The sequence below is a fragment of the Indibacter alkaliphilus LW1 genome (assembly GCF_000295935.2).
GTDB classification, from domain to species: domain Bacteria; phylum Bacteroidota; class Bacteroidia; order Cytophagales; family Cyclobacteriaceae; genus Indibacter; species Indibacter alkaliphilus.
In genome coordinates this window covers 57,672-170,597 of sequence record NZ_ALWO02000011.1, presented here as the reverse complement: position 1 = coordinate 170,597, position 112,926 = coordinate 57,672, and the positions used below count along the sequence as shown (strand labels likewise).

Here is a 112,926-nt window from a genome sequence, read left to right as displayed (position 1 = left end):
TCAGTAACCTGATGCTCGTAGATCCCAAAACTGGTGAGGCTACAAGAACAGGTAGAAAGGCTGGAGAGAATGGTAAATTAGTAAGGTATTCTAAGAAAACAGGGGAGGTGATCAATGGCTAAACCTAGAGTTAAAGAAAGATACAATAAGGAAATCGTTCCTGCTTTAAAAGAAAAGTTTCAGTATTCTTCAATCATGGAGGTGCCTAAGCTTACGAAAATAGTCATTAACAAAGGTATCGGTGCTGCGGTAGCAGACAAAAAGTTGGTTGATCAGGGAGTTGAAGAATTAAGCTTGATCGCTGGCCAGAGGGCTGTTGCGACGATTGCAAAAAATTCAGTCTCTAACTTCAAGTTGAGAGAAGGAATGCCTATTGGTGCAAAAGTCACTTTAAGAGGAGACAAAATGTATGAATTCCTGGATCGATTGATGACCGTTGCTTTGCCAAGGGTTAGAGATTTCAAAGGGATAAGCGACAAAGGTTTTGACGGAAGGGGCAATTACACCTTAGGTGTTACTGAGCAAATTATCTTCCCAGAAATAAGCATTGAAAAAGTTAATAGAATCTCTGGTATGGATATCACTTTTGTGACCACAGCCAATACAGATGAAGAAAGTCATGCACTTTTGAAAGCTTTGGGGATGCCTTTCGTTAACAAAAACAACCAAAATTAATTATGGCAAGAGAGTCACTTAAAGCGCGCGAAAGAAAAAGAGAGCGTTTAGTAGCAAAATATGCTAAGAAGAGAGCTGAACTTAAAGCTGCAGGAGACTATGAGGGTTTGGATAAATTACCCAAAAATTCATCTCCAGTTAGATTGCACAACAGATGTAAATTGACTGGTCGTCCAAAAGGGTACATGAGAAAATTCGGTATCAATAGGGTGACATTCAGAGAAATGGCATCAGCTGGGAAAATACCTGGAGTCACTAAGTCTAGCTGGTAAAATATTAACAAGAGTTTTTATTCTAAAAATCATTGTGTAACTTTGCACGCCCGAAAAGGGGCTGTGTAGTTAGACTTATATAATTATGACTGATCCAATAGCTGATTATCTGACAAGATTGAGAAATGCCATCAAGGCTTCTCATAGAATCGTTGAGATACCTGCTTCTAATGTCAAGAAGGAAATCACGAAGGTGCTTCATGATAAGGGATACATTCAGAACTATAAATTCGTAGATGAAGGCCCGCAGGGCAGCATCAAAATAGCGCTGAAATATAACCCATCAACTAAGCAAAATGCCATCGTAAGCCTAAGCAGAATTAGTAAGCCAGGTTTGAGAAAATATGTAAAACACGAAGAATTGCCAAGAGTCATAAATGGACTTGGTGTAGCCATTCTTTCTACTTCCAAAGGCATAATGACCGATAAGGAAGCAAGAACTGAAGGTATCGGTGGAGAAGTACTTTGCTACGTATACTAAAATAACGTCATGTCAAGAATAGGTAAAAAACCAATAGATCTGCCAGCGGGTGTTACTGTAGACGTCACCTCTCACAATGAGGTGACTGTTAAAGGTCCCAAAGGCACGTTAAAAAGGGACGTTAATCCCGACATTTCTGTTAAAGTGGAAGGCAATCAAGTGGTTGTCGACAGACCTACAGAATCCAAAAGACATAAATCACTACACGGACTTTACAGATCTTTAATTAGCAACATGGTACAAGGTGTATCGGAAGGTTATAAAAAAGAACTTGAACTAGTCGGTGTAGGTTATAAGGCGTCTAACCAAGGGCAGGTTCTTGAACTTTCTTTAGGTTATTCACATAACATTTTCTTTGCTTTACCGGAGTCGATTGCAATCAAAACAGAAACCCCTAAGGGTAAAAACCCATTGGTAACTCTTGAAGGTATCGATAAAGAATTGGTAGGCCAAGTGGCTGCTAAAATCAAATCATTGCGTAAAGTTGAGCCTTATAAAGGCAAGGGCGTACGCTTCGTTGGTGAAAATATTAGACGTAAGGCTGGTAAAACTGCCGGTAAAAAATAATTAAGATGGCTTTTAATAAGAAATTAAGAAGACTTAGAATCAAAAGAGGTATCAGGAGAAAAATCTCCGGTACTGATTCTAGACCTCGTCTAGCAGTATTTAAAAGCAATACGGGGATTTATGCACAGCTAGTAGATGACTTGAAAGGTCATACACTAGCACAGGCCTCTTCCAAAGAACTCGGTTCTGCAAAGAATATTCAAATTGCTGTCTCTAAAGAAGTAGGTAAAAAACTTGCTGAGAGAGCAGTTTCTAACGGTATTTCTGAAGTTGTTTTTGACAGAGGAGGATACCTTTATCATGGTAATGTTAAAGCTCTTGCTGAAGGCGCAAGAGAAGGAGGCCTTAAATTTTAATCAGATATTATGTCTCAAGTTAAAAGAAAACCCATTAGGGCAACAGATACTGAACTTAAAGAGAAAGTAGTAGCCATCAACCGAGTAGCTAAAGTTGTGAAAGGTGGTAGGAGATTCTCCTTCTCTGCTATAGTTGTCGTAGGAGATGGAAATGGAGTAGTTGGTTACGGTCTTGGTAAAGCCAATGAAGTAACAGATGCCATTACCAAAGGAATAGAAGATGCAAAGAAAAACCTTGTTAGAGTACCTGTACTGAAAGGAACTATTCCTCATGAGCAGTTAGGTAAATTCGGTGGAGGTTTTGTATTGATCAAACCTGCAGCTCCAGGTACAGGTGTTATAGCCGGTGGTGCTATGCGTGCAGTTTTGGAAAGTGCTGGAGTTACTGATGTTTTGGCTAAATCCAAAGGTTCTTCCAATCCCCACAATGTTGTGAAAGCTACAATTGATGCTCTTGTACAATTAAGAGATGCGATTGCCGTTTCGCAGCAAAGAGGTGTAAAAATGTCTAAAGTTTTTAACGGTTAAGAAGATGGCTAAGGTTAAAATAACTCAAGTTAAGAGTATAATAAAAAGACCAAAGGATCAGAAAGCTACAATAACAGCTCTAGGCCTTGGTAAGATCAACAGGACTGTGGAAGTTGAAAATACTCCGCAAATCGCTGGAATGATAAGGAAAGTAAGTCACCTTTTAAAAGTGGAGGAAGCTTAATCATGAAATTACATACATTAAAACCTGCAGAGGGTTCAATAAAATCAAGAAAGAGAATTGGACGTGGCCAAGGTTCAGGTAGAGGTGGAACTTCTACCAGAGGACATAAGGGTGCTAAATCCAGATCTGGTTACAAGTCCAAACTAGGATTTGAGGGTGGTCAAATGCCTCTTCAGAGAAGAGTTCCTAAATTTGGTTTTAAGAGCTTGAATAGAGTTGAATATAAGCCAATCAACCTAAATGTGTTGGAAGAACTGGCTAAATCTGAGAGCTTAGACACAATAACTTTAGAAACTTTGATCTCTCATGGTCTAGTTTCGAAGAAAGATGTTGTAAAAGTCTTAGGTAGAGGCGAACTTACAGCCAAATTAAATGTAAGTGCTCATTCTTTCTCTGCTTCCGCTATAGAAGCAATTGAAAAAGTTGGCGGAACAGTAAACAAGCTTTAAATAAATGAAAAAGTTTATCTCAACAGTTAAGAATATCTTTTCTATTGAAGATTTAAGAATCCGAATTTTGAATACTATTGGATTTCTGGTAGTATTTAGATTGGGTTCTTTTATCGTATTGCCAGGTGTGGACCCCTCCAAACTGGGAGATGCGCCAGAAGGTATATTCGGGTTAATTGATACATTCCTTGGAGGAGCATTTAGTAATGCTTCTATATTTGGTTTAGGTATCATGCCTTACATCTCTGCTTCCATCGTGTTGCAGTTATTGACTGTTGGAGTACCATATTTTCAGAAACTTCAAAAAGAGGGTGAGTCTGGGAGGAAAAGAATCAATCAGATCACTAGAGTATTAACTATTGCAATAACTGTGGCGCAGGGTATAGGTTACATAACCGCTACTATTCTACCTACTGGTGCTGTTATGGTAAGTACTTCTCTTTTCATGTTCAGTTCGTTGGTATTGCTTTCAGCAGGTACAATGTTCTGTATGTGGCTTGGTGAAAAGATCACAGAAAAGGGTATCGGTAATGGTATTTCTATGTTGATCATGATTGGTATAATTTCAGCCTTGCCTGGAGCTATGATTGCTGAAGCCTTGTCAAAAGGTACATCAGGAATGTTGTTACTGCTTATAGAAGCAGCTGTGCTTTTCTTTGTAGTAGTTGGTGTTGTAGCATTGACAGAGGCCACAAGAAGAGTCCCAGTGCAATATGCCAAGCAAGTTGTAGGTGGTAAAGTATATGGCGGACAGAGACAATATATTCCAATTAAAGTGAATGCATCGGGTGTAATGCCCATCATCTTCGCGCAATCATTGATGTTTTTGCCTGCTTTGATAGCTCAGATATGGTCAGCTGACAATGATATTGCTAATTATATTGGTAGTACTTTCAGTGATTTTACATCATGGCAGTATAACCTGGTTTTTGCGGTCATGATCATCTTGTTCACTTTCTTCTACACTGCAATTACGGTCAATCCAGAGCAAATTGCTGAAGATCTTAAAAGAAATGGTGGTTTTGTTCCTGGCATAAAGCCTGGTGCTCCTACTGCGGATTTTATTGATAACATTATCTCTAAGATTACGCTTCCAGGTTCTATCCTTTTATCAATAGTTGCAATTTTACCTGCTTTTGCGATAATTGCTGGAGTAAGTGGTTCTTTTGCACAATTCTATGGAGGAACTTCCTTGTTGATTATGGTAGGGGTTATCATGGATACCCTTAGGCAGATCGAGAGTTATTTGTTGATGAGACATTATGAAGGAATGATGAAAAGTGGAAACATGAAAAACAATCCTTCTAATTTTGCAGCTGCAATATGATTCATTACAAGACTTCGGAAGAAGTTGAACTGATCAAGGAAAGTGCTCAGATATTAGGAAAAGCTCACGGAGAAGTAGCTAAGTTAGTAAAAGAGGGAGTAAAGACTTCCTTTCTAGATAAAATTGCAGAGGAATACATCAGAGATAATGCTGGTGTACCTTCTTTTAAAGGTTACAATGGATTTCCTGCTTCATTATGTATTTCAGTTAATGAAGTCGTTGTGCATGGTTTTCCAAGTGATTATGTTTTGAAAGATGGCGATATAATCTCAATAGATTGTGGAGTCTTTCACCAAGGTTTTCATAGCGATTGCGCTTATACTTACCCTGTCGGTGAAGTCTCTCCCAATATTTTGTCATTGCTCAAAGCAACTAAAGAATCTCTGTATCTAGGTATTGAAAAGGCTGTATTTGGTAATCGTGTTGGTGATATTGGAAATGCGATTCAAAAGTTTGTGGAAGCTAAGGGCTACACAGTTGTACGCGAATTGGTAGGACATGGACTTGGTAAAAATCTTCATGAATCACCAGAGGTACCTAACTATGGTAAAAGAGGCAGTGGTCCTATACTGAAAGATGGGCTTGTTATTGCGATTGAACCAATGGTCAATCTAGGTACAAGAAATATTGTTCAGGAAAGGGATGGTTGGACTATCAGAACTGCTGATAGAAAGCCCTCTGCTCATTACGAACATACAGTTGCAATATTTGAGGACAGGACCGAAATTCTGACCACACATAAGTATATAGAAGAGAATTTTAATTTCTAAATATGGCTAAACAGACATCTATAGAGCAAGATGGGACAATTGTTGAGGCATTGTCAAATGCAATGTTCAAAGTGGAACTTGAAAATGGGCATCAATTGATTGCACATATTTCAGGAAAAATGAGGATGAATTATATTAAAATTTTACCTGGAGATAAGGTTAAACTGGAGCTTTCTCCTTATGATCTTTCTAAGGGTAGGATAGTTTACAGATACAAGTAATATGTCATGAAATTAGCCTCAGTAAGAAGAATGTATCAATTCCAACTACAAGGGCAAATTCCATGTGGCGTTGCAAATAAATTATAGACACATGAAAGTAAAGGCATCAATCAAAAAGAGAAGTGTTGACTGTAAAGTAATCAGAAGAAAAGGAAAACTTTACGTGATCAACAAAAAGAATCCTAAGTTTAAACAAAGACAAGGTTAATCATTATGGCAAGAATTGCAGGTGTTGACATTCCAGACAACAAACGTGGAGAAATCGGCTTGACCTACATATTCGGTATAGGTAGAAGTTCAGCTAGAGCTATCCTGGAGAAAGCAGGAATTTCTTTTGACAAGAAAGCTGGTGAGTGGGATGACGAAGAGTCTACCGCTATTAGAAATCTTATAGCTGAAGAGTATAGGACCGAAGGTGCTCTAAAGTCTGAGATTCAATTGAACATCAAAAGATTGATGGATATTGGTTGTTATAGAGGTTTGAGACACAGAAAAGGTCTTCCAGTAAGAGGTCAAAAAACCAAAAACAACGCGAGAACTAGAAAAGGTAAGAGAAAAACTGTTGCCAACAAGAAAAAGGCAACTAAATAAATCTTGAATTAGATTATGGCTCAGAAAAGAAACGATAAAGCTAAAGGTAAAAAAAGAGTAGTTAAAGTAGAGGCTGTGGGTCAAGCTCACATCAAAGCTTCCTTTAACAATATTATCATCTCTATTACCAATAATTCAGGTCAGGTTATTTCTTGGGCTTCTGCCGGTAAAATGGGCTTCAGAGGTTCAAAGAAAAATACTCCTTATGCCGCACAAATGGCTGCACAGAACTGTGGTCAGGTAGCATATGATTTGGGTTTGAGAAAAATTGAAGTTTTTGTAAAAGGTCCTGGTGCTGGGAGAGAATCTGCCATCAGAACATTACAAAATGTAGGTCTAGATGTAACTACGATTATTGATGTGACTCCACTTCCTCACAACGGATGTCGTCCTCCTAAGCGTAGAAGAGTTTAATTTCTAAATAGATTATAGAATGGCAAGATATACAGGTCCAAAGGCAAAAATCGCCAGAAGATTCGGCGAGCCTATCGAAGGATATAGCAAAGCTCTCCAAAAGAAGAATTACCCTCCAGGACAACATGGTAGGGGTAGAAGAAAAAAGCAATCTGAATACGCAATTCAGTTAGCTGAAAAGCAAAAAGCTAAATACATTTATGGTGTATTGGAAAGACAATTTGCTAAAATGTTTGACATAGCTTCCAGAAAACAAGGGATTACTGGTGAAAACCTACTTCAATTGTTGGAGGCAAGACTTGATAATACAGTTTTCAGATTAGGTATTGCCCCTACAAGAAGAGGTGCCAGACAACTTGTTTCGCACAAACATATCCTTGTAAATGGAGAGATTGTAAATATACCTTCTTATACTTTAAAGCCGGGTGATGTAGTTTCAGTAAGAGAACGTTCAAAATCTCTTGAAGCTATTTCAAGCAGCCTTGCTGGAAAGTCCAACCGTTACCCTTGGTTAGAGTGGGATAATTCTTCTTTAACAGGTAAGTTTGTTTCAATTCCTACTAGAGATGATATTCCGGAGAATATCAAGGAGCAATTGATCGTCGAACTTTACTCTAAATAATAAACTTTCAGACTTAAATAGAACTATTGATATGTCCATATTAGCATTTCAAATGCCCGAGAAAGTGGTGATGGAAAAAGCCGATGACTTCCACGGCCTTTTCACCTTTAAGCCACTTGAGAAGGGCTATGGGGTCACCATAGGCAATGCCTTGAGAAGAATTCTACTTTCCTCTCTAGAAGGTTACGCCATTACTTCCGTGAAGCTTCCAGGAGTAGTTCACGAATTTTCAACGATCGAGGGTGTTGTGGAAGATGTGACTGATATCATTCTTAACCTGAAACAAGTGAGACTTAAGAAAGTCCATGATTCCATAGATGGAAAAATTACTGTTGAGGTTTCGAATCAGGCCGTCTTTACTGCTGGAGATATCGCCAAGTTTACTACCTCATTTGAGGTGTTGAATCCAGAGCAGGTTATCTGCCACTTGGATGATACAAAAAGTTTTGAAATTGAATTGACAGTTGAAAAGGGAAGAGGTTATCTTCCTGCAGAAGAATCCAAACCAAAAGAGCAGGTTTTCGGAGTGATTCCGATTGATGCAATCTTTACTCCTATCAAAAACGTGAAATATAGCGTTGAGAATACAAGGGTAGAGCAGAAGACTGACTTTGAAAAACTTATTCTTGAAGTTACCACGGACGGGTCAATTCACCCAGAAAAAGCACTTCAGGAATCTGCTAAAATTCTTATTCAGCATTTCATGCTGTTTTCTGACCAAACTATGGTCTTGGATTCTACAGGTATTTCTGAGCCAGAGCCAATTGATGAAGAATTCTTGCATATGAGAAAACTTCTAAAAACCCCTCTTGGTGATTTGGATCTTTCTGTTCGCGCATTCAATTGTCTTAAAGCTGCAGATGTGAAAACTCTAGGTGATTTGGCCAAACTTGAAATTTCAGATATGATGAAATTCAGAAACTTTGGTAAAAAATCTCTAGCAGAACTTGAGCAGCTTATCCAAGAAAAAGGACTGACCTTTGGAATGGACTTGTCTAAGTATAAACTTGATGAAGAATAAATAAAATGAGACACGGTAAGAAATTTAACCACCTTGGCAGGACGGCAAGTCACAGGAAAGCAATGCTTTCTAACATGGCTACTTCCTTGATTCTTCACAAGCGTATTTCTACAACGCTTGCCAAGGCTAAAGAGTTAAGAAAATATGTAGAGCCTTTGATCACTAGGGCAAAAGAAGATACTACCCACAATAGAAGGGTCGCTTTCTCATACCTTCAGAATAAAGAAGGAATTAAAGAGCTTTTTGGTGCAGTAGTAGAAAAAGTCGGAACCAGAAATGGTGGATATACAAGGATCATCAAAACCGGATTCCGTCTAGGTGACAATGCTGAAATGTGTATTATAGAATTGGTTGATTTCAATGAATTAATGTTGAAAGATGCCAAGCCAGCTAAAAAGACAACTAGAAGAAGCCGAAGAGGTTCAGGTAAAGCCAAGGAGGAATCAGCTCCTGTCGCTGAAACTAAGACTGATGCTCCGGCAGCAGATGCTTCCACTGATGCTGAATCTAAAGAAGAAAAAACTGAAGATTAATTCATGTCGGTATTTTCTATATATAAAAGGGATTGAACTTTGGTTCAATCCCTTTTTTTATATCCTTTCCATTTCCTTAAGGCTCTTATCTTAAAAATAATTAACTTTGACAAGTCCAAAAAACGAGATGAATAAACTAAAAGCAACACTACTCCTTGCAGATGGTACTATTTTCAAAGGTACCCTTATCGGAAGCCCCGGCACAAACGGGGGTGAAATTTGTTTCAACACAGGAATGACCGGATATCAGGAAATTTATACTGATCCTTCTTACACTGGTCAGATCATTGTTACTACCACTTCACATATTGGTAATTATGGAGTGATCAGCAGCGAAGTTGAATCTGATCAGCCAACGATTGCAGGCATTGTGGTTAACAGTTTTTCAGAGATCTATTCCAGGTTGGATGCTGATGGTTCTCTACAAGATTATTTGGTCAAGTATGGGATTACTGGTATAGCTGATATTGATACAAGAAAGCTGGTCAGACATATAAGATCAAAAGGAGCGATGAATGCAATTATCAGTTCAGAGTTCGAAGATGATTTAGCTGGCCTAAAAGCTGAATTAAACCTTGTGCCTGATATGAATGGATTAGAGTTGTCCTCCCAGGTTTGTACAAAGGAGCCATTTTTCTATGGTGATGAAAATTCGCCTTTGAAGGTTGCTTGCCTAGATTTTGGGATTAAGCTTAATATCCTTAGAAATTTGGCCGATAGAGGTGTTTATTGCAAAGTATTTCCTGCAAAAACGAAGTTTGAAGAATTGAAAAAATGGAACCCAGACGGGTATTTTCTTTCTAATGGCCCAGGGGATCCAGCTGTAATGGAATATGCAGTGAAGACAACAAAGGATATTTTGGAATCTGATAAGCCAGTTTTTGGAATTTGCCTAGGGCATCAGGTTTTGGCAGAGGCTTGTGGAATTAGTACCTATAAAATGCACCATGGGCATAGAGGTCTAAACCATCCCATCAAAAATATTTTTACTGGAAAAAGTGAAATTACTTCACAAAACCACGGATTTGTAGTCAAAAAAGAAGATGTTGAAAACAGTGATCTGGTAGAAATGACTCATATTCACCTCAACGATAAAACTGTTGCCGGAATAAAACTGAAAAATAAACCGGCTTTTTCTGTTCAATATCATCCGGAATCTTCTCCAGGCCCTCATGATTCCAGATATTTATTTGATGATTTTATAAACTTAATGAATAAAAAATAACAACTATTAAACCTGTTAAATTATGACACTGATTCAAACAATCCACGCTAGACAAATTTTGGATTCCCGTGGAAATCCAACAATAGAGGTTGATGTTTTTACTGAAACTGGAGCTTTTGGAAGGGCTGCTGTCCCGAGTGGCGCATCTACCGGAGTCAATGAAGCAGTAGAGTTACGTGATGGAGATAAAAGCAAATATTTAGGAAAAGGTGTTTTGAAAGCCGTTTCCAATGTCAATGACGTCATAGCTCCCGAACTTGTTGGTATGGATGTATTCGAGCAAAATACAATCGATCAGATTATGATTGACCTCGATGGTACTCCAAATAAAAGCAAGCTAGGAGCAAATGCTATTTTGGGTGTTTCATTGGCAGTAGCAAAAGCTGCAGCAATGGAGGCTGGTCAGCCACTTTTCAGATATGTTGGTGGAGTAAATGCGAATACTCTTCCAGTTCCAATGATGAATATTATCAATGGAGGTTCACATTCTGATGCTCCTATTGCGTTCCAAGAATTTATGATCAGACCTGTAGGTGCTCCAAGTTTTTCAGAAGCTATCAGAATGGGTGCGGAAGTCTTTCATCATCTGAAAAAGATCTTGCATGACAGAAACCTTGTAACAGCGGTAGGAGATGAAGGCGGTTTTGCACCTAATTTCTCAGGTGGTACGGAAGAAGCTTTGGAAAGTATTTTGGAAGCTATCAAAAATGCGGGTTATAAAGCAGGGGAGCAAATCACCATAGCCTTAGACTGTGCAGCATCTGAGTTTTTTGTAGATGGAAAATATGATTATAAAAAATTTGAAGGTGATTCAGGTCAGACGAGAACCAGAGAAGAACAAGTAGCTTATTTGGCAGAATTGTCCGAGAAATACCCTATAGATTCAATTGAAGACGGTTGTGCTGAGGAAGACTGGGAAGGTTGGGCTTTGCTGACAGCCAAGATCGGTGACAAAATCCAGCTTGTAGGAGATGATCTTTTAGTGACTAATGTGAAATTTCTTGAAAGAGGTATCAAAGAAAAGTCAGCCAATTCAATTTTGATTAAAGTAAATCAAATCGGTACTTTAACCGAGACGTTGAATGCGATTTCGATGGCCCACAAAGCTGGCTGGACTTGCGTAATGTCTCATAGATCAGGAGAAACAGAAGATTCTACCATTGCTGATTTGGCTGTGGCCGTTAATTGCGGTCAGATCAAGACAGGATCCGCTTCCCGTTCAGACAGAATGGCTAAATATAATCAATTGCTTAGAATTGAGGAGTTATTGGGAGAAAGCGCATATTTTCCGAAAAAATAAGCTATTATTTGAAATCAAAAGATTTATGATCTAAGGGCAGTCTCTTAAGGCTGCCTTTTTTGTTGCCATTCATGTCATTTTTTTGGGACAATGGCTTTGACTTCTTTATCTTTCAGATTCATCCAAATATAATTATGAGAGTATTTAGCATATTGATCATTGTCTTATCTTTTCAATGGGCGGCATTGGCACAAACAAACCCTTTATGGTTGCGGTATCCGGCGATTTCTCCTGATGGCAAAGAAATCGTATTTGGATATAAGGGCGATCTGTTCAAAGTCAATTCAAAAGGTGGTATTGCCACCCCACTCACATTACACGAAGCTCATGATGCCATGCCAGTATGGAGCCCTGATGGTAAGCATATTGCTTTTGCCACCGACAGGTATGGGAATTTTGATGTTTACATCATGCCTTCCTCAGGTGGTGAAGCTAAGCGACTGACTTATCATTCAGGAAATGATTTTCCTTGGGATTTTACCCCGGATGGCGAACATGTGATTTTTAGCTCTCCTAGAAATGACCTTCATACTTCAGTAAGATTCCCAAACAAAGGGCTTTTTGGTAAGTTGTACTCGGTTTCTGTAGAAGGGGGAAGAAGTGTACTTCTCTCCACGGCAGGTATGCAGAATGCTTCTTTTGATTCCAAAGGCGAAAGGATAGTCTTTCAGGATAGAAAAGGTTATGAAGACGAATGGAGAAAAAGACATACATCTTCAGTAACTCGTGATGTATGGGTTTTTAATACCAAAGATCAGACTTACATGCAGTTGAGTGATTTCGAAGGAGAAGATAGGGAACCACTGTTTTCTCAAGATGGTGAGTCGGTTTTTTATCTTAGCGAAAAAAATGGTGCCCAGAATATCTTTAAAAAGAACCTGTCAAGTAGCGAAGAAGTTCAGCTTACGGAATTTGATGAACACCCTGTAAGACATCTAAGTAGATCAAATGAAGACTTACTTAGCTTTTCTTGGAATGGGGAAATTTATACCTTGAAAGAAGGGCAAAAACCGCAAAAATTAAACATTGAGATTTTTGGAGACTTCAAAGGTAAAGAAGAGAAAATAGTTTCTGTCAACAGCGGTGCAACTGAAATGGTGTTGTCACCAAATGGGAAAGAAATTGCATTTATATTCAGAGGAGAGGTTTTTGTCACGTCAGTAGATAATAATCAAACCAAAAGAATCACAAATACCCCAGCACAGGAAAGAATGTTGAGCTGGGGAATGGATGGTCGAAGTCTTTTTTACTCTACAGAAAGAGGTGAAAGTTGGGATATTTACAAAGCATCTATTTCAAGGAGTGAAGAACCTTATTTTTTTGCGGCGACTTTGATTAATGAAGAGCCGGTAATTGCCACAGATAAAGATGAATTCCAGCCCTTGGTTTCTCCTGATGGTAAAGAGATTGCCTATTTGGAAGAAAGAAACATTTTGAAAGTTTTTAATCTCTCAGATAAAACCTCAAGAACCATAATTCCTGCAGGCGAAAATTTTTCATATGCTGATGGTGATCAGGACTTCACTTGGAGTCCAGACAGTAAATGGATCGTTGCAAAAAATGCGTTGGGACTTTATGGAGCAAGTCACATGGTCCTCTATGATGCATTGGGCCAAAAGGAAGGTGTTAACTTGACTAATAGTGGGTTTTCAGATGGTAGAGGTCGATTTGCTTTGAATGGAAAAGCTTTGGTTTGGACCAATGATAGGGATGGTAAAAAACCTCTTGCTTTACAAGGGGCGCGGGAACTGGATATCTATGCACTTTTCTTCGATCAATCCGCATTTGACAGATTCAAGCTGAGTAAAGCAGAGTATGATCTTTTGAAAGACCAGGAAAAGAAGGAAAACGACGATCAAAAATCGGACGATAAAAAGGATAGCGAAACTCTGGAATTGAACTTAGAAGGCTTAGAAGATAGAAAATTAAGGTTGACTACAGGGTCTTTGAATTTGTCATCTTTTGATATGTCTCCTGATGGGGATAAGCTTTACTTTATGGCCAGTTTTGAAGATAAGTATGATGTTTGGGTATTTGATACGAGAACAAAAGAACTCAAGTCATTGGCTAAAACCAATTCAGGACCGGGCAGAGTAGAGCTGGATAAAGAAGGGAAGAACCTTTTTGTACTCGCTAATGGAAGGCTTTCAAAAATTGATACAGGAAGTGGTAAAGTTTCCAATATAGGGATAAGTGAAGAGATGGTCTTGGATGCTACTGCAGAGAGGGAATATATATTTCATCATGCCTGGAGGCAGGTGAGAAAGAAATTTTATGACCCTGATCTGCATGATATAGATTGGGATATGTATAGAGCAAACTACTCCAGATTTTTACCCCATATCAACAATAATTACGATTTTCAGGAATTGCTCAGTGAAATCCTTGGTGAACTTAATGGTTCCCATACTGGAGGCAGGTATTCTCATAGACCTGATAATGGAGACCAAACAGCTTCTTTGGGACTGTTCTTTGATGAAAGTTCAAAAGAAAGCGGATTAAAGGTCACAGAAGTGATCAATGGAGGTCCATTGGATAAATCGGGAATTAAAGTCAAAGCCGGGCATGTTATCGAAAAGATAGACGGAGTTACAATTGACCATTCCTTGGATTGGAATAAAACCCTAAATAGAAAAGCCGGTAAAAATGTATTGATCTCGCTTTTTGACCCAAAGGCAAACTCCAGGTGGGAGGAGACGGTGAAGCCAATCTCACAAGGAGCAGAAAACCAACTTCTCTACAAAAGATGGGTAAAAACGATGAGGGCTATGGTTGATAGTCTGAGCGATGGAAGGATAGGATATGTCCATGTTCAGGGTATGAATGATAACAGCTTCCGTACCGTCTACGATGAGGTATTAGGAAAGAATGCCGATAAAGAAGCACTCATAGTTGATACCAGGTTCAATGGTGGGGGATGGTTACATGAAGACCTTTCCACCTTCCTGGATGGTAAGCCTTACGCAACTTTTAGACCTTATGGTTTTGTAGCGAGGGGAGGGGAGCCTAGAGATAAGTGGTCAAGGCCAAGTGTAGTCGTAATGAGTGAGAGTAATTATTCCGATGCGCATGCCTTTCCTTATGCTTACAGAGCCAAAGGAATTGGTAAATTGATTGGAATGCCTGTGCCTGGGACAAGTACTGCTGTTTGGTGGGAAACTCAGATTGATCCCACCATAGTATTTGGAATTCCGATGATAGCATTCTATGGAATAGAAGAGGATAGACCCTTAGAAAACTTGCAACTAGAGCCGGATATCAAGGTGGCTACTCCTTTTGAAGAAGTGTTATTTGGGAAAGATGCACAAATAGAGGCGGCAGTCAAAGAGTTGATTGGTCAAATAAAATAAGTAAAAAAGGGGGGATTAGTTCCCTCCTTTTTTATTTTCTCTTTTCATAAGCAAAGCTCTGTATTTTTTTTCGGCAGTCAATTCCTCAAAAAGAAGGATGAAATTTTCATTTGCTCCGATTACCTCAAAGGTATTGGAAACGAGAATTCCTGTCGGTTTACGTGTTTTAAATTCAATATAGACCTTTTTGTTCTTTGAGACTATTTCCGCATTAGCATCTATTGTCAGCAGTTTTCCCGAAGCCATTTTGGAATGATTTGCACCAAATGTATTTCGATTAGTAGTCATATTTTGTGAGTTCACAAATCTTTTGCCTTCAATTATGGGTTTTATGTTTTCCTCACTGAGAATTTTATCCTCAGATTTATAAAATATAGCTTGGTAACTAAATAATCGGCCCATAAAAATTGAGGTCAATCCAACTCCATCATCGGGAATTTTATGGGTTATCAAAACATGTGAGGCTCCTCTCACGGTGGCTTCTTCCAATAATTTTCTCTTTGCTCTTACATTAAGACTGTTCATCGATGAAAACATAGTGACACCCCTTGCTTTTGAATAGGCTTCTCCTATTTTGATCAAACCGTCAACTTGGCTGAAATCATCTAGAATGATGATGTCTTCTGTCTTGGTAAACCCTTGAAGGTTATCATACTTACTGATGAGTTGGGCCTCTGCCGTACTGTTGATAGTGAAGTAGGCCAAAATAAATAAAAGTGGGATGGATTTTTTAAAATTGTTCATTTATAATTCAATTGGTTGATATAGGATACGGAAAAACAAAGAGGTATATAAGTGAAAAAGCGAAAAATAATCACGGTTTAGTTATAACTTACTCATGCTTAGTCCGTAATTTTTTATTTCTTGTAGAGAAAAATAAAAAAAGCCCAATTCCTGAACAGAGATGGGCCTTCTTATAAATATGGTGACTAAAATTAGCCGATAAGATTTCCTTCATCATCCCAAACGGCCACTATACCCCTTTCTTCAGGCTTGAGGTAATGAGCTAGATATTTTTCAGGAAGTTCTACCCCGTGCTTTTTCATTACTTCTTCGGGTACTCCATCCCAGGCATTGGGTGTATTTCCTTTATATCCAAGATAGCCAAAGCCTATTTCAGAGGTGAAATAACCTGTGGCTGTAAGATTTCTTAGAATATTAAAAAAGGTAACAGCGCTTTTCATTTCGGGAGCTGCCTTTTCAGGCCATGCTATTTTATCAATGATTTCAATTCTTTCCTTTTCAGAAAGCTCTAGAAAGAGTTTACCGTAATGATCATTGCTATAGCTGTCAAGCCACATCAAACCTCCTCTCACAGGTGTTTGATAAGAAGGTGAATCCTTCATCATAAATTCTATGAAATCAGGCACGCCCGCATCTGTTGCGCTGCCAGACTCATCATCAGCAGGTATGATGATGTCAACCAATACATTCAGTTTTTTCTTTTCTTCTTCCGAAAAGAAAGTTTCTGATAGCAATCGCTGATCTCTTAGAACTTCCTCTTCAATTCTTCCTCCAGGTGTTCCTCCACTAATTTTAGGTGATAAATCAGCTTGTTTATCCTCAGGCTTACAGTTGGTGAGCAATAGTCCAGAGGCTAGTGTACCGGTAAACAGCAGCTTTAGGTTTTCTCTTCTATTCATTGGTCCTGGAGTTTAGATATTTTTCTTTTTCAATTCGCTTACTATATAGTCGGAGGTTCTCCAAGCCAGTGCCAAAATGGTCCAGGTTGGATTTTTATCAGCTTGTGATACAAATGGCCCTGCGTCTACCACAAATAGATTTTTGCAGTCATGTGCCTGGCAATTGCTGTTCAATACTGAGGAAGAGGGATTATTTCCCATTCTTGTAGTCCCTACCTCATGGATAATCCTACCCGGTGTTGCAAGTCCATACATGGTTTCCGGTCCAGGTTTTTTACCTAACAGTGTTGCCCCGGCTTCAGTGAGGATCTCTTCAAAAGTATCCTGCATGTGCTTGGCCTGTTTTACCTCCTGATCCGTCCACTGGTAATGAAACTTCAAGACTGGGATTCCATATTTGTCTACTACGTTATTGTCAATTTCACAATAGTTGGAATATTGAGGAATGCTTTCACCCCTTCCTGACATACCTAAAGTAGATCCGTAGATTCTTCTGATATCTTTTTTCAAGCCTTCTCCATAACCTCCATTGGGGCTTGGGTTACCAAATTCATCTTTGAGATGTTTTCTCATCGTATCCATTGAGAACCCAATACCGTAGGATGGCATGGTCATTCCTCCCCAGTATTCAATATGGTATCCTCTTGCAAAATCAAGTTTTTTATTATCCAGCCACCATGGCGTATAGACGTGCATTCCACCTACACCATCTTCATTGTACCTTTCTCTGTCGATAAGATCAGGCATAATTCCCATCCTGTCTGCTCCGGTGGAATCATGAAGGTAACGGCCTACCATTCCGCTACTGTTTCCAACACCATTCGGGTGTGAATTAGACTTGGAGTTGAGCATGATCCTTGCAGACTCGCAGGCTGAGGCTCCCAAAACTACTACTCTTGACCTAAGCTTGTACTCTTTCATGTCTATTTTGCTGATGAAAGATACACCTGTAGCATTTCCCTTATCATCTGTGGTTACTGTACGTACCATAGCCTGGGTGAATAAGTCAACCTTGCCTTTGGCCATAGCAGGTTTGACCAAACATGTTCCAGACGAAAAGTCAGCATATGCTTGGCACGCTCTGTTGCATTGGTTGCAAAAGAAACAGACACCTCTTTCATTATTGATAGGTCTTGTGAGCATAGAAAGTCTGCCCGGAATTACAGGCATGTTGGACTTTTTAGCACCTTTCATGATGTATAGCTCATGAAGTCTAGGTTTTGGAGGTGGGAGAAAAAAACCGTCAGGCTCATTAAAGATGCCTTCCTTTGTTCCAAAAACTCCAATAAGCTTGTCAACTTTATCATAGTATGGCTTGAGGTCATCATAGCCAATCGGCCAATCATCTCCCATTCCGTCAATACTTTTTCTTTTGAAATCGTTTGGACCAAATCGCAAGGAAATCCTACCCCAATGATTGGTTCTGCCACCTACCATTCTTGATCTGAACCAGTCAAAAGAAGTACCTGCTGATCTGGTATATGGCTCTCCTTCTATGTCCCAGCCACCTATGGCTTGATCAAAATCTCCAAATGGTCTGACCCTAGTACCAGCACCTCTTCGAGGGGATTCCCAAGGTGGTCTCAACTGGGTTCTGTCTTCATCTTTAGCAGGGTCAAAATCTTTTCCTGCTTCTAAGACGGCAACTGAAAGTCCCGCTTCCGATAAAATTTTGGAAGCCATTCCGCCTCCGGCACCCGAACCGACAATGATCACGTCATAGGTATCTCCTGTGGATTTGATTTCAAAACTCATGTTTTGCGAATTTTTTATTATACGCCAGAAAGTTCCATAAAAATTTTTATAAATCAAATGGACTTTAAAAAATCCTTACTTTTCTAGATGTTTCCTTCTGTTTCGATCAGTTGAACTAAGTGAGGCCAAATATTTTCTAAAACTATTTTATGCCCCTCTTCTGTTGGGTGGATTCCATCCCTGAGATTCAAGTCAGGATCCCCAGCAACACCTTCCAATAAAAAAGGAATCAAATTGACATTTTCTTCTTGAGAGATTTCAGGATATATTTCTCTGAATCGATTTGTATATTCCTGTCCCATATTTGGGGGGATCTGCATTCCTGCAAGTAGGATTTTTGTGTCAGGGTACTTGGACCTGACAGATGTGATGATGGCTTTTAGATTTTTCTTTGTTTCCTCAAGCGAAATCCCTCTTAGACCATCATTTGCTCCAAGTTCCAACACGAAAATCTCCGGTTCTTCTTCTAGAAACCAGTCTAATCTACTCACTCCACTAGCTGTGGTTTCGCCACTTAAGCCTCCATTGATTACAAGGTAGTCTAATCCCAAGCTGTCCAATCTCTCTGCTACCAGCCCAGGAAAAGCATCCTCCTCTTCAATCCCATAGCCTGCAGTCAAGCTATTTCCAAAAAATAGAATTATTGGCTTTTGAGTTGGATTTTCAACCGGCTGAGAAGTTTGAACAGTTTCCTTTGTATTATTTTGCCCACAGGAAAGCAGGAAAAAGAATAATAAAAACGAATAGCAAGCAACTCTCTTAATCATGGATTTTTTAGTTTAGTTGAATTCACCATTCTAGGTTGAATTCTAAGGATATTCTATTTTAACAATAGGTCCATTGAAAATGAACCATTATATTCAATCAACAATTTAACAGTATTAAGGTTAAAGGCAATCATTCGATCTTTTTATAAAAATATATATGTCAATTCTATCAGTTGATCAAGTCTCAAAAACATACAAAAGCGGGAATAGGGTATTGACCGTACTGGATGAAGTCAATTTTCAGGTTAAGCAAGGTGAAAGTATTGCGATTGTGGGACCTTCAGGAAGCGGAAAAACCACGCTATTAGGCTTGTGTGCAGGGCTGGATTCAGCAAGCAAGGGTTCTGTCAAGCTCAATGGGAAGGCTCTGGAAGATCTTTCTGAAGACGAAAGGGCTATGGTGAGGAGTCAGGATGTTGGGTTTATTTTTCAGAATTTCCAGCTCTTACCAACACTTACTGCTTTGGAAAATGTAATGGTTCCTTTGGAATTGAAAAAAAGAAAGGATGCCAAAGAAAGGGCTACTTCCCTTTTGAAAAAAGTAGGTCTAGAGGAGAGAATGTCGCATTATCCCACTCAGCTCTCTGGAGGTGAGCAACAAAGAGTCTCTATCGCAAGAGCTTTTGCAAATGAGCCAAAAATCCTTTTTGCAGATGAACCTACCGGCAACTTGGACACAGATACCGGAGAGATGATTGAGGATCTGATTTTTGAATTGAACAGGGAACAAGGTACTACGCTTGTTTTGGTGACACATGATCCGGAGTTGGCTAAGAAAACCAATAGGATAATCAGAATCAAAGGAGGGAAAATACAGGAGGCTATAGATGAGTGATAATCGCTGGATTTTGAAAATGGCTTTGAGGGATTTTAGAAAAAATTTCTCAAAGCTTATGCTTTTTGTATCTGCAATGGTAATTGGGATTGCTGCTTTGGTGGCAATAAGCTCTTTCGGTGATAATTTAAGCAAAGACATTGATAGCCAGGCTAAAGAGTTGTTGGGAGCAGATTTGGTGCTGAATAACAATCAACCTATATCCATTCAGAAAATAGACTCTATAGCTTTGGAGGTGTCTGAAGAGGTGAATTTTGCGAGTATGGTAGCTTTCCCGGCAACAGGTGAAAGCCGCCTTACCCAAGTAAGGGCTCTGAAAGGTTCTTTTCCCTTTTATGGAGAATTGGAAACTGTACCCAAGGAAGCGGAAAGTACATTTAGACAGGGAGGTAGAAAGGCACTCGTAGAAAAGTTGTTGATGGCTCAGTTTAATGCTGAGGTCGGTGATAGCATCAAAGTAGGGGAATTAACATTTGTCATAGAGGGAGAGTTAGAAAAAGTACCAGGTCAGACTGGTATTACTGCGACAGTTGCGCCGGCAGTTTATATCCCCATGGAATATGCCGAAGCCACAGGATTAATCCAATATGGAAGTAGGTTAAATTATCAAAGGTATTATTTACTTGAGGAAGCTACTTCGGTAGATGATATTGTCAAAAAATTTGAGGAGGAATGGCAGGAAGAAAAAATAGGAAATACAACTGTTGAGTCAAGGCGAAGTCAGACAGGTAGATCATTTGAAAACTTGGCCAATTTCCTGAGTTTAGTTGCGTTTATAGCGCTTTTGCTGGGCTGTGTAGGGGTAGCTTCTGCAGTCAATGTTTTTGTAAAGGAAAAGTTGGCTTCGGTAGCAGTCTTAAGATGTATTGGGGTTACAGCTTGGGTTGCCATGAAAATTTATCTTCTGCAGATACTTATTATGGGGCTACTTGGCTCGATGCTTGGTGCATTTTTAGGTTCCGGATTACAATATTTACTTCCTTTGGTATTTGCTGACTTCTTACCGGTGGAGGTGTCTATTGGGATCGCTTGGATCAGTGTGTTTTTTGGTCTGATTACAGGCTTGTTTGTTTCTTTGCTTTTTGGGCTATTGCCATTGCTGAAGATAAGAAAGGTGTCTCCTATGGCTACCTTGAGGACAGAAGGTACTGAGACTAAGTTGAGAAATGACAAGTTGAGATGGGCTGTGATTTTTGGAATACTGTTGTTTATTTTCGGATTTAGCTTTTACCTTCTCAATGGTTGGAAAACAGCAGCAGCTTTTACTGGATTTATAATTTTTGCTTTTTTAGCGCTTTGGTCTGTAGCTATGCTGATTATGTGGGCCATACGACGTTTTTTGCCTATTTCATTGAGATACACCTTGAGGCAATCTCTTTCCAATCTATATAGGCCCAATAATCAGACAATTTCTCTAATTGCTACTATTGGTTTGGGTACAGCGATGATCAGTACACTGTTTTTTATACAGGGTCAGTTGTTGGATGAGGTGAAATTTGCGGATAAAGAGGATCAACCTAATATGTTGCTTTTTGATATTCAAACTCACCAAGTGGATGCAGTTGTGGAATCCATAAAAAGTAAGGATTTACCCATTCTGCAGCAAGTGCCTATAGTGACTATGGGCCTGGAGTCAATTAATGGAATAAACCGAAAGGCTAATGATACTTTGCCAGACGAGGATAGAAGATCAAGAGGGCTTTACAATAGAGAATTTAGAGTCACTTATAGAGATACATTGATTGCCTCTGAAAGACTTATTCAAGGACAATTGAGGAAAGTCAAAAGCCCGGGGGACTCTATCTTTGTTTCATTTGATGAGGGTTATGCCTCACGAACGGGGATCAGCCTTGGAGATGAAATTATTTTCAACGTACAGGGAAGGCCTATCAAAACTTATGTGGGGAGCTTCAGAGATGTGAAGTTTAATCAAGTGTCCACAAATTTTCTGGTACTCTTTCCGGAAAATGTCTTGGATAATGCACCAAAGTTTCATGTAGTTATTACCAAAACCAAAAACGATAGGCAAGCTGCCAATGTACAAGCGGAGATTGTGAGGGTTTTCCCTAATATATCTGTTGTGAACTTAGGAGCTATTGTAGAAACCTTGGAAGATATTCTTTCCAAAATTGCTTTTGTGATTCAGTTTATGGCATTTTTTAGTATAGCTACAGGGGTTGTGGTCTTGATCAGTTCGCTCATTATTAGCAAATACCAGAGGATGAAAGAAAGTATTTTGTTACGGACCTTGGGAGCGAGTTCAAGAAAAGTAAGCACCATCAATACTTTAGAGTATTTCTTTTTAGGTTCTTTGGCTTCTTTGAGTGGCATTTTGCTTTCTTATTTAGCAGCTTTTCTTTTGAGCCAATTTGTATTCCAATTACCTTTCAGGCCAATGCTTAAGGAAGCGGTAATTGTTTATTTGGCAATTACTTCCCTTACTGTTGTTCTAGGATGGTTAAATGGAAGCAAAATCATCAAAAGCCCCCCAATGGAAATATTAAGGGAGTAGTTTATAATTTGATAGAATTCTTCATCTGGGACACCTTGAGTTTGGTGATTTTCGGACTGGACTTCCAGAAGGTCTTATGGTTAAGCCTACGGAGAACCACAGGAATTTTATTGGAACCAACCCCCAATTTTTTCTTTGATGACGGTTTTGGGCTCAGAGGCAATTTAGGTCTCAGGTATGTTATTGGGAATTTGGAAGCATTTAAAAGCTTTTTAAACCGCTTAGACTGAAAATGTATAAGCGGTTTTTTTATTGTATCGATTTGGGCTAATTTAATGGTATTAACAAAAACTATCCTATGAAGAAATCCAGACTAATCCTTTTACTGTTTTTTTATTCAGCCTTTTTAACTTTAAACGCCCAAGTTATGCCTTCTCCCGAAAGATCAGAAGGCGATGGACCTTATGATAAATTGATTATTCGAGGCGTGACCATGATTGATGGAACAGGAGCGCCTCCTATAGGGCCTGTCGATATTGTTGTAGAAAAAAACATCATTAAAGAAGTAAAAGTCGTTGGTTATCCAGGTCTACCGATCAAAGAAGAAAGACGACCGGTGGCTGGTCCGAATGATAAAGTCATGGATTTGGAAGGTCATTATCTCTTACCAGGTTTTATTGATATGCATGGCCATATTGGAGGGGCAGGCCAAGGAACTCCAGCAGAATACGTTTTCAAGCTTTGGATGGCTCATGGGATTACATCAATCCGAGAGCCTGCCGCAGGGAATGGTTTGGATTGGGTTTTAGAACATAAGAGAAAGGCTTTAGATAATACCATCACTGCGCCAAGAATCTTTGCCTATACAGTGTTTGGACAAAATGCAGGTAAAACAATTACGAATGCAGAAGAAGCCAAGGCCTGGGTAAATGAAAACAAAAATAAGGGTGCAGATGGGATCAAGTTTTTTGGAGCCAAGCCTGAAGTAATGCAAGCTGCTTTGGAAGAAAACAAAAGGTTAGGACTTAGATCTGCCATGCACCATGCCCAAATGGACGTGGCCAGATGGAATGTTCTACATTCCGCTAGAGCAGGTTTGACCAGTATGGAGCATTGGTATGGCTTACCGGAGGCTCTTTTGGCTGACAGAACTATCCAAGATTATAGGCTTGATTACAATTATCAGAACGAGCAGCACAGGTTCTCAGAAGCAGGGAAATTATGGAAACAGGCAGCAGAACCTTATTCCGAACATTGGAATAAAGTGATGCAGGAACTTTTGGATTTGGATTTTACCCTAGACCCTACATTTAATATTTATGAAGCCAATAGAGATTTGATGAGGGCAAGAAGAGCTGAATGGCATGAAGAATATACTTTGCCTTCATTGTGGAGATTTTATAAGCCGAGCAGAGAGTCTCATGGGTCCTATTGGTTTGATTGGACAACAGATGATGAGATTCAATGGAAGGAAAATTATAGACTATGGATGACCTTTGTCAATGAATACAAAAATCGTGGTGGAAGAGTGACTACCGGGTCGGATTCAGGGTTTATTTATCAACTGTATGGTTTTGCTTACATCAGGGAGATGGAACTTTTGAGGGAAACAGGATTTCACCCTTTGGAGGTTTTCAGAGCAGCAACCTTGCATGGAGCTGAAGCGCTGGGGGTTGAGAAAGAACTGGGAAGCGTTGAGGTTGGGAAATTGGCTGATTTTGTGATTTTGGAAGAAAACCCCTTACAGAATTTTAAAGTATTATATGGGACCGGGGCTATCCGTATTGGTGATGACAATGAGCCTGTAAGGGTTGGAGGGGTGAAATACACGGTTAAAGATGGGGTCGTGTATGATGCAAAAGAACTTTTGAAAGATGTTCGTAATATTGTCAATCAACATAAGGCAAGGGAAGAATCAAGAAAATTAAAACAGCCTGGTTTGGATTGGTAAGAATAAGGTCTTAGTCCAAAGAATTGTAATTATAAATACAGACGTATGCCTCATATTCAGCTAAATAATGTCAAAATTTTTTATCAAAAAGAGGGGGTTGGGACTGAAGTAATTCTTTTTTCCCATGGATTACTCTGGAGTCATAAAATGTTTGAGGAGCAGATAAAACATCTGAGTAAGACACATACTGTAATTGCATATGATCACAGAGGGCAGGGGCAGAGCGAAGTAACTGCAGGTAGTTATGATATGGACTTGCTTACTTTGGATGCACTTGAACTTATCAATAAACTTGTGGGAAAGTCAGTGCATTTTGTAGGGCTTTCTATGGGTGGGTTTGTTGGAATGCGCTTGGCATCCAGGTATCCTGATAAAATCAAGAGCCTAATTTTATTAGAAACCTCTGCTAACTCAGAGCCTGTTGAGAATTTGCCTAAATATAAGTTTTTAAATGGTGTGGTTAAATGGTTCGGCGTAGTACCTACAGTCGCAAAATCTGTTATGAAAATAATGTTTGCAGAAAGCTGGCTTGAAAATCCTGAAAATAAACAGGCTTATAAAAAATGGATAAAGGAACTTCAAGGCAATAAGAAAACAATTACCAAATCTGTCGAGGCAGTTATATACAGGAAAGGAGTAGAAGAAGAAATACGAAATATAAAATGTCCAACAATGGTGGTGGTTGGTGATGAAGACATAGCTACTAAGCCAGAAAAGGCAAAGTTCATCCAAATGTCTATTCCCAATGCTGAGCTGCATATGCTTCCTGGAGCTGGACATAGCAGTTCTATAGAAAAACCGGAAGAAATCAACAGGCTTATTTCTGATTGGATGCAAAGGTTTTAAAATCCAAAGTAAAACTTAAAATCATGATTTAAATGGCCTGCTGAATAGCAGGTCATTTGTTTTTTCATGACTATTAAAGGTGCCTCAAAAATATTTTTTCAAAAAATTCAGAATACTTGAAACCTTTTACTTACTTTATGTGTATATACATTAAATACATAGACAAAAAATACAAATGAAGATAGAGGAAGCTATTCAGCAGAAAGTTTTTAAGGATGTATACAATAAAGCAATTGTGAACATACTTTACACCCAAAGCTTTATTGTAAGTAAGCAGAGTAGCTTGTTCAAGCCATTTGGGCTTTCGCCGGAGCAATATAACGTACTTCGAATTCTTAAAGGTCAAAATAACAATCCTATAACAGTTTCCTCCATTCAAGAAAGAATGTTGAACAAAATGTCCAATGCTTCAAGGTTGGTAGAAAAATTAAAACAAAAAGGTTACGTGGTTAGAGAGGAATGCCCTACTGATAGAAGACAGGTTGATATCCGAATCACAGAAGAGGGGCTTAACGTATTGAAAGAGTTGGAGAACCAGATCTACGAGATGAACAGAAAACTCATTCAGCTTGATGAGCAAGAAGTAGAAATTCTAAATAATCTTTTGGATAAATCCCGCGGATAAAAAATTTAAACAAATTCATGTATAGACAATTAATGTATATATAAAATAAAATAAACAATAACAATTAAACAGAAAAGCTATGAGCACATTAACTAAATGGTCTATCGACCCAACACATTCAGAGGTATCATTCAAAGTAAAACACCTTGTCATTTCTACCGTAACAGGATACTTCAGAGAATTTGAAGGCACTGCAGAATCCAGTTCAGATGATTTTCAAGGGGCCAAAGTGTCATTTTCTGCTAAAATTGATAGCATTGACACCAATCAAGCAGATAGAGATGGACATTTAAAATCAGACGATTTTTTCAATGCAGAGAAATATCCGCATTTGAAGTTTGAAGGAGTTTTAAATGGAGATAAATTAAAGGGAGATCTTACAATTAGAGATTTTACCAAGGAAGTTGAACTTGATGTTGATTTTGGAGGAGTAGCTGGTGACCCTTATGGTAACACAAAAGCTGGCTTTGAAATCGAAGGAAAAATCAGCAGAAAAGATTTTGGGTTGAAGTGGAATGCCGTCACTGAGGCCGGAAGTGTGGTAGTAAGTGACCAAGTCAAGTTGATCCTGAGTGTTCAATTAGTTAAACAATAAATAAATTAGGGACTTCTGGTTTTCCAGAAGCCCCGCCTTTTATCAAAACAATATCCTTATGGCAGCTTTAATAACAGGAATTCACCACATTACCGCAATTGCCGGAAACCCACAAAAAAACATTGACTTTTACACAGGGATTCTTGGGCTTAGAATGGTGAAAAAGACAATCAATTTCGATGCCCCAGACGTTTATCATTTTTATTTTGGCGATGAGTTGGGAACGCCAGGGACTGTATTTACAACATTCCCATTCGAAGGTGCAAGAAAGGGCACAAAAGGTACTGGAGAATTGACTTATACTGCTTTTTCGGTTCCTGAATCTTCTTTGGCATTTTGGATTGAGCGACTTGCCAAATTCAATATCCCTACTTCGACACCTTTGTCCAGATTTGGAGATAAAATCATCCGATTTGAAGATCATGATGGAATGGGAATTGAACTGGTTGCAAACAATAAGGATTCCAGAAAAGGATGGATAGGAGGTAATATTGGTAAAGAAAATGCCATCAAGGGTTTTTTTGGAGCTACTTTGATGCTTAAATCAAAAGATCTTACGGAAAAGCTCCTCACCGAATTCATGGACTATAGATTTATTGCTTATGAAAATGGTAGATTTAGATATGGTACGGCAGGCAACCCAGGAGACATTATAGATATAGTAATTGATCAAAATGGACGACAGGGAATTCAAAGTGCCGGAACTGTACATCATATTGCTTTTAGAACGGCAAATGAATCTTCTCAAAAAGAGATTCAAAAGATTCTGATAAACAATGGGTACCATGTTACCGAAGTAAAGGATAGAAATTATTTTAAATCAATCTACTTCAGAGAGCCTGGAGGTGTCTTGTTTGAAATTGCTACAGACGAACCTGGATTTGCTATTGATGAAGATGAGGCACATTTGGGAGAGGCATTAAAACTTCCTGATTGGGCAGAGCCGCAAAGAGAAAAAATTGAGTCGAGATTAGCGAAAGTAACTTTAAATTCAAGTACATATGAGTAAGGTTTTAAGAGAAGGGAGAAATTTGGAAGATGCTCAAAAAGTAGCTATCATGATACATGGTAGAGGAGGTACCGCCGAAAGTATTTTGTCATTGAAGGATAGTTTGAATTTAAAGGATTTTGCTTTACTGGCGCCTCAAGCTCCTGAAAATACTTGGTACCCCTACAGCTTTATGGCCCCCGATAAAAGTAATGAGCCTTCCTTTTCTCAATCAATCAAAACAATTGACGAGATGGTCAATATGGCTTATAGTCATGGCTATAAAAGTGAACAGATATTTTTTATTGGTTTTTCCCAAGGAGCGTGTCTGGCATTGGAGTATGCTACGCAAAATGCCGGAAATTATGGAGGGGTAATTGCTTTTACAGGAGGACTGATAGGGGAAAATATCAGGGAAGAAAAGTACTCTGGTGATTTTAAGCAGGCTAAGGTTTTTATAGGATCCGGATTTAAGGACCCTCATGTGCCATTAAGCAGGATAGAAGCTTCCGAAAAGTTGATGACTAAATTGGGGGCAGTCGTCAAAACCTTGATTTTCGAGGATTATGAGCATACCATCAGGAAAAAAGAGATAGATTGGGTAAATGAAAATATTCTATAAAACAGCGGAGCAGTTACCTTACTTCGTACAAAGCCAAGCCTTAAAAAGGTTTGGCTTTTTTATTGTTTCATGGAAAAATTCTCTTAAAAATATTTTTGTAAATACATGTTAATCAATTATTTACATGTGCTTTTAAAAATTTACTCAATATAATGAGTAAATTTACTAAATAAGTTTAGTAAATTTGTAAGTAACTTATTTACAAATAGATGACGTTTCAAAGGATTGAAAAAAACAAATTGTTAATCCGGCTTCGGGATGAACCAAGAAGGTTTATTCAGGTGCTTTACGGGCCAAGACAAATAGGTAAGACCACCTTGGTGAGACAGATCATGTCAGACCTTGATTATCCTTCCAAGTTGGCTGCTGCCGATGCTGTTCCTGCTACTGACCACATGTGGATCGCCCAGCAATGGGATCTTGCTAGGCAGCAACAGGCCCTGCAGTCTGATAAACCTTTCCTTCTGGTAATTGACGAAGTACAAAAAATCCATAACTGGAGTGAACAGATAAAAGCAGAATGGGACAAAGACAGCCAAGAGGAAATAGACATTCGACTAATCCTGTTGGGGTCTTCCAGGCTGATGCTTCAGCAAGGGCTTACTGAATCACTGGCGGGTAGGTTTGAAGCGACTTATCTAGGCCATTGGTCATTGAAGGAAATGAAGGAGGCTTTTGGTTTAAGTCCTGAAGAATATGTTTGGTTTGGGGGCTATCCAGGAGCTATAATGCTCAAGGATGACGAAGATCGCTGGAAGAATTATATAAGAGACTCACTTTTGGAGACCAGTATTTCCAAAGATATCCTTATGTTGACAAGAGTGGATAAGCCCGCATTGATGAAGAGATTGTTTGAGCTAGGGTCTGCATATTCTGGGCAGGTTTTGAGCTTGACCAAAATCATGGGGCAGCTTACGGAAGCAGGTAATACAACTACTTTGGCCAATTACCTTGATTTGCTCAATGATGCAGGATTACTGGGTGGATTGGAAAAATTTAGCCCCAATATGGTCAGAAAGCGTGCATCCAGTCCAAAGTTTCAGGTGCATAATACAGCGATTATGTCCGGGATTTCCAATGAAAGTCTGGAATCTCTGCTTGAAGAACCCAAGGTATGGGGAAGGTGGGTAGAATCGGCTGTGGGTGCGCATTTAATCAATCAGGCATTTAAGGATAAAAAACTATCTTTACTTTACTGGAAGGAAGGGAATGACGAAGTGGATTTTGTTGTAGAGTATAAAAAAAGGGTGATTGGCCTGGAAGTAAAGTCGGGTGCTGTAGGAAAGCTCTCCAGACTTCAGGCATTTAGAGAAAAATTTAAGCCGCACAGGACCTTTTTAGTCGGAAGAGGAGGGATTCCTTGGCAGGAGTTTTTGGAAATGGATGTGGTGGATTTATTTTAAAAAGGCAGTTAGTTGACTGTCTTTTTTTATATTATGGCTTAAAAAATTTTTTTGTAAAAACATGTAATTCAGGTTTTTATATGTGTTTTTAGAAATTTACTCAATGTATTGAGTAAAATAACTCAATAAGAGAAGTAAGTATTTTTTATTGTCCCTTATCAATATCCTCGGCCAATTTGGGATAGCGGATAATCACATCAATAACTCCTGAATCCAACATGCCTAATTCACGTGCAGCTGCCCGGGTCAAGTCAATGACCTTTCCCCTGCGGTATGGGCCACGGTCATTTATTCTGACAATTACAGACTTTCCGTTTTCTGGATTGACAACTTCCACTTCTGTATCGAATGGCAAGGAACGGTGGGCTGCTGTAAGTTCTTGGTTTTCAAAAATTTCCCCACTAGCTGTTTTTTTGCCCTCAAACCTTCGTGCATAATAGCTCGCTTTTCCTTCAATTTCTTCCATTTCAATCTCTTCTTCCTTTGGGCTACAATACACGAAACAAAGAAATATGGTGAATATCGGGAAAACAGAGCAAAAGGGGAGTTTTGATAATTTCATGATTTTAAAATAATCAAAAAACGTAAGAAAATTATTACCTATAAACTTTACACGTTTTGAATCTCACATCTCATATTTCAAAACGAATACCCTACCTGACTACCCTTCTCTGGATCAAGTTCCACTCTGGCATATGCGCTTATTTCCTGTTGTAAATCCTCAACGTGTGATATGATGCCGACTATCCTGTTTTCATGGCGCAGGGATTTTAATGTTTCAAAGACCACCCTGAGCGACTCTTTATCCAAAGCACCAAAACCCTCATCCAGAAAGAAAAAGGACTGATCCGCCTGATTCAGGGATTTGACTTTTTCGGCCAGTGCCAAAGCCAGACATAATGAGGCCTGAAAGGTCTGTCCACCTGAAAGGCTTTTCAGTAGGCGTGTGTTTCCGCCATTCAGATAATCTTTGACCAAAAAAGTGTTTTGTTCGTCGGTTTCTATGCTCAGGTTGTTTTTGGTAAGCTGCATAAAGCGCTTGTTGGCGGTATGGCATATTTCGCGTAAGAAAATACTGCTGATATATTGCACAAAGCCTTTTCCTTTAAAGAGATTGGCCAGTTCATCCAGATAACTCAAGCGCTTTTCTGTTTTGTCAAGTTCTTCTTGAAGGGATTGAAGCAGCTTGAGTTTTTCTTCCGTTTCCTCAATTTGTTTATGGATCAGGGTAATTTCTTTTTGTAGAGCCTCGGCCTTGGTTTCGACTTCTTTGAGTTTTGCGTTGGCCTGTTCTTTTTTATCCGGATCAAATTCCAATAGTCCCGGTATCTTTTCCAGATCTTCAAGTCTGGTTTTGGTCTCGGTTAGCTGCCTTTCAAAGTCACGGATTTCCTTATCGGCTTTGTCAGCATCCATATCGTTTTCCAATAATTGGTAGAAATAGGAATCTTTGACAAAGCCATTTTTTTGAATACTGCTTTCAAATTCAAGTTCTAGCTTTGCAACATTTTTCTTACTTGTTTCTAGACTTTCCGAGAAAGTCCTTAGCTCTGTCAGGTTTTCGGATTGTTTGAGTCTTTCATCCTCCAGTGCTTTTCTTTTACTTTCCAGTCGGTTTTTGAGTGTTAATATGGCTGCTTCAGTGTTCTGGATTTGCATTTGGAGTTCAGTGACTTGCTGATCCAGGTATTTTTTACTGAAGTCAGGGTATTCCAGCTGTGAGTTTTTGTCTGCGATCAGGCTGTTGAGTTTTTCCAACTCGGCTTTGGCATTCTGCGATTTTGTGTCTGCTTTTTCTTTGGTCTCAATTGCTGTTTCAGCTTCCTTACGTAGGCGTTTCAGTTCAGCTTCGAGTTGGTTTTTCTTGGCGGCATTTTGCTTGGCAGCATCCAGAAACAGGTCCAGAGCTTCCATATCAGACAATCCGAAAGAGCCTATGGATTCCCGATAGGACTTGATATCATGATTCAGTTTATTTACCTCTTCCTCCAGTTGCGCACTATTCTTTTGATGGTTTTGAATTTGTTGGTTTACCAGATTCAACTCCCCTTCCAAATGTCCTGCTCTTTTGATTTCCAGCTGAGCCATTTGGATTTTTTCATCCAATTCGGACAGTTCACTGTCTTCAGTACTTTGATTGAGCGGGTGGGGGTGTTCCAATGCTCCGCACAAGGGACAAGGCTCACCATTTTGCAAAGTGTGTGCATGGGAAAGAAGGCCAATACGGATGATAAGCTTTTCTCTTTTTTTGGCAAGAATGGACAACTTATCTTCAGTGTTTTGGCTCCAGTCTTTGAAGTTTTCGAACCCTGTTGGAAGATTTAACTTCAGATTTTGGGCTTTTGATTTTTGATCTTCTAGGGCTTTCGTTTCTTTCTCCAGTCGCATTGTTGTTTCATGCGATTTTTTTTCAGCTTCAGCACATAGGTTTTTTACCGTGCTGAGCTGGGTCAACTGTTGTTGGTCCGGCAGTGTGATATCCTCAGATTCTTGCTCTGTTTTTTGAATTTTAGCTTTGAGGGTATTCAGGGTTTTTTTGGCAGATTCAGATTGTAATGCACAGTCCTCGACTACTTTTTTCACTTTTTCCTTTTCCTCCAAATGGCCTTTAATCAGGATTATCCTTTTGAAATCTCTGATTTTTGCTTCACGTGCCGGATTTCTGTTGACATCTTCCTGGAGTTGCCGGTGCTCATCTTCTTTTTGAATAATGCTTTCTTCAAAATTGGCTTTGGCCTTTTTGCATACAGCAACACTTCTAGAGAATTTTTCCACCTCCAGTTTTTCTTCCTGAAGCTTATCGAAAACAGGTTTTATTTCAGATTTTACCATGAGGTAGTCCCTGTATTTTTTTTTCTTTTCATCCATTGAGGGCTTTAGTTGCTGAATCGATTCCCACTTGGATTTGAGGTTTTTCCAGTTTTCGAATGATTTAAAGAGACTTTCCTGTCTTTCTGCCTCCTTTTGTGCAGCTTCCAGAAGCTCCTTTTCCTTATCCAAGAGTTCTGATTTTTCAGTCAGTTCTGCTTTCAAAGTTGGTATAGATTCCGGAGCAATCTCTCCCAAGGTATCTATTCGGGTAGACAGTTCAAGTTTTCGGTCTTTGGTGACAGCTCTTAGCCTTACCGTTTTGTCATAGAGGTCAAATCGCTCCAGCCCGAAAAGCTCCTTCATCATCTCTGCCCTGTCCTTTGGTCCCAATTCGACAAATTCACGGAACTTGCCCTGAGGAATGATGATGGTCTGCTTGAAATGTTCTTTTTTCATCCCGACCACGGATTCTGCACTTTCCTCTATTCTCGCCCATGATTCTCCTGATTTTAAATAGATGCCATGATCACCGGTATCTACTTTATCAGGATTTTTTTTATTCCTTTTTGCTTCATATCTGGCCAGATATTCCTTGGAGTTTCCTTTTCCTGCAAAAAAATAGAAATTGACCAGCAACTTGTCTGATTGCAGGTTTAATAAGCTAGATCTTTCTCTTATTAAAAGCCTATCAGGAATGCCATAAAGGGCCAATAGAATTCCTTCTAAAATCGAAGATTTGCCGCTGCCCACAGCTCCGAATATTCCAAACAGACCAGCTGCGGTCAACTGATTGAAGTCAATGACCTGTTTGCTTTTGTAAGAATAAAGTCCTTCTATTTCCAGTTTAATGGGTATCATCTGCTTGGCTGATTATTTCTTTAAAAATCTGTAATAATTCCTCATTAGGCTGTAGTCCTTTTTGAGACTCATAATATTGTGAAAAAAGGCTTCCCATATCCTTCTCCAGGTCTTCTGATTTAATACCTAGGTTCACAATTGATTCAGGATTGCTAATTTTTGGAATCAGGCTTACTATTCCATGATGGGCTTTCATGATGGCTTTTCGCGTATCTGCATCTATAGAACTTTCTGTTTCATAAGTCAGCTCGACATAGCATTCCGGATTATTTTCCAGCCATTCTACGCAGTCCTGCAGATTTGAGAATGTTTTTCTGAATAAAGGCTTCCCTTTTTTTAGTCCAATGGGGCTGTAGCTTGGTTTGGATCCGGGTGTCAGCTCAATCACCACTACCTGCTTCTGCTGATCAGCTTCACTGAATGAATATGCCAAAGGTGAAGAAGAGTAAACCACAGGGAAGGGTTCTTTGCTTATTGCTTGGTACCGGTGCAAGTGGCCCAAAGCAGCATATTGGATTTGGCTGGGAATATCTGCGGTGAAAAGAGCCTGTGTACCGCCTATATGGAGGATAGGCCTTTCGCTTTCCGGTTCTTGCTGTAGAGGTTCGCCTTCCTGAGTGAAAAAAAAGTGACCGATAAAAAGATTGATACCAGAGGAATCACAATATTGATTGGCTAGATCTTGCCACTTGTCTGCCAGCAAAGTTCTGAATTGCTGCTCTCTGTCTTCTTCTCCGAGGTAAGTTTTCAGAAGTGTCTCATTGGCATAAGGAGCCAGGATGATCCTTATTGGGAAATCGTGACCGGATAAGCTGAGCTCCACAAAGCCGGATTCCGACTGCAGGACTTCTATTCCGTTTTCAAATTTTCCCAGAGGGATCACGGAATCATATCGGCTGTAAAAAAAGATTCCCATTTCCCTTGCCAAAGGGTCAGGAGCCTCTACAAACTGTGTGCTGTCGTGATTTCCTGAAATTGCGATGATGGGTCTTTTCCCATTATTGGAAAGCTTTTTAAGGGTTTTAAAGAGCAGTTCTACGGCTTCGTGACTGGGATTGAAGCTATCAAAGATATCCCCGGCCAAAAGCACCAGGTCAATAGCTTCGCGATCGGCGATTGCAATGATTTCATCTAATACTTCTTTTTGTTCTTCGATCCGGGAATACTCCTGAAGTCTTTTTCCCAAATGCCAATCTGCGGTGTGGAGGATCTTCATGGTTTAAAAATAGGAAGTCTTTCTATTAAATTTAAACATTAAAAAATGGAAAAATGTAAAACGGAATGGTTGGAAAAAAATATTACTGGAATCTTGTTTTTTATTTCTGGGGGGTAAATTTAGTTCGAAAAGTTTTCAATACCGGTATGCAATTCTTTTTAGGGGAGGTGATCCGCCCAGCATATTGCAAAAGGGGTTATAATTTATTTTAAGTCATGAGAAAATTAATTGCAGTTTTAGGACTAACCGCAATGACAATGATCGGTTTTTCCAACAATTTAGATGCTTGTCAAGCTACACACAAATGCCCAGGTGGAGAAACTATTACCTGTAACGGAAATAAACGTTGTTCTTCTGGGCCTGGATATGTGAATTGCTATAATTCTGACGGATCTTTTAGTTCTTCCAGTTGTGATGCAATTCCATAGAAATAACCTTCAGGATTGGTTTTTGCAATCCTGAATTTTTTATATTTAATAACTCCCAATATATTTATGAGAAATTTTCTTGGATATTTGTTTTTAGGATTATTTGTATTCTTCTCCTGTTATAACAAAAAGAGCGGAATAGAGGATGTTGAATATTTAAATCTAACTCCACAAGGTTTTTTTGATGAGGAGCGACACAATATTTTTCTTACAGAGGCCAAAATCACTACAGATGATGTAGATGTCTTTGTTTCGATTGCCCATCAAGGATTGATTTTAAGAACTGATTCTCTCCTCAATTTGATTTCATTCATCAATGGAAGGGATAGTTTTCCTGAATTTGATTTCCCAACCAACTTGGTAGTTAAAGATGATGAACTTTTTGTTGAGGAATTAGCTAATCAAAGAGTTTTTATAATGGATAAAGAGAATTACAAATTGATCAGTATGAAGAAATTTCCCATATCGAGCATGGGAATAAAGATTGATATATCCGAAGAGAATAAATTGGCCTATACTATCTTTCCTGAGAAAGGGAAAACCGGGCAAGCTTGGGTAGAATTAGAAGTAGGTAAGACCAAAACAAGTAAGGAGTTTTTCTCCCAAGAAGGAAAAATTAGGATGAGCGACCAAATCAGACTCGGTTGTTTCTGCAAAAAAAACCATCTTTGGTCTTTAGGGAGATTTCTTCTAAAGTTAGAGCTATTAAATGATGATGGGGAGGTGGAAAAACAATTTGATTTAAAACAATATGAACCCTTAAAAAGAGCTTTTGATACACTGCTAGTTAAAAGAAGAAATATACCGGATTTTGAATCGAATAGAATTTCCCAAAATATTGTCACAAGCTTAGATTGCTTTGATAACAAATTACTAGTAGGATTTACTGATCTTGTAGGTTTGGACAGGTCGAATGTAAGGCATTTGCTCCTTTTCTCATCCGATGAGCAAGGAATAAATCTTGAAAAAATATTAAGATTAAAGACAGGAAATGAAGATGAGTTATTTCACTTCCAATCTGTTAAATATAATCCAAAGACTTCTCTTTTGTATGCTCAAGGCTTGGAATCTAATAGGATTTATGTTTTCCCAGTTAATTTATAAAGTACTGTTTGCTTCACTAAATCACATAAGGATTTTGATTTTTTTTATCTATGATTATGGTAAGTCAAATGCAATAAGTTCAACCATACCTAAAAAAATTAAATTAGCTAGATTGGGATCTTGATTTCTAAAAGGCGAAAATGAATATGTAAATGCTTTATTTTTCTTTTCCTTTTAATCATCAGTCCTTTTTTTAATGGTGTCTGCGGGGGATGAAATTTTAACTTCCGATGAAACCCTGAAAGTCCAGGAGGGCAATGTCAGTTGCTTAGGAAAATGGTTCCATCTCCGAAAGGCTGCCACCGGAGAGACTCCTATCGGTTTTTTGAGCCTATGTCTTTGCCTTTTCAATGACATTTTCGTCGACATTAAGTCTGAGTTTCTTTGGTATGTAAGTCTGGTTTTTTTAATGCAGGTAACGTCTTCTTTTTTTTAAAGATTGCTTCGCCTTTTAGTTAATGGGATGATGTTGGCATTGCTATTCATGACCTGAGCAAGGATTTAAGACCTGTTAGATTAGCGGGTAAATTAAAGAAAACTAGGATCTTTTTCTGGTGCTGGATTTTTTTTAATCAAGTTTAAAATCAAGTGATTTTTGGATTTAAAAAAATTGGTCTTTAATTTGCTAATTAGCCGCATATGAAAAAAATCAGCCTTTTTATATTTCTTTTGAGTTTGCCTCTCCTGGGTTTTTCAGGGAATGGTGCTGAAAACGGAAATGAAGACTTGCTCATCCAAGAAGGGGTGGCCAGTTACTACGGTAAGAGATTCCATCAGAGGAAGACTGCTAATGGTGAGATCTTTAATATGGAAGAGTTGACGGCTGCGCACAAAAACCTTCCTTTTGGAACCATGCTAAAAGTGACCAACCTGAAAAATGGAAAGGAAGTGTGGGTGAGGATCAATGACCGACTGCCACAATCATCGAAAAGAAGTATAGACCTTTCCAGGGGAGCAGCCAAGAAGCTCGACATGATTCAGGACGGAATAGTCAAAGTTAAAATGGAAGTTCCTGATCAGGAAACCGTCCTGGCTTTAATGGAGCATTATCAAGACGATAAACCTGAGGATATCAGATTAAGGGTTTACGATGAGCCCATCGAGATCAAAAAGTTTGATATCAGTCTCTTGGAACTCAAAGTTGACCTTCAGAAAAGTGTTTCCGCGAGTTTGGATTGATTTCTTTTTTAAAGGTATTTTTCTAGCAGTATAGCCATTTCTTTCTGTAATTTTTCAGCTTCTTCTCCAGCTTTTTTTCCAAAGTCCATGTCCTTTCCAGCATAGATAATTCCTCGGGAAGAATTCACCAAAAGTCCGCATTGTTTGCTCATGCCATATTTGGCCACATCTTCCAAGCTTCCTCCTTGTGCACCTACTCCCGGTACCAAAAAGAAGTGATCTGGAACAAGGGCCCTTACTTTTGCGATGTTTTCTCCTCGGGTAGCACCTACCACATACATCAAATTGTCTGGATTTCCCCATTGCCTGCTTTTCTTCAAAACAGACTCGAACAAAAGCTCACCATCAGAAGACGGAATTATCTGAAAGTCTTCACTTCCTTCATTGGACGTTAGTGCGAGTAGAATAACCCATTTATCTTTGAATTCCAAGAAGGGTAATACGCTGTCTCTACCCATGTAAGGGGCTACGGTGATAGAGTCAAAATCCATGGATTCAAAAAATGCCTTTGCGTAAAGTTTAGAAGTATTTCCTATATCGCCCCGCTTGGCATCTGCTATGGTAAAAATTTCTTTAGGAATGTATTCCAGGGTTTTTTGAAGGCTTTCCCAACCTTTTGGACCCAAAGCCTCATAGAATGCAATATTGGGCTTATAGGCTACTGCATACTCAGCCGTATGGTCAATGATCTGCTTGTTGAATTCAAATATCGGGTCTTTTTCCCGCTGAAGATATTGGGGAATTTTGGCAGGGTCTGTATCCAGCCCCACACATAAAAAGGATTGCTTTGATTTTATTTGGCTGAAAAGTTCTTTGCTGTTCATTTTGGGTGTTTTTCCCAAAAGTAAGGATAAAAAAAAAACTACGCTGATTTTGAATGATTAATCAGCGCAAATCTATGATTTCTACTTTCCCATACTTTTGAGGATTGAAAGTGAAATAGCTTTCAGGTAAATCAATGCTAGTGTTGACAGATTTGAAACGGTATTTGAATACACCACCTTGATCATCATGGATTTCCCAGCCTACCAAGTCTTTCTTTTCTTTGTCAGCGAGTAGCTTTACCGTCTGAAAAGGAGCGTTAGATTTCTCTGCTGTAAGTTCTATCTCTTGGACTGTGGTTCCGTTTTCTTTTTTTTCACCCAACAATTTGTAATTGTAGCCTTTCTGATAAATGGTATACACGGAAGATGGGGTAAGTTCATCCTCCATGTCCGAAGCATTGTTGATAGTAACTTCCTTATATCCACCTGATTCTATATAAGTCCAAACGGTTTTGCCATTATTGAAAATTTCCTGCTCAGGTAATTTGAGATGGTATTTGTCTCCTTTTATTGAGATTTCTCCGGATTGAGACTGTCCCCTTCCTTCAGATCCGTCTAAATAGGTAAATTCAAAGCTTGCCTGAAGACCTTTTAAAGACTTGTATTTCTGGCTTACTCCATCTAAAATAGCTTTTGCTGCAGGGTCTTTTTGTGCAAATACAAAACCTGCAAAGAATAGGCTTATGAGTAGGAAAAGGATTGATTTTTTAAGCATGGTAATGGTTCAATAAAGCTTTGAAAGAAATTATTCAAAGAATTATAAATTGTTCAATAACCGTTCCAAACTTGCTTCGTCCTGAACCAAAACTTCCCTCGCTTTACTGCCTTCAAAGGCTCCCACAATTCCGGCGGCTTCCAGTTGGTCTACGATCCTTCCGGCTCTGTTATATCCAAGCTTTAATTTTCGTTGGATCAAAGAAGTACTCCCCTGTTGGTGCAGGACAATAAGCCGAGCCGCATCGTCAAAAAGTGGATCTCTGTCTGAAAGGTCTATATCTGTCAGACCGCCATCCCCATCTTCTCCCTCAAATTCAGGTAAAAGATAGGCGTCTGAATATCCTTTTTGTTCTCCAATCCAGTCACAGATTGCATCCACTTCCGGAGTATCCAGGAAAGCACACTGAAGACGGGTCACCTCAGATCCTGAAGAAAGTAGCATGTCTCCTTGTCCGATGAGCTGATCAGCACCTCCTGCATCAAGGATAGTTCGGCTATCTATTTTTGAGGTTACTCTGAAAGATAGCCTTGCAGGGAAGTTGGCCTTGATAATACCTGTAATTACGTTAACAGAAGGTCTTTGAGTAGCCACTACCAGGTGTATACCTATTGCTCTTGCCAATTGGGCCAGGCGGGCTATAGGTCCTTCTATCTCTTTCCCAGCTGTCATCATCAAGTCAGCCAATTCGTCAATGACCAGGACTATATAAGGCATAAACCTGTGTCCTTTGTCAGGATTCAGTTTTCTGGCTATAAACTTCGCATTGTATTCTTTCAAGTTTCTACACCCGGCATCTTTCAGCATGTCATACCTGTTGTCCATTTCTATGCAAAGGGAGTTCAGGGTGTAGATTACTTTTTTGGTATCGGTAATGATGGCCTCTTCCGATCCTGGTAGTTTGGCGAGAAAATGTCTCTCAATTTTATTAAAAAGAGTCAATTCCACTTTCTTGGGATCGACTAAAACAAACTTCAGCTGGGAGGGATGCTTCTTATAAACCAGAGAAGCCAAAATCATATTCAAACCTACTGACTTACCTTGGCCTGTGGCACCTGCCATAAGCAGGTGTGGCATTTTAGCTAAATCCACCACAAATACTTCATTGGAGATGGTTTTTCCTAAAGCAACTGGTAAGTCCTTGTCGCTTTTCATGAATTTTTCAGTTCCGATTACAGCCCTTGCCGGAACCAGCTCTCTATTCTTGTTGGGTACCTCAATACCAATTGTGCCTTTTCCAGGAATAGGGGCAATAATCCTGATTCCTAAGGCCGCCAAGCTCAAAGCAATGTCGTCTTCCAGATTTTTGATTTTTGAAATTTTAACTCCAGGATCAGGAACGATCTCGTACAAGGTTACTGTGGGGCCAATTGTGGCTTTGATTTCCTGAATACCAATCTTGAAGTTGACAAGTGTCTCTACAATCTTGTTCTTATTGTCTTCCAGCTCTTGTCTTGTCACTGTTACCTTTTGCAAATCATAAGAATTGAGAAGATCCAAACCCGGATATTTGTAATGAGGTAGGTCTAAAGTGGGATCGTAGGGGTCAAGATTTTGTACTTCTTCTGCTGTCTTCTCTTCTCCTTCTGCTTTAGTCACCGAGAATCTTTTCTCCTCAGCAGGCTCCTCTATGGTTTTTTCAGGTACAGAACTTTCAATATTCAAAGCTAATTCCTGAGAATCCGATTTAGCTTTGCCTGAGGAGTTGTCTGATTTTATTGTCCATGAACTTCCATCATCTTCTATTTCTTCTTCTTCTGTTTCATCTTCAAATGCTTCAAGGAAAGGCTCCTCCTCATCTTCACTTTCAAATGGTGATTTAGCAATTGGTTTTTCCTTAATTAAAGACTCATCTGGCTCATCTGCTTCCTCTTTGGTAGTGGTGCTGAACCACGACAATTGCTGGATATTGAAGAAGAAAACTGTAAAAATCAGCAAAGAACCGCCTATTAAGATGAAAGTGCCCCAACCTAAAAACTCTTCCGCCAGCTTGCCCAGTTCCAATCCGAAGCCTCCACTGAAATCGGAGAATGTATTGTACCCGTCCGTCATTTGGACCAGATAGCCTGTAAGTAGGCAGATCCAAAAGGTAAAGAAAAGGGCAAATACTGAATACCGGGTCAGTGAAATCAAATGTTTTTTAAAAATCAACCTAAAACCCAGAAGAAAAATAAATGGAGGTAGTAGGAATGAGGCAACACCAAACCACTTGTGAATGATAATATAGGAAAGTTTGGCTCCCGCCAGTCCAAGCCAATTTCTCGCTTCTGCAGCGGTGCTTCTGAGGTTCTCATCCATTTCAGAGGCGACTATACTTTGATCAGCTTTTCCTTCAAACAAATAACTGATGAAAGCAAAAAACATAAATAAAGAGAATGAAATCAGAATTATGCCCAAAGTAAGTGGGATTCGATTGTCCTTGAAAAAACCAAAGGAGAAGTTGCGTTTTCTTTTTTCCCTGCCTCCGTTTTTGGATTCGTTTTTTTTCCTAAAAGTATTTGCCCTGGGTTTCTCTGAAGCCATTGTTGAGTTTTATCTTTCTAATGCGTAATCAAGAATATGTGAAATATACAGAAATTATCTGTTCTGTTTTTCATAATAAGCTACAAGACCTTTCTTAATGTTTTTAACCAACGCAGGTCCTTCATAAATCATGCCCGAGTAAATCTGAATCAAACTGGCACCTGCTTCCAGTTTTTCAATAGCATCTTGAGCAGAGTATATCCCTCCAACACCGATGATCGGAAAAGCATCATTAGACTGCTTATGTAGGTAGCGGATTACTTCAGTACTTCTTTTGGCTAAAACTTTACCACTTAGTCCTCCAGCCCCTATGGATTCTATTTTTTCTTTTGAGGTTCTGAGCTGACTTCTGTCTATGGTGGTATTGGTAGCTATTACTCCATCGATTTTTGTATCAATAACTATTTCGATGATGTCGTCCAATTGTCCCACGGTAAGGTCTGGTGCTATTTTTAAGAGAATTGGTTTTGGCTTTTGATGTTCTTCATTGGCTTCCTTTACCGCTGTAAGCAACTTTTTAAGAGGTTCTTTTTCCTGTAATTCCCTCAAGTTAGGAGTATTGGGCGAGCTTACATTGACTACGAAATAATCCACGTAGGGATGAAGTGTATCCAAACAGTTGACGTAGTCATCTACTGCATTTTCATTTGGAGTAATTTTGTTTTTACCAATATTTCCTCCGATCAGAACTTTCGATTTTTTGGACTTTAGCCTTTTTACTGCTGCTTCCACACCCCCGTTATTAAAACCCATCCTATTGATCAAAGCCTCGTCTTCAGGCAATCTAAATAGCCTGGGTTTTGGGTTCCCTTCCTGGGCCTTGGGTGTAAGTGTTCCGATTTCAATAAAGCCAAAGCCCAACATAGCCATCTCATCTATTAGGTTGGCGTCTTTATCAAACCCGGCAGCCAATCCAACGGGATTTTTGAATTTTAAGCCAAAAACTACCTTTTCCAATTTTGGATTCTCAAAACCATATGTTTTACCAATGAAACTTTTTGCCAATGGAAGGTTAAAAATTCTTTTGATCCAGGCAAAGGTAAAATGATGGGCGTCTTCGGGGTTCTTCTTAAATAGAAGCGGTTTGAGGATAGTTTTGTACACGGGACTGTTTTTTGTTCAATGCAAAAATAGAACTTGCCCGCGAATACAATAAATTAAACTGATTTTTAACGGTATTAATTTACCATGTCAATACTGGAATTCCCCAAGATCTTGGCTTGGGACAGCCTCGTAAGTCCATTTGTCATATTTGTAATTTGGGGCATATAACAAAAAAGGAAGAGATGCACCCATCATAATAAAGCCTGTTGCAGAAAACTCTGGATCTCGTAATGTTTCAACATTGCTGTCAAACATGCCTGTAGAAACTGTTCTTTCAACCTCGATGACGGTCTGTCCCCCGACGAGTAATACTGCTCCTATTATTTTTGTTCCCAGATAATTTCTACGCACTTTGGACAATTCAGCAACTCTGAATCTTCTCCCATGTACCAAAACTTCTTCTTTTGAAATAACCTCTAGCTTTCCACTGGACCTGAATCCCCTATAATTGGTAAGGGTAACTCTTTTGTTCTCCGGAATGAATTTTGTTTTTCCGGATTTTTGATTGTACATCAATAATCCGGATGGTTCCGGACTTTGCGCTTGTGCTGGTTGGAAATTCAATAAAAATAACACGAAGAAAAAAACACCTAAGTATTTCATATCGAATAAGTTTTGTCAGTTAAATTTAGTTTATTTTAATCTAAAAACAAATTTAAAACTAATCTTTTTTTACAATAAAATATACAAACCTTAATTTCTTGGATGAAATTCATTCAGGACCTGTCTCAAATAGTCTCTGTCCAGGTGTGTGTAAATCTCCGTAGTTGTGATGCTTTCATGCCCCAGCATTTCCTGTACTGCTCTCAGGTCGGCTCCTCCCTCTATCATGTGTGTGGCAAAACTGTGTCTGAATGTATGGGGACTGACATTTTTTTTCAAACCGATTGCTTCTACTTGTTTTTTGATGATCAAAAAAATCATTACCCGGCTAAGTTTTTTGCCTTGGCGATTTAGGAACACAAATTCTTCATGTCCTTTTACAGGCTTTACATGTGTCCTGATTTCTTCTGTGTAATATCTGAGGTATTTCAAAGCGTCCCTGCCAACCGGTACAAGCCTTTCTTTATTCCCTTTTCCTATTACCCTAAGAAAACCTACTTCAGTATACACATTGGATATTTTCAGATCAGTCAATTCTGATACCCTTAAGCCAGAAGAGTATAGGATTTCAAGAATTGCCCTGTTTCGGTGTCCTTCCGGTTCGCCCAAGGGTATGCTTTCTAGAATTTGTGTAATTTCATGATAGCTTAGAGTATCAGGAAGCTTTCTTCCCAGTTTCGGTGCTTCCAACAATTGAGCAGGATCCTCAGAAATCAGATCTTCATACATCAGGAACCTGTAAAATGCCTTTATACCAGAGATAATTCTTGCCTGTGTATATTCCGATATTTTAAGATTGGAAAGGTCGTTGACAAAGCTTCGCAGATGTTCCAGCTTTACTTCTGTAGGGCTCACCTTTGGAAAGCTTCCTTCCATGTATCGGCTGAGTTTTTCCAAGTCTTGCATATACGCCAATATGGAATTTTTGCTCAAGGATCTTTCGATCTTCAAGTAATGTTGAAATTGGCTTACTAGTTGTTCCCAAGACTTTAGCACCTTTTTTTAATCTTTATAAGGACTTCGGAAATTTCCTTTGAGTGGATTGATCTTATACATCAAACACATAATGATCAAATAAATACTGCAAAAGATAATAAAGAAGAGAGCGGTCTTTCCCAAGTTGGGGTTATGGTCAAGCCAAAAATGTTGTAGCAAAGCAACAGCAATGCCTGAGACGACTACCTGAATCAAAAGTATCCTAAACGTAATTTGCTTGGGTTTATCCATTTTCTCAATGAATGAAAAGTGATTTCTCTTCAATATTGACAATAATTCATGAAAATAAAAAAAATGCACTTGTTATAGTTTTGGGCAATCTGGCAAATAACTGATACTTTTGAGGCCTCAAACCACTAAATAATAACCGCTTTGAAAATTATCATTATCAATGGTCCAAACCTCAACCTTTTAGGCAAGAGGGAACCTGAAATTTATGGAAGTACCTCTTTTGAAGATTACTTCTCATTTCTCAATGAAAAATTTCCTTCTGTAGATTTACAATATTTCCAATCTAATGTAGAGGGTGAAATCATCAACAAAATCCATGAAACAGGTTTTGAATTCGATGCGATTATCCTCAATGCAGGGGGCTATACCCATACTTCTGTAGCAATTTCAGATGCAATTGCAGGAGTAAAGACCCCCGTATTGGAAGTACATATCTCAAATATTTACAAGCGTGAGGAGTTCAGGCACAAAAGTATCATTAGCAAAGCCTGTATAGGTATGATTTCTGGCCTTGGTCTTAAAGGTTATGAATTAGCGGTTTCTTATTTTCTAAATCCTAAAATATGATGTTGACATTTGCAGCGGGACCTTCCAAGGTTTATGATAAACTTCCCCGGTATATGCAGGATGCGTACGAAGCGGGAATACTTAGTGCCAACCACCGTTCAGCGGTATTTATGAACCTCTACCAGGAAACGGAGACCCTTTTTAAGGAAAAACTGCATTTGCCTGACGATTATAAGCTGCTTTTCACCTCCTCAGCTACAGAGAATTGGGAGATAATTACCCAATCTGTAGTTCGATCAGCTGGATTTCATATTTTCTCAGGTTCATTTGGAAAGAAATGGTTCGATTATGCCAAGCACATTGAAGCCGGGACTTATGCACATAAAATTGATCCGGACGAAACTATTGATGTGTCCAGTCTGCATATAGGAGAAGAGTTCGATCTAATTGCCATTACGCAAAACGAAACTTCCAATGCCACACAGGTCAGGATGAAAACGATCGCAGAGATCGCAAATAAATATCCTGAAAAAATAATTGCGGTGGATACTACATCTTCTATGGGGGGGATTGAAATGGACTTTAGCTTAGCTGATATTTGGTACGCTTCTGTTCAAAAGTGTTTTGGACTTCCTGCCGGTCTGGGTGTGCTTGTGGTATCGCCCCGGGCGATTCAAAAAGCAGAAGCAAAAGGAGAGAAAGGTAGGTACAACAGTCTCAACTTCATGTTGGAAAATGCCAAACAATATCAGACCCATTATACGCCAAATGTATTTGGAATTTATTTGTTAAAAAGGGTGCTTCAGGATTTGGAAGAAATTCAGCATGTGGAAGAGAGGCTGGTAAAGAGAATGCGAAAATTGGAAGATGCAATTGCCAATACATCCAAATTCAGGATGCTAATACAAAATATTGAAGCGAGAAGTACAACTGTGCTGGCTGTGGAAGGAAGGGAAGAATTTATATCCCAAATCAAAAAGGCAGCAGAAAAAGAAGGTATGCAATTGGGTGGGGGATATGGCCCCTTAAAGCCAACCAGCTTTAGAATAGCGAATTTTCCTGCCATTACAGATGCTGAAATGAACAAATTAATTCAATTCCTCAAACAGTATTGAGATGTTCGATTTGAAGGAAATTTTCTCTGTCACATTGATTTTATTTTCAGTGATAGACATCTTGGGGTCCATTCCCATCATCATCAACCTCCGAAAAAAGGTGGGTCATATTCAATCCGGGAAAGCGACTTTTGCAGCTGGCTTGTTGATGATTTTATTCTTGATTGTAGGGAAATCAATCCTTGGTCTGTTTGGAATTGGAGTGGAGGACTTTGCTATTGCAGGTGCTTTGATCATTTTTGCCCTGGGGGCTGAAATGATACTGGGAATTGAATTATTCAAGCCGGATCCAGAAGCATCTACCACGAGTGCCTCTATAGTGCCTATTGCTTTTCCTTTGATAGCAGGTGCGGGCACATTGACGACCATTCTTACCCTAAAATCTGAATATACCCAAATGAATATCGGTGTGGGAATTGTGATCAATTTAGGGATAGTTTACTTGGTGCTGAAAAGTACCACCTGGCTGGAACAGAAGCTTGGTAAAACGGGGCTGGATGTCTTGAGGAGAATATTCGGGATCATTCTTTTATCGATTGCTATAAAAATATTTAAAACTGCTTTGAGTACAGGCGAATCAATTCTTTGATGAATATAATAATTTATACAGACGGAGCGGCAAAAGGGAATCCTGGACCTGGAGGATATGGAGCAGTTCTGAAATTCAATCAACATAGAAAGGAGCTTTCAGAAGGATTTAGGCTTACTACCAATAACAGAATGGAGCTGTTGGCTGTAATCAAGGCTTTGGAAGAGATAAAAATAGATGGCATTCCAGTTGTGATCTATTCTGACAGTAAATATGTAGTGGATGCTGTAGAAAAAGGCTGGCTTTGGGGTTGGCAGAAAAAGGGATTTAAAGACAAAAAAAATCCCGATTTGTGGAGAAGGTATATTCCACTTCATTTGAAATACAAGCCTAAGTTTGTCTGGGTAAAAGGGCATGCTGGAAACATAGAAAATGAGCGATGTGACCAATTGGCAGTAGCAGCAGCTGAGCAGCCCCGGCTTCCTGCGGATACAGGATACGAATCCAGCAATACCTGATATTTTTTCAAAATATGGCCAGCAAACCTTTTAGATTCAAACAGTTTGATATTCATCAGGATAAATGTGCTATGAAAGTTGGTACTGATGGAGTATTATTAGGTGCTCTGGCAGGGGAAAGAGCCAGTTTTGGTAAGGTATTAGAAATTGGATTGGGAACAGGTGTCGTTTCTTTGATGCTGGCTCAAAGGTTTGAGCAAGCGGAAATTGATGGAGTAGAGATTGATCAGGAAACTTGGCAGCAAGCAGTTGAAAATGCAAAAATCTCACCTTGGGCAGACAGGATCAATTTTTGGTTTGGGGATTTTAAAGGTTTTACGTCTGACAGAAATGAAAAGTATGACTTGATCGTCAGTAACCCACCTTATTTTTCAAATCACCTCAAATCTCCAAACCTAAAAAGAAACCTTGCGATTCACAATGACAGCCTGCCTTTCGAGGATTTGATTAAAGGGGTTTGTACTATCTTGGCCAATCATGGGGAGTTTTGGCTAATTCTTCCGGAATACGAAATGAAAATATTTGAAGCCTTGGCCGAAAAATCCCAATTTTTCAATTGTAAAACCATAATTATTAAAAATAAAAATAAAGGAAGGTTGTTTAGAAATGTTTCGTGTTTTACAAAGAATAAAAAAGAATACTCTGAAATAGAAGTATATATAAAAGATGAGAATGGTGAATATTCTGAATGGTATAGGAATATACTGATTCCCTTCCTGATCATTTTTTAAAATTCTTTGATTTTTTTAATATCCGTATGGCTTAAAATTTTTTAAAATTGATTATTCACTTAATTTTAAAAACTTTCTAAATGAAGAGTTAAATGATTAATACAGTGTACAGGCCTTTAATTTGGTCGTTTTTAGCGATTTTGATTTTTTCTTGCGAAGACCCTATTGACTTAAACCCCTCTATCGTTACAGAGGATGCCTTATTGGTAAGCGGGGAAAGGATGAGATTATCCGGAAGGGTTATTACAACACAGAGTATTAATGCCTCAGACCACGGTTTTTATATTTCGGATAATGAAGGCTTTTCTCAACCAACTATAATATCCTTGGGAGCTCGAGAGAACCCCGGAAGGTTTATTGGTGAAACGGCAGGTCTTTCCATTGAAAGACCATATTTTGTCAAAGCATTTGCTGAGTTACCAGAAGGAATTCTTTTTGGTAATGTGTTAAACATTGAAACCCTTAGTCCGAATGTGTTTAAATTCAGTCCTTCCGATGGGGCTGAAGGAACAATAGTTACCATTACAGGAGTGAACTTAACGCAGGATGTACGGGTGTTTTTCGGGGATAATGAGGCCGAGGTGATAGATATAGATTTTGAGTCTGTCTTAAGGGTGAGGGTTCCTCCAATTGGCAATGAAAGCTCTGTTCCTGTAAGAGTGATCATCCAAGAAAAAGAGCTCCGGATACAAGGAAATTATGAATACAGTACCGGAATTTATACTAAGCTTTTTGAATTTCCTGGAACGGTCCGTTTTATAGAAGGTATCAGTCTTCAGGAAGGGAATACGTTCTATTCTGGGATGGGCACTGATCAAAGTTCGGCTTTAAATAATTCATTCTGGAAATATAATCTTGGAGACCCTGAATGGGTTCGAATAGACCCACCAACAAGAGTTCTGAGAAGAGCATTTTCCTCCAATACCTATTATGGAGGAGGATCAGCCTCATTTTTTCCTTTTTTAACAGTGCGTGATTTTGTAAAATTGGAAAACGGCAACTTCGAGGTTTTACCGGATCTTCCTTTTAATTTTATCAATGGAAAAGGATTTGAGCTTTCCGGGAAATTGTATTTAGCAGGAGGGGATGAAAGTACGGATGTTTATGAATATGATCCTGAAAGTGGAGATTGGTCAATAGTAGGAAGTGTTCCTTATAGGATTCTAAATAATAATTTTTCATTCACTTACCAAAACAGGCAATACTTTATTAATCCTGAAACGCGAGATTTGATCATGTTCAACCCTGACAATTACTCTTGGACCACCGTAGGTAGTTACCCAGGAGAGTTGGGGAACAACGGGAATGGCTTTGCTGTGAATTTAGGAAACAAAGTATTCCTTGGATTGGGCAACAGGTCCAGTCAGGTGTGGGAGTTGGACATGAACACGCTAAATTGGCTGAGGAAGAACGATTTTTCTGGATCTAGTCTTGCTCGAATAGTTGGTTCTTACGTAGTAGATGAGGAAATTTACTTTTTGAGAAGCCCTGAGAGTCAGGTAGGAGGTTCAGTTGAATTCTGGAGGTTTGATCCATTTGCATTTTAATGAAAAAGATATGAGAAAAATTTTACCCCTTATTCTTTTGTTTCAATTCCTTTTGTTAGGGGTTGCAGAAGCACAGGAAAAAAGAACTGTGGTAGGTAGAGATATCGGCGAATTAAAAAACCTCCGGATTACAGGTAGATTGATAGATGAGATCACCGGTGATGCTTTGGTTGGTGCTACGGTTACAGTTAGAGAGCTGAATAAAACCGAGGTAACGAATACCAACGGGTCATTTACGCTGATTTTAGACAGGGCCGAATATATTCTTGAATTCAGGTATGTAGGATATGAAACAATTATATATCCTATAGTGGCAGTAGGTGAAGGTCGGATAAATCTGACGATGATACAGGAGGATTTTACCTTGGACGATGTAGTCATATTTGGCAGGGATCCGGAGAAAAATATCAGAAGTACCGAAATGGGGGCAATTTCTATCAGTATGAATACGCTGAAAGAACTCCCTCCTTTTTTGGGAGAAGTGGATATTATCAGGTCAGTAGCGACTCTGCCAGGTGTGAGTCAGGTGGGTGAGGCTTCATCCGGACTGAATGTTCGGGGTGGGGGCGCAGATCAAAACCTGATTACTTTTGCAGGTGCTCCGGTTTATAACCCGACTCACTTATTTGGTTTGTTTACAGCTTTCAATCCTGACGTGGTCAATGATTTTACACTTTACAAAGCTCAGATACCTGCTAGGTTTGGGGGAAGGGGCTCTTCTATTCTCGATATTGCTCCCAAATCGGGAAGTTTGACAAATTGGGGCGGGGATATGATGGTAGGAACAGTTTCAGGTAAAGCCTCGATTAACGGACCGGTGGTCAAAGATGTGGTTTCCGCGCAATTAAGCTTTAGGGGATCATACATTAATTGGCTTTTAAATTCCCTTAATAACCCAGACTTAAGAACTAGCCAGGCAAATTTCAACGATATCAATGGAATTCTTTACGGCGAGATCAATGAAAATCATAATCTTACCTACAGTTTTTACAGGAGTTATGATGATTTCGCATTGGCTTCGGATACTACAATTTCCTGGACCAATCAGAGTCAGTCTTTAAGGTATTTAGGTCAATTTGGCGAAAAGGCTTCAGTAGATATTATTGGATTTCATACCTTATATGACTTTTCAATTTTCAACCAATCGGGGATCAATAATTTTGATCTTACTTCAGGGATTATTGATACAGGAGGCAGGCTTAGTTTCACTTATCAATTGGGTGAAAACAATAGAATCAACGTCGGTGCTGACACAAAGAGAATCACCATTCAGCCCGGTGAACTTACTCCTTCAGGAAACGGTGAGTCGGGTATTCTTCCCCAAAAAGTCCAGAACGAATATGGGATGGAGTCCGGTTTTTTCTTCCAACATGATTTGGAGTTTGGCGAAAAGTTAGGTTTTTCTTATGGTATTAGGTATGATACCTACTCTTATTTTGGTCCCAGAACAGTAAGGCAATATGCGGAGAACCTCCCTCTCAATCAAGGGAATGTGATTGGAGAGCGTGCTTACGCCGATGGGGAGACAATTCAAACGTATGATGGCTGGGGTCCCAGGACTTCCATAAGGTATTCTATTGATAGTAAGACATCTATCAAAGCAGGGTACAATAAAATGTACCAATTCATTCATTTGATTTCCAATACGGCAACTATCGCCCCAACGGACGTATGGAAGCTTAGTGATCAGTTTTTGAGACCGCAGATAGTGGACCAATATTCTTTAGGTATTTATAAAAACTTTAAAGGGAATATTTTCGAAACATCTATTGAGGTGTATTATAAGGATATTCAGAATGTAGTTGAATACAAAGACGGCGCAAGATTACTGATGCAGAATCATTTGGAAACTGAAATAATCCCTGGTCAAGGCCAGGCATATGGTTTGGAATTATACGTGAAGAAAAATTTGGGAAGAGCTACCGGTTGGGCATCTTACACTTATTCCAGAGCATTGAGAAGGGTGATTACGCCTTTTGAAGAAGAGATCATTAATGATGGGAATTGGTTTCCTGCCAATTTCGATAAGCCACATGATCTGACTTTGATAGGTAATTATAAATTAAGCTCCTTTACCTCACTTTCAGCCACTTTCTCGTACAGTACCGGAAGACCGGTGACATTCCCTGAAGCTAAGTTTGATTTTGCAGGCAATTCACTTGCGTTTTTCAGAAACAGGAATTTGGAGAGAATACCTGACTTTCACCGATTGGACTTGTCTTTGAACTTTCAATTCCAAGGGGAAGGTAAGTTTTACGACGGCGAATGGACATTTGCTGTTATGAATGCTTATGGAAGGAAAAATCCATTCTCAATATTCTTTGCAGATCAGCCGGGATCACCTCCCCAGGCATTTCGCTTGGCAATCCTTGGAGTCCCGCTTCCAACCTTAAGTTATTCGCTTAAATTTTAATTAAAATGCTTAGAAAATTATTTTATATACTATTACTGATTCCATTTTCTTGCATTGATCCTTACAATGTGAACCTTGAGGAAGGAGAACAGTTGCTTACCATTGAAGGGTTCATCACAACAGATCCCGGTCCCCATCAGATCAAATTGACCAGAACAGATACTTACGGGTCTGTTTTTGAAGGATTGATCAGACCGGTGAGACAGGCACAGGTAAATGTAAGAGATAGCGAGGGCTTGGTTACTTTTCTTACCGAAATTGAACCTGGTATTTATGAAACACCCGAGGGTTTTACTGCCAAATTGGGGCTGTCCTATACTTTACAGATCAGGTTGCAGGACGGAAGAGAATACGCTTCTTTTCCGGAAAGAGTAAATCAGGTAGCACCTATTGATAATGTCTCCATCCGGTCGGTTGAATTAGCAACTGAAAGCAGGCTAGAGACAAGAGTAGGGGTTCAGTTGATCGCTGAATTTAAAGATCCAGGTGACCAAACAAACTTTTATTATTGGAGAACAGCACCAGGGTCATTTGTTTTAGTTGCCAATCCAGAACTTTACACCAACCCACCCACTCATCCCACTGATCCTAGAGGGCCTGCTCCAAAACAATGCTGTGCTATATGTTACCTAGTAGAGTCGAATAGAATTCAAAGCTTCACTTTGGCTTCAGACGAAGACTTTAATGGTCTTGAGACTAGAAGGCCTGTTGCTTTTATAGAGGATAATGGATTGCGATTTAAGGATACTTACCGTGCTGAACTCAAACAGCTGGGAATATCCCAAAATGCTCATAGATACTTGAGATTGGTTGATCAGCAGCTCAGTATTACCGGAAGTGTTTTTGATCAGCCACCTGCCAATATCCGTGGAAACATTATCAGTTTAGATGATCCAGATGAGACCGTTTTGGGATATTTCATTGCTGCGGATGTTGCCTCCCAAGTCATATATATACAGCCCAGTGACCTGGAGTTTCGTGCTACCCCTAGAATTATTCCTGATGATTGCTTGACTGTTCCTGGAGCGTCCTTGGAACCACCGTCAAATTGGAGCTTTGATTGATTTCAATCCAGCAATTCTTCCGTCTCTTTAAAAATAATCCCCTGGTTTTTCAATTCAGAAAGCAGGGGATTATAAATTTCGGGAGAAATAGGTAGTGCCAAACCTCTTTGCTTGATCTTTCCATCCAAAAATAATTCAACTGCCAAAGCAAGTGGCAACCCGACAGTTTTGGCCATAGCAGTACGTTCTTGGTCTTCTCCGATACAGATCAAGCTGGAGGTAATTCTTTTGGTATTGGACCCAACTTTGACCTCAAATTGATGCTGCATGACAATCATATCTTTGTCCTCGGATTTGAGGGCCCATTTTTCTTCAAGAATCATTTGTAAAATAGATGCTGGACTTCCTTTGAGTTTTGGCAATACATCATTGGCTAATAAACCTATCCATTTTATTTTTGACAGAATCTCCTCATTCACCCATGGAAGCAATTCCATGATCTTGGTTTCTACGGTTTTTTCTGGATGATATGGCAGAAATGAATTAACAAACATTCTTTTGGTAAAACCTTCCGGTAAATTCATTTCAAAAGAATCATCTGTCATTCCCAACTGTACGAATACATCCCAGCTCTGGCAAAAGCCTGCCCTTCTGAGGGTACCTCTCAATATCGTCGGAATATGCTCTAGCCCATACACCTCTCGGTAGCTGAGAGAATCTCTATTGGGATAGCCTTCAAATTCTCCAATAGCTTCAAATTTGATGGGTTCCAGCCGTCTGAAAAGCATGTGGTAAGGGATGTATTTATACTTGCCGTTTCTTATAAACCTGGACACTCCCTGTCCCGCCAAAACCACATTCCTAGGATTCCATGTGAATTTGTACTTCCAAGGATTGTCTTCACTTTCAGGCGCCAAAACACCTCCTGTGAAGGATTTGAAGGAAATGATTTCATTTCCACGTTTTTTCTCCCGGTCTATGATCTGCATGGCAGACATGTGGTCTATACCAGGATCCAAGCCACACTCGTTTAAAAAGAGAAGCCCTTTTTCTTCAATGTCATTTCTGAGTTTTCTTAATTCGTCAGATTCATAAGATGCAGAAAAAAAATGCTTTCCCAGCTTGAGGCAATCCTTGGCTATCAAAGGATGTAAAAATGCAGGTAACATGGAGATCACCACATCAGCATCTTTGATTAGCTTTTCTCTTTGATTTTTTTCATCAACTGAAAAACCAATGCCTGTGGTTTGGGGGAGGTTTTTGGTTTGTTTTTCAGCCAATTCCGTGGATAAGTCTGCTACTGTAATTTTCCTGGGCTTTGCTTTGGCCGAATTCGCTAAATATTCTATCAAAAATTTTGAGGATTTGCCTGCTCCTAGAATTAATATTTTTTGCATCTCTTTTTAGTGGGTTTATTGTGTACGAAATTGGTGAAAATGCATAAAGCTTAAAAGAAACGGATAAAAAAAAAGGAAGAATAACATAAACCGGATTTTTTTTGTTAATTCAAAAGCTTTTTAATTTTTGAAAATGAAAAAGAAAATAGAAATAACTGTATCTCTGGAAGTCATTCAAAAAAGCGAATGGTCGAAAGAAGATAGGTCTCTGATAGAAAGGGCTATCCATGCTGTAGAACACGCCCACGCCCCTTACTCCAACTTTATGGTGGGTACCGCTTTACTCTTGGACAATGGGCAAATATTTTCAGCAAACAATCAGGAAAATGTTTCCTTTCCGGTGGGAATATGTGCAGAAAGGGCAGTCTTGAGCTATGCAATGGGGAATTTCCCCAACAATAGACCGGTAAAACTGGCTGTTGTTGCCAAACGAAGATCAGACTCTACATGGGCAACAGTAACTCCTTGTGGGCTTTGCCGACAAACCATAAATGAGTATGAAGTCAAGTTTGGTCATCCTATAGAAATTTTGATGCTCAATCCTGGTGAGGAGATATTAAAAGCAAGTGGAATAGATCAATTATTGCCTTTTAGATTTAATGACTTGAACAGTTGATGAAAGTATCCATTAAATATCAACATACAGCGCAATATCACATAAGCCATGTTATTCACCGAGGTGAAGAAGAAATAGTAATAGCTCTACATGGTTATGGACAGTTGGCAGAGTTTTTTCTGAAAAAACTTCATCCCATATTTTCGGACAAAAGATTGATACTGGTGCCTGAGGCAACAAACTATTCTTATCTGGAAGGGTTTTCTGGTAGAGTAGGTGCTAACTGGATGACCAAACACGAACGCGAAGCAGCCATCGAAAACAATAATCAGTATCTGAATACCCTCTTGGATAATATTTTGATAAAGTATTCAAAAACTCCAAGGATTAAAGTTTTGGGCTTTTCACAGGGAGCAGCAACCGCTTCTCGTTGGGTAAGTCAAATACCCGTCAAGCTCGATACGCTCATCTTGTGGGGTGGGGGTTTTGCGCATGATATCAAAATAGAAAGTGCAGGAGATGCTCTTAGAGAAACCAAAATATTTGTGGTATTGGGAAGGCAAGATGAATTTGTAACTGTTGAGTCTATAAAGAAACAAGAAGAGCTGATTGAAAAAATGAAATTAAATGTAGAAAAACACTACTATGATGGAGGACATGACTTAAATTTGTCAGTATTGACAGGTTTACTTGACATTTGATTTAATAGTTAATAAACGATTCTTAAAATTTGATATTTATTTCCAGTTAATTAATTTTCTTAAAATTTTAGCTTTTCAAAAATGCTTACCCTATCTGAAAAAGAAGTTGAAAACATAGCGGCTTTGCTGCTGAAGGGGATGATTTGTTTTTATCAAATAGATAACAAAAAAATTCATCATATGCCTGATGACGAGGACTACTTTAATTATGATTTGACCCCGGAGGAAGAGGACGTTCTAGATGAAATTGATGAAAACCCTGACAATTATGCTGAATTCACTAAGATGGAAGCAAATCAAGAACATCAAGTAATGGAGATATTCACTGACAGGGAAGTGAAAGAACGGAGCTTCCAAGATGAGCTTTTTAATGCGCTCAGTAAGCCAAAAGCTGCTACAGGCTTTAAATTTCTCATTGATAATTCTGGCAAATACAATGAAAAATGGAAGGCTTACAGATTGAGTAAGTACAAAGACTGGGTCAAAGAACAGATTGACAGTTTCAATTATGCTGAAGAATAAAATTTAACCGCACTTTTGGTGCGGTCTTTTTATTCTGTTTTAATCCATTTCCAGAGAGTTCTGTAATTTACTTTGGAACCGTGAACAAGGATTCCGATTCTATATATTTTTCCTGCTACCCAAGTACTGAATAAAAAACCAAGAATCAGAAGAGACATGGAAAGCGCCAAATCGAATAGGGGAATGCCATAACTGGCTCTGCCCATCATAGCTATGGGTGAAGTGAAGGGAACTATGGACAGCCAAAATGATACATTACTGTTGGGATCATTGAGTACAAAAACAAATAAGCCCATGTAGGCTATCAACAGGGGGATGGTAATCGGTAACATAAACTGCTGTGCTTCCGATGGGGCATCTACAGCAGCACCAATTGCAGCAAAGAATGCACCGTAGAGTAAATAACCTCCTAGAAAATAGAAGACGAAAGTAAGTGCTAGTTTTATAAAATCAATGCCTTGTAAGACTTCCAAAATCCCCAAAATATCGGGATTAGTAGAGTTCATTGCTGAAATCATTTCAGGGCTGGAAAGTTCCATAGCCTGTTGATGAGGCATCTGCATTCCGAAATACCCTACGACCACGAACGATACAGCCGAGATCAAAACTATCCATATCAAAAACTGAGTCAGACCTACAGCTCCGATTCCTATGATTTTACCCATCATCAGTTGAAATGGTTTTAGCGATGAAACGAGGATTTCTACAATTCTGCTTGATTTTTCCTCTATGACCCCATGCATGATTTGATTGCCATAGACGAAAATGAAAATGTATATCAAAATCCCTGTAAGGAAACCTATTGCATAATTGACAGTGGCATCAGTAACCTTTTCCTGACCACTGTTATCCAAGGTGATAGCCTGAATATTAACAGGTGTTCTGTATGCAGAAATGACTTCAGGGTCTATTCCGGACTCGAATAACCTTTGTTCTTCAATTCTTCTTTTAAGGCTGGATTCAAGGTAGGAGACAAAGCTCATGCTAGGGTTTTTGTCTCCATAAAAAACAATTCCTTTGGGACTGGTCAGATCAATTTCGGGAATATACAAAAACCCGTATCTCTCACCGGACTTGACAAGTTCTTTTCCTTCCTCTATTTCATTGTTGGAATATGAAAAAGCATATTGATCAGAACTTTCTATGAAAAACATGTTGTTTTCGTCTACCACTTCAATAATTCTCAAAGCGGAGCTTTCAGATTCATCAAGGGCAATCCAAAGAAAAATACCCATGATTGCAGGAAATATCAAAGGTGTGAGTAAAGTGGCCAAAAGGAAGGATTTCTTTTGAACTCGGGATAGATACTCCCTTTTGATGACAAGCCAGACTTTACCCATTCGTATTTGCTTTTACTTGTTGGATGAATATTTCTTCTATGCTTGGAAGTGTTTCTGAAAAACCAACGACTTCCCCATACTGCATAAGGTTTTCCAGACAGGCGTTGGTAGTAGATCCATTTAGTTTGAGGTTAAATTCGAGAAGATTTCCATTCTCCGTAAAATTCAATTCCTCGGGTAGCCTACAGCCATTTGAGATCAATTTCACTTTGTATTGATTTGGTCGGAAAGTTTGTTTGATCTCGACTAATTTACCATCCAAAATTTTCTTTGATTTATTGATCATAGCAACATGATCACAAAGTAATTCAACAGACTCCATTCTATGAGTGGACAGCATAATGGTAATCCCCTTTTCTTTTAATTCGAGAATTTCATTCTTGATAATTTCTGCATTCATAGGGTCAAATCCTGAAAAAGGTTCGTCCAAGATTAAAAGCTCGGGTTCGTGGATGATGGTGGAGATGAATTGGACCTTTTGGGCCATTCCTTTGGATAGATCATCGATTCTTTTGTCTTTCCAGGTGGAAATATCAAGCTTATCCAACCAGAACCTGACCTTTTCGACAGCTTTTGTACCACTCAGCCCCTTGAGTCTTGCAAAATAGATCAATTGATCCCAAACCTTCATTTTTTTGTAAAGGCCTCGCTCTTCAGGTAGGTATCCGATATACGAAATGTGCTTAGGATTTAGCCTTTCCCCTTTAAACTCCACAGTGCCAGAGTCTGCTTCAATGATTTGGTTGATGATTCTTATCAGGGTTGTTTTTCCGGCGCCATTTGGGCCAAGTAATCCGTAAATAACCCCTTTTGGAATGTTCAGGTCAACATGGCTGAGGGCTTTATTTTTGCCGTAAACTTTACTAAGATTTTTGATTTCCAGAAGTTCCAATTGACTGTAATTTGTCTAAAAATAGTAAAAATTAGCTTGATTACTTGATTGTCACTGACCCTACAGAAACATCAATTACAAAAGTCATTAGATTTTCAGCATCCTCCTTGTAAGATTTGCTTACATAAGTCTTATTGCCAATATCTTTAAGGGATTTTGAAACATTGGTTCGACACATGGCAGTAGACTTCAATTTGATGATAAAAGGTTGACTTTCGTCTGGAAGTTTTAAGTCAATTTTTCCTGCCCCCACAGTTGCTATAATATTGCATGCTTCAGGCATTTTATCTGAAAATGAAAGATTGAGAGCTCCATAATTAGCTTCAAAAATCATTTCTTTTGCATTAGTGAAATTGAGATGGCTAGCGTCCAGGTTTCCCATATTAATTTTCACCAATAAGGTATCCATTTTTACTGAGTTGGCCATTTTTTTACTGTAATTCAGCGCAACATCTGCGCTTGTAGAATTGACCTTACAATTTGAGATGGGTAAGTGGGAAAAATCAAAGTTGGCTTTGCCTATTCCAAAGTTGAAATTGAGGTCATAGAGGAAGTTTGAATTTAAGCCTACATTCCACTTGTGGTCAAAATCATCATTTGAATTAGAAAATAATTTGTAAGAAAGGCTCTTTCCAAGGTTTTCTGATTCTACGTTTCTGTGTGTTAAGTGTGTAGTCAGTACACCATTGGCAGTCTGATGATGAAATGATGGGAGTATATTTACTTTAGAAAGGTCACATTGAATAAGGATCGGATTTTCAGCCTGACTTCTTTGAATCTCGGAAATACCCTTATAAACATTGAAGTCTAGGTGGACTAAGTTGAATCCATTTCTCTCCTCGACCTTAAATTCTTTGATAATCTGGGAATTGCTTTCAAGCCTAAAGCCAAATACTAGGCAAATTATCAAGCATAATTTATTCAACATACGCATAAATTACGGCACATGGCACAAAAGGTTCCTAAAGGTATAAAAAAAGCCGGATTTTTATCCGGCTTGCTATTTTAGAAGAATTCTTTCATTTTATCAAAGAAACTTTTCTCTGAGTTTCCAGGATCCGGTTTGAAATTTTCGGAGTCTTTCAATTTTTCAAGAATTGCCCTTTCATCCTTGCTAAGCTGCTTTGGAGTCCAGACATTAACATGTATCAATTGATCTCCTCTGTGATAACCATTGATATCTTTAATACCTTTTCCTTTCAATCTTAGGATTTTTCCGCTCTGGGTTCCTGGTTCAAGTTTGATTTTTACTTTTCCGTCTATTGTAGGAACTTCAATAGAAGATCCGAGTACAGCATCGATAAAGCTAACATAAAGATCGAATACAACATTGTTGCCATCTCTTTGGAGTATGTCGTCTTCAATTTCTTCGATCACAATCAGAAGATCCCCAGGTATACCCCCTGCAGTTTCGTTTCCTTTTCCTGACATGCTGAGTTGCATTCCGTCAGCTACCCCGCCAGGTATATTGATTGCAATTACTTCTTCCTTCAAGACCAGACCTCTAGGATCTGCTTCTGCCGGCTTTTTGTCTACGATCTGCCCGTTACCTCCACATGCTGGACATGTACTTGCAGAGACCATCTGGCCAAGCATAGTGTTTACCACCTTTTTTACTTGCCCTGTTCCTTGACAAGTTGAGCAGTTTTTGAAAGTTACACCTTCGGCAAGTACTTGCCTTTTGACTTTGATTTTCTTTTCAACCCCGTTAGCGATTTCTTTTAGGTTCAGCTTTAGTTTGACTCTGAGGTTTGTGCCTTTTTTAGTTCTTCGGCCTCCTCTACCTCCTCCAAAAAAGGATTCGAATCCACTTCCTCCAAAAATGTCTCCGAACTGAGAGAAGATATCATCCATATTCATGCCGCCACCGCCGTAGCCGCCATTCCCCCCTAATCCTTGATGACCATATTGGTCATAGCGTTGCCTTTTTTCCTGATTGCTCAGTACTTCGTAGGCTTCAGCTGCCTCTTTGAACTTTTCTTCAGCTTCGGGATTGCCCGGGTTTTTGTCAGGGTGGTATTTAATAGCAAGTTTCCTGTAGGCTTTTTTGATTTCCTCAGGGCTTGCGCTTTTTGTTACTCCAAGTATTTCGTAATAGTCTCTCTTTGCCATGATTTTTTATTATGCTCCTGTCACCACTTTTGCGTACCGTACCACCTTATCACCTAAGGTGTATCCTTTCTCGACAACATCTATGACTTTTCCCTTCATTTCATCATTTGGAGCAGGGATCTGAGTGATGGCTTCTTGGGTTTCTGCATCGAAAGGTTTTCCAATCAGGTCATCCATTACTTTGACACCTTTAGTCTCTAAGGTTTTGACCAGTTTCTGAAATACCAGCTGATTACCTTCTCGGACTTTTACTGCATCATCAAGACCTTCGCTGGCTTTAAAAGCCCTTTCAAAATCATCCACAATTGGTAATATATCTTTGATCAAATCTTCTGAGGCTGTTTTGATAAGGTCTAGTTTTTCCTTAGCCGTCCTTCTTCTATAGTTGTCAAACTCGGAATAGAGTCTTAGGTATTTATCTTTTAATTCCTGCACTTCGAATTGTAGTTTTTCCTCTTGTGACAATTCAGGGCTCTCTGAGGAAGAAGGCTCTTGGTTATTTTCGGTATTTTCTTTTGGATCAGTGTTCTGATCTTGATTTACTTCGTTTGAAGTTTCTTGTTCCTCATTGATTATTTCTTTTTCCTGCATTTTGCTTCAATTTTTAACTCTACACTTATAAACAATTAATTTGCCATATAGGAATAACTGACAAACTGACATTTACCCATCTATTATTGCCTGCCAAAGCATATCTTTTAATCTGTCCAAATTGAATTGGCTCACTGAAGAGATAAATAGAGAAGGAAGCTCATCTGGGACATCTTCCATCATTTGTGTCATAAGTTCATCATCCAACATATCTGCCTTGGTAATCGCTAATAATCTTTTTTTATCCAGTAGTTCCGGGTTGTATTTCCCCAGCTCACCGAGCAGTATTTTATACTGAGCTGATATACTTTCAGTATCAGCTGGAATCATAAATAACAAAATAGAATTCCTTTCAATATGCCTTAAAAATCTCAATCCAAGTCCTTTTCCTTCTGCAGCTCCTTCTATAATGCCTGGAATATCGGCCATTACGAAAGACCTATCATTCCTGTAAGGTATGACCCCCAAATTAGGAACCAATGTGGTAAAAGGATAATCTCCTATTTCGGGCTTTGCAGCAGAAATGGAGGATAGTAAAGTTGACTTACCGGCATTTGGAAAGCCTACCAGTCCAACATCTGCCAATAACTTTAACTCAAGGACTATCCATTCCTCTATCCCAGGCTCACCGGGTTGGGCATAATGGGGAGCTTGGTTGGTTGCTGTTTTGAAATGGTCATTTCCCAAGCCTCCTCTTCCCCCTGGGGTTAGGATTACTTCTTGCCCATTTTCTGTAATTTCGAATCTTGGCTCCATGGTTTCCGCATCTTTGGCAACAGTACCTAGAGGTACTTCCAAAATAATATCTTCACCATCTCTGCCTTTTCTTCTCCCTCCTTCACCTCCTTTGCCATCTTCGGCAATGACATGTTTCTTGTATTTTAAATGTAATAGTGTCCAATGTTGGGCATTTCCTCTAAGGATGATATTTCCACCTCTGCCACCATCTCCTCCATCAGGGCCGCCTTTGGGGACATGCTTTTCTCTGCGGAAATGCACAGAACCTGCCCCTCCCGCTCCTGACCTAGAGCAGAATTTAACATAATCTATAAAGTTTGAGTCTGCCACTGCTTATATTTTTAGCAATAAAAATGGCTAAGCTATAGAGCTTAGCCAATTATAATTTTGACAAAGGTAGTATTTTTTGAGGATTAGTACTTGTCTATGACTTTGGATATATCTTCGAAAATACCATCAATAGTTCCAATGCCATTTATTTTTTCCAATTTGCCCTGTGACTCATAGTAAGCTGCCACGGGTAGGGTTTCTTCAAGGTAAACATTGATACGCGTCTGAATTTTACTTTCGTCCTGATCATCGGTCCTTCCTGAAGTTTTGCCTCTTTCCCTGATTCTTTCTTTGAGCACCTCCTCAGATACCTCAAGAGCAATCATACCCGAAATGCTCATGTTATTTTGGGCCATCAGGGTATCTAATGCCTGTGCCTGCGCAACGGTTCTGGGAAATCCATCAAAGATAAATCCGTTTGTACCTGTTGTGTTTTTTATCTTATCACCAACCATTCCAATAACAACTTCATCGGGTACAAGCCTACCTTCATCCATGTATTTCCTGGCCAATAGGCCAAGTTCTGTACCTTCACCGAGGTGCTTTCTGAATAAATCACCTGTAGAAAGATGGGTGAGTTTATATTTAGCTATGATTTTTTCACTTTGGGTACCTTTCCCTGCTCCTGGAGGGCCAAATAAAACGATGTTCAGCATTTTATATGAGTTTGATTTTAGTCTGTATTCAATTGGTAAATTTCTGGAAGGTTTCTTCCGAATCCATCATAATCAAGTCCGTATCCTACCACAAATTTATTTGGTATTTCGAACCCAATATAATCCATTTTAATATCTACGGTCAGCGCCTCAGGTTTGTGAAGTAAGGTAGCGATAGATATAGATTTTGGATTTTGTTCATTAATTAACTCCAACAGGTAGCTCATGCTAAGACCTGTGTCTACAATATCTTCCACGATGATGACATCTCTCTCAATAATTTCTGTTTGTAGCCCTAATAGCTGATTGATTTTCCCAGTGGACTTCTCACCTTTATAGGAAGATATTTTCAGAAATGTTATTTCAGTAGGGATGTCTATGTTTTTGACAAGATCAGATAAAAACATAAAAGCACCATTGAGTACTCCAATAATAACAGGGTTTTTGTTTTCAAAATCCTTGGATATTTGAGTTCCTAATTCATTGATTCTCTGGTCTAAAGACTTTCTGTCAAGAAAAGGAATAAATGTTTTATCTTTAATTTCAATCATCGCCAAATAAAAAAGCTCCTTCAAGGAGCTTTACAAATATATAAAAAAAGGAATCTGCCACCGAGTTATTTCTGCTAATACTTATAGACGGGGCATCAAATACCTATACATTTCTACCATAGAATCTAAATCTTTCAGTGATACTTTCTCTCGTGGACTATGTACATTATCTTCTGGAGCACCGATAAAACACCAATCAATAAAGTATGGAGAAAATTGGACTTCTCTTCCATCACTACTGCCAGCAGACTCAATTTCCAATTGATGAGGTATTGAGCTTTCTTCCGCAAGTTTTAAGATTTTCTCCAAAAATTTTCTTCTTGGAATGTGTTTGTCTCTAATGGATATGACGACTCCATCATGGTGGTGTACTCCCCCGGTAACCCAAGTGATATCTGAGATCAGGGCAAACCCTATAGGAGAAGTTTTTTGAATGAAATTGATCAATGCAGGGATACTGCCTCCACCATGTTCTTCATAGGTAGAGAAAACGACCCACCCATCCTCTAAAGTTTCACAGAGTTTGAGTGCATTGTACACGCCAAGTCTGTTGTCTAAATATGCTGCTTGGATAAAATCATTAGAAATTTGAATATTTTGCTCAAAAGAAAGCCGGGTGCCTGGAAGTATTTTCCTTTGAAAATCGTGGAAAATATTTCCCTCTTCCTCAAATATTTTACACCTAATAGGACCAAGCTCATCTTTTCCTACCAAGTATGTTCCGTTTTCTACCTCAGGCCCTCCAATTGGTACAAGTTGATTTTCATATCTACTCATAAACCCAATAGTGTCTATATGTGCAAATACAGCCCCTTTTGGTTTTCCAAATTTAAGTAGCAGACAATCATGTAGTTGTGTCCCTGAATAAATATCAGGTATAACTTTCCAGGACTTCATTCGTTCTGAAACCAAGTTTAACAGATAATTTGTCATGGATGACTCATCGCCTGAAGTGCTCTGGATATTCAAAATATCCTCCAAAATGTCCATTTCTGGCATAATTTATGTTGTTTTAAATTCTTAGTATATTGACTGGGAAATCGAAAAGATTTTTCAGAAAGTTTAAAGTTTTAAAATATTAATATACATTTGTGATAAGTTAAAAGTTTATAAATTTGCAGTCAAATCAATTAAACACTCAAAATTTGAAAAAAAATTTTTTATTATGAAAAAATTACTACTATCAACAATTATGGCTGGTGCTTTGGCTTTCGGAGTCAATGCCCAAGACGACGACTTCAATAGATGGTCTGTCGAATTTGGTGGTGGATTCAATAAACCAATGGCTCCGTTAACTCCAGGTTTCTTGTCTCCAACCTTGAACATTGGACATGCTGACCTTGGGGTGAGATACATGTTTAATGAGAAATTTGGTGCGAAACTAGACTTTGGTTTCGGTTCTTTTAGTGAAGCAAGCGGAAATAGCCCTTCTTTTTCTACAAACTATCACAGGGTCAACCTACAAGGTGTGGCCAACTTGGGTAGAATCATGAATTGGGAGACATTTTCAAGAAAAGTAAGCTTACTCGGACATTTAGGTGCTGGTATCGGGCAGGTTAGACCTCAGGAAAATGCAATCAACGATTTTAATGACAATGTTTACAACATTATCGCCGGTTTGACTGGTCAGGTTAAATTATCCGAAAGAGTGGCCTTAGTTGGTGACATCAGTACGATTCTTAATGGTCGTCAGACTGTAACATTCGATGGTGATTCTTGGATTTTGCCTACCACAATGCCTGGTACAGCAACCAATCCAAACGTCCCAGCTGCTACCAACAATGGTTTTTTTGGAGCTAATGCTACTTGGTGGACTGGTACTATAGGTTTGAATATCTATTTAGGAAGCAAAAGTCAACATGCTGATTGGTACATTGCTGCTGACAAGTATGCAACTAAAGAAGAACTTGCTCAGCAGGTTGGTGAAATCAAGGATATGTTGAAAGACTCTGATGGAGATGGTATTCCTGATTACTTGGACAAAGAGCCAAATACTCCAGCCGGTGCGAGAGTTGATTCTCAAGGTAGAACTTTGGACTCTGATGGAGATGGTATTCCTGATCACTTGGACAAATGTCCATTTGCTCCAGGTCCAGCATCTAATGACGGATGTCCAATTGAAGAAGTTGAAGAAGTTGATTTCTTCAAGAAAGCAATCAATGAAGGTTATGTTAACGTATACTTCGCATTTGATAGCTCTAAGCCACTTGGTTATTCTTCTTCATCTGTGAATTATGTTGCTAACTTCTTGAAAAGAAACCCAGGTGTAAATCTTGAGATCAAGGGTTATGCCGATGAATTGGGTCCAGAAGATTATAACATGAAGTTATCTGAAAGAAGAGCAAAAGCTGTCAATGACCTTTTGGTTGCTGCGGGTATTGATGCTGGAAGATTATCTTACAAAGGATATGGTGAAGATACCAGTGTAGATAAAGCTTCTGCTGATGCTAGACAATTGGCTAGAAGAACTAGCTTTGAAGTAAAATAAAATTTATTTAATTGATATATTAAAACCTGATCCTAGTGATCAGGTTTTTTTTTGCATTAAAATGCCAATAGGAAGCAACCAGTAAATGTAAGATTGATTTTAAAACACGAACTTTATGAAAATATCAAACATGTTTGTATTAAGTAATCAAAATAGCATTGTAGATCAATACCTTAGTGAATTAAGGGATGTGAATATTCAACAGGACCGGGCTAGATTTAGAAAAAATCTTGAAAGGATAGGGGAGTTACTGGCATATGAATTGTCAAAAAGTCTAACTTATAAAAGCAAGGTTGTTGAAACTCCTATTGAGTCAACGGAAGTTAAAGTCCTTGGTGAGCAACCTCTTTTAATTTGTGTTTTAAGAGCTTCAATGCCCTTTTTTCAAGGTTTTCTAAATATTTTTAATGAAGCGGACAGTGGCTTTGTGGGGGTCTATAGGCAAGAAGATGGTGCGGATTTAGATATTGAATTTCTTTACCAGGCCACACCTGATATTACAGGGCGAGAATTGATATTAATTGACCCTATGCTGGCTACAGGTAAATCTATAGTAAAAACGGTCAATAATTTAGAAAAAATGGGAAAACCCAAGTCTATTCATATAGTAGGAGTGATTGCGGCACCTGAGGGATTGGCATATATTTCAAATGAAATCAAAACTCAACATAAGATTTGGGTTGCAGAGGTGGATAGGGCTTTGAATGAAAAATCCTATATAGTACCAGGGTTGGGAGATGCAGGGGACTTAGCTTTCGGACCTAAACTCTAATTTTGTGGTTTACTTTTTATTGATCTTAGGCCTTGTAATCCTATTGGCTGGGGGGAAATACTTGGTGGATGGAGCTTCAGATTTGGCATCCTTTTTTGGTTTGAGCCAAGGACTTATAGGGTTAACTATCGTTGCATTTGGAACTTCTGCACCTGAGTTGTTGGTCAGTGTCAATGCTGCCTTGAAGGGGAGCAGTGATATTGCTTTAGGCAATGTGGTGGGTTCAAATATTTCAAATATTTCACTGGTCTTGGGGATAAGTGCAATCCTCTACCCAATTGTAATTCATAAATCTATATTGAAATTGGATTACTTGGCCACCTTGATCTCCAGTATTTTGTTTTTTATTTTGGCCTTGAATGGTTTCATCTCCAGAGTCGAAGGTGGTGTTTTTTTGGTTTTATTGATAATGCTGAATTATTATTTTTTTAGAACCCTTTCCAAATCTGACACGGACGAATCAGACAATCCTAAAAACCACTCAATTTTCAAAGCGGTAATTTTTCTAATTATTGGTGTATTGGGCCTTTATTTTGGATCAGACCTTTTTGTAGATAATGCAGTTGTTATTTCTGAGAATTTTGGAATTAGTGAGCGTGTAATAGGCGTTACGGTAATTGCTATTGGAACAAGTTTACCTGAATTGGTTACTTCCGTAATAGCAGCGATTAACCGTAAAACTGATATTGCCATTGGTAATATTTTAGGTAGTAATATTATGAATATTTTGGCTATCATAGGAGTGACTTCTCTGATTAGCCCAATAGCTGTAAGTGAGGAATTCATCAAGAATGATTTCATCTGGATGATCGGGTTTACAATTCTCTTGTTTCCTATTTTGAGATCAGCCCATAATATATCCAGAATAGAGGGTGGTGGCTTGGTTCTCTTGTACTTTATATACATTTACATGCTGCTATGATCGAGTACTTTCTAAAATTCTTCGCGATATATGTTTCTTGTTTGTTCAAGTTTATCGCAGGACCAGTTCTTGGGGCTGCTGCAGGGTTTAGTTTGCTTGAGATCATATTGGTGACTCATGCTGGAATGATGACTTCTGTGGTAGGTTTTACTTTTTTAGGGGAATGGTTTAAATCACATTGGAAATTACAAGTCAATAAAAAAAGATTTACAAGTAGGAAAAGAAGAATTGTACGGGTATGGCAAAAATTCGGACCTGTAGGGATTGCTACATTGACTCCCATTCTCCTTACACCCATAGGTGGCACAATAATTATGAGTGCTTTTCATGTTAAGAAAGAGAAAATTATTTCTTACATGTTTATCAGTGGACTTGTTTGGGCTATCGTATTGGGAGCATCTATTAATTATATTCTGACAATTTCCTTTTTTCAAAGGTTATTCGGGTAAGTCCTCATCAGGAAGAATTTCAATATCCTGAATCAATACTTTTTTAGATATTTCTTGCCCAGTTAAAGTTGCAGCAAGACCTCCAAGTGCAGTTTCCTTATATTTTGTTTCCATATTTGCACCGATCTCGCCCATTGCCTCTACGCACTCATCTACCGGGATTACGGCACTTACGTTTGCCAGAGCAATTTGTGCAGAGCTATTGGCGATAGCAGCTGCGCTTGCATTTCTAACAACGCAAGGGATTTCTACCAATCCGGCAACTGGATCGCAAACAAGTCCAAGCATGCATTGAATAGTGATGGCGACTGCATTGAAGATTTGATCAATGTTCCCGTCCAAGCAATATACTATTGCACCTGCTGCCATAGCGGCAGCTGAGCCAGTTTCTGCTTGACATCCTCCCACAGCTCCGGCCAGGCTGGCTTTTTGCTCAATAATCAAAGCAATACCTGCACCGACAAGAAGTCCCTCAAGAATTTTCCCGTCAGAAAGTTGATGAATTTCCTGAAGGGTATATAAGGTGCCAGGAAGAATCCCCGAGGCGCCAGCTGTAGGAGCCGCTACTACTCTGCCCATGCAAGAGTTAACCTCTTTGGCTGCCAATGCTCTCGAAATAAGCTTTTGAAATTCGGGAGAAAGTACTGATTTAGGGTGGTTATAGACTTTTTTTGCCCCATTATTGATCATCCCGCTTCTAGAAGTCATGTCCTCCTTTAGCCCCGTATCAACAGCGTCTTTCATGACCGTGTACGCTTTTTGCAGATTGGACCAGATTACTTCTTCCGATTTGCCTTTTTGGGCAGTTTCATATTCAATAACGGTCTGAAATATTTTTTTATCATTGTTTTCACAATAGGCTTTCCATCCTGTAAAACTTTCGAAAAGATAACTCATGCTATATTTGGGTTTGTAATTCCAAATTTGGCTAAAAGTAGGACATAAAGCAAAAGCATACTTTACTAGAAAGCATTTCTTTATCTCACCTCTACCACCTTGGCTTGGAAAATTAAGGGTTCAAATGGGCGGGCAGCCTGATTGAGTAATCCTTGGTCTATAAGATCCTGCCTAATCTGAAAAGGAAGTACTTGAGTGGTAGCTCCAAAAGCAAGATGCGAGGGAATGATGGCTGTAATTTCCCCTTCTTTGCTTAGGTTTTTGAGAACCTCATCCAAAAATGCCACGTTTCCTGATTCGCCAATTGTGACCTGAAATGGGTTTGAAGATCCTGTCACTTGGGCGATAGGCTCGATGTCGTTTAGGTGGGTCAATGAATAAGTGATTCGGACCAATTTACCCACTGTTGCCCTTGGGCCTTCATTTAGACCTTCGTTTTGAATGTCTAGGTATAATCCGGAGTCTAAATTATCAAAGTCCTGAAGTTCATTTGAGATTAAATAATCCGAAATTTCCTGGTCTTCTTTTTCGCGAATTTCAAGCTCGTCAAACACTCTTGCAAACTTGATCTTTAGGATTAAATTTTCATCCTCTTGTATCAATTGTTGAAAGTTATATTTTCCGTAGGCCAAGTGAGAAGGTGCATAAACACGGAGAGTTTCCCCTTCCTTTGCAAAAGCAGCAGAAAAATTAATGACTCTGGGGATCGTTCCTCCTTCCCCATGAACGAATAGCCTGGGAGGTCTACTTTCGTCCAGATAGCTGTCTATTACCCGATTATTTAAAGTTCTGATTTCATAGTATATTCCTACAATGTCTCCGTTTACAATTTGGTTTCCCAGATCATTTGTTTGGGTTTTTTCAAAGTAAAAACCTAATTGGGTATCATTTGGAGTTATACTGTTGGACACAAAAAAGTCCTGTAGAATTCTATCGTCACGCTCTATTGCTTCATTGAAAGGCTCTTCATCTTCCTGAACACAGCCGATCACAAGTGCAAAAATTAGAATCGGAATAATTTGAATCAACTTTCTCATCTTAATCTTTTTTATCCTTCACAAGGAAATTCAATCTTAAATTGAGGCCTCCTATAGAAAATTGCTGGTTAATAAATGTTTGGTTGCCTAGTGATAGCTTATAGAACGGCTCAATAGACAAGAAGGTGCCGTTACTCAGGTTTTGTTCAAAACCCACACTTAGATTTAAAAGTTGTCCAATGTTTGTGTTCCTGCTGTTGTTTTGAGTTTCTGGAGTGAAGGTCTGTGAAGTGGTCGTTAATGTAGCTCTGGAGTCAGCAAACCCAGAACTTGCAATGTTTACAGAATTGTATGTAACTGTATTTCTTTGATTGATATAAAGCATATTTGACACTCCTGAAATAAGATAGAAGTCAGATTTTTTGGTGTCAAAGACTTTGTATTTAAGATTAAATGGGATTTCCAACTGGCCAAAACTCAATTCATTCGAAGTTGTGACAAAATTGCTGGACATTAATGCGGATCTTTCAGAATTGGATAATGCATCGGACACGTAATTGTTGGAAGCGGTATTGATTCCCGGTGCCAAGGTCTGCCTTGCATATGCAATTCCAAAATCCAGTTTGAATTTTGAGGAAACAGAAAGCTCGGAGATGATACCAGCTCCAATATTGACTGCCTGGGTGGAATTTGTGGTGCTTTGAGGCATCAAAAGAACTCCCAGCTTGAGAGGGTCTTGTACAATATCTTCTTTTTCTTCGATTTTGCTTGGGCTGCTTTCGCCGTCAGCTAGCCATGTATTAATCTTTTCCAGAGCCTCTTGCTCTTCTTTCTTCCGAAGTTCTAAAACTATACTTTTGTCAATTTCAGGTTTGGTGGCTTCCATTTCTGTGTTTATAGCCACTTCAGCCACGGTTTTTGTCCCTGTGTCAAGCTTATCGAAGGTAGTTACCTCATTAGGCGCATTATTTTGTTTTTGAGCGGTGCTTTTGGAGACTGAAGCTCTTGATTGAGTAGAAGTAATTGCTTTTTGGGTTTTCTTTGGCTTTTCACTTAATGCAATGTTTTTATCTTCATTCTGAGGTTGTTGGCTTTGAATTGTGTCCTGGGTATTTTCCTCCTTCAATTCTACCTCTGTTTCTGAGGTATATAAGTTTTCCTTGTCATCTGTATTGAAAAGAACAATTGACGCAACAAAAGCGATTGCAACAAGGGACGCAGCCCAATACATCCAAAAAGGTAATATAGCCCCCTTTGGTTTAGCAAAGTAAGTGGCGGAAAGTTTGTCCCATTCCTTGGGATTATAGGCTTCCTGATGATTTTCAAAGGAGGCTTTTATTTTTTCCGCAAGTTTTTTATCGAACTGCTCCTTCATTTCTGATTTGGTTTAACTCAGTCACCTTTTCTCTCAATTTTTGCTTTGCTCTTGCTAGGTAGGTTCTGGAAGTACTTGCAGGAATTCCACATTGTTCAGCGATTTCATTGTGGGAATAACCTTCAATTTCGTACATGTTGAAAACTATCCTCAGCATTTCTGGCAAGGATCTGAGTAAATTGAGAATATCGTCTTTTGTCAATTGGCTTATGATTTCCGGTTCGTAACTTTCAGTATCCACTTTATCAATATCCATTGCAGCATAATGCTTGGCATTTTTTCTATAATAATCTATTGAGGTATTGACTAGAATTCTTCTGAACCAGCCTTTGAATGAATTTGACTCACTGTACTGAGGTAGCTTATCAAAAACTTTCATGAAGCTGTCATTGACAATTTCGCAGGCTTCATCCCTGCCGTTGGAATACCGCAAAGCAATACTCATGGCATAGCCATAAAAATGCTTATAAAGCATTTCTAGAGACTTTTTGTCCCCTCTTTTTGCTTCTTGGATAAGGTGTTGTTCCAAAGACCTGGACTTACTGATGTTTATGTTTCGATTACTAGACGCTGAAGGAATTGGAAATGCTACAAAAAATGGAAATTATTATTTTGGGATTAGAAATTAAAATTTACCGTCTGCTTGATCTCCGGATCCAAACTCAAAGCTACCGGGCAAGTTTTCGCAGCATTTTTCAATTTTTGAAGTATAGCTTTGTCGGCCACGGGAGTTTTCCAGTCAAAATCCACTATAATCTCACTTATTTTTCTGGGATTGGATTGCATGACTTTTGTGATATTCCAAGAGAGATTTTCTAAAGAAATACCATCTCTTTGAGCAACTATCCCCATGATGGTCACCATACAACTCCCTAACGCTGCGGATACGAGATCTGTAGGAGAAAATGCCTCTCCTTTTCCATTGTTGTCCAAGGGCGCATCAGTGATGATTTTGTTACCGGAAAGCTGATGCGTCATCTCTGTTCTTAGATTTCCTGAATATGAACTTTTGATAGTAGCCATAAACTCTTATTTTTATTTTTGGTTCTATAAACTTAGAAACGAAATTAGCGTTAATTTCCCAAGCGACACATTTATGAAGGGTATTAAATACATAGCAGCCATATTTTTTTTCCTCTTTACGGAGATGGTTATTGGACAAAGATTGGATGCAGGAGATTACGAATATGATACTGAGATTCTTGTTGGTGTCAATAAAAACACCAATGGGGGTTTGATTGGAGGTTTTTCATTTAAATATGGGATGCGCATAGATGAAACCAATTTCCAGTTTTTTGGGCTTGATTTGGCAAATGTCAAAAACCCAAAGGAGATGAGGTATAATACTGTTTTGGGGAATTCTTACATTTTCGGAAAATCAAACTATCTCTATTCTATCCGTCCTTATTATGGAAGGGAATTACTGCTTTTCAAGAAGGCTCCACAGCAGGGTGTGCAGGTTTCTGTGCTGGGTGCGGTAGGCCCATCAATTGGTTTGATTGCCCCATATTTTATTGAATATTCAGTCAATAGAGTAGAAACTGTCCGCGAACAATTTGATCCGGAAGTCCATCAAAGTAGATTAAATATTCTTGGGCCAGGGAGGATTTTTGAAGGTATAGGCAGCTCAGATATAGCAATTGGAGCCAATGCAAAGGCTGCGGTTAATTTTGAGTTTGGCGTTTTTAAATCTAATGTGACAGGTCTGGAACTAGGATACCAACTAGAGGGTTTTACAAGAGAAATTCCCCTGATGCCTACTGTAGAAAACCGACAGCTGTTTCAGTCTGTTTACTTTACTTTCTTCTATGGGTTCAGGAAATAAGCTCCCGATTGGGTTAATTGAATCTTTGGGAGTAATTTCGCCATTGTAAAATCAGAAAAAGAATGATCGAACTACCTGTAATATCCGAAGAGGCAACCAAAAGGAAAAAACCTGATTGGTTGAGGGTGAAGTTGCCTGTAGGGAAAGAATATGCCAAAGTCAGAAAACTGGTTGATGAGCACAAGCTACACACCATTTGTGAAAGTGGGAATTGCCCTAATATGGGTGAATGCTGGGGTGCCGGTACTGCTACCTTTATGATTTTGGGTAATGTGTGCACTAGATCCTGCTCTTTTTGTGCAGTAGCTACGGGAAGGCCTCCCGAATATGATGCTGATGAACCAAGAAGAGTAGCCGAGGCTATCAAGTTGATGGGAGTTAAGCATGCCGTGCTCACTTCCGTAAATAGAGATGAACTCAAAGACAGAGGTGCTGAAATCTGGTATCAGACAGTTGTTGAAACCAAAAAACTCTCTCCCTCAACTACCATAGAAACGCTTATTCCTGATGTGAAGTCCAATTGGGATGCGCTTTATAGAATGATAAGTGGTGGTCAGGAAGTGGTCTCTCATAATGTGGAAACTGTAGAGTCATTGTATAGGAGAGTTAGGCCTCAGGCCAAATACAACAGGTCTTTGGAGCAAATCAAATTGACCAAAGAATATGGTAAAAGAACCAAAACAGGAATTATGCTGGGACTGGGAGAGAAGAAGGAGGAGGTTTACAAGGCAATGGATGATTTGGTAGCACATGGATGTGATATCCTTACACTTGGTCAATACCTTCAACCTACTAAGATGCACATTGAAGTGGCTGAATTTATTCACCCCGATCTATTTGCGCATTACAGGGAGGAAGGCTTGAAGCGAGGTTTGAAATATGTAGAGTCAGGCCCTCTGGTAAGATCTTCCTACCATGCGGAAAGACACGTAAATGTTTAAAAAAGTAAAGGCTGATATTGTTGATATCAGCCTTTACTTTTTATTACAATCAATTTTTACTTGAGGTAAGCAGAAAGCATCCAAACTGTTTTTTCTTTTGAAGTGATGTATTCGCTCATTAAAGCAACGGTTCCCTCATCTCCTTGCTCTGCAGCGGTTTCCAAGGCCACTCTTTCCAGTTTAAGCAATGTATTGAGGTTATCTCTGATGATTTCCACCATTTGTTTTCCGTCCTCTACCAACTTGGCTTCTTTGATTTCTGCATTATGGATATATTCATCAAAAGAAGAGAATGGTCTGGCTCCTAGTGTCAGGATTCTTTCTGCCGTTTCATCTATCCCAAGATTGGCTTCATTATATAGCTCTTCAAATTTTGCATGCAGCTCAAAGAACTGAGGCCCTGTTACATTCCAGTGAAAGTTTCTAAGGTTTTGATAATAAATCTCATAGTTTGCCAAGAGGCTATTCAGCTTTTCAACAAGTAATTTGCTGTCTTTTATTTTTAATCCAATATCGTTTGTGCTCATAATATTTATATTTTTGGTTTTCATCGATTAAAGAGCAAAAATAAGGCCTTGAGTTCAAGAAATGTTATTTTGTCAGATTGATAATATCTATGACCAAATTGAGTTGTCTATAAGAGTAATTTGCTAACCCCCACCCCCTTCATGAAGAACAGGCTTCAGGATATTGCAACTTTGGATTTATATACAAACAAGAATAAAATCAAGTGGTTGATTTTCACTTGTTCTGTCATTATCAGTTTTGGCTCTATTTACTATACGAATCTATTGGTAGAAGAGCTGAAAGAAAGAGAGAAAAGACAAATTGAATTATTGGCCAAAGCATTGGAGTACGCGTCTATCAATGCAGATAACCTAACTTTTATCAATCAGGAAATCATACAGCAAAATACTTCTATCCCTGTAATCGTCATCGACGCGGAAGAGAATATCATTGACTATAGAAATATCAAATTCAAAAACAAAGCAACAGAGCAAGACAAAGAAAGAACGCTGCGAAGGGAACTGGAAGCAATGATGGCAGCATATGATCCTATAATTACTGAGGAAGCGAAAGTCTATTACCGAAACTCTGTCCTGCTCACATCACTTCGGTTTTATCCTTACGTTCAGCTTTCTGTGATTTTGGTTTTTGGTGTTTTGGCTTACGCGGTTTTCAATCAGTCTAAAGTTGCTGAACAGAATAGGGTTTGGGCTGGTTTGACAAAGGAAACAGCACACCAACTGGGTACACCTATTGCATCACTTATGGCTTGGATAGATTACCTCAGGAATTCCCCAGTCTGGGAAGAGAACAAGGAAGTCATTCAGGAGATGGACAAGGATGTGGTCAAGTTACGCATGGTAACAGAAAGATTCAGTTCTATAGGAAGTACGCCTTCTATTCAGTCCGAAAATGTATTTTCTGTAGTGGATGAGGCAATCAGTTATCTGAGGCCAAGGATTTCTTCAAAGGTGGAGATGAAGGTAAATGGTTATTCCAACGATATTGAGGCCATGCTGAACAGGTCGCTTTTTGAGTGGGTCATAGAGAACATCTGTAAAAATGCCGTTGATGCGATGAAAGGGCAGGGCGTAATATCTATAGACATTATCAAAGAAAGTGAAAAATTTGTCTTTGTAGATATTACTGACACTGGCAAAGGAATGGAAAAAGGGTTTTTCAAAAAAGTTTTTAATCCAGGGTTTACAACAAGGCAAAGAGGCTGGGGTCTTGGTCTGACATTGGCCAAAAGAATCATTGAAGGCTATCACAGAGGAAAGGTTTTTGTCAAAAGCTCGGAGGTAGGAGTAGGTACTACATTTAGGATTGTTCTTCATGGAAGTAAAGAGGGGATTTCTGGCTTTAAAAGAGAAGATTTTTTGCATCAATGATTTCTGCCTGATATTCTTTCCAAGCTTTGAATTAAAAAACTTACCTTTGCAGGCTAAAATTTGATTATTAAGGGAAATACATGAGTTTGACCAAAGAAATCCAGAAAAGAAGAACCTTCGCCATCATTGCCCACCCGGATGCAGGGAAGACTACTCTCACAGAAAAGCTGTTGCTTTTTGGAGGAGCAATCCAAACTGCAGGAGCTGTGAAATCCAATAAAATTGATACAGCTACCAAATCTGACTGGATGGAAATAGAGAAGCAAAGGGGTATTTCTGTTGCTACTTCTGTGATGGGGTTTGAATATCAAGGTGTAAAAATCAACTTGCTGGATACCCCTGGACACCAGGACTTTGCTGAAGACACTTATAGAACTCTTACAGCTGTGGATTCGGTGATCATGGTGATTGACTGTGTCAAAGGGGTTGAGATTCAGACTGAGAAGCTTATGGAGGTTTGTCGTATGAGGAATACTCCAGTGATCTGTTTTATCAACAAGCTGGACAGGGAGGGCAGGGATCCCTATGAATTGCTGGATGAAGTGGAAGAAAAGCTTAATATTCAGGTCAGACCGCTTTCCTGGCCGATCGGAATGGGAAAAAGCTTTAAAGGTGTATATAATTTGTATGACCGAAAACTCAATCTATTTTCACCCAGTCAAAGGAAATTGAGTGATGCTAGAGAGGTGTTTGAAAATCTGGAAGATAGCAAGTTGGATGAGATTATAGGGGATAGATTTGCGGATCAATTGAGAGAGGATGTAGAGCTTATTGAAGGAGTATACCCGGATTTTGATACCAAAGAATACCTTGAAGGTAAGGTGGCCCCTGTGTTTTTTGGCTCAGCTGTCAATAATTTTGGAGTCAATGAAATGTTAGATACCTTTATCAAAATAGCTCCTGCACCAAAAAGTAGGCTGACTGAAGATAGAGAGGTTTTGCCAGAGGAACCTAAATTCTCAGGTTTTATTTTTAAGATTCATGCCAATATGGATCCAAATCACAGAAACAGAATTGCCTTCTTGAGAATATGTTCAGGTAAATTTCAAAGGAACAAGCCTTATAACCATGTACGGGGTCCGAAACCTCTAAGGTTCTCAAATGTGACCCAATTTATGGCGCAGGACAGGGAAATGGTAGATGAAGCTTTTCCCGGAGATATTGTAGGTCTTTTTGATACAGGAAATCTGAAAATTGGAGATACCCTGACAGAAGGTGAAGACATGACTTTTAAAGGGATACCTTCTTTTTCCCCCGAAATCTTCAAAGAGGTGATCAATAAAGACGCTATGAAAACCAAGCAACTGGAAAAGGGGCTAAAGCAGCTTATGGAAGAGGGCGTCGCTCAATACTTTACTTATGAAATGGGGGCCAGGAAAGTCGTGGGGACAGTCGGTCAGCTTCAATTTGAAGTTATTCAGTTCAGATTGAAGAATGAGTATAATGCTTCGGTTGAATTTGCTCCCATGAATTTGTATAAAGCGTGCTGGATCAGCAGCAAGGATAAAAAGGCCCTTGATGAATTTGTACGTTCAAAAAGCCGCCATATTGCCCAAGATAAGGATGGGAAATTGGTTTTTATGGCTGAATCCAAATCATGGCTTCAAATGGTCCAAGATAATTACCCCGAAATTGACTTCCACTTTACCTCCGAGTTTTAAGAAGAAATCATTCATTTTCTTCATTTATGGTCATAGAGTATCGGACTGCAATTGGTTTGGGTTGGATTTTGTGTCCTCTCTGAATGGCATAAGCCTTGGTGATCTCTCCGCAAAGGAAAAGAATTACTGAGCTGTAAAAAATCCAGAGTAAAATTATCACCAAAGATCCTGCAGCAGAGTAGTAGTTGTCCAAGTCCAGGTTAGAGATAATCAGGTTTATGACTCTTGTTCCAATCAAGAACAAAACCGTAGTAACTATCCCACCTGCTATTGCATCCTTCCACTGGATTATCGCATCAGGAAGGGTTTTGTGGATGATTGTGAAAAAGAGGAAAACGATAGAGAAATTGAAAATGAATTTTGAAAGGCTGAAAACAAAAGATTCCAAAGCCTCAGGAAGGATGCCTTCAGCTACATTGGTTATATATGATTGAATCAGATCTACAAAAAGGGTAAATACCAGCAAAAACCCAAGGCCAATCACAAATAATAAGGGGATAGTCCTGTACTTTGCAATTTTCCAGAATCCAACTCCTTTTTTCAGCTTGACTTTCCAAATGGAATTCAATGCTTTTTGAAGAATACCAAAAATCATTGTGGCACTTTTGATGATCACAATGATGGCCAAAGCAATGTATATGAAGTTTTCGGGTAGGTTGAGCACATTTTCCATGACTTCACGGATTTGTTCGGCGGCTTCGGCATCGACGTTCCTTTCAACCTGAGCTGTGATTTCATCCTTGATTTCCTCTCTTTCAAAAAAAATCATACCTATCAAAACAATCACGACAAGAATTGCGGGTAAGGAGAAGATAGTGAAAAACGCAATTGCAGCACTGTAAACAATAGGCTGGTCCTGTCCTATATAGCTGATAGTTTTCTTAAGAATAGCAACAGTATCTGAGGCTGTTTTTTTGAAATCCATTAAAAATCAAATTGAGTGATTCATTATATGTCTTTACTTTCCTATTCAAATAAGTTTGAAATTGAAAAGCAATCTCGATAATTTACTCATAAAATTAAGATATCAGACTCTTGACCTGAATTATTAAAATATCTTTGTACCAAAATAAGGGAATAGCAATGAGAACAAAACCATTTTCTGTAGTCTACGAAGACAATCACTTGCTAGTGGTCAACAAGGCAGCAGGCATCCTGGTACAGGGAGATAAGACAAAGGATAAAACTCTTACGGATTATTGTAAAGAGTATATTGCTGAAAAGTATAACAAGCCAGGAGCAGTTTTTTTACATCCTGTACATCGTTTGGATAGGCCTGTGAGTGGTTTGGTTGTGTTTGCCAGAACTTCAAAGGGTTTAGAAAGGATGATGGAGTTGTTCCGAAAAAGAGATATACATAAAGTCTACTGGGCTGTAGTAAAAAAACGAACTCCTGAAGAAATGGGTAAATTGACCCATTGGTTGGTGAAAGACGAAGTTAAGAATGTGGTGTCAGCCCATGAAAAAGAAGTGCCAGGATCTCAAAAAGCAGAATTAAATTATAAAAGACTTGGCAAATTAAATGACCATTGGCTGGTAGAGGTGAGACCCATATCAGGACGGCCCCATCAGATCAGGGTGCAATTGGCATCAATGGGTTGTCCGATCAGGGGTGACCTCAAGTATGGCTTTCATAAACCAAACACAGATGCCAGTATCAATCTACATGCATTTTATCTGGTTTTTGTTCATCCAATAAAAAAAGAGAAATTGTATTTGAGGGCAGCGCTACCTGAAGAACCTTTTTGGGAGCAATACCTCGAACTCGAACCTGTCAAAGCCAAAGACCAACATTTGGATAATACTTTCAGTGGGTAATGGCTAATCTATATCCCTTTAAAGTGTTTAAACTCTAATTACTAAGTTCAATTAAAATAAGCTAGTTTTATGAATTTTCGATTTGTATTTATCTTTTTACTATTTGTTTTAGGAGCTGTTGCTTGTTCAACAAAGCAGGAACCAAAGACAGTTTATGTAGTTCGCCACGCTGAAAAGCAATTGACAGGAGATGATCCTGAGTTGAGTGTGGCGGGTTCAGCGAGAGCGGTAAAGTTAGGACAGATCCTTGAAGGAGAGCAAATCGCACATATTTTTAGTACAAATACTATCCGAACTATTGCAACAGTCCGGCACGTAGCAAATCACTCAGGGGCCCAGATAGAAGCCTATGATACTGACAGACATGATGACCTTGTAAAGGAACTGAAGCAAAGAAAAGGGAATATTCTGGTAGTCGGTCATAGTAACACCATCCATCATGTGGTGAATTATTTTGTTGGTCAAGCTGAAAAATACCCTGAACTGGAAGATATTGAGTATAATTTTATTTTTGTCATTACTTTAAATGAAGATGGATCTTCCAGTGTGGAAAGAAAGGAGTATAGAGACTTCTGATAATTTGTTAGCTTGTCAAAGCTTGTGTTTTGAATGCTTTTAGACCTTATTGGTGACTTTTATGGAATTGCAGAGGTAAGCTTTAGGTTTAAACCAACAGTACCGCTATTCCCATTTCCTCAAGTCTTCCTTTGTAAAGTTCAGGGATGCCGAGGTCAGTGATGATGATGTCGATATCTTCTAAATTACAGATTTTGCCAAAGCCTTTTTTCCCAAACTTACTGGAATCGGCCAAAACAACTGTTTTCTGTACTCCTTTCATCATTTGGGCATTGAGGTGCGCTTCCATCATGTGGGAAGTAGTGAGGCCATAGTCCAGGCTTATTCCATCAGCACTGAGAAAAAGCTTGGAGCATGCAAATTGTTCAAGCATTTCTTCTGCATAATGTCCTACCACGGAACTACTGCTTTTCCTGACAACTCCACCCAGCTGAACAATCTCAATGGCGTTAGCATCAATCAGGGCTAGTGTAACATTCATGGCAGCCGTTAAAACAGTAAGTTTTTTGTTTTTGGGTATAGCTTGAGCAAAAGCTACCACCGTAGTACCTGACCCGATAATAATGGCATCATCATCTTCCACCATTTGGATAGCAGCCTGAGCGATTTTCATTTTCTCTTCTACTCTGACTAGTTTTTTTTCGCTTACCGATCGGTCATTTACATAAGGTGAGGCCGGTGTGGCTGAGCCATGGGATCTATATAGAAGGCCTTTATCTTCCAAAATCTTCAGATCCTTCCTGATAGTCACCATGGTGACGTCCAAATCTTTGCTTAGGTCAGCCACGCTTACAAAACCGTTTCTTTTCAGCTCATCTAAGATGTATTTATGTCTTTCGGCTATGGTCATTTTTGTTTTCTTTTTATAAAAATAAGAGAAAAACTCATCTAAAGGAAAGATATAAGCCTAAAAAATTTCTTTTAATTTTCTTTTGTTTCTTTTTTTATTACTTTTGGTATAAATAAGTGCTGAAATGGATAGGAAAAAAAACTTAAAGAAAATAGAAGATAAGTCCAAAGTTTGGGATATTGCAGTGATTGGAGGAGGGGCTTCCGGTCTGGGAGTGGCTTTGGATGCGCTTTCCCGAGGACTTTCTGTGGTATTGATTGAGAAAGCTGATTTTGCCGCTGGGACATCGAGTAGGAGTACCAAGCTGGTTCATGGAGGGGTGAGGTATTTAGCTCAGGGGGATGTGTCACTTGTTTTTGAGGCTTTGAGAGAACGAGGGCGTTTGCTCCAAAATGCGCCTCACTTGACCTATAATCAGCCGTTTATTATCCCAATTTATACCCTTTTTGATAGAATTCAGTACAGTGTTGGATTGAAAATATATGATTGGATGGCTGGTCGTTTAAGGTTAGGTAAGTCCAGATTTATTTCCAAAAAGGAGACTATTGAGAGGCTTCCCCAAGTCAAAAGAGAAGGATTGAAAGGTGGGGTTGTTTACCATGATGGGCAGTTTGACGATGCAAGATTGGCTTTGAGTATAGCGATGACATGTAATGAAATGGGAGGCTGTATGCTTAACTATGTAAAAGTTCAAGGGCTGATCAAAGATGATTCGGATAAAACTTCCGGTATTCAAGTGCAAGACGTTGTCACCAAGCAGAAATATGAGATCCGTTCCAAAATGGTGGTAAATGCCACGGGTGTCTTTGCGGATAAAATCCTTAAAATGGATAAGCCAGAGGCCCCGAAGAGTATTCAACCTAGTCAGGGGATACATTTGGTGTTGGATCAGAGTTTCTTGGGTGGGAAAGATGCCTTAATGATTCCTAAGACATCTGATGGGAGAGTTTTATTCGCAGTGCCTTGGCATGGCAAGCTTGTGGTCGGTACTACAGACACATTGAGAGAAAAAGCTAAATTGGAGCCTGAAGCGTTGGCTAATGAGGTAGAATTTATCCTGGAAACAGCCCAAAATTACCTGACTAAAGCGCCCCAAAAGAGTGATGTTTTGTCTGTTTTCGCAGGCTTGAGGCCATTGGCCGCTCCAAAAGAAGGCAGCACTAAGACAAAAGAGATTTCCCGATCTCATAAAGTAACCGTGTCAGAGAGTAATTTGGTTTCTATCACAGGAGGGAAATGGACAACTTTCAGAAAAATGGGAGAAGATACCGTCGAATATTTTTACAAAGTGACGGGTGAAAAATCTGTTGAAAGTAGGTCTTCGAACATCAAATACAATGGATTTACAGATACTCCAAAAGAAGGGCACTGGAAAGGCTATGGAGAAAACTTCATGGAAATTCAAAAACTAATAGAAACTAATCAGGAACTTGGGGAAAAACTTCACGAAAAATATCCTTACACCAAGGCAGAGGTGGTATGGAGTGTCCGGAATGAAATGGCAGTCAAAGTAGAAGATGTATTGAGCAGAAGACTGAGAATCCTTTTACTTGACTCTAAAGCGGCTTTAAAAATGGCCCCCTTGGTCGCTGAATTGATGGCTTCAGAACTTGGGAAGGATGAGAGTTGGGTAAAATCTGAGCTTGCAGATTTCGAAAAGTTGGCGAATAAATATATTTTAAAGTAATTGTAGAAAACCTATGTTGAAATAGGATTGAAAAAAAATGAAATATGGCTTCGCCGAAATAAGGTTGAGATATATTTCTATAGCATTTCTTTGTAAAGAATTAACCATAAACCCCAATTTTGATGTCCCAATATATCCTTTCTCTTGACCAAGGTACCACCTCTTCAAGAGCAATAGTTTTCGACAAGAAAGGGCAGATTGTTTCAGTTGCCCAAAAAGATTTCAAGCAGCACTTCCCGAAATCAGGATGGGTAGAACATGATCCCCAAGATATATGGGCCAGCCAATCAGCCGTGATGATCGAATCTCTAACCAATGAAGGTATCAAAGCCAACCAGATAGCTGCTATTGGGATTACCAATCAGAGAGAGACTACAATAGTTTGGGATAGAAAAACAGGAAAGCCACTGTACAATGCCATTGTGTGGCAAGACCGAAGGACTGCGGCATATTGTGATGAATTGAAAGAAAGTGGCAAGGCTGAAATGATTGCCCAAAAAACAGGATTGATTTTGGATGCTTACTTTTCAGCAACTAAGATCAAGTGGGTCTTGGATAATGTGGAGGGAGCAAGAGATAGAGCGGAAAGGGGCGAGTTGGCCTTTGGGACAATAGATACTTGGCTAATCTGGAAGTTGACTGGGGGTAAAACCCACGCCACGGATTTCAGCAATGCTAGCCGTACCATGATTTTTAATATCCATGAAGGTAAATGGGATAAGGAATTATTGGAGCTTTTCGAAATTCCGGAAAGTTTGCTTCCTGAGGTCAAGGAAAGTTCTGAGGTGATTGGAGAAACGGCTGGAGATGTATTGTCCCATAAGATACCCATTGCAGGAGTTGCAGGAGATCAGCAGGCAGCGTTATTTGGCCAGCAATGTACGCAATCTGGCATGGCAAAAACAACTTATGGAACGGGCTGTTTTTTGGTGATGAATACCGGTGAAAAACCGGTTTCTTCTGAAAATAAACTTTTGACCACTATAGCATGGAAAGTCAATGGCAAAATCAATTATGCCTTAGAGGGGTCAGTATTTATTGGAGGTGCTGCGATTCAGTGGCTTAGGGACGGGATAGAATTTTTTGGTCATGCAAAAGAAAGTGAGGACTTGGCTGTAAGCTTAGAAGATAACGATGGAGTGTATTTTGTCCCTGCCTTATCAGGCTTGGGAGCGCCGCATTGGGATCAAAATGCAAGGGGTGCATTTTTTGGACTTACTAGAGGGACTACAATAGCCCATATGACCAGGGCGGCTTTGGAAGCAATTGCCTATCAGGTCTATGATGTGCTCAATGCCATGGAAAAAGATAGCGGCGAGGCTACCAAAGAACTGCGTGTGGATGGAGGTGCCACTGCTAATAATTTTTTGATGCAATTTCAATCAGATATTTTGGGTTGTGCTATCAAAAGGCCAAAGATCATTGAGACTACAGCGCTTGGAGCAGCATTTTTGGCTGGTCTGGCAGTTGGGTACTGGGAAGGTGAGTCTGAGCTCAAGGAGCTTTGGGAATCTGATAAAGTATTTGAACCTAACAATGAATCAGCTAAAGTTGAAAAACTTTTGCATTTTTGGCATAAAGCAGTTGAACGCTCTAAAAACTGGGTAGAATAATGGATGTATTTGTAGCAGAGTTTGTTGGTACCTCCTTGCTTTTGGCAACAGGTTCTGGAGTGGTTGCCAACGTAGTTTTAAACCAAACCAAAGGTAATAACGGCGGTTGGATGGTGATTACAACAGCTTGGGCTTTGGGTGTATTTATAGGTGTAGTGGTGGCGGGGCCATATAGTGGAGCTCATCTCAATCCTGCGGTAAGTGTGGGTTTGGCCATTGCCGGGGATTTTGCTTGGGCTATGGTGCCAAAATATGTGCTGGCACAAGTACTGGGAGCGATGTTTGGATCTGGTATAGCTTGGTTGGTTTACAAAGACCATTTTGATGTTACTGATGATCCGGAAATGAAGTTTGCTCCTTTTGGAACAGCTCCTGCTATTCGAAACCTACCGTCAAACCTTTTTTCGGAAATAATAGGCACTTCTGTATTGATCATTGTGATTCTATATTCTACAGAGCCTATAATCCAGGATGGAGCGGATACTCCAATTGGACTTGGATCATTGGGAGCACTTCCCGTTGCTTTTTTGGTTTGGGTAATCGGTCTTTCTCTTGGAGGGACTACAGGTTATGCCATTAATCCCGCAAGGGATTTAGGGCCTAGAATCATGCATCAAATCTTGCCTATCAAAGGTAAAGGGACAAGTGACTGGGCTTACAGTTGGGTTCCTATACTGGGACCGATTTTGGGAGCTGCTTTGGCTGCAGGGATTTATTTGCTTTTGGGTGCTGGGGGGATGGTTTGAGGTATGGTACAATGAACCTGTCCTGAATCTGGATTTAGCTAAAAAACGCTGAATTTTATCCTTGCCAACCCGCTAGACCAGTGCTATCAGTGTTTACTTTTTTTAACTTTCCTGAAATTTTACAAATAGATCATTCAAATAATTTTTGATTTAAAAAACTCAAGTTATCATTTTAGTGATCAAATTTCCAGACATGAAATATTTCACCTTTTCCGGAGAGTGGTAAATTTTTATCCGTAAAAGTGTTTCTTTTTGAGGATATGGGTACTGTTTTTTTTGGCAAAACTGAGAGCAAATTTTTCTAATTTACTAAAAAGAGCCTGTTCATTATACCTATGTTAGGACAGGAGAGGTGCCGAAATTTATTGAGGAGGTAAAATTTATGATCATTCTTGGTTTAAAGAATATTTTTGAAATAAACGAACAAAGCTGTAAAATTTAGGAATTCAATTCCTAAATTTTACAAATGAAAACTTTTGAAAGAAATCTTCTTGAAAAGGCTAAAAACTTAATAGACAAATTTCCATTTCTGGCAATAAATGGACCAATACAATCAGGTAAAACTACCTTGGCTAAAATGCTAAAGCCAAATTATCAATATGTAAACTTAGAACTTCCACAGGAACGAAATTATGCTAAAAGTGATCCTTTAGGCTTTCTGAACACTTACCAAAATGGTGTGATTTACCGAGCTATTTTAAGAGCTTTAACAAAAGGATACTCAAGACTCCCAAAGTTTACTTTTACGATACAGGTGTTTTGTGTGGTCTATTAGGTATAAAAAATGAAGATGACTTGAAAATACATTTTGCCAGAGGTGCTGTCTTTGAGAATTTGATTTTAACCGAAATATTAAAAAATGAACTTAATCAAGGGCAAAAACCGAACGTCTATTATTGGCGTGATAACCATCAGAACGTGGTAGACATTATTCAAGAAAAAAACAGTAAACTGATCGCTTATGAAATCAAGTCCTCAGAGACCTACCACTTAGATTTCTTGAAAGGACTGAAATATATCAAAAAATTGGCACCTGATACAACATTGAAGTTGATCTATGCCGGAGAACTCTATCAAGAAAGAGAAGGTATTCAAATCAGAAACTGGAAAAACTTGGAATAAAAAAGCTCTTCCAAAGTTTCAAACTTTGGAAGAGCTTGACACATGATTCAAGAATATGATCAACTATCAAAATTACTAAGTGAATCCATGAAAATAAAGGGAGTCATCAAAATTTAAGAGAGGTCATTTGAAATCCATTTTTAGTTGACAGTTGTCCTTTGACTACCTCAAAATCTCCCTGGAAATCACCAGCTTCTGAATTTCAGATGTTCCTTCTCCGATAGTGCAAAGCTTGGCGTCTCTGTAATATTTCTCTACAGGGTAATCTTTGGTAAAGCCATATCCCCCGAAAATCTGTACGGCCTCATTGGATACACTTACGGAAACTTCTGAAGCGAAATACTTGGCTTTAGCCCCTGCCAAAGTCACTTTCTCCCCTCTGTTTTTCAAGTCAGCAGCTTTGAAAGTCAGTAACCTGGCTGCCTCAACCTGTGTGGCCATATCTGCCAACTTAAATGAAATAGCCTGGAACTTGCTGATTGGCTGGTTGAATTGCTCTCTTTCTTTGGAGTATTTGATAGACTCTTCCAGTGCTCCTTCGGCAATTCCCAAGGACAATGCAGCGATGGAAATTCTTCCACCATCCAGGATTTTCATCGATTGGATAAATCCTTCTCCGACCTCACCAAGAACCTGGCTTTCATGTACCCTGCAGTCTTCAAAAATCATTTCGGCAGTTTCCGATGCACGCATCCCCAATTTGTCTTCTTTCCTTCCACCTTTGAATCCGGAAGTGCCCCTTTCCACCACAAAGGCGGTCATGCCATGAGAGTCTCCCACTTCTCCAGTCCTTGCAATCACAACAGCTACATCACCTGATACTCCATGGGTGATAAAATTTTTTGCACCGTTGATGACATAGTGGTCTCCGTCTTTGACGGCCACAGTTCTCATATTGCCTGCATCCGAACCAGTATTGGGCTCAGTAAGCCCCCATGCTCCCAAAAATTCACACGTCGCCAATTTGGGTAAATATTTTTTCTTCTGCTCTTCATTGCCAAACATCATAATATGTCCAGTACACAAGGAATTGTGGGCTGCCATAGAAAGGCCAATGGAAGGATCTAATTTAGAAAGCTCAGCAATGGCGGTCACATATTCGAAGTATCCAAAGCCTGAACCGCCATATTCAGAAGGGACTAAAACACCCATAAGTCCTAATTCTCCAAGTTTTTTAAAAAGTTCTAAAGGAAAATGCTGTTTGTCATCCCACTCATTTCTGAAAGGAGTAATTTCCTTTGCTCCAAAATCTCTGATCATCTGTGCGATCATTTGTTGATTTTCGTTGAGCTCAAAATTCATCATATTAATAATATTTAAGTTAATTTGGGTTTAATCTTTCCTAAATATACAAACTTCCTGTGTATGCCTAGGGTTTGGGAAATAGACAATAAATTCCTCTCTTTCAGTAATTTGTTTTTTTATAAAAGAAACAACAAATACACCTCCTTCAACAAAGAAGGAAAGGTGCTTGTCTTAAAAGAACGCTTTAAGAAAATTTTGATTAAAAAAAGGGAAAATAATTTTTCAAAATATTATTAGGTCAAAAATACATCTACAAACTTGAAGCCTGATCCGTCGAACAGTCCTTTGTCACTCAACTTGAGGTCAGGGATTACTAAGAGAGCCATAAAACTCAAGGTCATGAATGGGGATTTGAGGCTGGAGCCCAAAGCTCTTGACATCTGGTCGATTTCCGTGTATGAAGCGGCTACTTTTTGGCCTTCGTCGGGTGACATGATTCCAGCTACTGGTAGGGGCAGTACCATTTCTTTTTCACCGTCGACAGCTGAAACCCCGCCTTTTTCACGGATAATTAAATTTACTGCTTTGCAAATAGATTCATCATCGACACCTACGGCGATAATATTGTGTGAGTCGTGACCTACTGAAGAAGCAATAGCACCTTTTTTGAGTGTGAAGTTTTTAATGAAAGCTACAGCAGGTGGGGAATCTTCATACCTGTTTACAACTGTGATTTTCAGAATATCATCTTTCAGGTTTGAATCAGCAAATCCATTCTGAACAATTATTTCCCCATTCACAGAAGGAGTGATCAATTGGCCATCCAGTGCCTCGATGACTCGTATCTTATTCCCATTTGCCTTCAGCTTGAAATCTTCCGGTGACTTGGCTTTGATCTTAAAGTTGTTAATAATTTCGTTCTGAACCCTGGGAATCAGACTGGTTCCATTTTCAGCTACTTTTTGTCCATTGATGAATGTTGCTTTGACTTTAAATTCTCTGAGATCTTCTACAAGAATAAAGTCTGCAGGATCTCCCAGACGGAGTCTTCCTACATTCAGCTGATAGTGTTTGATAGGAGTAAGACAAGCTGCTTGAAGAACATCAAAAAGGTCCTTTCCTTTTGCAACGGCCCTGGCAACAATTTCATTAATATGTCCCACGAGTAGGCTGTCAGGATGCTTGTCATCTGAACAAAACATGACCAGCTCCGGAAATACATCGATGATATCAATCAATGCTTCAAAGTTTTTAGCGGCACTTCCTTCGCGTATGGCAATTTTCATTCCCAGCTTGGCTTTATCCAAAGCCTCTTCATAAGTGAAGCATTCGTGGTCAGTACTGATTCCTGCTGAGGCATATTTTTTAGCAAGCTCTCCTTTTAGCCCAGGGGCATGTCCATCCACCGGTTTGCCATATTTCTTTGCCAAAGCAATTTTCTCCATGACCAATGGGTCCCTGTTGACCGTTCCCGGCCAATTCATCATTTCAGCCAAGTAAACGATTTCTTCTCTTTCCAGAAGGGAATTGATATCCAATGCAGTTATTTCAGCTCCTGCAGTCTCAAAAGGTGTAGCAGGAACACAGGACGGGGCTCCAAAATAAAATTTGAACGGTACTTTTCTTCCGTTATCTATCATATAATCTACCCCCTCCATGCCACAGACATTTGCGATCTCGTGCGGGTCAGATACTGTCGCTACTGTACCATGGCAAACAGCCATACGGGCAAATTCTGAGGGGACCAACATAGAAGATTCCACGTGTACATGCGAGTCAATAAATCCCGGAAGAAGAAAGGGGAGGTCAGCAGGTTTTTGAAGTTTTTGTATGGAGGCGATTTTGTGGTCAACTACTTCTATTTCAACAGGGTATATTTCCCTTTTTTCAATATCAACAAATTGTCCTGAAAGACGGAATGATTTCATAGAATCTAAAATTAAAGGCTTGGTTTTCAATTATCAACAAATATTCTGATAATCCTCATCATTACCCTGCATTACATGTAATTCAGAAAGGATTTAGATTTAAAACTACTATATTTGCGCCTGAAATTAAAGCGAGGGTTACTTTTATTCAATGCATAAAATTGTAATTGCGATAGACGGGTATTCAGGATGTGGCAAAAGCTCCACGGCAAAATCTGTGGCCAAGGAATTGGGATATACATATATTGATTCCGGGGCCATGTACAGGGCTGCAACATTACATTTTTTGAATCATCAAGTTGCAATCGATAAACCAGAACAGGTTAAACAATACCTGGCCGGTTTGAATATTACCTTTATGATCAATCCTGAAACGAAGGAACAGGAGACCTATCTCAACGGGGTAAATGTAGAAGAAGAAATCCGAACCATGAGGGTCTCAGATTACGTTAGTGAAGTAAGTAAAATCAAAGAAGTCAGGACAGAATTGGTCTCCCAACAGCAAAAATTAGGGAAAAGCAAAGGAGTGGTCATGGATGGAAGAGACATAGGTACTGTTGTTTTTCCAGAAGCAGAACTTAAAGTATTCATGACTGCAGACCTGGAAATACGTGCCAAGAGGAGGCAGAAAGAATTGCAGGAAAAAGGTGCAGAAATAGCCTTGGAGAAAATACTCTCCAATTTGGCTGAAAGGGATAAAATTGATTCTGGCAGGAAAGAAAGTCCTTTGGTCAAAGCTTCGGACGCCGTGGAGGTGGATACGAGTCACTTACAGTTTGAAGAGCAAGTAAATCAGATTGTAGCTTTGGCTAATGATAGGATTGCAGTAAAACAAGATTGATATGCAAGTTACCATTGATAAAAATTCAGGTTATTGTTTTGGTGTCGAGTTTGCCATCAAAATGGCAGAGGATGAGATGGAAGTTTCCGATAAGCTGTATTGCTTAGGGGATATTGTCCACAATGACATGGAGGTCAAAAGACTCAGTAATAAAGGCCTGGTCGTTATTGACAGAGACCAATTGCAAGAGTTGAGCAATTGCAAGGTTTTGATCCGTGCCCATGGAGAACCGCCTGAGACTTACAGGACAGCCATTGAAAACAACATTGAGTTGATTGATGCTTCCTGTCCTGTGGTTTTGAAGCTGCAGCATAGAGTTAAAACTGCTTTCGATAAAATGGAAAGGGAGCAAGGCCAGATTGTAATTTATGGTAAAAAAGGACATGCAGAAGTTATAGGATTAACCGGACAGACTCTGGAAAAGGCTATAGTGGTGATGGAGGATAAAGACCTCGAAAAAATAGATTTTTCAAAGCCCGTTACACTTTTTAGCCAGACCACTAAAAGCACCAAGGGTTTCTATGAACTGAAAGCAAAAATTGAAGAGAAAATCAGGCAAGCCAAAGGGGAGCTGAACGAGGTTGATTTTAATGCCAATGATTCCATCTGCAGACAGGTTTCCAATAGGGAGCCGCAGCTAGCTAGATTTGCTTCAGAAAATGATGTCATCATATTTGTTTCCGGGAGAAAAAGCTCAAATGGAAAGGCTTTGCATCAGGTATGTAAAGGAGTCAATGAGAGAAGTTATTTTGTGGAGAATGAAACTGAGATAGATCCCCGCTGGCTAATGCATGCTGATAGCGTAGGAATATGTGGAGCTACATCTACACCTATGTGGCTGATGGAGCGTGTAATGCATCATATTCATTCACTGGAAGAAGGAGTGCTTATTCAGGATAACTAAATTTAAGAGGGAAAGAAAACCTTTACCCAGCCTTCAAGTTTCGTAAATATTACCAAAATTATCTTCTAATAACTGATCTATTTTATTAGATTTGAGGCGTTTTTCAAAAGACCATATAGTTCAAAAATCATATGTCAAAAACAGTAAAGCTTAAGAAGGGATTCGATATTAAGCTCGCAGGAAAAGCTGAAAAGCAGCTTGAAAACTTCAGTCCGGCTAAGACTTTTGCGATAAAACCTACTGATTTTATCGGTATGCAAAGGCCAAAAGTAACTGTGAATGAAGGCGATACCGTAAAAGCCGGGACTCCACTTTTGTTTGATAAAGCCTTGGATCAGGTGCAGTACGTTGCGCCGGTATCCGGTGAGATCGTGGAAGTAAAAAGAGGAGAAAAAAGGAAATTGCTTGAGATCAAAATCCTCGCTGATAAAAATATTAGCTATGAAGAATTTCAGAAACACACTGAATCTTCTTTAAAATCAATCTCCAAAGAAGATGTCATCAAGCAGATGACCCAAGGTGGTGTTTGGCCTCAACTGATCCAAAGACCTTTTGGAATTGTCGCCAACCCGGAAGATAGTCCAAAAGCTATTTTTATTTCTGGTTTTGACACCCATCCTTTAGCTCCGGATTTAGGTTTTGCACTTCAAGGTGAAGATAAAAATTTTCAGGCTGGAGTTCAGATTTTATCCAAATTGACTTCAGGCAAAATTCACCTCAATGTCAATGGGGATGCAGATGTCCCATCTGTTTTTGCGAAGGCTGAAGGAGTGGAACTGAATAAATTTTCAGGTCCTCATCCAGCTGGTAATGTCGGTGTCCAAATCCACCACATAGACCCAATCAATAAAGGAGAGATTGCTTGGACCATTAGTCCATTTGGAGTAGCTCAAATCGGTAAATTATTTCTGGAAGGCAGATATGATGCTTCCAAAGTAATAGCAGTTACTGGATCTGAAGTGAAAAAAGCTGTTTACACTAAAACCATGATAGGTGCCTGTGTAGATACTATGATAGAAGGTAATTTAAGCCAAGACCATGTAAGAGTTGTTTCCGGAAATGTACTTACCGGAGAAAAAATCAACAGGGATGGATACTTGGGTTACTATGCCCAACAGATAACAGTACTTCCAGAGGGTGATTATTATGAGTTTTTAGGCTGGATGAAGCCTACTACTGAGAAACTCAGCTACCACCGTGCCCTAGGTTTACTTTCCTTCCTCAATCCTAAAAAAGAATATGTATTGGATACCAATGCGAGAGGAGAAGAAAGGGCATTCGTTCAAACAGGTGTTTTTGAAAGTGTAACGCCGATGGATATTCTTCCGGTTTATTTACTCAAAGCCATAATGGCAGAGGACTTTGATGAAATGGAAGAACTTGGAATATATGAAATAATAGAAGAGGATTTGGCGCTATGCGAATTTGTAGACGTTTCCAAACACCCTGTTCAGGAAATTGTTAGAAAAGGTATAGATTTAATTCAATACAGTTAATTAATATGAAGTTTCTAAGAGAGCTGTTGGACAAACAGAAACCGCTTTTTCAAAAGGGCGGAAAGTTAGAGAATCTTTATTACCTCTATGAGGCGGGAGAGACATTTTTGTTTTCTCCAAATCATACCAATGGAATAAAAGGTGCTCAGGTGAAGGATGCAATTGACCTGAAAAGGATGATGATCACGGTGGTAATAGCCATGATCCCTTGTTTGCTTTTCGGTATTTACAATACCGGACATCAGCATTTTCTGGCCACAGGTCAGACTGCAGGTTTGTGGGAAGACTTTGGGCCTAAAATGCTATTGGGTTTGGAGTTGGTATTACCGATAGTAATTGTAGCATATGCTGCTGGTGGTCTTGTAGAGGCTGGGTTTGCAGTTGTCAGAAAACACCCAATCAATGAAGGATTCTTGGTAACAGGTATGCTAATTCCATTGGTGGTTCCTGCTACATTGCCGCTTTGGCAAGTTGCTTTAGCCACCATATTTGCAGTTGTAATTGCAAAAGAAGTTTTTGGCGGTACAGGTATGAATATTCTGAACGTGGCCATGACAGCAAGAGCATTCTTGTATTTCGCATACCCAATGCAGATTTCAGGAGATCAGGTTTGGACCTATTTGGGGGATAAAACACCTGTAGATGGTTTTTCAGGAGCTACTGCATTAGCAGTTGCCTACAATGCAGGCCTTGAAGGAGAAACAGTCAAATCTGCCTTATCAGGTCATAATTCAGAATTGCAATCAGGAATGTTTGATTTCATGAATTTATTTGTGGGCTGGATACCAGGTTCAATTGGAGAAACTTCAACCCTCATGGCTCTGGTCGGTGCAGCTATTTTGATAGGTACAGGTGTAGCAAGCTGGAAGATCATTGTTAGTGGGTTTGCAGGAGCTTACCTCATGGCTGCAGTAATGAATCTTTTCGCAATAAATGAATATATGGCAATGCCTCCTGAATACCACTGGGTAATTGGTGGTTTGGCATTTGGAATCGTCTTTATGGCTACCGACCCAGTGTCAGCCGCTCAGACAGAAGCAGGCAAGTGGATTTATGGATTAATGATCGGTATACTTACAGTGATTATCAGAGTAACTAACCCTGCATATCCTGAAGGTATCATGCTAGCCGTTCTATTTATGAATGTGTTCGCACCACTGATAGATCACTATGTAGTAAAAGCAAATAAGAAAAGGAGGTTACAACGTGCAACAGTCTAACGCATATATCATCACATTTTCAGTAATCCTAACAGTTGTTTTGGGATTGCTGCTATCAGGTACTTCTCAGGTTCTGGCACCAATCCAGAAGAAAGCTGTTGAACTGGATACTAAAAAGCAAATTTTGGGAGCCGTATTGGACGCCGAGACTATTTCGAAAATGTCTTCTGAAGAGGTTTTGGAATTTTATGATAAAAGAATTTCTTCTAAGGTCGTTGATATCAATGGTGAAGAAATTGAAAAAGACAGTGATGGCAATTCCATCATAGCTGAGAATGTTGACATAGGAAAGAACTTTAAAAGATCACCGGAAAATAGACAATACCCGGTATTTATCTTCCACACAGAGGGTAATGAGGACGAGATAGAGTCTATTATTTTACCTGTGTATGGATCAGGCCTATGGGATAGTATCTGGGGGTATGTTGCACTCCAAACAGATGTTACAACCATAGAAGGTGTAACTTTCGGTCATGCTGCTGAAACTCCAGGCCTGGGTGCAAGAATCACTGCAAACAGTGTACAAGCAAGATTCGAAGGCAAACAAATATTTGATGGTTCTGGAGAGTTGGTCTCTGTGGTCATGCAAAAAGGAGAAGGAAAAGATTACTCTGGGGATCCTCACAAGGTAGATGGTCTTTCAGGTGCTACAATCACAGCCAATGGCGTAAATGATATGCTTAAAAACTATCTTAGTCATTATAAAGAGTATCTTAAAAGCAAGAAGTCAACCAATAACTCTGAGGTTGCTTCAGTAAATTGATTTTGAACGTTTCGAAAAACATGATATAATGAGCACTGAAACCGCACAAACGACAGACGTGAAGCAGCCCTCTGAGGCACTTTTGTCGAAAAGAAGAAAGAAGTTTATTACAGATCCGCTGATCGATGACAACCCCATTACCATCCAGGTACTTGGGATATGTTCGGCTTTGGCGGTAACTACACAAATGCAGCCGACTTTGGTAATGGCAATATCTGTAATTTTTGTTATGGTAATGGCAAACCTTACCATTTCACTCCTAAGAAATACGATTCCATCAAGGGTTAGGATTATTGTACAACTTGCAGTAGTTGCTACTTTAGTAACTTTGGTAAATGAGATATTGAAGGCTTTTGCTTTTGACATGTACAAGGAATTGTCAGTCTTCATTGGTCTGATTATCACCAATTGTATTGTAATGGGTAGGCTTGAAGCGTTTGCTTTAGGAAATAAGCCATATGACTCGATTCTTGATGGATTTGGCTCGGCATTAGGTTATTCTTGGATTATTTTGGCAGTAGCATTCTTCAGAGAATTGTTAGGCTCAGGATCAGTCTTTGGAGTACCAGTATATGAAACCATCTCCGGTTTATTTGGAGAGGAATTTAGCCTAGCAACAAATGGCCTGATGGTATCCCCTGTTGGTGCCTTTATCATTTTGGGTCTAATTATTTGGGTACAACGTACCAAAACAGGTTATGTTGAACATTAATATCTACTGAGCTATGGAATTATTTAATCTCGCTATACGATCAATTTTCATTGACAACATGGTTTTTGCATACTTCCTGGGAATGTGTTCATTCTTGGCTGTATCCAAAAAAGTAAGCACAGCTTTAGGTTTAGGGGCTGCTGTAATTTTCGTACTGACAGTTACAGTTCCTACCAATTGGCTTTTGAACGAATTTGTATTGAAAGAGGGAGCATTGACTTGGTTAGGAGAGTCATTTGCAACGATTGACTTGTCATTTCTTAGATTCATCATGTTCATTGCTATTATTGCTGCGATGGTACAGTTAGTTGAGATGGTGGTCGAAAAATTTGCTCCTGCACTTTATGGTGCCCTAGGGATTTTCCTTCCATTGATTGCTGTAAACTGTGCTATCTTAGGTGGATCTCTATTTATGGCTACCAGAGACTATACTTTGGCTGAAGCTGCAGTTTATGGCTTTGGTTCAGGTTTTGGTTTCTTTTTGGCTATTATAGCTTTGGCTGCAATCAGAGAGAAATTAAAATATTCAAATGTACCCAATGGATTGAAAGGTCTTGGTATTACAATGCTTATTACCGGATTGATGGGAATTGCATTTATGTCTTTTATGGGTATCGACTTATAAAAAAAACATTAAGATATAAGCTAGAAAAGACCTTAAGGAAATTCCTAAGGTCTTTTTTAGTTTATAGACTGTATTTCCTTCCTGAGAATGAGAAGATCTTGAAGCATACCTTCAGTAAGTGACGCGAGCTGCTCAAGCATAGATGCTCTTCCTCTTAATTGGACTGAATTGTATGAACCACCTTTTGAGAAAAACAGATCTTTGTTTTCTTCTATGATAGTCTCTGCCCAAGAATCCATCAATTGTTCGCGGATATTTTTCTCATCATCATTCTGCTTTACATAGTTCACATAAGCCCAGATATTGTCAGGAATTGATTCGCACCAATCTTGATTTTTTGAGAATTCTTCCAATATATTGACCTCATGGTCAATTTCAACTGTGTAGGTGATTGACCTACCCCAAACATTCAGGTAGATCTGAGTCAGTGAGGCACCTATGCCTATGAGTTGTCTGGTGGTATTACCCTGAGCCCAAAAAAGAATGATTGCGGCACCGGCTATGTTTGCGGAGGCGTCCAAAATAATACCTGTAACTGTTTTAGTATTTTTACCTGAATTTTCGATTGATTCTAAGTGCCAGGCAAGTTGTTCTATTTTATCCTCCTCGCACCTTAAGGCGGAAGAAAAAGCTTTCACTTCCAGCTCAACCAATGTTATTTTATTGATGGCATGTTGAATGTTTTTGAATTGTTCAATTTCATTGTCAGAATCTTGGTCCAAAACTTTTTCAACTTGATCAGTGAGTCCTAAAACCCTGATAAAAAACAGGGAGTTTTTAGAAAATTTCTCAGTAGCTCTTTCGGAAAAATGATCCAAATGAAGGCTTTCTTTTGTGGATATAGGCTCAAAGTCTAAAATGTATTTGTAGCAAGCTTCTCCAAGATTTTGAATAGGAGATTCAATGGATCTGACTGTCTTGCAAGAGACAATTAAAATAAAAATGAAAAAGGAGACAGGGAAAAACCTTAGGTAATTAGCCATATCTTATGCTTATATTTAGGTTAAGTTAATCATTGGATAGTATCTGATAAAGTAAATATTGTGCCGATTGCTCTTGCGGATGTATAGAGCAGAAATTCCAAAAATTTGCCAATTGGATTTTTCAAATTCAGATAATTGGCAAATCTATTGTAATACAAATTAAAAAATATGGGAAAAAATATGTCTTTTACCACCAAAAGATTTGTCACCTACTTTTTGAGGGGGTTGCTTTTTGTAGTTCCGGTAGCCTTGACGATTTATGTTATTATATTGATTCTTAGGTTTCTTGATGGGATTATCCCTATTCCGATACCAGGTTTAGGAATCCTTATTATGTTCAGTTTTATCACCTTCATGGGTTTTTTAGCCAGTATTTTCGTCACAAGGCCATTGTTTGACATCTTCGAAAGATGGATGTTCAAGCTTCCTTTGGTCAATATCCTTTACACCAGTATCAGGGATTTGATGTCTGCTTTTGTAGGCGACAAGAAAAAATTCAATACGCCAGTTGTTGTAAAACTATCCAATAATATGTTCAGATTGGGATTTATTACTCAAGACAACCTGAGTATCCTAGGGGAAAATGGCTTGGTTGCCATTTATTTCCCACACAGTTATAATTTTTCCGGGAATCTATATTTGGTACCCAAAGAGAATGTGAGGGTTTTGGAGGGTGTGAAAAGTGCTGATGTGATGAAATTTATCGTTTCAGGTGGAGTTTCTAAAATAGGGAGTAATTCCAGTGATTTGAAGGAGTAAATAAAATGTAACCTATTGCTATATCATGCCTGTGGACAGAATTGTCTTGTTTGCCATTGTACATATAGATATATTCCTTTTTTATTTAGCCTATCGGAGAAATAGATTATTTACATAAAATTTTGAGTTTATGAAAAAGACATGTTTTCTAATTTTGACCTTCCTTATTTCTATCCTCACTTTTGCCCAAAAAGAGGAATGGGTTCCACTGTTTAATGGCCATAACTTAGAGGGCTGGAAAGTATCAGAGAACCCTGAATCTTTTCAGGTGGTAGATGGTGTGATAAAAATTGACGGACCAAGGGCGCATGCTTTTTATGTAGGAGATGTCAATGGTGCTGATTTCAAAAATTTTGAATTCAAAGCAGATGTGAAGACCATGCCTAAGGCGAATTCCGGGATATTCTTCCATACTGCCTTTCAGGAAAGCGGATGGCCCGATAAGGGCTATGAAGTGCAGGTAAACCAAAGCCACAGTGACTGGAGGAAGACTGGAAGTCTATATTCTTTCAATGACGTCAGGGAGGTGTTTGTAGATGATGGAGAATGGTATACGCAGCATATTATCGTCAAGGATGATCATGTCACTGTCAAAGTCAACGGTGAGACTGTTATGGAATATGTGGAGTCTGAAGATAAAAATAGGCCTGAAAATGCAGGCAATAAAAGGATTGACAGAGGGACATTTGCCTTGCAGGCTCACGACCCTGAAAGTGTAATCTATTATAGAAATATCATGGTGCGGGTGCTTCCTTGAGGAAATGCGGTTCAGTAAGCCTGAAAAAGTGGAGGTTCTTTGAATGCACTACCCGTTTTAAATATGCAAAAAGGCCGTGAAATTCAGTTTCACGGCCTTTTGTAATATTATTGGAGTATGGACTTTTAAAGTTGTGCGTCTAACTTCTGGGCCAATACAGCCTTGGGAACTGCACCTACTTGCTTGTCTACTATTTGTCCACCTTTGAAGAACAATAGGGTAGGAATACTTCTGATACCAAACTGAGACGCCACTGTAGGATTGGAGTCTACATCTACTTTTCCGATGATAGCTTTCCCGTCATAATCTCCAGCAAGCTCTTCCACGATTGGACCGATCATTTTACAAGGTCCACACCATTCAGCCCAAAAATCAACCAAGATAGGCTGTTCTGAATTCATGATTTCTTCAAAGTTTGCGTCAGTAATTTCTATTGCTTTTGCCATTGTATGTTTAATTTTTGTTGTCTCTTGAATTTTCAAATATAATACTAAAGTAGAATAGGGGATAATAAGTTCCTTGATAGCTTCGGTTTTATTGAGAAAAAATGTTTTTTATTCCTCACAGACAGGTGTTTTGAGTGGATTCTTTGGTTGGAATGAGCTAGGATGTAGCAACTCTAGCTCCACGGGGCCTCTTACAAGGCGGCTCCATTGAAAGGGTTGAATCTCCTTTGGCCTACCTGCATACCAATGGCCCGGCATACGGTTTTGTCGCCATACTTGGTGTTCATCCTGTCCAGAGCTTGGTATAAGCTGATCTGTTCTTCAGTATCTTCAAATAGGTTGATCTGATAATTGCCATGTACAAGACTGCTGAAGCGTACTCCTATCAACCGGATGAGAAGCCGCCGATTGTAAAGCTTACGGAAAAGCTCCTTCACCACATTGATCAGGGTGTGATCTGCAGAGGTATAGGGTATTCTTTTTTGAACACTGTGCGTGTCAAAATCCGAATACCGGATCTTGACACTGACGCAGGCTGTGAGCTGATGCTTTTGGCGGAGCTTGGTGCCCAGTTGCTCTGTCATGGCGATCAGGTGGGACTCCAACAACTTGGTGTCTATAGTGTCTTCTTCAAAGGTGTTTTCCGAAGAAATAGACTTTGCTTCAGAGTAAGGAGTGACAAGAGAGCGGTCTATGCCATTAGCTTTTTCCCAGATCATTCGACCGTTTTTTCCAAATGCAGCCTCAAGAAGTTCAGGAGGCATAACCTGCAAAGTGTGTACTTTTTTCACTCCCATATTGTACAGTGTATGTGAAGTTTTTTCCCCTATCATGGGGATCTTTCTTACAGACAATGGTGCTAGAAAGTGCTTCTCCTTGCCGTGAGGGATTTCCTTGGCATTGTTAGGTTTGGCTTCCCCTGTAGCTACTTTGGATACGGTTTTGTTTTCAGATAGGCCTAGTGAAATCGGGAGTCCTGTTTCTTTAAGGATTTTTTCACGTAAGTCACGGGCCATTTTAAAGCAGCCAAAAAAACGGTCCATACCTGTATAATCAATGTAGAACTCGTCTATAGAAGATTTTTCAAATAAGGGAACATCTTCCCGGATGATGTCAGTAACCTCGTGTGACTTTTTGCTGTATTTTTCAAAATCCCCCCGGATAATCATGGCTTCGGGGCAGAGTTGCCTAGCTGTACGCATAGGCATAGCCGAGTGTATCCCAAACCTCCTTGCTTCATAGCTACAAGAAGCGACTACCCCTCTGTCACTGCTTCCTCCTATTAATATGGGTTTCCCGTTAAGCCTGCTGTCGTAGAGCCGCTCTACCGAGACAAAAAAGGAATCCAAATCCATATGAACAATATTTTTTTGCATTTATGTCAATTATTTTAACATTTTAATGTCTATAATTTAAACATATTTTTTAAATTTGAATACGGGAAACTACAGATCCGGGACGATAGGTGTCGCATAGTGTATCAAATGGGCTAAAAAAGCTATTAGTGTAAAAAATCTGTAGTCAAGTGAATAGAGATAAACCGACTATCCATATGTACCTACATTCCAACATCAAGTTTTTGCGCAAAAAGAAGTCTCTGACCCAAGAGACTTTAGCCCAGTCTTTGGGTATCAGCAGGTCTAAACTGGCGGGATATGAGTTGAATATCAATCCATCTTTGGATACAGTTCTTTCCATTTCGGATTATTTTGGGGTTTCTATCGATGTACTCTTAAGAAAAGATCTGGAAAATATGTCTGAATACAAACTGAGGCAGCTATTGGAGACGGATCAATACCTGCATGGCAGGAATCTCCGCATCCTCACGACCACAGTAGATGCAGATGGTCGTGAGCTGATAGAGGTTGTTTCCCAACGTGCAAAAGCTTCCTATTTGGCAGGCTTTTCAGACCCGGATTTTATCGAAGAGCTTCCCCGGTTTTCTTTGCCCTTTTTGCCGACTGACAAAAAACACCGGGTATTTCAGGTGGATGGGGATTCCATGCTGCCTATTCCCGATGGAGCGTGGATAGTCTGCGAGTATGTGGATGACTGGACAGCGGTCAAGGACGGTGAAAAATATGTGGTGGTTACAGAGCAGGATGGAGTTGCTTTCAAGATAGCCTATAATCAGATCAAAGAAAAAGAAAGGCTATTGCTATGCTCCGGAAACCCTATCTATAAGCCTTTTTACGTAGCAGTAGGGGATGTCAGGGAAGTGTGGCGTTTTCGTCTGATGATGGTTTGAGCTTAGGAATGGGCAGGTTTTTTTAACATTTTTTATTTTTTAAGCATGCCAACTATTTCGGGGATTAGTGCTACTTTGCAGTTCCGATAGGTCTCTTCAATCACCTTTTGATTTTTAGAAAAAGTAAAATAATTAGCATTTTGAAAGACAAAAGAGCCTCGGGTCCGTTGTAATAGTATTCGCTGTGATGGTAGCGTGGGATTGTTTATTGAAATAATGAGTGTTAACCTTAAAATGTCAGTAAATATGAAGAAAGAGTATGCGGTGATGGAAACCCCACTTGGCAATGTTAAGGTCGAGGCTTGGGATGGCTACGTTGTAAAGATCAGATTTACAGATGAGCCGGAGACAGACGGTTTTTTGGATGATGTTCTTATGGATGTCAGAATTCAATTAGGTCTGTATTTTCAGGGAAAACAGAAAACCTTTGATGTGCCTGTGGCGCTGGGGGGGACTGATTTTCAACATGAAGTATGGAAAGAGGTCAATAAGATTCCTTTTGGAACGACCACTACTTACGAACAAATTGCGAAAAATCTAGGTAACCCAAATGCTGTCAGAGCTGTGGGAACGGCAATTGGAGCCAATCCCATTTTGATCATGATGCCTTGTCATAGGATAGTGGGCAAAAATGGCCAGCTGACAGGTTATGCAGGAGGCTTGTGGAGAAAATCCAAATTGCTCGAAATGGAGCAGAAAGAAAAAATCGGAAGGCAGGTGACCTTAGAATTTGAAAATTGATTATAGCGGCCTTAAGGGTCGCTTTTTTTATTTGTCAGTCTATTGAATTTGGACATTTTCAGGTAATTTGGGGAAGGTAAATCTCCTCTCTTATGAATCACTTCCAAATCCTTGATTACCGTCCTGACCTTCAACATCATTTTGAAAGAATCAATAAGCAATGGATCAATGAGTTCTTTGAGCTTGAAGAATTTGATAAGTTACAGTTGGAAAATCCTGATGCAAATATCATTTCCAAAGGGGGAGCTATCATTTTTGCGCAGGATAACTCCCAAATCATAGGGGCAGTGGCACTTTCCAAGGTGGAAGAAGGAGTGTACGAAATGATCAAAATGGGAGTAAGTCCAGAAGCCAGAGGGAAAAAGATCGGCCTGTTTTTAGGGCAACAAATCCTTGAAAAGGCGAAGGCCATGGGAGCTCATAAAGTGATTTTGTATTCCAATACAAAACTTGGCCCTGCATTGTCGCTTTATCGAAAGCTTGGTTTTCGTGAAGCAACCAAAGAATGTGGGAAATATGGGCGCTGTGATGTCAAAATGGAAATTGAGTTATGAAGAGTAGAGAAATCAAGATTCGGAACGGAAGTATTGAGGAGGTTGTGGCTTTAAGTCAGCAAGTCCCTGAGTTTTTTCAGCCCTATTCAGAAAAAATATATCATGAAAGATTGTCATGCAGGCCACATCTTATTCTTATTGCAGAGGTAGATGGGGAATTGGCCGGATTCAAAGTTGGCTATCAGTCCGCTACTTCAGGTATATTTTACTCATGGATGGGAGGGGTGTTGGCTTCATATAGGAGGATGGGTATAGCCACCAAGCTGGCAGATACCCAAGAATCTTGGGCCAAGAATCACGGCTTCCAAAAAGTGCAGTTCAAGACAAGAAACCGCCTGAGCAAGATGATTCATTTTGGTCTGAACAGAGGCTTTATGATCGTGGACCTGATCAAAAAAGATCAAGTACAGGAACATAGAATAGTCATGGAGAAAAATCTTTGATCAAGCTTCTTTAAACTCCACCTTACTGATGATATCCATCGTCAGGTGCAGCATTACTGCCGTTACGATAGACATCCCTATGGCAAGCCCCAAAAAGGCATAGACTACTTGCTGGGATACAATGAAGGTGAATAATCCAGCAGCGAGAGCCGGCAATATTCCAAAAAAACCCACACCGCCAATGATCAGTGGCCGAATTAATTTTCTATCCCAACCTTCTTCAAAACCTACATGCGTTACCAGTGTGATCCCAAATCCGGTAAGGTAAAAGAACTGCATGACCAAAGGAAATAAAATGATCAAGCCCCAACTCAATTTGGCAATCAAAACTGTGGGGATTATTAATATCATTGAAAATATAAGGATCTGATAAACATCCAGCTTGATCATGTTCCAGAATTTACCGGCCCAAGAATCCGGTATCAGGATGAAGAATGGCTTTTTCATATCACCTATATTGGTTCGGCCCATTCCTGCAAAAAAATAAATGAATATCAAAATGCCCAAATAGCCATAAATCACTTGATGGGAAAACCAGTCAAAGTGCGACAAGACGGCAAAGATGATTGCCAATGCGCTTAGCAACAAACCATACAGGCCAAACAAGGGATGAAAGTCCTGACGGCTGCTATGTACATAGTTTCTCCAATATAATGCTGTAGCTCCGGTTCCGAAATTGGGAAGGTCCAATTTCTTGCTCGTGTTTAGGCTTCCTGCCGATTCGGAAGCCTGGGATTTTCTGGCTTTTTCTTTGACTTCTTCTTTGGATTGAGTGGATTCCAATACATCTTCATAATAATGACCCGCATGCATGATTACTTGTTGTACTATTAGAGAAAATGTCAATAGATAAACTGTAGTGAAGCCACCTACAATCCAAAGGTTTTCATGTGCCAAGTATGTCAGTATTGCTCTACTCCAGCCTACCAGTGGGAAAAAATCAAACCAGGTGGACCCAACCCATGCAAACATTCCCTGCCAGAATTTTTCTGCCATTAAGCCTGGTATGATTATCATCAAAGAGAGTGAAATCCCTAGACTGAATACTATGCCTTTTACGTAATCCAATATACCATATTTGGTGTTGAGGGTGTAGACCAAAAAGCGGATGGGCGAAAGTATAAAAAAGAAAAGTGTCAAGCCTATGGCCATGATCAGGACATTTCCGGTGTTGAGGTCAAATACATCATTGAGCTGGGCAGTGCTGTAGATTATAAAAAGGAGAGACCCACCCAAGGCCGGAAAGATAGACCTTATCATGTAGTAAATAAGGATTTTGTGTGGAGCAACAGGCCCTGTAAAAAGCAGGTTGACATCTGCCATACTGAAAAAACTGATATTCTTTTTGGTAGCTTTATATAGCTGAAACATCAGGAATACCAACGCGATCATAGTCAAGCCTCCTTTGATATTTAAGAGAGCAAAGTCTGGCGTGGCCAGTTCCTCTGCCACTCCCTGGATCTCCTGAAGTTGGTCTGTGTCAATCTCGGCTTTTCTTGTACTTCTTCTGAAATAGAAAAAACTAAAATAGCCCAATACGAATATATAGGGGAGAAGCCTCAGTGGGTTTTTCAGGATGAGCTTGATGTTATTGATCAGGATGAAAATGTCTTTCCTGATCAAGAGCCGGAATTCATTCATCTTTGGTCAGTTCTAAAAATAAGTCTTCCAAACTTGAATCATCTGTTGCGCTGAACTGGCTCTTCAGGCTTGATAGCGTATCATTGCCGATGATGTTTCCGTCCTTCATAATCATGATGCGGTCAGCTATGGTCTCCACGCTGTCAATCAAGTGCGTACTGACCAGGATTGTTTTTCCTCTTTCCTTCAGCTCTTTGAAGATTTTCTTGGTGTTTTTGATTGCCTTAGGATCCAAACCTATCATGGGCTCATCAAAAAACAGGAGCTGGGGGTCAGGAAGTAGAGCACAACAAATGGAGACTTTTTGCCGCATTCCTTTAGATAAATCCCTCCCCAGTTTATCTTTTTTGTCAGTCAGATCATAGAGTTCCATCCATTGATCGGCTTTATCTTTCCAGTTGTCCACTTTGTATGCTTGGGCTATAAATTGCATATGTTCCTTCACTGTGAGAAGGTCGTATACGTTTGGAGTCTCCGGGATGTATGAGAATAATTTTTTGGCTGCTACAGAGAGGTGATCATGACCTCCTATCAATATTTCTCCTGCTGTTTTTCGCAAAAGCCCTACTATACATTTCATCGTGGTGCTTTTTCCTGCACCATTTGGTCCAAGAAGACCTACCACTTCACCACCCTCAAGTCGGAAGCTGATGTCATTCACAGCATTTTGTTTTCCGTACTTTTTGATCAATCCGTTTACCTCAAGCATATTTATTCGGAGTTTTCCTGTATCCGCAGATACACGCATAAAAAGTAAAGATAGTTGGGAATAGGTGAAAAATTATTTTTTCTTGGTAAAAGAAAATATTTCCTGATGGATAATCCGATTTGATGATGGGAGTAAAAGGTTATTTATATGTAATATACGGAACATTACCAGTAATGAAATTAAGCTTGGATTTTCAGGTTAAATCGATATTTATTGAAATTAGATACCAAATAGATATTGGTTTGGAACACCCATTTGTATCAGAAATTGAGGCTTCTGGTAAAGAAGCGTATAATCATGTTATTTAATATTCAAAAACCGCAACTCCCGGATCTTCATCATAAGTCACCGCATAGATTTTTCTTTCCTCTTCATCCACTGCAATACTGTAAATTTGCCTATCCAGCTGATAGTAAGCTATTGGATTTCCTTGGTAATCCAGTTCGAAGATTTCATTAGACAATTTGCTTTCACGGTTAATTGATTCGGCCCTAGTGTAACCTAAATACACTAAGAATATGGATTCTTTTCCTAGAAATACATTGTTGTAGGCCAAGGTGTTCTCCATGAAAATATCTGCCCCTATATTCCTTCCCGACCCTTTGATTTCATACTTCAAAGGTTCGGAAATCGGGCCACTTATAGTGATTTTTTCTGATGGGGAATCTACTGGGATAATTTCCACAATATCACTGTTGATCTGCGCATGTACCAGTAATTTTCTATCTTTATTGTATGCTGTTTGACCTTGTTTAATATCTCCTAAAATATACCCTTGGTATTCATCAACCTCTTTATCTTCGAACCATGGGTCCAGTTTTCTTTGCAGCACATTGGCGGTATCATATATTGCAAAAGCATGACTGTCATTCATCATTCTCCCCACGAAAGTATCGGGTGTTAACCAACTCCAGGAAATTGCAAAAAAAGATTGCTCACTTTGTTTAAAAGTTTGAATGGAGGTAGTGAGCGTGTCTTCAAGGCTGTATTCATGGAAATTCTTTTCGTTAAGGTCATAAGCCCAAAAGGTAGAGTCGTTCCAGCCTTGATCAAAACTTCTGATACTTATGATTTCTCCCGGGCCATATCCTTGTTTGCCCTTCGGATAGAGGTATCTCATACTGTCTTTTTGAATAATATGGATCAGTTTTCTATCAGGGCCGCTGCCTCCTCTATAATTTTCGCTGATAATCAGCTTGTCATTTTTGATAGCAATCAGTGTTGCAGTGAGGATTTCCTCAAAATTGTATTTTTTGCTTTCCAGATTTTTTTGAACAGGAAACGAATCTAGGGTGAAGCTTTTTTCATTAGGGTTTCCATTTTTTTCTGTGCAGCCGAGGAGAATTAGATTAATGGCAAAAATCTTTACGAAATTTTTCACTTTTACATCAAATTTTGAGTTATGAGTCAGTGCTCCTATAAAGAGCACTGACTTTGTTTTGAATTATCAACAAGTTTCTGCACCGTATATTTTTACATCTTCGTGCCAACCTTGTCCAGACATATCTACACAAATGCTTGGTTTTGAGATTTGACAGCATATCCATTTAGTACCATCTCCAGGATCTACCGATGCCTGTGCATTAGCACCCAATTGAAAACAAAACAGTGAGCCTATAAAGGCCAGTCCAAAACATAAATTTTTCATCTTTTAATGATTTAAATAACATAAATGGTTTTGGCCAAAACCAAAAGCTAAACTAAGCTTTCGTTTCAAGATTATTATTATTATTATTTCCAAATAAAATCAAAAAAAAATGAATTTATGTTCAAAAGCATAATGATTTTGTAATTAATATAATTAAATCAAGAATTAAAAAAATATTCCAAATTTGCTTATAAGACTGTTGAAAGTATAGGATTCTTCACGGATAGAAGTAAATCCCGGAGGAAGTCCGGGCTGATTCCCACCCTCTCCTTTTACGCCTTCATAGTAGTATGCGTGTTGTCTTCTAAATGCCACAGATAGGGAATAGTCTCTTTTTCCGGATTTTCCTTTGAATCTCCATCCTATTGATGGACTTATCATAAAACCTCCCTCATACCAGTTTTCAAAAAATTGATCCTCAACCCTTTTTTCCAAAAAAGCGGAGCCATAACCCATATCCAGTCCCAAAAGCAGTCTGTTTTTGGAAGGTTTGCCGTAGCTGCCTCTCCAGCCAAACCCTATAGGTGCCAATATCAGTCCGGGATAGCTGTCGAGGCCCAGCAAAAGCCCTATTGCATTTTTTGGATTGATGTGTACGCCATTGATGGTCTGAAATGAAAAATTCACTCGGGTATCGGACTGGTCATTCCAGTTTTTGACATGACCGAATGACAGACCGGTCTCTGTTAGGTTGAAATATGGACGATCCTGCTGCGCTGAGCTCATGAAAGGAAATAGTGCACAGAGAATCAGAACAGAGACAAGGAGGCCAGTCTTCATGAGTTATACAATTGCCGGTTGTTTTACCTGAATACAGCTAAGTTTTCTGAGCTGGGCTGGATTGCTGTAATCAAACTGGCAAACGCCATCAGCCCCAATCACGATCAGGGATTTTGGTCCGGCAATGATATCTACTGATTTCATGCTTTTTAGGAATTCCAGTTGATTGGTGTCAATGGTATTGACGTCAGAGACATTAAAACTTTTCAGTCCGTGTTTTCCTTCAGCCAGGTACAGGTAATTTTCAAAAAGCGAAAGGCCATGTGGGTTGAGCATAGGATAGGCCTTGACCAGTTTTGGCGCATAAAGGTTTTGAATGTCTAGGACATGGAGTTCGTCCATTCCAAATCTGCACATTGGACCTGTTCTGAGTGTAACAAATGCATGCTGCTCATTGACCACTACTGGGTCGCAGGCAGTGATGTGTTCGTACACTGACATTTTCTGGGGGGTGGAAGGGTCGCTAGCGTCATAAATGTGCATCCCTGTCTGCGAGCCTATAAACAGCTTTTCCTGAAATGGGAAGATGGTTTCTATTCCCCAACCTAGATTGATGTTTTTAAGGTGTTTTGGCTCTTGGGCCTGTATGACGTCAAAAACCCTCAAGCTGTAATCATCGACGGCATAGAGGTGTCCGCTTTGCAGGGTAAACCTCGCCATGGATCCGCCTTGTCCATAGCTTTGGGATGCCGAGGAGTTGGCTGAAGCGGTCATGGCCCTGTCCATAGTCATCCAGGTTCCAGGCCTTCCTTGCCATCCCCACATCATTTCAGAATCTGAAGTCATTACGGTATCTTTAAAAGTCAGGATGGTTGACCTGCTCATATCTGAGTACATGTGCTCAAAAACATCCTCAACTCTTTCTGTCAGGTTGATATTCCGCACATCACTGATATCAAAAACTAATAAATCTACATAACTGTCTGCATAAAGGAAATTCGAATTGATCGCCAGATCTACATTTCCGGGTACATTGATAAAATTGACATTACTGGGAGAAGATGGGTTCGAATTGTCTAAAATGTGTATTCCTTTCTGTGGCTCATTGATAAAAAGATAATCCTCATAAATATAGATTTTACCTGGATTATCCAGAGGTTTGGCAGGTTCTATGATGATATCAGCTTCCCTTACCATGTTCATGTCTAAGAATACCGGCACCATGGTTCTGAAAGTGTATGTGCTCTTGACTTCATCATGGCATGAAGGTAGTGTGAGGAAAAATATCATTGCCAGAGAATAGAACAAGGGCCAATTGACGGAGTGAATTTGGGCTGTTTTCATAGCGAAATGATTTTTGGAGAAAAGAAACTGTTGAACAATTCCCTTGACGTTAACTTTTAATCATTTGCTACAACGGCCTGGGATAATTTTAAATTTTTACTTTTATCCCGGTAAATTAAAAGCCTTCAGTTTCTTGAAACTGAAGGCTCTAATTTTTTTAAATTTGATTCATTCCAGTTTTTCTTTCATTTTCCTCTCAAAATTGAGAAGTAAACGGTAATAGATCTTTTTGATGTTGGAAAGAAAAATGTGGTCAAACTCTTCAGGATAAAGGGGGTTGTATTTGATTCTGTCTATAATCATGTCCATCCACCCTTTGCCATCATCTATCAAATCTTCATTGAAGGCTTCTACTGTTGCATCTCTTGACCCTGTGAATGGAGGTCTGCTTTGTTTTCTGAAGAATTCTCCTATCGTGTTGAGAGCGAGTTCGTGCGTCACCTCAAAGGAGCGAATAAGTCTTTTTTCATGAGAATCAGTCAGGGAATGCTTTTCACTTTCTCTTACAAGCTGTCCCAGTTCTTCCAGTGATTCCCTGAAATCTTCAAAACACTTTTCACAGCTTAATTCTGGTGCTTTCATCTTTTTGCAATTTTCTTCCTATAGCTACAATCTCCTTTTCACAAACTCGGTTTTCAGCAAAAGCATGCGGGGTTTACAGCTCCAAATTTTTTTAAAGTATTTGAATAGGCCGAACTTTGAACAAGCTTGATGCGCTTTGCTTTTCTTGAAGTTAACATTTTTTGATTGCTTAGGCAATCATCCTTCCTTTCTTAGCGGATATTATATGACTGCATAAATGCCTGTCCATTTGGAGTAACTCCTTCTAATCTCAGTCTTCCACTAAATTCTTCCAGGAATTTTCCGGCTCTTTCCGGGTTTGTAGCAGGATCACCATTGATTTGTGTAATGACAAACCCATTATTCAAGCCAAGGTCTCTTAAATAGCCTCTGGTCATTCCGGTGATTTTTATTCCATGATTGATCCCCAACCTATCTCTTTCGATAGCATTGACAGCTTCCAGTCTTGCACCGAGAAGATTGGATGAATAGAATTCTCTTTTTAGAATGCCGGTACCTCCTTCAAGGTTTTGAAGTGTGAGGTTGACCGACTTTCTTTCTCCGTTCCGTACAAAATCCACTTTTATTCTATCTCCTGGATAGTGGTAAGACAATGCTTCTTCAAAGCTGCCCTTTCCTGTAATAGCACTGCCTTCTATTCTGGTAATTACATCATTTCTTTGGAAACCAGCTCTATCGGCAGCTCCATTTCGGATCACGTGTGTAACGATCACCCCATCAAGATCTGTCAATCTCATTTCCTCTGCAAGTTCTGGGGTAACTTCTACTATATCCAGTCCAGGGATAGCTTTTTGAACCTCACCATATTCGATCAGGTCGTTGGCAATTTTGATGGCGATGTCTACAGGTACAGCAAATCCATATCCTGTGTAGGAGCCTGTTCTTGATAAGATAGCTGTATTTATGCCAACCAATTCCCCTTTCATATTGACCAGGGCTCCACCGGAATTACCGGGATTAATCGGGGCGTCAGTTTGAATAAAGGATTCCAAAGGGAATTCACCTCCAAGAATGTTGATCTGTCTTTCCTTTGCAGATACGATTCCCGCAGTCACGGTAGAGGTAAGGTTGAACGGATTACCTACTGCAAGCACCCATTCGCCGATTTTTAATTCCCTGCTACTGCCTTGTTTGATAGCGGGCATATTTTCAGCCTCTATTTTTAAGACAGCGATATCCGTATTTTTATCAGTCCCGATCAGTTTTGCCGGGTAAGTTCTCTTTTGGTGAACCACTTCTATGGTTTCAGCCCGATCAATTACATGGTTGTTTGTAATAATATAACCGTCCCTGCTGATAATCACTCCGGATCCTGTACTGACTCTTTGGGTAGGGCCCGTACCGAAGAAATAATCAAAAATGCTATATCTTCTTTGATCAGACCCTGAAAAATTCTTGATAAAAACTACTGATGGAGTGCTTTTTTCTGATGCGTCAACGAAGGAAACCGGATTGTTAACCACAGCTGGACTACTTGATTCATAGCTTACCTGATACCTTGGTTTTTCTTCAGCCTCTTCTTGCCAGACTTGTACAGGTTTTTGTTCCTGCGTGCCAAACTGCTGGTACGACCATGCTCCCGCTAGGCCTGCACAAAATGCAATCAATATAAATTTTAGGTTTTTCAACATGTCATTCATAACGATTTGTTCTGTTTGAGGTTAATTCCTTTACCTTGCCAAAAGCTTAGTTTTAACATCTATTAATATACCAAATCTACCCTATTTCAAAAAGACGGAAAAATAAGCAGGAAAACTCCATGAACCTTGTAATTTTGTCAGATTGAAAATGCCGGGCCTTTTTGGTGTCTGGTTCAAAATTGATTTCATGTCAGAAAAAACACACGTAGCTATCTTAGGCTCGACTGGGAGCATCGGAACTCAAACCTTGGAAGTGATCAGGTCACATCAGGAAAAGTTTGTAGTAGAGGTGCTCACTGCCCAAAACAACGCAGATTTACTAATTCAGCAAGCGCTTGAATTCAGACCCAATTGTGTCGTCATTGCAAACGAGCTGCTTTATGAGAAAGTTAAAGAAGCCCTTCTGCCCTTGGATATTAAAGTCTATGCAGGTGAAAATGCTTTGGCACAAGTGGTGGAAATGGATACTATAGACGTTGTTTTGACTGCTTTGGTAGGATATTCAGGACTTTTGCCCACCATTCATGCTATTGAATCGGGAAAACAGATCGCTCTAGCAAATAAGGAAACTTTGGTAGTTGCCGGTGAGCTTATCACAACTTTGGCCAAGAATAAAGGTGTGAATATTTACCCCGTTGATTCTGAACATTCAGCCATTTTTCAATGTCTGGTGGGAGAGTTTCATAACCCTATAGAAAAGCTTATTCTGACTGCTTCCGGTGGGCCATTCAGAGGTAAATCCAAGTCCTTCTTAGAGCATGTCACTAAAGAGCAGGCACTCAAACATCCCAATTGGGATATGGGTGCCAAGATAACCATTGATTCTGCTTCATTGATGAATAAGGGACTGGAGGTGATAGAGGCAAAATGGCTTTTTGCAGTAGAAAAGGATCAGATTGAAGTAGTAGTCCACCCGCAATCGATCATACATTCTTTGGTTCAGTTTGAAGATGGTTCTATCAAAGCACAACTTGGCTTACCGGATATGCGTATCCCTATTCAGTTTGCTTTGAGCTATCCTGAAAGACTAAAAGCTGATTTCCCGAGGTTTGACTTTGCCAGATATCCTAACCTGACCTTTGAGCAGCCGGATGCAGAGACTTTCAGAAACCTAAAGTTAGCTTATCATGCACTGGAAAAAGGAGGCAATGCTCCATGTATTCTCAATGCCGCCAATGAAGTCGCCGTGGCAGCATTTTTGAATGATGAAGTTGGCTTTTTGGAAATGTCCGATCTGATCGGGGAAACCTTGGAGAAAGCTACCTTTATCAAACAACCTTCTTTGGAAGAATACAAAGAGACAGACAAACAGTCCAGAATTATTACACAGCAATTAATAAAGAGTAAAGTATAATGGATACATTAATCATGGTGGCCCAGCTACTTCTGGGATTATCAATATTGGTCGGCTTGCATGAGCTGGGCCACTTACTCACAGCCAAGATGTTTGGCATGAGGGTAGAAAAGTTTTCAATTGGATTTCCACCAAAAATTGCCGGTTTCAAGTGGGGAGAAACAGAATATTCTATAGGAGCTATTCCCTTGGGCGGTTTTGTGAAAATCTCCGGTATGGTGGATGAATCTATGGACACAGAGCAGCTCTCCAGTGAACCAAAGCCCTATGAATTCAGAGCAAAGCCAGCGTGGCAGCGTTTAATTGTTATGCTTGGCGGAATCATTGTCAATGTCATTACAGGCATTGTGATTTTTGTGGTATTGGTCTATCAAAAAGGCGAAACCTACTATTCCAGAGATCAGGTGGTAGAGCATGGAATCGTGGCTTATGATATCGGAAAAATGATTGGCTTTCAAGACGGGGACAGGATCTTGGATATTAATGGTCAGCCTTATAAATCTCTCGGGGAATTGAGTGGAGGAGAAGCGTTGTTGAGCAGTGGGGGTTATTACACCGTGCAGCGTGGAGATGAGACTTTGCAATTGGAAATTCCAAGAGGATTCATCAACTCCTTCTCTGATGAACAGAGCATGAGCCAGTTTATTGATATCAGACATCCCATCAATATTTATGAGGTGGCACCTCAAAGCCCTGCAGAGCAAGCAGGCTTGCAGTCTGGAGATAAAATCCTTTCGGTCAATGGCAAAAGCGTAGGTTACATCGACGAACTTCAAAAGACCTTGGCTGATTTCAAGGGTCAGGAGGCTTCTTTTACGGTCAGTAGAAATGGGGAAGAGCTGAATAAAAATATTCAGGTATCCGAGGAAGGTACCATTGGTTTTGTCAATCAAAACTTAGAGTTTGTAACACAAAGATTTACTGTTGGAGAATCTATTGTCAAAGGAACTGAAAGGGCTTTCGGGGTTGTAATTGTCAATGCCAAAGCGCTAGGAAAGATGTTTACTGGAGAAGTATCTGCCAAAAATGTCAGCGGTCCAATCGGTATGGCAAAAATTTATGGCAGTAGATGGGATTGGGTGAAGTTTTGGAGTATCACGGGTCTGATTTCCATGATTTTGGCGTTTATGAACCTACTGCCGATTCCGGCGTTGGATGGAGGTCATGTTATATTCCTGCTTTATGAAATGATATCCGGTCAGGCACCTTCGGATCGTTTTCTGGAAAATGCCCAAAAAGTCGGAATGGTACTGTTGCTGGCACTGATGGTATTTGCCATTGGTAATGATATTTTGA

The 112,926-nt window shown here is 39.4% G+C and carries 118 protein-coding genes (2 of these 118 running past the window's edge); 74 read left to right on the top strand and 44 right to left on the bottom strand.

Annotated features, from left to right (window positions below; genetic code table 11):
- From rplX to A33Q_RS02070, 21 genes are all read left to right on the top strand, one after another.
- A protein-coding gene (rplX, locus tag A33Q_RS02170) for a 50S ribosomal protein L24 (protein ID WP_009034206.1) crosses the window boundary here: on the top strand, positions 1-122 show its 3' portion. Its footprint begins 223 nt before the window's first position; only the last 122 of its 345 coding nucleotides appear in the window; its start codon lies off the left edge, out of view; the stop codon is at positions 120-122.
- The gene (rplE, locus tag A33Q_RS02165; RefSeq protein ID WP_009034205.1) at positions 115-675 is read left to right on the top strand and encodes a 50S ribosomal protein L5; all 561 of its coding nucleotides are present in this window, start codon (positions 115-117) and stop codon (positions 673-675) included. Before rplX ends, rplE begins: the two co-directional genes overlap by 8 nt.
- A 2-nt stretch (positions 676-677) precedes the next feature.
- On the top strand, positions 678-947 hold the full coding sequence (gene rpsN / locus A33Q_RS02160; RefSeq protein ID WP_009034204.1) for a 30S ribosomal protein S14: 270 nt from the start codon (positions 678-680) through the stop codon (positions 945-947).
- Between the two features lie 85 nt (positions 948-1,032).
- Positions 1,033-1,428, top strand: coding sequence for a 30S ribosomal protein S8 (rpsH, locus tag A33Q_RS02155; protein WP_009034203.1), 396 nt, complete (start codon positions 1,033-1,035; stop codon positions 1,426-1,428).
- Positions 1,429-1,437: 9 nt separating this feature from the next.
- Entirely contained in the window at positions 1,438-1,995 is a 558-nt protein-coding gene (gene rplF / locus A33Q_RS02150; protein WP_009034202.1) for a 50S ribosomal protein L6, read from the top strand.
- A 5-nt stretch (positions 1,996-2,000) separates the two neighbouring features.
- The gene (gene rplR, locus A33Q_RS02145; RefSeq protein ID WP_009034201.1) at positions 2,001-2,351 is read left to right on the top strand and encodes a 50S ribosomal protein L18; all 351 of its coding nucleotides are present in this window, start codon (positions 2,001-2,003) and stop codon (positions 2,349-2,351) included.
- A 9-nt stretch (positions 2,352-2,360) separates the two neighbouring features.
- Positions 2,361-2,879 carry a 30S ribosomal protein S5 gene (gene rpsE / locus A33Q_RS02140; RefSeq protein ID WP_009034200.1) on the top strand — a complete coding sequence of 173 codons (519 nt, stop codon included), beginning with the start codon at positions 2,361-2,363 and terminating at the stop codon, positions 2,877-2,879.
- A 4-nt stretch (positions 2,880-2,883) separates the two neighbouring features.
- Positions 2,884-3,063, top strand: a complete 180-nt coding sequence (gene rpmD / locus A33Q_RS02135) for a 50S ribosomal protein L30 (protein WP_009034199.1) — start codon at positions 2,884-2,886, stop codon at positions 3,061-3,063.
- A gap of 2 nt (positions 3,064-3,065) precedes the next feature.
- A complete protein-coding gene (rplO, locus tag A33Q_RS02130; RefSeq protein ID WP_009034198.1) occupies positions 3,066-3,512 on the top strand; it encodes a 50S ribosomal protein L15 in 447 nt (148 codons plus the stop codon).
- A 4-nt stretch (positions 3,513-3,516) separates the two neighbouring features.
- Complete coding sequence (gene secY / locus A33Q_RS02125; RefSeq protein ID WP_009034197.1) at positions 3,517-4,839, top strand: preprotein translocase subunit SecY; 1,323 nt, start codon at positions 3,517-3,519, stop codon at positions 4,837-4,839.
- On the top strand, positions 4,836-5,609 hold the full coding sequence (map, locus tag A33Q_RS02120) for a type I methionyl aminopeptidase (protein ID WP_009034196.1): 774 nt from the start codon (positions 4,836-4,838) through the stop codon (positions 5,607-5,609). The genes secY and map overlap by 4 nt, the downstream gene beginning before the upstream one ends.
- Before the next feature lie 2 nt (positions 5,610-5,611).
- Positions 5,612-5,830 (top strand): translation initiation factor IF-1, encoded by a 219-nt coding sequence (gene infA / locus A33Q_RS02115; protein WP_009034195.1) that lies wholly within the window; start codon positions 5,612-5,614, stop codon positions 5,828-5,830.
- A gap of 91 nt (positions 5,831-5,921) precedes the next feature.
- Entirely contained in the window at positions 5,922-6,038 is a 117-nt protein-coding gene (gene rpmJ / locus A33Q_RS02110) for a 50S ribosomal protein L36 (RefSeq protein WP_009034194.1), read from the top strand.
- A 5-nt stretch (positions 6,039-6,043) separates the two neighbouring features.
- Positions 6,044-6,421: a 30S ribosomal protein S13 gene (gene rpsM, locus A33Q_RS02105; RefSeq protein WP_009034193.1), complete on the top strand. Its 378-nt coding sequence runs from the start codon at positions 6,044-6,046 to the stop codon at positions 6,419-6,421.
- 15 nt (positions 6,422-6,436) lie between these two features.
- Entirely contained in the window at positions 6,437-6,835 is a 399-nt protein-coding gene (gene rpsK, locus A33Q_RS02100; protein WP_009034192.1) for a 30S ribosomal protein S11, read from the top strand.
- A 19-nt stretch (positions 6,836-6,854) separates the two neighbouring features.
- A complete protein-coding gene (gene rpsD, locus A33Q_RS02095; RefSeq protein WP_009034191.1) occupies positions 6,855-7,457 on the top strand; it encodes a 30S ribosomal protein S4 in 603 nt (200 codons plus the stop codon).
- A gap of 31 nt (positions 7,458-7,488) precedes the next feature.
- On the top strand, positions 7,489-8,478 hold the full coding sequence (locus tag A33Q_RS02090; RefSeq protein WP_009034190.1) for a DNA-directed RNA polymerase subunit alpha: 990 nt from the start codon (positions 7,489-7,491) through the stop codon (positions 8,476-8,478).
- A 5-nt stretch (positions 8,479-8,483) separates the two neighbouring features.
- On the top strand, positions 8,484-9,011 hold the full coding sequence (rplQ, locus tag A33Q_RS02085; RefSeq protein WP_040489671.1) for a 50S ribosomal protein L17: 528 nt from the start codon (positions 8,484-8,486) through the stop codon (positions 9,009-9,011).
- A gap of 127 nt (positions 9,012-9,138) precedes the next feature.
- On the top strand, positions 9,139-10,236 hold the full coding sequence (gene carA, locus A33Q_RS02080) for a glutamine-hydrolyzing carbamoyl-phosphate synthase small subunit (protein WP_009034188.1): 1,098 nt from the start codon (positions 9,139-9,141) through the stop codon (positions 10,234-10,236).
- A 22-nt stretch (positions 10,237-10,258) separates the two neighbouring features.
- On the top strand, positions 10,259-11,536 hold the full coding sequence (gene eno / locus A33Q_RS02075) for a phosphopyruvate hydratase (protein WP_009034187.1): 1,278 nt from the start codon (positions 10,259-10,261) through the stop codon (positions 11,534-11,536).
- Between the two features lie 134 nt (positions 11,537-11,670).
- Complete coding sequence (locus A33Q_RS02070) at positions 11,671-14,886, top strand: S41 family peptidase (RefSeq protein ID WP_040489710.1); 3,216 nt, start codon at positions 11,671-11,673, stop codon at positions 14,884-14,886.
- A 15-nt stretch (positions 14,887-14,901) separates the two neighbouring features.
- Here A33Q_RS02070 and A33Q_RS02065 read toward each other — a convergent pair whose 3' ends face one another.
- The 4 genes from A33Q_RS02065 to A33Q_RS02050 all read right to left on the bottom strand — a co-directional run bounded on the left by A33Q_RS02065 (position 14,902) and on the right by A33Q_RS02050 (position 19,051).
- On the bottom strand, positions 14,902-15,630 hold the full coding sequence (locus tag A33Q_RS02065) for a hypothetical protein (protein ID WP_009034185.1): 729 nt from the start codon (positions 15,628-15,630) through the stop codon (positions 14,902-14,904).
- Between the two features lie 191 nt (positions 15,631-15,821).
- The gene (locus tag A33Q_RS02060; RefSeq protein ID WP_009034184.1) at positions 15,822-16,529 is read right to left on the bottom strand and encodes a gluconate 2-dehydrogenase subunit 3 family protein; all 708 of its coding nucleotides are present in this window, start codon (positions 16,527-16,529) and stop codon (positions 15,822-15,824) included.
- A gap of 12 nt (positions 16,530-16,541) precedes the next feature.
- Positions 16,542-18,284, bottom strand: a complete 1,743-nt coding sequence (locus A33Q_RS02055) for a GMC family oxidoreductase (RefSeq protein ID WP_009034183.1) — start codon at positions 18,282-18,284, stop codon at positions 16,542-16,544.
- A gap of 83 nt (positions 18,285-18,367) precedes the next feature.
- On the bottom strand, positions 18,368-19,051 hold the full coding sequence (locus A33Q_RS02050; RefSeq protein WP_009034182.1) for an arylesterase: 684 nt from the start codon (positions 19,049-19,051) through the stop codon (positions 18,368-18,370).
- Positions 19,052-19,208: 157 nt separating this feature from the next.
- On the opposite strand from A33Q_RS02050, the gene A33Q_RS02045 reads away from it, so the two are divergent.
- The 9 genes from A33Q_RS02045 to A33Q_RS02000 all read left to right on the top strand — a co-directional run bounded on the left by A33Q_RS02045 (position 19,209) and on the right by A33Q_RS02000 (position 29,368).
- A complete protein-coding gene (locus A33Q_RS02045) occupies positions 19,209-19,886 on the top strand; it encodes an ABC transporter ATP-binding protein (protein WP_009034181.1) in 678 nt (225 codons plus the stop codon).
- Positions 19,879-22,398: an ABC transporter permease gene (locus A33Q_RS02040; protein ID WP_009034180.1), complete on the top strand. Its 2,520-nt coding sequence runs from the start codon at positions 19,879-19,881 to the stop codon at positions 22,396-22,398. The genes A33Q_RS02045 and A33Q_RS02040 overlap by 8 nt, the downstream gene beginning before the upstream one ends.
- A 298-nt stretch (positions 22,399-22,696) precedes the next feature.
- A complete protein-coding gene (locus A33Q_RS02030) occupies positions 22,697-24,289 on the top strand; it encodes an amidohydrolase family protein (RefSeq protein ID WP_009034178.1) in 1,593 nt (530 codons plus the stop codon).
- Between the two features lie 45 nt (positions 24,290-24,334).
- A complete protein-coding gene (locus tag A33Q_RS02025; RefSeq protein WP_009034177.1) occupies positions 24,335-25,135 on the top strand; it encodes an alpha/beta fold hydrolase in 801 nt (266 codons plus the stop codon).
- A gap of 175 nt (positions 25,136-25,310) precedes the next feature.
- Entirely contained in the window at positions 25,311-25,760 is a 450-nt protein-coding gene (locus tag A33Q_RS02020; RefSeq protein ID WP_009034176.1) for a MarR family winged helix-turn-helix transcriptional regulator, read from the top strand.
- Positions 25,761-25,839: 79 nt separating this feature from the next.
- Positions 25,840-26,355, top strand: coding sequence for a YceI family protein (locus A33Q_RS02015; protein WP_009034175.1), 516 nt, complete (start codon positions 25,840-25,842; stop codon positions 26,353-26,355).
- A 58-nt stretch (positions 26,356-26,413) separates the two neighbouring features.
- Positions 26,414-27,364, top strand: coding sequence for a ring-cleaving dioxygenase (locus A33Q_RS02010; RefSeq protein ID WP_009034174.1), 951 nt, complete (start codon positions 26,414-26,416; stop codon positions 27,362-27,364).
- Positions 27,357-27,965 carry an alpha/beta hydrolase gene (locus tag A33Q_RS02005; protein ID WP_009034173.1) on the top strand — a complete coding sequence of 203 codons (609 nt, stop codon included), beginning with the start codon at positions 27,357-27,359 and terminating at the stop codon, positions 27,963-27,965. The genes A33Q_RS02010 and A33Q_RS02005 overlap by 8 nt, the downstream gene beginning before the upstream one ends.
- 209 nt (positions 27,966-28,174) lie before the next feature.
- Positions 28,175-29,368 (top strand): ATP-binding protein, encoded by a 1,194-nt coding sequence (locus A33Q_RS02000; RefSeq protein ID WP_009034172.1) that lies wholly within the window; start codon positions 28,175-28,177, stop codon positions 29,366-29,368.
- A gap of 145 nt (positions 29,369-29,513) precedes the next feature.
- Here A33Q_RS02000 and A33Q_RS01995 read toward each other — a convergent pair whose 3' ends face one another.
- From A33Q_RS01995 to A33Q_RS01985, 3 genes are all read right to left on the bottom strand, one after another.
- The gene (locus A33Q_RS01995; RefSeq protein ID WP_009034171.1) at positions 29,514-29,930 is read right to left on the bottom strand and encodes a septal ring lytic transglycosylase RlpA family protein; all 417 of its coding nucleotides are present in this window, start codon (positions 29,928-29,930) and stop codon (positions 29,514-29,516) included.
- Positions 29,931-30,007: 77 nt separating this feature from the next.
- A complete protein-coding gene (locus A33Q_RS01990; protein ID WP_009034170.1) occupies positions 30,008-33,037 on the bottom strand; it encodes an SbcC/MukB-like Walker B domain-containing protein in 3,030 nt (1,009 codons plus the stop codon).
- A complete protein-coding gene (locus A33Q_RS01985; protein ID WP_009034169.1) occupies positions 33,024-34,253 on the bottom strand; it encodes a metallophosphoesterase family protein in 1,230 nt (409 codons plus the stop codon). The genes A33Q_RS01990 and A33Q_RS01985 overlap by 14 nt, the downstream gene beginning before the upstream one ends.
- A gap of 785 nt (positions 34,254-35,038) precedes the next feature.
- On the opposite strand from A33Q_RS01985, the gene A33Q_RS01980 reads away from it, so the two are divergent.
- Positions 35,039-35,785 (top strand): hypothetical protein, encoded by a 747-nt coding sequence (locus tag A33Q_RS01980; RefSeq protein WP_152527369.1) that lies wholly within the window; start codon positions 35,039-35,041, stop codon positions 35,783-35,785.
- A 639-nt stretch (positions 35,786-36,424) separates the two neighbouring features.
- Entirely contained in the window at positions 36,425-36,964 is a 540-nt protein-coding gene (locus A33Q_RS01970; protein WP_009034166.1) for a septal ring lytic transglycosylase RlpA family protein, read from the top strand.
- An 8-nt stretch (positions 36,965-36,972) separates the two neighbouring features.
- Here the strand turns inward: A33Q_RS01970 and pyrF are convergent, their stop codons facing one another.
- From pyrF to xerD, 6 genes are all read right to left on the bottom strand, one after another.
- Positions 36,973-37,788: an orotidine-5'-phosphate decarboxylase gene (gene pyrF, locus A33Q_RS01965; RefSeq protein ID WP_009034165.1), complete on the bottom strand. Its 816-nt coding sequence runs from the start codon at positions 37,786-37,788 to the stop codon at positions 36,973-36,975.
- 61 nt (positions 37,789-37,849) lie between these two features.
- Complete coding sequence (locus A33Q_RS01960; RefSeq protein ID WP_009034164.1) at positions 37,850-38,503, bottom strand: LolA family protein; 654 nt, start codon at positions 38,501-38,503, stop codon at positions 37,850-37,852.
- Between the two features lie 42 nt (positions 38,504-38,545).
- Positions 38,546-41,026, bottom strand: coding sequence for an FtsK/SpoIIIE family DNA translocase (locus A33Q_RS01955; RefSeq protein ID WP_009034163.1), 2,481 nt, complete (start codon positions 41,024-41,026; stop codon positions 38,546-38,548).
- Positions 41,027-41,080: 54 nt separating this feature from the next.
- Positions 41,081-42,130 carry a quinone-dependent dihydroorotate dehydrogenase gene (locus tag A33Q_RS01950; protein WP_009034162.1) on the bottom strand — a complete coding sequence of 350 codons (1,050 nt, stop codon included), beginning with the start codon at positions 42,128-42,130 and terminating at the stop codon, positions 41,081-41,083.
- A gap of 87 nt (positions 42,131-42,217) precedes the next feature.
- On the bottom strand, positions 42,218-42,733 hold the full coding sequence (locus A33Q_RS01945) for a hypothetical protein (RefSeq protein ID WP_009034161.1): 516 nt from the start codon (positions 42,731-42,733) through the stop codon (positions 42,218-42,220).
- A 90-nt stretch (positions 42,734-42,823) separates the two neighbouring features.
- Positions 42,824-43,729, bottom strand: a complete 906-nt coding sequence (xerD, locus tag A33Q_RS01940) for a site-specific tyrosine recombinase XerD (protein WP_040489664.1) — start codon at positions 43,727-43,729, stop codon at positions 42,824-42,826.
- Positions 43,730-44,101: 372 nt separating this feature from the next.
- Here xerD and aroQ point away from each other — a divergent pair, with 372 nt between their 5' ends.
- From aroQ to A33Q_RS01895, 8 genes are all read left to right on the top strand, one after another.
- Complete coding sequence (aroQ, locus tag A33Q_RS01930) at positions 44,102-44,527, top strand: type II 3-dehydroquinate dehydratase (protein WP_009034158.1); 426 nt, start codon at positions 44,102-44,104, stop codon at positions 44,525-44,527.
- On the top strand, positions 44,527-45,582 hold the full coding sequence (locus tag A33Q_RS01925; RefSeq protein ID WP_009034157.1) for an aminotransferase class V-fold PLP-dependent enzyme: 1,056 nt from the start codon (positions 44,527-44,529) through the stop codon (positions 45,580-45,582). Before aroQ ends, A33Q_RS01925 begins: the two co-directional genes overlap by 1 nt.
- Before the next feature lies 1 nt (position 45,583).
- A complete protein-coding gene (locus A33Q_RS01920; RefSeq protein ID WP_009034156.1) occupies positions 45,584-46,171 on the top strand; it encodes a MarC family protein in 588 nt (195 codons plus the stop codon).
- The gene (gene rnhA, locus A33Q_RS01915) at positions 46,171-46,629 is read left to right on the top strand and encodes a ribonuclease HI (protein ID WP_009034155.1); all 459 of its coding nucleotides are present in this window, start codon (positions 46,171-46,173) and stop codon (positions 46,627-46,629) included. Before A33Q_RS01920 ends, rnhA begins: the two co-directional genes overlap by 1 nt.
- Positions 46,630-46,643: 14 nt before the next feature.
- Positions 46,644-47,360 (top strand): tRNA1(Val) (adenine(37)-N6)-methyltransferase, encoded by a 717-nt coding sequence (locus tag A33Q_RS01910; protein ID WP_009034154.1) that lies wholly within the window; start codon positions 46,644-46,646, stop codon positions 47,358-47,360.
- 92 nt (positions 47,361-47,452) lie between these two features.
- A complete protein-coding gene (locus A33Q_RS01905) occupies positions 47,453-48,907 on the top strand; it encodes an IPT/TIG domain-containing protein (protein ID WP_009034153.1) in 1,455 nt (484 codons plus the stop codon).
- A gap of 10 nt (positions 48,908-48,917) precedes the next feature.
- A complete protein-coding gene (locus A33Q_RS01900; RefSeq protein WP_016254508.1) occupies positions 48,918-51,320 on the top strand; it encodes a TonB-dependent receptor in 2,403 nt (800 codons plus the stop codon).
- Between the two features lie 5 nt (positions 51,321-51,325).
- Complete coding sequence (locus tag A33Q_RS01895) at positions 51,326-52,384, top strand: DUF4249 domain-containing protein (RefSeq protein WP_009034151.1); 1,059 nt, start codon at positions 51,326-51,328, stop codon at positions 52,382-52,384.
- A 2-nt stretch (positions 52,385-52,386) separates the two neighbouring features.
- Here A33Q_RS01895 and A33Q_RS01890 read toward each other — a convergent pair whose 3' ends face one another.
- On the bottom strand, positions 52,387-53,721 hold the full coding sequence (locus tag A33Q_RS01890; protein WP_009034150.1) for a saccharopine dehydrogenase C-terminal domain-containing protein: 1,335 nt from the start codon (positions 53,719-53,721) through the stop codon (positions 52,387-52,389).
- A gap of 133 nt (positions 53,722-53,854) precedes the next feature.
- On the opposite strand from A33Q_RS01890, the gene A33Q_RS01885 reads away from it, so the two are divergent.
- The 3 genes from A33Q_RS01885 (at position 53,855) to A33Q_RS01875 (ending at position 55,500) form a co-directional block, all read left to right on the top strand.
- On the top strand, positions 53,855-54,337 hold the full coding sequence (locus A33Q_RS01885; protein WP_009034149.1) for a cytidine deaminase: 483 nt from the start codon (positions 53,855-53,857) through the stop codon (positions 54,335-54,337).
- Positions 54,337-54,978, top strand: coding sequence for an alpha/beta hydrolase (locus A33Q_RS01880; protein ID WP_009034148.1), 642 nt, complete (start codon positions 54,337-54,339; stop codon positions 54,976-54,978). Before A33Q_RS01885 ends, A33Q_RS01880 begins: the two co-directional genes overlap by 1 nt.
- Positions 54,979-55,059: 81 nt before the next feature.
- Entirely contained in the window at positions 55,060-55,500 is a 441-nt protein-coding gene (locus A33Q_RS01875; protein WP_009034147.1) for a UPF0158 family protein, read from the top strand.
- A gap of 29 nt (positions 55,501-55,529) precedes the next feature.
- Here the strand turns inward: A33Q_RS01875 and A33Q_RS01870 are convergent, their stop codons facing one another.
- From A33Q_RS01870 to A33Q_RS01830, 9 genes are all read right to left on the bottom strand, one after another.
- On the bottom strand, positions 55,530-56,840 hold the full coding sequence (locus A33Q_RS01870; protein WP_009034146.1) for an ABC transporter permease: 1,311 nt from the start codon (positions 56,838-56,840) through the stop codon (positions 55,530-55,532).
- A complete protein-coding gene (locus A33Q_RS01865; protein ID WP_009034145.1) occupies positions 56,833-57,732 on the bottom strand; it encodes an ABC transporter ATP-binding protein in 900 nt (299 codons plus the stop codon). Before A33Q_RS01865 ends, A33Q_RS01870 begins: the two co-directional genes overlap by 8 nt.
- Positions 57,733-57,772: 40 nt before the next feature.
- Positions 57,773-58,660, bottom strand: a complete 888-nt coding sequence (locus tag A33Q_RS01860) for a hypothetical protein (RefSeq protein ID WP_009034144.1) — start codon at positions 58,658-58,660, stop codon at positions 57,773-57,775.
- Between the two features lie 77 nt (positions 58,661-58,737).
- Entirely contained in the window at positions 58,738-59,844 is a 1,107-nt protein-coding gene (dnaJ, locus tag A33Q_RS01855) for a molecular chaperone DnaJ (RefSeq protein ID WP_009034143.1), read from the bottom strand.
- Between the two features lie 9 nt (positions 59,845-59,853).
- On the bottom strand, positions 59,854-60,435 hold the full coding sequence (locus A33Q_RS01850; RefSeq protein WP_009034142.1) for a nucleotide exchange factor GrpE: 582 nt from the start codon (positions 60,433-60,435) through the stop codon (positions 59,854-59,856).
- Positions 60,436-60,507: 72 nt separating this feature from the next.
- Positions 60,508-61,503, bottom strand: a complete 996-nt coding sequence (gene obgE, locus A33Q_RS01845; RefSeq protein WP_009034141.1) for a GTPase ObgE — start codon at positions 61,501-61,503, stop codon at positions 60,508-60,510.
- An 83-nt stretch (positions 61,504-61,586) separates the two neighbouring features.
- Positions 61,587-62,159: an adenylate kinase gene (locus A33Q_RS01840; protein ID WP_009034140.1), complete on the bottom strand. Its 573-nt coding sequence runs from the start codon at positions 62,157-62,159 to the stop codon at positions 61,587-61,589.
- A gap of 17 nt (positions 62,160-62,176) precedes the next feature.
- Complete coding sequence (gene hpt / locus A33Q_RS01835; RefSeq protein WP_040489706.1) at positions 62,177-62,710, bottom strand: hypoxanthine phosphoribosyltransferase; 534 nt, start codon at positions 62,708-62,710, stop codon at positions 62,177-62,179.
- Positions 62,711-62,791: 81 nt separating this feature from the next.
- Positions 62,792-63,700 carry an aminopeptidase gene (locus A33Q_RS01830; RefSeq protein WP_040489704.1) on the bottom strand — a complete coding sequence of 303 codons (909 nt, stop codon included), beginning with the start codon at positions 63,698-63,700 and terminating at the stop codon, positions 62,792-62,794.
- Positions 63,701-63,875: 175 nt separating this feature from the next.
- Here A33Q_RS01830 and A33Q_RS01825 point away from each other — a divergent pair, with 175 nt between their 5' ends.
- From A33Q_RS01825 to A33Q_RS01810, 4 genes are all read left to right on the top strand, one after another.
- Positions 63,876-65,198, top strand: coding sequence for an OmpA family protein (locus tag A33Q_RS01825; protein ID WP_040489655.1), 1,323 nt, complete (start codon positions 63,876-63,878; stop codon positions 65,196-65,198).
- A gap of 115 nt (positions 65,199-65,313) precedes the next feature.
- Positions 65,314-65,970: a uracil phosphoribosyltransferase gene (gene upp / locus A33Q_RS01820; RefSeq protein ID WP_009034136.1), complete on the top strand. Its 657-nt coding sequence runs from the start codon at positions 65,314-65,316 to the stop codon at positions 65,968-65,970.
- A 4-nt stretch (positions 65,971-65,974) separates the two neighbouring features.
- The gene (locus A33Q_RS01815; protein ID WP_009034135.1) at positions 65,975-66,892 is read left to right on the top strand and encodes a calcium/sodium antiporter; all 918 of its coding nucleotides are present in this window, start codon (positions 65,975-65,977) and stop codon (positions 66,890-66,892) included.
- Positions 66,889-67,341 carry a hypothetical protein gene (locus tag A33Q_RS01810; protein WP_009034134.1) on the top strand — a complete coding sequence of 151 codons (453 nt, stop codon included), beginning with the start codon at positions 66,889-66,891 and terminating at the stop codon, positions 67,339-67,341. The genes A33Q_RS01815 and A33Q_RS01810 overlap by 4 nt, the downstream gene beginning before the upstream one ends.
- Here the strand turns inward: A33Q_RS01810 and sdaAA are convergent.
- The 5 genes from sdaAA to A33Q_RS01785 all read right to left on the bottom strand — a co-directional run bounded on the left by sdaAA (position 67,330) and on the right by A33Q_RS01785 (position 71,613).
- Positions 67,330-68,238: an L-serine ammonia-lyase, iron-sulfur-dependent, subunit alpha gene (gene sdaAA / locus A33Q_RS01805; protein WP_009034133.1), complete on the bottom strand. Its 909-nt coding sequence runs from the start codon at positions 68,236-68,238 to the stop codon at positions 67,330-67,332. The genes A33Q_RS01810 and sdaAA overlap by 12 nt on opposite strands.
- A gap of 80 nt (positions 68,239-68,318) precedes the next feature.
- Positions 68,319-69,275: an FKBP-type peptidyl-prolyl cis-trans isomerase gene (locus tag A33Q_RS01800; protein ID WP_009034132.1), complete on the bottom strand. Its 957-nt coding sequence runs from the start codon at positions 69,273-69,275 to the stop codon at positions 68,319-68,321.
- Between the two features lies 1 nt (position 69,276).
- Positions 69,277-70,590: a hypothetical protein gene (locus A33Q_RS01795; RefSeq protein WP_009034131.1), complete on the bottom strand. Its 1,314-nt coding sequence runs from the start codon at positions 70,588-70,590 to the stop codon at positions 69,277-69,279.
- A complete protein-coding gene (locus A33Q_RS01790; RefSeq protein WP_009034130.1) occupies positions 70,571-71,119 on the bottom strand; it encodes an RNA polymerase sigma factor in 549 nt (182 codons plus the stop codon). The genes A33Q_RS01795 and A33Q_RS01790 overlap by 20 nt, the downstream gene beginning before the upstream one ends.
- An 89-nt stretch (positions 71,120-71,208) precedes the next feature.
- A complete protein-coding gene (locus A33Q_RS01785) occupies positions 71,209-71,613 on the bottom strand; it encodes an OsmC family protein (RefSeq protein ID WP_009034129.1) in 405 nt (134 codons plus the stop codon).
- A gap of 73 nt (positions 71,614-71,686) precedes the next feature.
- Between A33Q_RS01785 and A33Q_RS01780 the strand changes: the two genes are divergently transcribed.
- Entirely contained in the window at positions 71,687-72,415 is a 729-nt protein-coding gene (locus tag A33Q_RS01780) for a Rossmann-fold NAD(P)-binding domain-containing protein (RefSeq protein WP_009034128.1), read from the top strand.
- Between the two features lie 62 nt (positions 72,416-72,477).
- On the top strand, positions 72,478-73,356 hold the full coding sequence (gene lipA / locus A33Q_RS01775; RefSeq protein ID WP_009034127.1) for a lipoyl synthase: 879 nt from the start codon (positions 72,478-72,480) through the stop codon (positions 73,354-73,356).
- A 56-nt stretch (positions 73,357-73,412) separates the two neighbouring features.
- Here lipA and A33Q_RS01770 read toward each other — a convergent pair whose 3' ends face one another.
- Positions 73,413-73,883, bottom strand: a complete 471-nt coding sequence (locus tag A33Q_RS01770; protein ID WP_040489700.1) for a Dps family protein — start codon at positions 73,881-73,883, stop codon at positions 73,413-73,415.
- Between the two features lie 141 nt (positions 73,884-74,024).
- On the opposite strand from A33Q_RS01770, the gene A33Q_RS01765 reads away from it, so the two are divergent.
- Positions 74,025-75,254, top strand: coding sequence for a sensor histidine kinase (locus A33Q_RS01765; protein WP_009034125.1), 1,230 nt, complete (start codon positions 74,025-74,027; stop codon positions 75,252-75,254).
- Positions 75,255-75,334: 80 nt separating this feature from the next.
- Positions 75,335-76,915: a peptide chain release factor 3 gene (locus tag A33Q_RS01760; RefSeq protein WP_009034124.1), complete on the top strand. Its 1,581-nt coding sequence runs from the start codon at positions 75,335-75,337 to the stop codon at positions 76,913-76,915.
- A 7-nt stretch (positions 76,916-76,922) separates the two neighbouring features.
- On the opposite strand, the gene A33Q_RS01755 is transcribed toward A33Q_RS01760, so the two are convergent.
- Positions 76,923-77,840, bottom strand: a complete 918-nt coding sequence (locus A33Q_RS01755) for a YihY/virulence factor BrkB family protein (protein WP_009034123.1) — start codon at positions 77,838-77,840, stop codon at positions 76,923-76,925.
- A gap of 158 nt (positions 77,841-77,998) precedes the next feature.
- On the opposite strand from A33Q_RS01755, the gene A33Q_RS01750 reads away from it, so the two are divergent.
- Both A33Q_RS01750 and A33Q_RS01745 read left to right on the top strand, forming a co-directional pair.
- Complete coding sequence (locus A33Q_RS01750; protein WP_009034122.1) at positions 77,999-78,733, top strand: RluA family pseudouridine synthase; 735 nt, start codon at positions 77,999-78,001, stop codon at positions 78,731-78,733.
- A gap of 69 nt (positions 78,734-78,802) precedes the next feature.
- Positions 78,803-79,309: a histidine phosphatase family protein gene (locus tag A33Q_RS01745; RefSeq protein WP_009034121.1), complete on the top strand. Its 507-nt coding sequence runs from the start codon at positions 78,803-78,805 to the stop codon at positions 79,307-79,309.
- A gap of 88 nt (positions 79,310-79,397) precedes the next feature.
- Here A33Q_RS01745 and A33Q_RS01740 read toward each other — a convergent pair whose 3' ends face one another.
- Positions 79,398-80,159 carry a DeoR/GlpR family DNA-binding transcription regulator gene (locus tag A33Q_RS01740; protein ID WP_009034120.1) on the bottom strand — a complete coding sequence of 254 codons (762 nt, stop codon included), beginning with the start codon at positions 80,157-80,159 and terminating at the stop codon, positions 79,398-79,400.
- A 124-nt stretch (positions 80,160-80,283) separates the two neighbouring features.
- Here A33Q_RS01740 and A33Q_RS01735 point away from each other — a divergent pair, with 124 nt between their 5' ends.
- The 5 genes from A33Q_RS01735 to A33Q_RS01715 all read left to right on the top strand — a co-directional run bounded on the left by A33Q_RS01735 (position 80,284) and on the right by A33Q_RS01715 (position 85,327).
- Positions 80,284-81,846 carry a glycerol-3-phosphate dehydrogenase/oxidase gene (locus A33Q_RS01735; RefSeq protein ID WP_009034119.1) on the top strand — a complete coding sequence of 521 codons (1,563 nt, stop codon included), beginning with the start codon at positions 80,284-80,286 and terminating at the stop codon, positions 81,844-81,846.
- 122 nt (positions 81,847-81,968) lie between these two features.
- Entirely contained in the window at positions 81,969-83,459 is a 1,491-nt protein-coding gene (gene glpK / locus A33Q_RS01730; RefSeq protein ID WP_009034118.1) for a glycerol kinase GlpK, read from the top strand.
- Positions 83,459-84,205 (top strand): MIP/aquaporin family protein, encoded by a 747-nt coding sequence (locus tag A33Q_RS01725; RefSeq protein ID WP_009034117.1) that lies wholly within the window; start codon positions 83,459-83,461, stop codon positions 84,203-84,205. Before glpK ends, A33Q_RS01725 begins: the two co-directional genes overlap by 1 nt.
- A gap of 466 nt (positions 84,206-84,671) precedes the next feature.
- Positions 84,672-84,980 (top strand): deoxynucleoside kinase, encoded by a 309-nt coding sequence (locus A33Q_RS01720; protein ID WP_016254502.1) that lies wholly within the window; start codon positions 84,672-84,674, stop codon positions 84,978-84,980.
- Positions 84,923-85,327 carry a DUF4143 domain-containing protein gene (locus tag A33Q_RS01715; protein WP_235062764.1) on the top strand — a complete coding sequence of 135 codons (405 nt, stop codon included), beginning with the start codon at positions 84,923-84,925 and terminating at the stop codon, positions 85,325-85,327. The genes A33Q_RS01720 and A33Q_RS01715 overlap by 58 nt, the downstream gene beginning before the upstream one ends.
- 162 nt (positions 85,328-85,489) lie before the next feature.
- On the opposite strand, the gene A33Q_RS01710 is transcribed toward A33Q_RS01715, so the two are convergent.
- Positions 85,490-86,629, bottom strand: a complete 1,140-nt coding sequence (locus A33Q_RS01710; RefSeq protein WP_009034116.1) for an acyl-CoA dehydrogenase family protein — start codon at positions 86,627-86,629, stop codon at positions 85,490-85,492.
- Positions 86,630-86,865: 236 nt separating this feature from the next.
- The gene (gene ade, locus A33Q_RS01705) at positions 86,866-88,500 is read right to left on the bottom strand and encodes an adenine deaminase (RefSeq protein WP_009034115.1); all 1,635 of its coding nucleotides are present in this window, start codon (positions 88,498-88,500) and stop codon (positions 86,866-86,868) included.
- Positions 88,501-88,651: 151 nt separating this feature from the next.
- On the opposite strand from ade, the gene cmk reads away from it, so the two are divergent.
- The 7 genes from cmk to nqrE all read left to right on the top strand — a co-directional run bounded on the left by cmk (position 88,652) and on the right by nqrE (position 95,061).
- Positions 88,652-89,341 (top strand): (d)CMP kinase, encoded by a 690-nt coding sequence (cmk, locus tag A33Q_RS01700; RefSeq protein ID WP_009034114.1) that lies wholly within the window; start codon positions 88,652-88,654, stop codon positions 89,339-89,341.
- A gap of 1 nt (position 89,342) precedes the next feature.
- The gene (locus A33Q_RS01695) at positions 89,343-90,245 is read left to right on the top strand and encodes a 4-hydroxy-3-methylbut-2-enyl diphosphate reductase (RefSeq protein ID WP_009034113.1); all 903 of its coding nucleotides are present in this window, start codon (positions 89,343-89,345) and stop codon (positions 90,243-90,245) included.
- 131 nt (positions 90,246-90,376) lie between these two features.
- Entirely contained in the window at positions 90,377-91,741 is a 1,365-nt protein-coding gene (locus A33Q_RS01690; protein ID WP_009034112.1) for a Na(+)-translocating NADH-quinone reductase subunit A, read from the top strand.
- 5 nt (positions 91,742-91,746) lie between these two features.
- Positions 91,747-92,961, top strand: coding sequence for an NADH:ubiquinone reductase (Na(+)-transporting) subunit B (locus A33Q_RS01685; RefSeq protein ID WP_009034111.1), 1,215 nt, complete (start codon positions 91,747-91,749; stop codon positions 92,959-92,961).
- Entirely contained in the window at positions 92,948-93,724 is a 777-nt protein-coding gene (gene nqrC, locus A33Q_RS01680) for an NADH:ubiquinone reductase (Na(+)-transporting) subunit C (protein WP_009034110.1), read from the top strand. Before A33Q_RS01685 ends, nqrC begins: the two co-directional genes overlap by 14 nt.
- Before the next feature lie 28 nt (positions 93,725-93,752).
- Complete coding sequence (locus A33Q_RS01675) at positions 93,753-94,436, top strand: NADH:ubiquinone reductase (Na(+)-transporting) subunit D (RefSeq protein ID WP_009034109.1); 684 nt, start codon at positions 93,753-93,755, stop codon at positions 94,434-94,436.
- A 13-nt stretch (positions 94,437-94,449) separates the two neighbouring features.
- Positions 94,450-95,061, top strand: a complete 612-nt coding sequence (nqrE, locus tag A33Q_RS01670; protein ID WP_009034108.1) for an NADH:ubiquinone reductase (Na(+)-transporting) subunit E — start codon at positions 94,450-94,452, stop codon at positions 95,059-95,061.
- Between the two features lie 56 nt (positions 95,062-95,117).
- On the opposite strand, the gene A33Q_RS01665 is transcribed toward nqrE, so the two are convergent.
- Entirely contained in the window at positions 95,118-96,044 is a 927-nt protein-coding gene (locus tag A33Q_RS01665) for a hypothetical protein (RefSeq protein ID WP_009034107.1), read from the bottom strand.
- A 180-nt stretch (positions 96,045-96,224) separates the two neighbouring features.
- On the opposite strand from A33Q_RS01665, the gene A33Q_RS01660 reads away from it, so the two are divergent.
- Entirely contained in the window at positions 96,225-96,803 is a 579-nt protein-coding gene (locus tag A33Q_RS01660) for a DUF502 domain-containing protein (RefSeq protein ID WP_009034106.1), read from the top strand.
- Between the two features lie 130 nt (positions 96,804-96,933).
- Positions 96,934-97,560: a 3-keto-disaccharide hydrolase gene (locus A33Q_RS01655; protein ID WP_009034105.1), complete on the top strand. Its 627-nt coding sequence runs from the start codon at positions 96,934-96,936 to the stop codon at positions 97,558-97,560.
- 125 nt (positions 97,561-97,685) lie between these two features.
- Here A33Q_RS01655 and trxA read toward each other — a convergent pair whose 3' ends face one another.
- Positions 97,686-98,006 (bottom strand): thioredoxin, encoded by a 321-nt coding sequence (trxA, locus tag A33Q_RS01650; RefSeq protein ID WP_009034104.1) that lies wholly within the window; start codon positions 98,004-98,006, stop codon positions 97,686-97,688.
- Between the two features lie 191 nt (positions 98,007-98,197).
- Entirely contained in the window at positions 98,198-99,382 is a 1,185-nt protein-coding gene (gene dinB, locus A33Q_RS01645; RefSeq protein ID WP_009034103.1) for a DNA polymerase IV, read from the bottom strand.
- Between the two features lie 176 nt (positions 99,383-99,558).
- On the opposite strand from dinB, the gene A33Q_RS01640 reads away from it, so the two are divergent.
- The 4 genes from A33Q_RS01640 (at position 99,559) to A33Q_RS01625 (ending at position 101,992) form a co-directional block, all read left to right on the top strand.
- Positions 99,559-100,254 carry an XRE family transcriptional regulator gene (locus A33Q_RS01640; protein ID WP_009034102.1) on the top strand — a complete coding sequence of 232 codons (696 nt, stop codon included), beginning with the start codon at positions 99,559-99,561 and terminating at the stop codon, positions 100,252-100,254.
- Between the two features lie 246 nt (positions 100,255-100,500).
- A complete protein-coding gene (locus A33Q_RS01635; protein WP_009034101.1) occupies positions 100,501-100,995 on the top strand; it encodes a methylated-DNA--[protein]-cysteine S-methyltransferase in 495 nt (164 codons plus the stop codon).
- A gap of 92 nt (positions 100,996-101,087) precedes the next feature.
- Positions 101,088-101,549: a GNAT family N-acetyltransferase gene (locus A33Q_RS01630; protein WP_009034100.1), complete on the top strand. Its 462-nt coding sequence runs from the start codon at positions 101,088-101,090 to the stop codon at positions 101,547-101,549.
- Positions 101,546-101,992: a GNAT family N-acetyltransferase gene (locus A33Q_RS01625; RefSeq protein WP_009034099.1), complete on the top strand. Its 447-nt coding sequence runs from the start codon at positions 101,546-101,548 to the stop codon at positions 101,990-101,992. The genes A33Q_RS01630 and A33Q_RS01625 overlap by 4 nt, the downstream gene beginning before the upstream one ends.
- On the opposite strand, the gene A33Q_RS01620 is transcribed toward A33Q_RS01625, so the two are convergent.
- Together A33Q_RS01620 and A33Q_RS01615 are read right to left on the bottom strand one after the other, a co-directional pair.
- Entirely contained in the window at positions 101,993-103,633 is a 1,641-nt protein-coding gene (locus A33Q_RS01620; RefSeq protein ID WP_009034098.1) for a putative ABC exporter domain-containing protein, read from the bottom strand.
- The gene (locus A33Q_RS01615; RefSeq protein WP_009034097.1) at positions 103,626-104,342 is read right to left on the bottom strand and encodes an ABC transporter ATP-binding protein; all 717 of its coding nucleotides are present in this window, start codon (positions 104,340-104,342) and stop codon (positions 103,626-103,628) included. The genes A33Q_RS01620 and A33Q_RS01615 overlap by 8 nt, the downstream gene beginning before the upstream one ends.
- Positions 104,343-104,464: 122 nt before the next feature.
- On the opposite strand from A33Q_RS01615, the gene A33Q_RS01610 reads away from it, so the two are divergent.
- On the top strand, positions 104,465-104,650 hold the full coding sequence (locus tag A33Q_RS01610; RefSeq protein ID WP_009034096.1) for a hypothetical protein: 186 nt from the start codon (positions 104,465-104,467) through the stop codon (positions 104,648-104,650).
- Here the strand turns inward: A33Q_RS01610 and A33Q_RS01605 are convergent.
- The 6 genes from A33Q_RS01605 to A33Q_RS01580 all read right to left on the bottom strand — a co-directional run bounded on the left by A33Q_RS01605 (position 104,647) and on the right by A33Q_RS01580 (position 110,276).
- Positions 104,647-105,723, bottom strand: coding sequence for a BF3164 family lipoprotein (locus tag A33Q_RS01605; protein WP_152527368.1), 1,077 nt, complete (start codon positions 105,721-105,723; stop codon positions 104,647-104,649). The two genes, A33Q_RS01610 and A33Q_RS01605, sit on opposite strands and share 4 nt — an antisense overlap.
- A 66-nt stretch (positions 105,724-105,789) precedes the next feature.
- A complete protein-coding gene (locus A33Q_RS01600) occupies positions 105,790-105,990 on the bottom strand; it encodes a hypothetical protein (RefSeq protein WP_009034094.1) in 201 nt (66 codons plus the stop codon).
- Between the two features lie 165 nt (positions 105,991-106,155).
- A complete protein-coding gene (locus A33Q_RS01595) occupies positions 106,156-106,770 on the bottom strand; it encodes a hypothetical protein (protein WP_009034093.1) in 615 nt (204 codons plus the stop codon).
- 3 nt (positions 106,771-106,773) lie between these two features.
- The gene (locus A33Q_RS01590; protein ID WP_009034092.1) at positions 106,774-108,054 is read right to left on the bottom strand and encodes an LVIVD repeat-containing protein; all 1,281 of its coding nucleotides are present in this window, start codon (positions 108,052-108,054) and stop codon (positions 106,774-106,776) included.
- 168 nt (positions 108,055-108,222) lie between these two features.
- Entirely contained in the window at positions 108,223-108,636 is a 414-nt protein-coding gene (locus A33Q_RS01585) for a nucleotidyltransferase substrate binding protein (protein WP_009034091.1), read from the bottom strand.
- Between the two features lie 191 nt (positions 108,637-108,827).
- Positions 108,828-110,276: a trypsin-like peptidase domain-containing protein gene (locus A33Q_RS01580; RefSeq protein ID WP_009034090.1), complete on the bottom strand. Its 1,449-nt coding sequence runs from the start codon at positions 110,274-110,276 to the stop codon at positions 108,828-108,830.
- A gap of 187 nt (positions 110,277-110,463) precedes the next feature.
- Here A33Q_RS01580 and A33Q_RS01575 point away from each other — a divergent pair, with 187 nt between their 5' ends.
- Positions 110,464-111,630 carry a 1-deoxy-D-xylulose-5-phosphate reductoisomerase gene (locus A33Q_RS01575; protein WP_040489694.1) on the top strand — a complete coding sequence of 389 codons (1,167 nt, stop codon included), beginning with the start codon at positions 110,464-110,466 and terminating at the stop codon, positions 111,628-111,630.
- Positions 111,630-112,926, top strand: partial view of an RIP metalloprotease RseP gene (gene rseP / locus A33Q_RS01570; protein ID WP_009034088.1) — the 5' portion only. Its footprint extends 17 nt past the window's final position; the window shows 1,297 of its 1,314 coding nt (coding positions 1-1,297); the start codon lies at positions 111,630-111,632; its stop codon lies beyond the right edge, outside the window. The genes A33Q_RS01575 and rseP overlap by 1 nt, the downstream gene beginning before the upstream one ends.

What these genes read in the sequence shown, in the direction of transcription:
- rplE (WP_009034205.1), top strand. Translation starts at nt 115, where the DNA reads ATGGCTAAACCTAGAGTTAAAGAAAGATACAATAAGGAAATCGTTCCT.
- rpsN (WP_009034204.1), top strand. Translation starts at nt 678, where the DNA reads ATGGCAAGAGAGTCACTTAAAGCGCGCGAAAGAAAAAGAGAGCGTTTA.
- rpsH (WP_009034203.1), top strand. Translation starts at nt 1,033, where the DNA reads ATGACTGATCCAATAGCTGATTATCTGACAAGATTGAGAAATGCCATC.
- rplF (WP_009034202.1), top strand. Translation starts at nt 1,438, where the DNA reads ATGTCAAGAATAGGTAAAAAACCAATAGATCTGCCAGCGGGTGTTACT.
- rplR (WP_009034201.1), top strand. Translation starts at nt 2,001, where the DNA reads ATGGCTTTTAATAAGAAATTAAGAAGACTTAGAATCAAAAGAGGTATC.
- rpsE (WP_009034200.1), top strand. Translation starts at nt 2,361, where the DNA reads ATGTCTCAAGTTAAAAGAAAACCCATTAGGGCAACAGATACTGAACTT.
- rpmD (WP_009034199.1), top strand. Translation starts at nt 2,884, where the DNA reads ATGGCTAAGGTTAAAATAACTCAAGTTAAGAGTATAATAAAAAGACCA.
- rplO (WP_009034198.1), top strand. Translation starts at nt 3,066, where the DNA reads ATGAAATTACATACATTAAAACCTGCAGAGGGTTCAATAAAATCAAGA.
- secY (WP_009034197.1), top strand. Translation starts at nt 3,517, where the DNA reads ATGAAAAAGTTTATCTCAACAGTTAAGAATATCTTTTCTATTGAAGAT.
- map (WP_009034196.1), top strand. Translation starts at nt 4,836, where the DNA reads ATGATTCATTACAAGACTTCGGAAGAAGTTGAACTGATCAAGGAAAGT.
- infA (WP_009034195.1), top strand. Translation starts at nt 5,612, where the DNA reads ATGGCTAAACAGACATCTATAGAGCAAGATGGGACAATTGTTGAGGCA.
- rpmJ (WP_009034194.1), top strand. Translation starts at nt 5,922, where the DNA reads ATGAAAGTAAAGGCATCAATCAAAAAGAGAAGTGTTGACTGTAAAGTA.
- rpsM (WP_009034193.1), top strand. Translation starts at nt 6,044, where the DNA reads ATGGCAAGAATTGCAGGTGTTGACATTCCAGACAACAAACGTGGAGAA.
- rpsK (WP_009034192.1), top strand. Translation starts at nt 6,437, where the DNA reads ATGGCTCAGAAAAGAAACGATAAAGCTAAAGGTAAAAAAAGAGTAGTT.
- rpsD (WP_009034191.1), top strand. Translation starts at nt 6,855, where the DNA reads ATGGCAAGATATACAGGTCCAAAGGCAAAAATCGCCAGAAGATTCGGC.
- A33Q_RS02090 (WP_009034190.1), top strand. Translation starts at nt 7,489, where the DNA reads ATGTCCATATTAGCATTTCAAATGCCCGAGAAAGTGGTGATGGAAAAA.
- rplQ (WP_040489671.1), top strand. Translation starts at nt 8,484, where the DNA reads ATGAGACACGGTAAGAAATTTAACCACCTTGGCAGGACGGCAAGTCAC.
- carA (WP_009034188.1), top strand. Translation starts at nt 9,139, where the DNA reads ATGAATAAACTAAAAGCAACACTACTCCTTGCAGATGGTACTATTTTC.
- eno (WP_009034187.1), top strand. Translation starts at nt 10,259, where the DNA reads ATGACACTGATTCAAACAATCCACGCTAGACAAATTTTGGATTCCCGT.
- A33Q_RS02070 (WP_040489710.1), top strand. Translation starts at nt 11,671, where the DNA reads ATGAGAGTATTTAGCATATTGATCATTGTCTTATCTTTTCAATGGGCG.
- A33Q_RS02065 (WP_009034185.1), bottom strand. Translation starts at nt 15,630, where the DNA reads ATGAACAATTTTAAAAAATCCATCCCACTTTTATTTATTTTGGCCTAC.
- A33Q_RS02060 (WP_009034184.1), bottom strand. Translation starts at nt 16,529, where the DNA reads ATGAATAGAAGAGAAAACCTAAAGCTGCTGTTTACCGGTACACTAGCC.
- A33Q_RS02055 (WP_009034183.1), bottom strand. Translation starts at nt 18,284, where the DNA reads ATGAGTTTTGAAATCAAATCCACAGGAGATACCTATGACGTGATCATT.
- A33Q_RS02050 (WP_009034182.1), bottom strand. Translation starts at nt 19,051, where the DNA reads ATGATTAAGAGAGTTGCTTGCTATTCGTTTTTATTATTCTTTTTCCTG.
- A33Q_RS02045 (WP_009034181.1), top strand. Translation starts at nt 19,209, where the DNA reads ATGTCAATTCTATCAGTTGATCAAGTCTCAAAAACATACAAAAGCGGG.
- A33Q_RS02040 (WP_009034180.1), top strand. Translation starts at nt 19,879, where the DNA reads ATGAGTGATAATCGCTGGATTTTGAAAATGGCTTTGAGGGATTTTAGA.
- A33Q_RS02030 (WP_009034178.1), top strand. Translation starts at nt 22,697, where the DNA reads ATGAAGAAATCCAGACTAATCCTTTTACTGTTTTTTTATTCAGCCTTT.
- A33Q_RS02025 (WP_009034177.1), top strand. Translation starts at nt 24,335, where the DNA reads ATGCCTCATATTCAGCTAAATAATGTCAAAATTTTTTATCAAAAAGAG.
- A33Q_RS02020 (WP_009034176.1), top strand. Translation starts at nt 25,311, where the DNA reads ATGAAGATAGAGGAAGCTATTCAGCAGAAAGTTTTTAAGGATGTATAC.
- A33Q_RS02015 (WP_009034175.1), top strand. Translation starts at nt 25,840, where the DNA reads ATGAGCACATTAACTAAATGGTCTATCGACCCAACACATTCAGAGGTA.
- A33Q_RS02010 (WP_009034174.1), top strand. Translation starts at nt 26,414, where the DNA reads ATGGCAGCTTTAATAACAGGAATTCACCACATTACCGCAATTGCCGGA.
- A33Q_RS02005 (WP_009034173.1), top strand. Translation starts at nt 27,357, where the DNA reads ATGAGTAAGGTTTTAAGAGAAGGGAGAAATTTGGAAGATGCTCAAAAA.
- A33Q_RS02000 (WP_009034172.1), top strand. Translation starts at nt 28,175, where the DNA reads ATGACGTTTCAAAGGATTGAAAAAAACAAATTGTTAATCCGGCTTCGG.
- A33Q_RS01995 (WP_009034171.1), bottom strand. Translation starts at nt 29,930, where the DNA reads ATGAAATTATCAAAACTCCCCTTTTGCTCTGTTTTCCCGATATTCACC.
- A33Q_RS01990 (WP_009034170.1), bottom strand. Translation starts at nt 33,037, where the DNA reads ATGATACCCATTAAACTGGAAATAGAAGGACTTTATTCTTACAAAAGC.
- A33Q_RS01985 (WP_009034169.1), bottom strand. Translation starts at nt 34,253, where the DNA reads ATGAAGATCCTCCACACCGCAGATTGGCATTTGGGAAAAAGACTTCAG.
- A33Q_RS01970 (WP_009034166.1), top strand. Translation starts at nt 36,425, where the DNA reads ATGAAAAAAATCAGCCTTTTTATATTTCTTTTGAGTTTGCCTCTCCTG.
- pyrF (WP_009034165.1), bottom strand. Translation starts at nt 37,788, where the DNA reads ATGAACAGCAAAGAACTTTTCAGCCAAATAAAATCAAAGCAATCCTTT.
- A33Q_RS01960 (WP_009034164.1), bottom strand. Translation starts at nt 38,503, where the DNA reads ATGCTTAAAAAATCAATCCTTTTCCTACTCATAAGCCTATTCTTTGCA.
- A33Q_RS01955 (WP_009034163.1), bottom strand. Translation starts at nt 41,026, where the DNA reads ATGGCTTCAGAGAAACCCAGGGCAAATACTTTTAGGAAAAAAAACGAA.
- A33Q_RS01945 (WP_009034161.1), bottom strand. Translation starts at nt 42,733, where the DNA reads ATGAAATACTTAGGTGTTTTTTTCTTCGTGTTATTTTTATTGAATTTC.
- A33Q_RS01925 (WP_009034157.1), top strand. Translation starts at nt 44,527, where the DNA reads ATGTTGACATTTGCAGCGGGACCTTCCAAGGTTTATGATAAACTTCCC.
- A33Q_RS01920 (WP_009034156.1), top strand. Translation starts at nt 45,584, where the DNA reads ATGTTCGATTTGAAGGAAATTTTCTCTGTCACATTGATTTTATTTTCA.
- rnhA (WP_009034155.1), top strand. Translation starts at nt 46,171, where the DNA reads ATGAATATAATAATTTATACAGACGGAGCGGCAAAAGGGAATCCTGGA.
- A33Q_RS01910 (WP_009034154.1), top strand. Translation starts at nt 46,644, where the DNA reads ATGGCCAGCAAACCTTTTAGATTCAAACAGTTTGATATTCATCAGGAT.
- A33Q_RS01905 (WP_009034153.1), top strand. Translation starts at nt 47,453, where the DNA reads ATGATTAATACAGTGTACAGGCCTTTAATTTGGTCGTTTTTAGCGATT.
- A33Q_RS01900 (WP_016254508.1), top strand. Translation starts at nt 48,918, where the DNA reads ATGAGAAAAATTTTACCCCTTATTCTTTTGTTTCAATTCCTTTTGTTA.
- A33Q_RS01895 (WP_009034151.1), top strand. Translation starts at nt 51,326, where the DNA reads ATGCTTAGAAAATTATTTTATATACTATTACTGATTCCATTTTCTTGC.
- A33Q_RS01890 (WP_009034150.1), bottom strand. Translation starts at nt 53,721, where the DNA reads ATGCAAAAAATATTAATTCTAGGAGCAGGCAAATCCTCAAAATTTTTG.
- A33Q_RS01885 (WP_009034149.1), top strand. Translation starts at nt 53,855, where the DNA reads ATGAAAAAGAAAATAGAAATAACTGTATCTCTGGAAGTCATTCAAAAA.
- A33Q_RS01880 (WP_009034148.1), top strand. Translation starts at nt 54,337, where the DNA reads ATGAAAGTATCCATTAAATATCAACATACAGCGCAATATCACATAAGC.
- A33Q_RS01875 (WP_009034147.1), top strand. Translation starts at nt 55,060, where the DNA reads ATGCTTACCCTATCTGAAAAAGAAGTTGAAAACATAGCGGCTTTGCTG.
- A33Q_RS01870 (WP_009034146.1), bottom strand. Translation starts at nt 56,840, where the DNA reads ATGGGTAAAGTCTGGCTTGTCATCAAAAGGGAGTATCTATCCCGAGTT.
- A33Q_RS01860 (WP_009034144.1), bottom strand. Translation starts at nt 58,660, where the DNA reads ATGTTGAATAAATTATGCTTGATAATTTGCCTAGTATTTGGCTTTAGG.
- dnaJ (WP_009034143.1), bottom strand. Translation starts at nt 59,844, where the DNA reads ATGGCAAAGAGAGACTATTACGAAATACTTGGAGTAACAAAAAGCGCA.
- A33Q_RS01850 (WP_009034142.1), bottom strand. Translation starts at nt 60,435, where the DNA reads ATGCAGGAAAAAGAAATAATCAATGAGGAACAAGAAACTTCAAACGAA.
- A33Q_RS01840 (WP_009034140.1), bottom strand. Translation starts at nt 62,159, where the DNA reads ATGCTGAACATCGTTTTATTTGGCCCTCCAGGAGCAGGGAAAGGTACC.
- hpt (WP_040489706.1), bottom strand. Translation starts at nt 62,710, where the DNA reads ATGATTGAAATTAAAGATAAAACATTTATTCCTTTTCTTGACAGAAAG.
- A33Q_RS01830 (WP_040489704.1), bottom strand. Translation starts at nt 63,700, where the DNA reads ATGGACATTTTGGAGGATATTTTGAATATCCAGAGCACTTCAGGCGAT.
- A33Q_RS01825 (WP_040489655.1), top strand. Translation starts at nt 63,876, where the DNA reads ATGAAAAAATTACTACTATCAACAATTATGGCTGGTGCTTTGGCTTTC.
- upp (WP_009034136.1), top strand. Translation starts at nt 65,314, where the DNA reads ATGAAAATATCAAACATGTTTGTATTAAGTAATCAAAATAGCATTGTA.
- A33Q_RS01810 (WP_009034134.1), top strand. Translation starts at nt 66,889, where the DNA reads ATGATCGAGTACTTTCTAAAATTCTTCGCGATATATGTTTCTTGTTTG.
- sdaAA (WP_009034133.1), bottom strand. Translation starts at nt 68,238, where the DNA reads ATGAGTTATCTTTTCGAAAGTTTTACAGGATGGAAAGCCTATTGTGAA.
- A33Q_RS01800 (WP_009034132.1), bottom strand. Translation starts at nt 69,275, where the DNA reads ATGAGAAAGTTGATTCAAATTATTCCGATTCTAATTTTTGCACTTGTG.
- A33Q_RS01795 (WP_009034131.1), bottom strand. Translation starts at nt 70,590, where the DNA reads ATGAAGGAGCAGTTCGATAAAAAACTTGCGGAAAAAATAAAAGCCTCC.
- A33Q_RS01785 (WP_009034129.1), bottom strand. Translation starts at nt 71,613, where the DNA reads ATGGCTACTATCAAAAGTTCATATTCAGGAAATCTAAGAACAGAGATG.
- A33Q_RS01780 (WP_009034128.1), top strand. Translation starts at nt 71,687, where the DNA reads ATGAAGGGTATTAAATACATAGCAGCCATATTTTTTTTCCTCTTTACG.
- lipA (WP_009034127.1), top strand. Translation starts at nt 72,478, where the DNA reads ATGATCGAACTACCTGTAATATCCGAAGAGGCAACCAAAAGGAAAAAA.
- A33Q_RS01770 (WP_040489700.1), bottom strand. Translation starts at nt 73,883, where the DNA reads ATGAGCACAAACGATATTGGATTAAAAATAAAAGACAGCAAATTACTT.
- A33Q_RS01765 (WP_009034125.1), top strand. Translation starts at nt 74,025, where the DNA reads ATGAAGAACAGGCTTCAGGATATTGCAACTTTGGATTTATATACAAAC.
- A33Q_RS01760 (WP_009034124.1), top strand. Translation starts at nt 75,335, where the DNA reads ATGAGTTTGACCAAAGAAATCCAGAAAAGAAGAACCTTCGCCATCATT.
- A33Q_RS01755 (WP_009034123.1), bottom strand. Translation starts at nt 77,840, where the DNA reads ATGGATTTCAAAAAAACAGCCTCAGATACTGTTGCTATTCTTAAGAAA.
- A33Q_RS01750 (WP_009034122.1), top strand. Translation starts at nt 77,999, where the DNA reads ATGAGAACAAAACCATTTTCTGTAGTCTACGAAGACAATCACTTGCTA.
- A33Q_RS01745 (WP_009034121.1), top strand. Translation starts at nt 78,803, where the DNA reads ATGAATTTTCGATTTGTATTTATCTTTTTACTATTTGTTTTAGGAGCT.
- A33Q_RS01740 (WP_009034120.1), bottom strand. Translation starts at nt 80,159, where the DNA reads ATGACCATAGCCGAAAGACATAAATACATCTTAGATGAGCTGAAAAGA.
- A33Q_RS01735 (WP_009034119.1), top strand. Translation starts at nt 80,284, where the DNA reads ATGGATAGGAAAAAAAACTTAAAGAAAATAGAAGATAAGTCCAAAGTT.
- glpK (WP_009034118.1), top strand. Translation starts at nt 81,969, where the DNA reads ATGTCCCAATATATCCTTTCTCTTGACCAAGGTACCACCTCTTCAAGA.
- A33Q_RS01725 (WP_009034117.1), top strand. Translation starts at nt 83,459, where the DNA reads ATGGATGTATTTGTAGCAGAGTTTGTTGGTACCTCCTTGCTTTTGGCA.
- A33Q_RS01720 (WP_016254502.1), top strand. Translation starts at nt 84,672, where the DNA reads ATGAAAACTTTTGAAAGAAATCTTCTTGAAAAGGCTAAAAACTTAATA.
- A33Q_RS01710 (WP_009034116.1), bottom strand. Translation starts at nt 86,629, where the DNA reads ATGAATTTTGAGCTCAACGAAAATCAACAAATGATCGCACAGATGATC.
- ade (WP_009034115.1), bottom strand. Translation starts at nt 88,500, where the DNA reads ATGAAATCATTCCGTCTTTCAGGACAATTTGTTGATATTGAAAAAAGG.
- cmk (WP_009034114.1), top strand. Translation starts at nt 88,652, where the DNA reads ATGCATAAAATTGTAATTGCGATAGACGGGTATTCAGGATGTGGCAAA.
- A33Q_RS01695 (WP_009034113.1), top strand. Translation starts at nt 89,343, where the DNA reads ATGCAAGTTACCATTGATAAAAATTCAGGTTATTGTTTTGGTGTCGAG.
- A33Q_RS01690 (WP_009034112.1), top strand. Translation starts at nt 90,377, where the DNA reads ATGTCAAAAACAGTAAAGCTTAAGAAGGGATTCGATATTAAGCTCGCA.
- A33Q_RS01685 (WP_009034111.1), top strand. Translation starts at nt 91,747, where the DNA reads ATGAAGTTTCTAAGAGAGCTGTTGGACAAACAGAAACCGCTTTTTCAA.
- A33Q_RS01675 (WP_009034109.1), top strand. Translation starts at nt 93,753, where the DNA reads ATGAGCACTGAAACCGCACAAACGACAGACGTGAAGCAGCCCTCTGAG.
- nqrE (WP_009034108.1), top strand. Translation starts at nt 94,450, where the DNA reads ATGGAATTATTTAATCTCGCTATACGATCAATTTTCATTGACAACATG.
- A33Q_RS01665 (WP_009034107.1), bottom strand. Translation starts at nt 96,044, where the DNA reads ATGGCTAATTACCTAAGGTTTTTCCCTGTCTCCTTTTTCATTTTTATT.
- A33Q_RS01660 (WP_009034106.1), top strand. Translation starts at nt 96,225, where the DNA reads ATGTCTTTTACCACCAAAAGATTTGTCACCTACTTTTTGAGGGGGTTG.
- A33Q_RS01655 (WP_009034105.1), top strand. Translation starts at nt 96,934, where the DNA reads ATGAAAAAGACATGTTTTCTAATTTTGACCTTCCTTATTTCTATCCTC.
- trxA (WP_009034104.1), bottom strand. Translation starts at nt 98,006, where the DNA reads ATGGCAAAAGCAATAGAAATTACTGACGCAAACTTTGAAGAAATCATG.
- dinB (WP_009034103.1), bottom strand. Translation starts at nt 99,382, where the DNA reads ATGCAAAAAAATATTGTTCATATGGATTTGGATTCCTTTTTTGTCTCG.
- A33Q_RS01640 (WP_009034102.1), top strand. Translation starts at nt 99,559, where the DNA reads ATGTACCTACATTCCAACATCAAGTTTTTGCGCAAAAAGAAGTCTCTG.
- A33Q_RS01635 (WP_009034101.1), top strand. Translation starts at nt 100,501, where the DNA reads ATGAAGAAAGAGTATGCGGTGATGGAAACCCCACTTGGCAATGTTAAG.
- A33Q_RS01630 (WP_009034100.1), top strand. Translation starts at nt 101,088, where the DNA reads ATGAATCACTTCCAAATCCTTGATTACCGTCCTGACCTTCAACATCAT.
- A33Q_RS01625 (WP_009034099.1), top strand. Translation starts at nt 101,546, where the DNA reads ATGAAGAGTAGAGAAATCAAGATTCGGAACGGAAGTATTGAGGAGGTT.
- A33Q_RS01620 (WP_009034098.1), bottom strand. Translation starts at nt 103,633, where the DNA reads ATGAATGAATTCCGGCTCTTGATCAGGAAAGACATTTTCATCCTGATC.
- A33Q_RS01615 (WP_009034097.1), bottom strand. Translation starts at nt 104,342, where the DNA reads ATGCTTGAGGTAAACGGATTGATCAAAAAGTACGGAAAACAAAATGCT.
- A33Q_RS01610 (WP_009034096.1), top strand. Translation starts at nt 104,465, where the DNA reads ATGATGGGAGTAAAAGGTTATTTATATGTAATATACGGAACATTACCA.
- A33Q_RS01600 (WP_009034094.1), bottom strand. Translation starts at nt 105,990, where the DNA reads ATGAAAAATTTATGTTTTGGACTGGCCTTTATAGGCTCACTGTTTTGT.
- A33Q_RS01595 (WP_009034093.1), bottom strand. Translation starts at nt 106,770, where the DNA reads ATGAAGACTGGCCTCCTTGTCTCTGTTCTGATTCTCTGTGCACTATTT.
- A33Q_RS01590 (WP_009034092.1), bottom strand. Translation starts at nt 108,054, where the DNA reads ATGAAAACAGCCCAAATTCACTCCGTCAATTGGCCCTTGTTCTATTCT.
- A33Q_RS01585 (WP_009034091.1), bottom strand. Translation starts at nt 108,636, where the DNA reads ATGAAAGCACCAGAATTAAGCTGTGAAAAGTGTTTTGAAGATTTCAGG.
- A33Q_RS01580 (WP_009034090.1), bottom strand. Translation starts at nt 110,276, where the DNA reads ATGAATGACATGTTGAAAAACCTAAAATTTATATTGATTGCATTTTGT.
- A33Q_RS01575 (WP_040489694.1), top strand. Translation starts at nt 110,464, where the DNA reads ATGTCAGAAAAAACACACGTAGCTATCTTAGGCTCGACTGGGAGCATC.